Origin of the sequence: Micromonospora sp. B9E7, from assembly GCF_039871815.1 — a bacterium.
Classification (GTDB): domain Bacteria; phylum Actinomycetota; class Actinomycetes; order Mycobacteriales; family Micromonosporaceae; genus Micromonospora.
The window spans coordinates 114,559-229,901 of the sequence record NZ_JBDPLX010000002.1; the positions used below are offsets into that span (position 1 = coordinate 114,559).

The following is a 115,343-nucleotide window of genomic DNA, read 5'->3' on the forward strand; positions in this document are numbered from 1 at the left end:
GGACACCGGTGCCGGCGGCACCGCCCGGACCGGGCTCGACGCGTACCCCCTGGTGGCCGGCGCGCTGGCCGCGGCGGCCGGCGCGGTGGCGCTGCTGCTCTGGCGTCAGCGGCGGCGCACCACCTGGTGAGCGCCGGGCCGGACCCGTCGATCCGGCGGCACCGCGACCGCCGGGTGCCGCTGGCCGCGCTGGTCGCGGCCGGCGCCGCGGTCTGCCTCGCCGCCAGCACCGGGGTCGGGCTGGCCACCACCGCCCCGCCGCCGCCGGTCGCGAGCTGGCACCCCGGCTGCACCGACGCCTGCCCGTCGACGGCCGCCACGCCCGCGCCACAGGGCCCACCCACGCGGGTACGCGTACCGCGCATCGGCGTCGACTCCACGCTCACGGTGCTGGGCCTGGACCAGGCCGGCGCGCTGGTCCCGCCCGCCGACTTCGACGTCGCCGGCTGGTACGGCGGAGGTCCGGCACCAGGCGACACCGGCCCGGCCGTGCTCGCCGGGCATCTGGACTCACGGCGTGGCCCGGCGGTCTTCGCCCGACTCGGTGAGTTGCGGTCCGGCGACCGGGTGGAGGTGTGGCGCGGCGGGCAGCGGTTGGTGTTCCGGGTGACCGGGTCGCTGCGGACCCGCAAGGACCAGTTCCCGAGCGCCGTGGTGTACGGGCCGACGCCCAACGCGGAGCTGCGCCTGGTCACCTGCGGGGGCGACTTCGACCGGCGGAGCGGGCACTACCGGGACAACGTCGTGGTGTTCGCGGTGGCCGAGACACCCGACCCGGTCCTGCCGGAGCCGCCGGCGGGCTGAACCCGGCCTGCCCCACTCGGAGTTGACGAGGGCTGGGCCCGGATCGTCCTTTGATCCACTCGGGTTCACGGATTTCGGGGTGTCCGCCGCACTCGGATACCGCGGTTTCCGTGAACCCGAGTGGATCAAGTGTCGACGGCGGGGCAGGCCAGCCGCAGAGCAGGCACGGCCAGCCGCGGCGGGCAGGCCGACGGCCGCACAGGCCGACGGCCGGGCCGGGTGCGGGGGCGTGACCGGCCGGGGTGCGTCAGAGTGGGCGGCGGCCGGCGAAGCCGCACTCGGCCCGGTGGTACCAGCGCACGTCCGAGTCGCCCTCCAGCCAGCACCAGAGCACCGCGCGGCCGTCGCGCTCGCCGGGGAAGTCGAGCAGCACCGGAGCGATGCCCTTGACCTGGATGTCGTGCTGGTGCAGCTCGTCGACGACGGCGTGCAGCCGGGCCTCCAGCCCCTTCACCTCGGCCAGCCCGCCGAGGGCGCTGACGCCGTGGTCGGCGAGGTCGGCACGCAGCTCGGCCAGGTCGGCCCGGACCCGGATCAGCTCGTTGACGCGCGGTTGCAGCGTCGCCACCAGGTGCCGGGCCTGGGCAAGTGTGAACACCGCGCCAGTATGCGGCACGCCCGGCTCCGCCACGAGCCCCGAACGCTCAAGCGGCCTGCGCAGCCACGAACCTGGAACGCCCAATCGACCTGCGCCACCACCCGCACGGAACGCCCAGTCGGCCTGAGCTACCACCCGCACGGAACGCTCAGTCGGCCTGAGCCGCCAGCTCGCGGGCCCGGTCGCGGGCGGCCTCCAGCGCGGCGAGCAACGCGGCGCGTACCCCGTGCTTCTCCAGCTCGCGGATCGCGGAAATGGTGGTGCCGGCCGGTGAGGTGACCGCCTCGCGCAGCTTCACCGGGTGCTCGCCGGAGTCGCGCAGCATCACCGCGGAACCGATCGCGGTCTGCACGATCAGCTCGTGTGCCACCTGCCGGGGCAGCCCGAGCAGGATCCCCGCGTCGATCATGGCCTCGACCAGCAGGTAGAAGTAGGCAGGGCCGGAGCCGGAGAGCGCGGTGACCGCGTCCTGCTGGGACTCGGGCACCCGGATCGTCTGGCCGAGCGGCTTGAACATCTCCTCGGCCAACGCCAGGTGGGCGCCGGTGGCGTACGCGCCCGCCGAGATCGCGGTCATCGCCTCGTCGACCAGGGCCGGGGTGTTGGTCATCACCCGGACCACCGGGGTGCCCTCGGGCAGCCGGCGGCTGAAGAAGCTGGTGGGCAGGCCGGCGCAGAGCGAGATGACGAGCTTGTCGGCCGGCACCTTGGGGCCGATCTCGTCGAGCAGCGCGGCGGCGTCCTGCGGTTTCACCGAGATCGCGAGCACCGCCGCCTCGTCCACCGCCGTCAGGTTGTCTACCACCCGTACGCCGTAGCGGGCGGTCAACTCCTCGGCGCGGGCCGGCCTACGGGCGGTTGCCAGCAGCTTGTCCACGGGCCATCCCGAGCGCAGCAACCCGGAGAGCATCAGCTCACCGATCTTGCCCGCGCCGATCACCGCGACCGTGTGCACCCCGGCTGACATCTCGGTCGTACCCCCTCGCATCGGGTCGCGGCGCGGCGGACCCGCAGGCCCGCCGAGCCGCCGACTGTCGATCAGCTGCCGAAGAACACCTCGGCCTCGGCGTACCGCTCCAGCGGCACGGTCTTCAGCTCGCGGGTGGCCTCGGCGAGGGGCACCCGGACGATGTCGGTGCTCTGCATCGCGACCATCTTGCCCCAGTCGCCGTCGTTGACCGCGTCGATGGCCTGCAGGCCCAGGCGGGTGGCGAGCACCCGGTCGAAGGCGGTCGGGGTGCCACCGCGCTGGATGTGGCCGAGCACCACGGTGCGGGCCTCCTTGCCGGTCTTGGCCTCCAGCTGCTCGGCGAGCCACTGGCCGATGCCGCCGAGGCGGACGTGGCCGAACGAGTCCAGCTCCTGGTTGGCGAGGACCATCTGGCCGTCCAGCGGCTGGGCGCCCTCGGCGACGACCACGATCGGGGCGTACTGGTGCTGGAAGCGCTTCTCGACGTAGCCGGCCACCTGGTCGACGTCGAACTGCCGCTCGGGCAGCAGGATCACGTTGGCGCCGCCGGCCAGGCCGGCGTGCAGGGCGATCCAGCCGGCGTGCCGGCCCATCACCTCGACGACCAGGGTGCGGTGGTGGCTCTCCGCCGTGGTGTGCAGGCGGTCGATGGCCTCCATCGCGATGTTGACCGCGGTGTCGAAGCCGAAGGTGTAGTCGGTGGCGCCGAGGTCGTTGTCGATCGTCTTCGGGACGCCGACCACCTGCACGCCGAGCTCGTAGAGCTTGGTGGCCACGCCGAGGGTGTCCTCGCCGCCGATCGCGATGAGCGCGTCCACGCCCTGCTCGGCGAGGTTGTCCTTGATCCGCTCGACGCCGTTCTCGATCTTGAACGGGTTGGTCCGGGACGAGCCGAGGATGGTGCCGCCGCGGGGCAGGATGCCGCGGACGTCGGCGATGCCCAGCGGACGGGACAGACCCTCCAGCGGGCCCTTCCAGCCGTCCCGGAAGCCGACGAATTCGTGACCGTAGGTGGCGACGCCCTTGCGGACCACCGCCCGGATGACCGCATTGAGACCTGGGCAGTCGCCGCCGCCGGTGAGCACGCCGATACGCATGATCCGTCATCCTCCTGGAGCATCAGGTAAAGCCCGATATGCCCCAGGATATGTGTCAGGTCAGACCATCGGCGCCGTTGCCGGCCCGGGGCGGGCCGTCACAGCGCACTGTAGTCGGCCCGCAGGTACGGCGACAGCGCGCCCCGGGGCGACCCCGGTCAGAAGGTCACCTCGTGGTTCTCGCCGGCCTTCGGTGGCCGGCCGGTGACCGCGGCCTTCGCGTAGCCGAGGAGATCGACGACCGCGCCGCCCGGCGAGTCCCAGTACTCGGCGGAGGTGGCGTGCACCTTGATCAAGGTGAGACCGGGGGTGTCCAGCCCACCGGGGAACCAGGCCTTGAGCAGCGGGCTCCACAGCCGCTCGGCCCGGGCCCGATCGAACCCCTCGGTGGCGGTCCCGGAGATCGACACCCAGGTGTGGTGCTTCTGGTCGGAGAAGGCGACGTTGACCTCCGGGTTCACCCGGAGCTGACGGACCTTGGCCGAGTCGGTGTAGGCGAAGAACCACAGGTCGCCGTCGAACTCGACCTCCTGGAGGCCCATCGGCCGGCTCACCTGCCGACCGTCCAGAGAGATCGTGGTGAGCATGCAGATCCGTGCGGCCCGGGCCAGCTCGGTGATCCGGGCGCGGGCCTCCGCTGCGCTGGTCGGCTCGTTGCTCATGGCACTCTCCTCCGCTTCGGTACGCCGAACCGATGCCCGGGACAGAACCGGTCAAACCTACGGCGGTACGACCGGCGGTCAGCGGGTCGTCATCGCCCGCCAGCGGGCCAGATTGTGCCGGGCGTCGACCAGAGCGTCGTGCCGGGCCGCGTCCGCCTCCGGAAGGGTCGGCCGACCGCGGTCGTCCCAGAGCTGCCGCAGCTCCTTGGTGTAGCGGGGGATCTCCCGGGGCAGCGCCGGCATCGCACCCCAGAGCTGGGCGAGCACCACGTGGTCGTACGCGGCGTACCAGGCCCACAGCTCCAACTGCTCCCCCGGCCGGTCCCGGATCGGCTCGACCAGGAAGTCGTACAGGTCGTCGCGGATGCGCTCACGCGACCGCCAGGCCCGGTCCGCCGGGGAGGGCAGCTTGTCCAGCACGTTGCGTCGAACCCAGGGCACGGCGCGGGAGTCGTCGAACTCGGTGGAGACCGCGTAGAACTCGCGGCCGTTCTCGTCGACGACACCGATCGAGACGAGGTCGACGGTGGTGCCGTCCTCGATGAACTCGCAGTCGTAGAAGTAGCGGTAGACCATTCCGGCCATCCTCGCCCACCGCCGCGCGACCGTACCCGGCGGGGTCCAGCTCGCGACGGTCACGGAAGTGCTTCCAGGGGTGTACAGCAAGCGACCGGACCGTCATGATCTGATGTGTACCGCTACCGGACGCCGAATCGGTGTCAGTTCACCTTGTCAGGGCCATCAGGTTCACCCGGTGAGCGAGTTTGTGGTCCATGACCGGGGAGGGGTTGGGCCGTGGAGATGCGCCTGCCGGAGCCGGGTGACGCGCTCACGGGCGTCGAGATGTTCGCCGGGTTGGAGCCCGAGGTACGCCAGCGTGTCATCGCCGCCGCCGTTCCGCGCACCTACCGCAAGGGCCAGTTGCTCTTCGTGGAGAACGACCCGGGTGAGTCGCTGATCGTGCTGCGCCGCGGCGCGGTGGCCGTCTTTCGCACCGCACCGACCGGCGAACGGGCCGTGTTGTCGGTGATCCGACCACCGGACGTGCTCGGCGAGGTCTCCCTGCTCGACGCGTCCACCCGGTCCGCATCGGCCGAGGCCATCGAGGACTGCGCGGCGCTCGCACTCTCCCGGGGCGCGTTCATGGAGCTGGTGCACTCCAACCCCCGCATCCTGGACGCGGTGATGCGCTCGTTGGGCGGGCTGATCCGCCGGCTCACCGAACAGAACGCCGACCATGTCTTCCTCGACCTGCCCGGCCGGGTGGCCAAGACGCTGGTCCGGTTGGCCGGCGAGAGCCAGGCGCCGATGATCACGATCGAGCTCAACCAGAGTCAGTTGGCCGAGATGGCCGGTGGTTCCCGGCAGAGCGTCAACCAGGCGATCGGCTCGTTCGCCAGCCGCGGCTGGCTGCGTACCGAGGGGCGTCGGATCGTGGTGACCGACGTGGCCGCGCTGCGCCGCCGCGCCGGCATGAGCGACCGCTGACGCAGCGGACACACACGAAACGGCCGGGTCGCCCGTGGGCGACCCGGCCGCTTGTTTCCGTCATCGGCGCGGGGTCACACCCCGGAGCTGCCCGGCCCGGCCCACTTGTCCGGGCCCTTGTCGCCGCCCGGGCCGTGGGACTGCTCGCTGACGATGCCCTCGGCCTGCAGCGTGGCGAGCGTGGCGGCGTCGACGTCCACCGAGTCGCCCGCGGAGTGGCTGACCCCGTTGCCGTCGGTCCAGTCGCTCTCCAGCTTGACGTACACCATTGACCTGTCCCCCTCTGGTCCCTGATCGATATCTGGCCGCCTGAATCTAGTCGTTCCGGTCCCTCGGTGGACTGTCCACAAACCAACAGGCCGGTACCTGACAGCGGCGGGCGGGGGCGATAATTCCCGGCAGGGGACGCCACCGGCGTCGACCTGTTCGCCTCTGGGGGGGTGTCATCGCCGCGCAGTGTGGACGCTGTGGACGCACGGCCGCCGACGGAGACCGTTTCTGCGGCGGCTGCGGCGCCGAGCTGGGGGCTGTGTGCCCGCACTGTCTGCGACCACTCGCCTCGGATGTCACGTTCTGCACGTCGTGCGGGTCTCCGCGACCCGGCGCCGAACGACCGGCCGCGCTCACCCCGCAGGAGGACCGCCGCCGGGTGAGCGTGCTCTTCGTGGACCTGATCGACTTCACGCCGTACGTCGAGCGCGCCGACCCGGAGCAGGTCCGCGGCATGCAGACCGGGTTCTTCTCCGCTGCCCGCCGCGTGGTCGGCCAGTACGGCGGGGTGGTCGAGAAGTACATCGGAGACGCGGTGATGGCGCTCTTCGGTGCCCCGATCGCCACCGAGACCGACGCGTTGCGCTGCGTACGGGCGGGTCTCGAACTGCAACGGGTGCTCACCCGGTTCGCGCCGACCGGCAGCACCGAGCTGCGGTTCCGGGTCGGGGTGGCCACCGGCGAGGCGCTTGTGGACGTGGCCGCCGCGCGTGACGGTGGGCAGGCCATCGTTGCCGGCGACGTGGTGAACACCGCCTCCCGGATGCAGTCCGTCGCGCCACCCGGTGGGGTGCTGGTCTGTGGCACCACCCACGCGCTCACCAAGGACGCGATCCGCTACGAGGAGCAGCCCCCGGTCACCCTGCGTGGACGGTCGTCGCCGACCGAGGTGTGGCTGGCCCTGTCCCCGCTGCGTCGCCAGCCCACCGACCGGGAGCCGGACACCACACCGTTGGTCGACCGGGAACACGAGCTGGGCATGCTCGTCAACGCGTTGCACCGGTCGCTGCGCGACCGTCGACCGCAGGTGGTGACGATCTTCGGGCGGGCCGGCATCGGCAAGAGCCGGCTGCTGCGGGAGCTCTACCGGCACACCGGCCGGCTGGTCGACGAGCCGCTGACCTGGCGCACCGGGCGGTGCCCGCCGTTCGGTGAGAACGTCACCTTCGCCGCGCTCGCCGACATCGTCAAGTCCGAGGCCGGCATCCTCGACACCGATCCGGCGGGCAGCGCCGCGCAGCGGCTCGCCGCCGCCGTGGGCGAGCTGATCGGCCCGAGCGAACGGGACCGGGTGGTGGACGCGCTGCGCCCTCTGGTCGGGCTGCCCGGCACGCCACTGCCGGCCGAGGAGGCGGAGTCGGCGTGGCGTCGCTTCCTGCTGGCGCTGGCCACCCGACGTCCCACCGTGCTGGTCTTCGAGGACCTGCACTGGGCCGACGACGCGATGCTGCGCTTCGTGGAGCTGCTCGGGGCGGCGGCCCGCGACGTGCCGCTGCTGCTGCTCTGCACCGCCCGCCCGGAGCTGGTCGACCGGGACCCGAGCTGGGCCGGGACGATCACCGGCTCGGTGACCATCACCCTGCCGCCCCTGCGCGACACCGGCATCGCCGCCCTGTACGCGCACCTGTTCGGCCAGGCGGCGTTCTCCGCCGACATGCTGAGCCCGCTGATCGAGGTGGCCGGCGGCAACCCGCTCTACGCGCACGAGTACGTACGGATGCTGATCGAGCAGGGGGCGTTGCGCCAGTCCGGGCGGGGGTGGTCGCTGGACAAGCATCTCGAGCTGACCATGCCGGAGAGCGTGCACGCGGTGATCGCCAACCGGGTGGACCTGCTGGACGCCAAGGACCGAGCCGTGCTGCTGGCCGCGTCGGTGGTCGGGGTGCAGTTCTGGCCCGGCGCGGTCGCCGCCGCGCTCGGGCAGCCGGTCGAGTCGGTCGAGCGCTCGCTGCGGCGACTGGAACAGCGCGACTTCGTGCACGAGCAGTCCGCGTCGACGATGGCCGGGCAGGCGGAGTTCCGGTTCCGCCACGTCCTGGTGCGCGACGTCTGCTACCAGCGGTTGCCGCGCACCGAGCGGGTGGCCCGGCACGAGCGGGCCGCGGACTGGCTCGACGCGCTGTCGCACTCCCGCGACACCGACCTGGCCGAGGTGCTCGCCCACCACCGCTGGGCGGCCCACGAGATCGCCCGCTCGCTCGGCATGGAGGTGCGGCGCTATGCCGGGCCGGCGCGGCAGGCGCTGCACCGGGCGGCCCGCCGGGCGTACGCGCTGCACGGGCTGGACGCGGCGGCCAGCCACGCGGGTCGGGCTCTCGGCCTGGCCGACGACGACGACCCGGTGGGTCGGCTCCAGTTGGAGTTGTTGAGCACCGAGATCTCGTTCTACCGCGACGGTAACGCGTTCCTGTCCGGGGGTGGGGCGGAGCAGGTGCACACGCTCGCCGACCGGTTGCTGTCGCACGGCGACAAGGCCTGCGCCGCCCGGGCGTGGACGCTGCTCGGCCAGGCCGCCTGGCTACGGGCCGACCGTGGTGACGCGTTGGCCTGCCTGGACCGCGCGGTGCAGCTGTTCGAGCCGCTGCCGGACACCCCGCAGAAGGCGGACGCGTACGCGGAGATGGGCCGGCTGCACATGCTCAACTACGAGCGGGACCCGGCCGTGGCGGCGGCGGACACGGCGGCGGAGATCGCCGAGCGGTTGGGCCTGACCGAGACCCGCACGAATGCCCGGATCACCGCGGCCACGGCCCGTTACCAGTCCGGCGACCGGGTCGGCCTGGACGAGCTGCACGCGATCGTCGAGTTCGCCCGGGCCGGGCAGCTGCTGGCGTTGCCCCGGGCCACCCAGAACCTCGCCTGGGCGATTCGGGAGGAGGGCGACTGGCTGCGGTCCAACGCCCTGCTCTCGGCCGCGCCGGCGCGGACCGCCAGCGGTCAGACCCTGACCACCAGCTATTCGGCGGAGGCGATGCGCGCCTGGTTCGACGGCGACTTCGGTCGGCTTCTCACGGCGGCCGAGGCGTTCGTGGACACGCCCACCGGCAGTTGGGACATGCAGGTGCGGGGGTTGCGCTGCTGTCTGCTGGTGTTGCGCGACGACGACGATCCGGACGACCTGGCCGACGCGCTGGACACCGCGCGGCGCAGCGGGTTCCACCGGTTGCACTGGACGATGCTGAGCATGGCCGCGTTGTGCCGGGCGTTGCAGGGGCGCAAGGCCGAGGCGGCGGAGCTGATCGAGGAACTGGACCGGTGCTGGTCGGCCGTGCCGGCGCTGGCCAGCGGGGAGTGGATCGCCGCGGCCGCGTACGCAGCGGCGCTGAGCGGTCGGAGCACGGCGGTGCGGGTGCGCACGATGCTCGGTCGGGTCGGGCATCGCACGCCCTGGTCGGAGGCGGCGTTGCGGACCGTGACGGCGGCACTCGCGGCGGCGGACGGCGACCACCGGCGCTCGGCCGAGCTGCACCTGGCCGCCGCCGAAACCTACGGGCGGATCCCGGACGTCAGTGACCGGGTGCTGGCGCTGGCGTTCGCGGCGGCAGAGCTGACCCGGGCCGGCGATCCGGCGGGCGCACGGGAGACCCGCGCCGAGGTACGCACCTTCGCGTTGCGCAACGACGCCCCCGGCCTGCTCGCGCTGGCCGGTCGGCCGATCAGCCCGACCGGGCCGGCGGTGGCGTGCTGACCCGGCGCAGGCGGCTTGGCGGCCGAGCCGCCTCAGGCGGCGACCGGCGGCTTGAGCTTCTGTGCGTAGATGTCGACGTACTCCCGGCCGGAGAGCTCCATCAACTCGTACATGATCTCGTCGGTGACCGCGCGCTCGACGAACCGGTCGCCGGCCAGGCCGGCGTAGCGGGAGAAGTCCAGCGGCGCCCCGAACCGGATCCGCACCCGGTCGATCTTGGGGATGAGCTTGCCCGGCGGCTGGATCTCGTCGGCGTTGAGCATCGCCACCGGCACCACCACCGCGCCGCTCTCCAGGGCCAGCCGGGCCACCCCGGTCTTGCCCCGGTAGAGCCGCCCGTCCGGCGACCGGGTGCCCTCCGGGTAGATGCCGGCCACTCCCCCGGCGCGCAGCACCTGCAACTGGGTGTCCAGCGCCGCGCGGGCGGCCCGGCCACCGGAACGGTCCACCGGGATGGTGCCGGTGCCGACGAAGAACATCCTGGTGAGCCAGCCCTTGATCCCCTTGCCGGTGAAGTACTCGGCCTTGGCCACGAAGGTGACCTTCCGGGCGGTGATCAACGGCGTGAAGATCGAGTCGGAGAAGGAGAGGTGGTTGCTGGCCAGGATCACCGGACCGGTCGCCGGCACGTGCTGCAGACCCTCCACCTGCGGGCGGAAGATCAGCTTGAGCAGCGGACCGAGGAGAACGTACTTCAGCAGCCAGTAGAGCACCGGCGTCCTTTCCCGTGGTGTGCCCGCGACAGCGTCGGGCCCGGGGACGCCGCCGTCGCCGACGAGCCTACGAAGCGAGCGCTCTCACCACAACGGACGAGACTCAGGCGTCAACGATCACCGAGATCGCACGTGTCGCGCAAGAACGGACAAAGGACCCCTGCCGCGACCTGCGGCAGTAGCCGTGACTTTGGAAGACGCGACACAACGCACTCCCGGAACCATGCCCTGACGTGTCACGATTCAGAGCACGGCGTACGGACGGGCGTCGAGGGGCAGGGGTGGCCGCGCCGGAAGGCGCGTTAAGGGGGATGTCCGGGTGTCAGCGGGTGGGGCCCGCCGGGGACGGCGGGACAACGGGCTCGACGCGAACGAGTACGCCGTCGTCGGCGATGTCGATCCGCGCGTCGGTGAGCACCTGCTCGACGTGCTGGCCGCCGGCGGGATCGCCGCCTACCTGCAGCCCTCCGCCGACCTCAACCCGGTCACCCGCACCACCACGGTTCCGGCCCGGCCGGTCGACCGGCTCTACGTCGACCGTTCGCACCTGACCACCGCACGGGACTATCTGACTCAGCTCGCCGACGAGACCACTCCGGAGCAGCCGCCGGCCCGCGACGAACCGGACATCGACGCCGAGTGGGCGCGGATCGTCGCCGGCTTCCACACCACCTCGTCGACCGACGAGCACCCGTGGCCGGCTTCGGAGAACGTCGACGAGCGGGACGAACCGACGGCTGGCCCGCTGGCCCGCTCCGGGGCCGACGAGCCTGGTCCGACCGCCACCGACGTCCGCCGGCTGCCGTCCGCGACCGACATCTCGGGGATCTCGGTCGGTCGTGGCGCTCGGCCGGACGAGCCGTCGCTGCTGGATGGGCTGGACACCTTCGGCGCCGACCTGCCCGACGACGAGGACGACGACGAGGGTTACCACCCGCCCCCGCCGCCACCGCTGCCCCGGGTCAGCAAGTACGCGGTGATCGGCGTGCTCGGCGTGGTCATCGGGTTCGTGCTCTTCCTCTTTCCGTGGCTGCTCCCGGTGGACAGGTCGGCGGTCACCCTGTTCGGGTTCACCGGCATCCTGGCCGGTTTCGTCACGCTGATCTGGCGGCTGCGCCCTGGCGACGAGGACGAGGACGACCCGGACAACGGCGCCGTCGTCTGAGTTCGGCCCGCATCCCGGGACGGCAGCGCCCCGCCGGGGGCGTAACAGTGGTGTAACTTACTGTCAGTAGGAATACCGCTGTACGTCACTTCCCCCGCTGACTGACCGGTTTTCCCTTGCTCGTGGCGGTCAGTCCTCTGCTGATCGGAATGCCCGAGATGCGACAGAGTTCCCTCGTGGTGGTGGCCAACCGCCTTCCCATCGACGACAGTCAGGCCCCCGACGGGGCCTGCGAGTGGCGGCGCAGCCCGGGCGGGCTGGTCAGCGCGCTGCATCCGCTCCTGCGGCACACCCCGGCGACCTGGGTCGGCTGGGCCGGCGGCACCGGGCCCGCCCCCGCGCTGCCGGACGTGGACGGCGTCCGGATGCACACCGTCGCGCTCAGCGCGGAAGACCTGCGCGACCACTACGAAGGGTTCGCCAACGCCACCCTCTGGCCGCTCTACCACGACTCCGTGGAGCAACCGGAGCACCACCGCCGGTGGTGGGAGGCGTACCAGCGGGTCAACCAGCGTTTCGCCGAGGCGACCGCCCAGGTGGCCGAGCCGGGCGCGGTGGTCTGGGTGCAGGATTACCACCTGCAACTGGTCCCCGGCCAGCTCCGCGCGCTCCGCCCCGACCTGCGCATCGGGTTCTTCCTACACGTGCCGTTCCCACCGCCGGAGCTGTTCATGCAGCTCCCCCGCCGGGCCGAACTGCTGCGCGGCATGCTCGGCGCCGACCTGGTCGGCTTCCAGCGCGCCCAGGCGGCGCACAACTTCGCCCAACTGGTGACCCGGGTGCTGGAGCTGCCGGCCACCGACCGGCGCATCGGCATCGACGACCGGGTCGTCCGCATCGGCGCGTTCCCGGTCTCGATCGACACCGCCGAGATGGGCGCGCTCGCCGCCCGACCGGACGTGGCCGCCCGCGCCCGCCGGCTCCGGCAGGACCTCGGCGACCCACGGCAGGTCATCCTCAGCGTGGACCGGATGGACTACACCAAGGGCATCGAGCAGCGTCTCAAGGCGTACAGCGAACTGCTCGCCACCGGCGACGTCAAGGTCCGCGACACCGTGCTGGTCCAGGTCGCCATGCCGAGCCGGGAACGCGTCGGTCAGTACCAGATCCTGCGGGAGCGCATCGAACGCGAGGTGGGCCGGATCAACGGCGAGTTCGGCCGGGTCGGCGAGCCGGCGATCCACTACCTCACCCAGCCCTTCGACCGGGCCGAGTTGGCCGCGCTCTACCGGGTCGCCGACGTGATGGCGGTGACTCCGCTGCGGGACGGCATGAACCTGGTCGCCAAGGAGTACGTGGCCGCCCGCGTGGACGACAACGGCGCGCTGCTGCTCAGCGAGTTCGCCGGCACCGCCGCCGAGCTGTCCCAGGCGTACCTGGTCAACCCGCACGACCTGGAAGGGCTCAAGCAGGGCCTCCGCGCGGCGCTGCGGGCCAGCCCGGAGGACGTCACCCAGCGGATGCGGGCCATGCGTGCCCACCTGCAGCAGCACGACATCCGGGCCTGGGCCCGCTCGTACCTGCGCGCCCTGGACGAGGGCGGCGCCCTGGTCAGCCGCCTGTCCAGCACCGACGGCACCCCCGAGGACGGCGCGCGGGTGCCCCTACCCGCCAGCCCCACCGGCAGCCCGGTCGGCCACCAGGCCAGCGGCTGACCGCCGGCCCGGTGGCCTCAGTGCGCCGCGGGCTCCTTCTCCAACCAGTCCAGGATCGCGTCGATCGGCTCCGCCCACCGCGCGTCCAGCATCAGATCGTGGCCCATTCCGGGGAAGAGCAGCGGGGCCGAACCGTACCGGCGGGCCACCCGGGTCAACGTCGACGCCGGCACCACCCGGTCGTCCGGGCTGCCCAGCACCAGCACCGGCGGCGTGCCCACGGCCGGCTCGGCCTCCGGCTGCCCCAGCAGCGCCCACTGCGCTCGCCGGCTGGCCCGACCGAGCCGCCCGACGTGCCGGCGGGCCTCCTCGTCGGGCAACTCGCGGCTGAACAACTGCCCACGGTTGAGCCGCAACGGCCCGCCGAACACCGCCGGCACCGTGCCCGCAGGGTTACGACGCAGCGCCGCACCCAGCACTCCCCATCCGCCGAAGACGGGCGCTACCAGCACCGCGCCCCGCGCCGGGTAGCGGGCCAACGCGTGCGCCACCACCAACGCCCCGGCGCCGTGCCCCACCAGCACCGTCTGCCGTGGCAGGCTCGCGGCCACCTGGACCACATCATGGCTGTACGCCCGCAGCGTCGCCTCCGGCGCCGGCTCGCTGGCCCCGTGCCCCCGCAGGCTCACCGCGTACGCAGGGAAGCCCCGCGACGCCGCGTGACCCAGCCAGTGCTCGGCGAACGCCCACGCGCCGTGCCCGAACCCGGGTACGAAGAGCAGCGGCGGACGCCCCTCCTCGTGCTCGGGGAGGGCGCTGAGCACCTCCCGCCGAACCGGCCGGACCGGACGTGACCACTCCCGGCCCCGCATGATCCGCAGCTCGGTCACTGGTCCGCCTCTCGCTCGCAACTGTGCGGCCGGCCGCTCACTTGCCCTCCAGGTCGATCAGGGCGCGCTGGACGGCGCGCAGGTAGTCGGCGTGACCGACCTCGAACCAGTGCCGGCTGCTCTCCTTGACCTGCCCGGAGTAGCGCTCCCCGGCCCGCTCCCGCACCCGCTGGGCGAACGCCGCGGCCCGCTCCGGTCGGTCCCGGCGGGCCTGGAGCAGCCGGGCGAAGAGCACCGTCTGCCAGTGCGACAGGGTGAACAACCCGGAATCCGGCTGCACCAGGCCGGCCACCGCCAGCGTCGGGTGCCCCGGCGTGAACGCGTTGAGCCACAGGGTGGGGCGACCCGCCCCCGCGCTGTCCCCGAACACCGAGGCGTCGAGGAACTCGAAGCGCGGCAGGTAGCCGGTGGCGAAGACGACCACCTCCGGGTCGATCTCGCGGCCGTCGGACAACTCCACGGCGTACGGGTGGAAGCGGGCGATGTCCGGCACCGGGCCGATCCCGCCGTGGCCCACGTAGTAGACGAGCTGGCTGTTGGCGATCGGGTGCGTCTCGTACACCCGGTGGTCGGGTTTGGGCAGGCCGAAGCGGGTCAGGTCGCCGACGGTCAGCCGCAGCGTCCAGTGGTAGAGCCACTGCCGCACCCGAAGTGGCACACGCAGTGCCAGCAGGCTGTCGTTCACCTGGTCGGCGGGGCGACCCAGCACGAACTTCGGCGCGTACCAGTAGCCGCGCCGGGTGGAGTGCCAGCAGCGTGACGCCTGCTGGGCGGCCTCGACGGCGATGTCGCAACCGGTGTTGCCGGCACCGACCACCAGCACCCGCTTGCCGCGCAACTGCGCCGGGTCCTTGTAGGACGACGCGTGCATGATCTCGCCGCGGAACTCCTCCAGCCCCTCGTAGCGGGGCAGCTTCGGTGACCAGTTGTGCCCGTTGGCGATCACCACGGCGGCGTACCGGGAGGTGCGCTCCGGGCCGTACCCGCCGGTGGAGCGGGTGGTCACGTCCCACCGCTCCCCCGGGGCGGGCTCGACCCGGACCACCTCGGTGCCGAACCAGATGTGCGAGCGCAGGTCGAAGTGGTCGGCGTACCGCTCGAAGTAGGACAGCAGCTGGCTGTGGTGCGGGTAGTCCGGCCACGAGTCCGGCATCGGGAAGTCCGGGAACTGGGTGAACGGCTTCGACGAGATCAGGTGGGTGCTGGCGTACACCGGGCTGCGGTCGTGCCGCCAGTTCCAGGCGCCGCCGACGCCTGTCTCCCGCTCGTAGCAGTCGACACCGAAGCCGTGCTCGCGCAGGTTCTTGATGGCCGTCAGGCCGCTGGCCCCGGCCCCGATGACACAGACCGTGTCGCCCCGGTCGGAGACCGGGCGACCGTCGCTGTTCAGCGCGGACGGGGTCGCCTCCGGGTCGGGCCGGCCGTGGTCGGTGGAGGTGGACACCGAAACATCTCCTTTTGGTACGGCAGGCGTGCCGGTCGCCGCGAAATCCTCTCCACAACGAAGCCGGATGTCCAGTCCTACCGCGCGGGCATCGGCGGTCGGGCCGACGCCGGGGTCAGTCGGTGCCGGGCAGCAGCAGGTCGACCAGGACCGGGAAGTGGTCGCTGGCGCGCCGGGTCTGCGGGGTGTCCACCACGTCGTAGTCGACCACGGTGATCCGCGGGTCGACGAAGAGCGCGTCGATGCGTCGGCGTGGTTCGTGGCAGGAGTAGGTGAGCCGGTCCGCCCGGTCGGCCGCCACCGCGGCGTCGGTCAACCCGCGTGACACGGTCGCCCAGGCCGGTCCGTCCGGACCCTCGTTGAGGTCCGCCCCGGCCAGCACCGGGCTGGTCGCCGCGTCGAGGCCCCGCTTGAACTCGGCGGCCTGGGCCGGCCGCTCGGCAGGGTCGGTGGACAGGTGCGAGCCGGCGAGGGTGAACCGGGCGCCGGCCACCCGGCAGTCGGCGTACGCGGCGCCACGCAGGTGCCGGCCGGGGGTGAGCGGGAAGCGCTGGCACCGGGTGTCCCGCACCTGGACCCGCAGGCTGGTCAACAGCAGGTTGCCCAGCGCCGGCAGCCCGCCGGCGGCCACCACCAGGCCGAACGACTCGGCCAACGTGGCGGACTTCTGCCGCCACCGGAACCGGCGCGGCCCCTCCTGGACGATCACCACGTCCGGCCTCGCCGCCCGGACCACCGCCGCCAGCGCCGCGGTGTCGTCACGCTGGCTGTGGATGTTGTACGACACCACCCGCAGCGGTACGCCCATCGGTGGACCGCCTCAGATCCGGCGGGCCAGGTCGGCGGCGCCGATCACGCCGGCGCTGTTGCCCAGCTCCGCCGGGAGCACCTCGGCCACCGGCAGGCGACCACGCTGGGCGAGCGCGTCGGCGTACGAGCGGCGCGTCGGGCCGAGCAGCAGGTCACCGGCGTCGATCACACCGCCGCCGACCACCAGGGTCTGCGGGTCGAGGATCTGCGCCATGTCGGCGAGGCTGGTGCCCAGCCACCGGCCGATCTGCGCGAACGCCTCGGCGGAGATCGGGTCGCCGTCCTGCGCGGCGGCGGTCACCATCGGACCGGTGATCGCCTCGGCCTCACCGCCGGCCAGCTCCAGCAGCGCGGTGGCCCGGTTGGGCTCCTGCCGGGCACCGGCACGGGCGAAGCGCACGAGGGCGCTGCCGCTGGCGTACTGCTCGATGCAGCCCAGCCGGCCGCAGCCGCACTGGTGCCCGTCGGGAACGGCCAGCATGTGGCCCAGTTCGGCGGCGATGCCGTGCGCGCCGCGCATCAGCTCGCCGCCGAGGACGATTCCGCCGCCCACGCCGGTGCCGATGGTGAACATGATCATGGAGTCGTCGGCGGCGCGGGCCGCGCCGTACCGGAACTCGGCCCAGGCGGCCACGTTCCCGTCGTTCTCCACGATCACGGGAAGCCCGGTGGCCTTGCCGACGTACTCGCGCAGCGGTTCGTCGCGCCAGGCCAGGTTGGGGGCGAAGAGCACGGTCGACCGACTGGCGTCGATCCAGCCGGCCGCGCCGATGCCGACGGCCTCGATCGTCCGGTCGGCGGCCAGCTCCCCGACCAGCTCGGTGATGACGTCGCGGGTCTTGCCGACGTCATCGGCGGGAGTGTCCCGTCGGGTCTGCACGAGGACCGTGCCGGTCTCGTCCACGACACCGCCGGCCACCTTCGTGCCACCGACGTCGACTCCGATGGTCAGCGTCACCGCTGCCGCCCCCCTCTGCTGCTGTCCGGCCCGCGTCCCCGGCGGCGTGCCGGTCCGGGTCGGGATGTCCCGCGCTCAGGCGCCGTCGCCCGATGCTTCCGCGTCGGAGTGGTCGGGCACCCGCGACGCGGGCACCACGGGACGGTTGGTCGGTGCCGGTACGGTCGCCGACCCGGCCTCGTCGACGGGTGGTGCGGCGGCCGGGGCGAGAGGATCCGCCGTCCGGGTGGCGACCGACCAGACATCCCGTTCCGGCGCCGGCTGAGAATCATGCCCGGTGCGGGTGGCATCGCGCCACACGTGCTCGTCGGCGGCTGCGGTGGACGGCTCGCGTCCGGCCGGCTCCGGCAGGACGTCGTCGGTGCTCACGGCGGGTTCCGGCACCGTCCGGGTACGCGGTTCGGCGGCCGGCTCGGAGGGGCTCGTCGTGGGCGAATCCGCCGGTGAGAACGCGCGGAGCAGGCTGGCGACACCCGCCGCGAGGTCACCGGCGCCGGTCGCGAGACGTTCGGCGAATTCCGGACTCGGGTCTCGCAACGCGGCGATGCCCCGACAGACCGGGCAGACGCAGCATTCGGCCGATCCGGTGGCGAAAGCACCACCGGGGCCGGGACGCCCGTCCGGACCGGCACTGTGACCGAGGACACCGGCCAGCACCCCGCCCAGCGAGCCGAACCCGCCGCCCGCCGAGCCTGCGGAGGCCAGCCGCGCCCCCGCGAGCAGGGTGGCGACCAACCGTTCCGCCTCTTCCCGGGCCGAACCCGGATCCGTTCCGCCCACCCTCGGCTCCTCTACCGTGCCACCGGACACGTCACTGCGCCGCACCGGTTGCTTCTACCCGGCGCTTGAGCTGCTTCAACGCGGTATCCATGATCATCTTCTCGGCTTTGCGCCGAAACATTCCGAGCATTCCCACCGACAGGTCGACCTCCAAGGTGTAGGTCACCGTGGTGCTGCCGTCCGAATTGCCCACCAGGTCGTACGAGCCTCGCTGGCTCTTCTGCATCTTCGAGGGGGCGACCAGGTGCCACTCGATCCGGGACAGGTCCTCGGCGTACTCGTAGGCGAGCACGTACTCGTCGGCCATCACCCCGGCGTCGATGGTGAAGCGCACCTGGCTGGCGTAGCCGTCCTCGTACTCCTCGACGACCTCGGCGCGGCGCACCGCGTCGGTCCACTCGGGGTAGCGCGCGAAGTCGCAGATGACCGCCGTCACCCGTTCCGGTGCGGCGCCGATGATGATCGACTGGGTGGAGGAGTCCGCCATGGGGGGAGGCTACCCGGCGCGTACCGCCAGCACGCCGCGCCGCCCCCGGCGGCCAGCAGGCCCCGTACCGGCCGGGCGTTAACAGGGTGCCCTAGCTCACCGGGTAGGTTTCGACACAACCGACGCCCACCGCGGCGTCCGGCCCGGCCAGTGCGAGCACGAAGGAGTGCAGGTGCGCGAGTTCTCCGTCCCGCCGATCGTCACCGTTGGCGACGCGGCCAACCTCACCGATCCGGTCTGGGACAACGCCGAGGTCGCGCCCGACGCCGTCCAGTTCGCCCGCCCCGTCCCGGGCGCCGACGGCGCCGTCACCACCTGGACCGACGTGACCTGCCTCCAGTTCCGCGACGAGGTGGCCGCCGTGGCCTGCGGGCTGGTCGCCGCCGGCATCGAGCCGGGCGTCCGGGTCGGCCTGATGAGCCGCACCCGCTACGAGTGGACGCTGCTGGACTACGCCATCTGGGTCGTCGGCGCGGTCACCGTGCCGATCTACGAGACGTCCAGCGCCGAACAGGCCGCCTGGATCCTCGAAGACTCCAACGCGGTAGGCGTCGTCGTGGAGACGGAGGCGCACGCCGCCCTGGTGGCCGGTGTCCGGCACCGGCTGCCCGAGCTCAACCACGTCTGGCAGATCGACGGCGGCGCGGTCGACGAGCTGGTCGCGACCGGCGCCGAGGTCGAGCTGGCCGAGGTCGAGCGGCGACGCAAGGCCGTCCGCGCCGACGACCTGGCCACGATCATCTACACCAGCGGCACCACCGGCCGACCCAAGGGCTGCGTGCTCACCCACCGCAACATGTACGCCGACATCGCCAACGCGGTGCCGGTGCTGCCGAACCTCTTCAACGCCGGCGCGTCCACCCTGCTGTTCCTCCCCCTGGCGCACGCATTCGCCCGGCTGATCCAGATCGGCGTCGTGCAGGCGCGGGCCACCATGGCGCACTGCGCCGACACCAAGAACCTGGTCGCCGAGCTGCAGGCGTTCCGGCCGAGCTTCGTGCTCTCCGTACCCCGGGTGTTCGAGAAGGTCTACAACGCGGCCAAGCAGAAGGCCGAGGCGGACGGCAAGGGCGGCATCTTCGCCCGCGCGGAGCAGGTCGCCATCGCGTACAGCGAGGCCCTGGAGACCCCGGGCGGGCCTGGCCTGGCGCTGCGCGCCCAGCACGTGGTCTTCGACCGGCTGGTCTACCGCAAGCTGCGTGCCGCGCTCGGCGGGCGGTGCCGGGACGCGATCTCCGGCGGCGCGCCGCTCGGCGCGCGGCTCGGGCACTTCTTCCGCGGCATCGGCGTGACGGTCCTGGAGGGCTACGGCCTCACCGAGACCTCGCCCGCCGCTGCGGCGAACCTGCCCACCGGCACCCGGATCGGCACCGTCGGTCGCCCGCTGCCCGGCGTGACCGTCCGCATCGAGGACGACGGCGAGATCCTGATCTCCGGCGAGCTGGTCTTCCAGGGTTACTGGCGCAACGAGACGGCGACCGCCGAGACGATCAGCGCCGACGGCTGGTTCCGCACCGGTGACCTGGGCAACCTCGACTCGGACGGCTACCTGAGCATCACCGGCCGCAAGAAGGAGCTGATCGTCACCGCGGGCGGCAAGAACGTCGCCCCGGCGGTGCTGGAGGACCTGGTCCGGGCGCACCCGTTGATCAGCCAGTGTGTCGTGGTCGGTGACGCCAAACCGTTCATCGCGGCACTCGTCACGGTCGACGAGGAGGCGCTGCCGACCTGGCTGGAGGGCACCGGCCTGCCCGCCGACACCTCCATCGAGCAACTGCGCGAGCACGAGGGTCTGCGCAGGGAGATCCAGGCCGCGATCGACACCGCGAACCAGGCCGTCTCCAAGGCTGAGGCGATCAAGGTGTTCCGGGTCCTGCCCCACGACTTCACCGAGGCGACCGGCGAGTTGACCCCGTCGCTCAAGGTCAAGCGTCAGGTTGTCCACAAGACGTACGCGGCGGAGATCGCCGATATCTACCGAGGCTGACTACCATCCGTCACGTGCCCGCATCCACAGCCACCGCACCACACCCGCATCCCCTCGCCGCGGCCGCCCGCCTGGTGATGCTGGCGCTGATCGCCGTCCTGACCCTGTTCGCCACCCGTGACGTCGCCCAGCTGTGGTGGATCGCGCTGCTGGCGGTGGCCGGGCTGCCGTCCCTGCTGGCCCCCCAGCACCGGCTGATCGCGCCGCTGAGCAGGGTGGCGGAGGTGGTGGTGCTGGGCCTGGCCGCGAGCCACGTGGCGGCGGTCGCGTCGATCGGCGGCACGGTCGACGGGCTCGGCGCCTCGGCGATACTGCCCTACCTGGCGGTCCCGGTGACCGTCACCGCGCTGCGCCGCCGCTTTCGTGAGGGCACCGCCCTGCTCGCGGTCACCGCCGTCACCCTGCTGGTCAGCGGCGCCCTGACCAGGGTCGGCGGAGGAATCCAGCTCGGCCAGCCGGGTTACCTCGCGGTCTGCGCGCAGTGGCTGATCCTGGCGGCGCTCGGGCTCTACGCCGCCGGCACCCTGCACCGGGTGATGGCGGTCCGCGGCGAGGGCAAACCCCAGCCGTACGCCGAGGCCACCCGACTGCTGACCCAACTGCGGACGGTGGCCCGGCAACTGCCCGGGGCCACCCTCGACCCGGGAGGCATCTCCGAGCACCTGCTGGAGGAGTTGCGCACGGTGGCCCGGGCCGACCGGGGCGCGGTGCTGTCGGCCAGCGGCGGCGGCCGACTCGTGGTGCTCGCCCAGGCCGGTGTCGACCGGGTGGACTGGGAGACGACGCTGGACGCCGACTCGGCGATCGCCGACGCCTGGGCCAGCCAGCAGGCCACGACGGCCGCCCGGTCACAGTCGCGCTCACACCGTGGCGGTGACGTGTCCGCGCTGATCGTCCCGCTGGTCGCCGGGGTGCGCACGGTGGGGTTGGTGGTGCTGGAGGCGGACGCCGCGCAGGCGTACCCGCCGCCGGTGGTGTCCCGGGTGACCGCGCTGACCCGCCCTGCCGCGCTGCGGCTGGAGGCGGCGCTGCTGTTCGACGAGGTCCGTTCGCTGGCCACCAACGAGGAGCGGCAACGGCTGGCCCGGGAGATCCACGACGGGGTGGCCCAGGAGTTGGTGATGGTCGGTTACGGCATCGACAACGCCATGGCCACCGTCTTCGACGACGCGGACGAGACCGCCGAGGCCCTGCGTACGCTGCGCGCCGAGGTGACCCGGGTGATCCAGGAGCTGCGGCTGAGCCTCTTCGAGCTGCGCAGTGAGGTGGACCGGCAGGGTGGGCTGGCCGCGGCGATCGCCGAGTACGCGCGCACCGTGGGCGCGTCCGGCGGGTTGCGGGTGCACCTCTCGTTGGACGAGTCCACCGCTAGGCTGCCGGCGGCCACCGAGGCCGAGTTGCTGCGCATCGCGCAGGAGGCGGTGACCAACGCGCGCAAGCACGCCGGAGCCTCCAATTTGTGGGTCACGTGTGAGGTCGACCCCCCGTACGCGCAAATAGAAGTGTCGGATGACGGTCAGGGGATGGCTGACCAGCGCCCCGACGGACGGTACGGTCTTGCGATCATGGCCGAGAGGGCGGAACGTATCCGGGGCCGGTTGGAGATCAGGCCGCGGCAACCCAGCGGCACGACCGTGGCGGTGGTTCTCGGTTCCTCGTCCCGGCGCGACAACGTGCGCGACAGCGCAGCACCAGAAGGGGAGTAACCCGAGGATGACCACAAGTCCGACACCGGCCACCCGCACCAAGGTCCTCCTTGTCGACGATCATGACCTGATTCGTAAGGGCCTGCGGCACGCCTTCGAGCGCGACCGTCAGTTCGAGGTCGTCGGTGAGGCGGCCACGGCGGCGGAGGGTGTACGCCAGGCCGGCGCCCTGCAGCCGGACGTGGTGATCATGGATCTGCGGCTGCCCGACGGCAGCGGCCTGGAGGCCACCCGCGCGCTGCGCAAGTCCAGCGCGTCGATGGGCATCGTGGTGCTGACCATGTACGCCGGCGACGACCAGCTCTTCGGCGCCCTGGAGGCCGGTGCGAGCGCGTTCGTGCCGAAGACCGCCCCGGCCGACGAGGTGGTGGCCGCCGCGCGGCACGCCGCCTCGTCCCCCAGCGCGTTCACCGCCGCCGACCTGGCCGAGGCGATGAAGCGTCGGCTCGCCCCGTCCGGCCCGCAGTTGTCGCCCCGGGAGGGGCAGGTGCTTCGGCTGCTCGCCGACGGGATGAGCGTGGCGGGCATCGCCAAGCAGCTGTTCGTCAGCGAGTCCACGGCCAAGACGCACATCTCGAAGCTCTACGAGAAGCTCGGCGCGGCCAACCGGGCTCAGGCCCTGATGACCGCGCTCCGACTCGGCCTGCTCGAGGCACCGGACGCGCCCAAGTTCTGACCTGTCCCCGCTCGTCGAGCGGGATGTCGCGGCCGACGGTCCGCGCCAGCTTCGGCCGGCGTGGACCGTCGCGCATCGACCGACGTCGGCGGGCAACCTCCGGCGCGCTATGGTCTGGCGTGCGTGGCGGGTGCACAATACCCGCGCGGGCGTCGTCGCCCGCGTCGAGGACTCGAGGGGTTGACGCATGCAGCGGCCGGACTGGGCACCCGACACCATCGACATCGAGCGCCCGAGTGTCGCGCGGATGTACGACTACTACCTCGGTGGTTCGCACAACTTCGCCGCCGACCGGGCCGCGGCACAGGCGATGGTCGCGGCGGTGCCCGAGGCGCCGCTGATGGCACAGGCCAACCGGGCGTTCCTGCGCCGGGCCGTGCACCACCTCGCCGAAGCCGGGATCCGGCAGTTCCTGGACATCGGCTCGGGCATCCCGACCGTCGGCAACGTGCACGAGATCGCCCAGCGGCTCGACCCGCAGTCGCGGGTGGTCTACGTGGACGTCGACCCGGTGGCGGTGGCGCACAGCCGCGAGATCCTCGCCGGCAACGAACGGGCGGCGGTGGTGCAGGAGGACCTGCGGCGCCCGGAGGCGATCCTGGCCCACCCGGACGTCCGCAAGCTGCTCGACCTGAGCCAGCCGGTCGCCGTGATGGTCGTGGCTGTCCTGCACTTCGTCTCCGACGACGACCGACCGGCGGAGCTGCTGCGGACGCTGCGCGACGCGCTGGCCCCCGGCAGCCACCTGGTGCTGTCGCAGGCCAGCGACGACGGGCGCAGCGACGACGAACGCGCCGAGGCCGAGCGGGTCTACCGACGCACCGACAACCCGCTGTGGGTGCGCAGCCGCGCCGAGCTGACCGCGCTCTTCGACGGGTTCGAGCTGCTCGATCCCGGCGTGGTCTGGGTGCCCGAGTGGCGACCGGACACCCCGGAGAGCGCGGAGGACGCCGAACGCGCGGTCTTCATGGGCGGCGTCGGGCGACTCGGTGGCTGAGCCGCCCGGGGTGACCTCCCGCCCAGGCACGTTCGCTCGTGCCTGGGCGAAGGCGGTCTCCGGGACCAGCTACCTGCCGATGACGCAGGCCCAGCTGGAAGCCCTCCTGGACCGGCTCACCGGGCAACTGGCCGGCGCGTTGCTGACCGAGCCGTTCGACCTGCGTGCCGGGCACCGGGTCGGTGCCGAGCTGGTCGCCGCGCACATCGCCTCCGCGGAGGGGCTCGGCCGTACCGTCGAGGTCATCCAGCTCCGCCTGGTGCGCGACCTGGGTCTGGTGGCCGAGGACGTCGAGGACCGGATGGCCCGGCTGCTCGCGGCCGTGGCGACCGGCTACGCCCGCGCGCTGCGCGACCGGACGCTCGACGAGCAGGAGTCGATCCGCCGGGCCGCGATGAGGGCCCGTACGCAGGCCGAGAGGGCGCTGCGGGCCAGCGAGTCCCGGTTCCGTCATCAGGCCACCCACGACCCGCTCACCGGCCTGCCCAACCGGACGCTGTTCACCGAGCGACTCGCCGCCGCGCTGAACGAGCCGGGTCGGGGAGCGCAGCGGGTCGGGGTGTGCTTCCTGGACCTGGACCGCTTCAAGGTCGTGAACGACACCCTGGGTCACCAGGTGGGCGACCAACTGCTGGTCACGGTGGCCGAACGGCTGTCCAAGGCCATGGGTGAGCATCTGGTGGCCCGCCTCGGCGGGGACGAGTTCGTCATCCTGGTGGAGCGCAGCGGCGGCACCGACGCGATGGTGACGGTGGCCGAGACCGCGCTGGCCGCGGTCCGGACACCGGCCCTGGTCGACGGGCACGACCTGCAGATCTCGGCGAGCATCGGCATCGTCGAGCGTCAGGTCGCCGGGGCCAACCCCAGTGACCTGATGCGGGCCGCCGACAGCACCCTGCACTGGGCGAAGGCCGCCGGTGGGGCGCGTTGGGCGCTCTACGACGCCGAGCGCAACGAACGTGAACTGGCCCGCTACGCGCTCTCCGCAGCCATCCCGGCCGCCCTGGAGCGGGGCGAGTTCTACCTCGACTACCAGCCGCTGACCTCACTGCGCGACGGCAGCCTGATCGGCGTCGAGGCGCTGGTCCGCTGGCGTCACCCGGAGCTGGGGGTGCTGCGGCCGGACAGCTTCATCGGGTTGGCCGAGGAGACCGGCCTGATCGTGCAGCTCGGTGGGTGGGTGCTGGCCGAGGCGTGCCGCGAGGCGGAGGCCTGGTCGGCCGGTGGCGTGGCGGCACCGTTCGTCAGCGTCAACCTGGCGGTGCGTCAGGTGCACCGGCCCGGCCTGGTGCAGGAGGTCCGCGCCCTGCTGCGGCAGACCGGCCTGCCACCGGAGCGGCTGCAACTGGAGATCACCGAGAGCACGATGATGAGCACCGCCAAGGAGCCGGTGCGCGCCCTGCGGGTCCTGGCCGACCTCGGGGTACGCATCGCCATCGACGACTTCGGCACCGGCTACAGCAATCTGGCGTACCTGCGGGACCTGCCGGTGACCGAACTGAAGGTGGCCGGGGAGTTCGTGGCCGGACTGCGGTCGCCGTCGGTCGGGCGTACCGACGAGCGGATCCTCGCCTCCCTGGTCTCGCTGGCGCACGCGCTGGACCTGACGGTCACCGCCGAGGGGGTGGAGACCGCCGGGCAGGCCGAACGGTTGCGAGCGATCGGCTGCGACGCCGCCCAGGGCTGGCACTTCGGCCGCCCGGCCCCTGCCGACCGCATTCTCGCCCGCATCCGCTGAACCTCCCGTCCGGGGCAGGCGAGCATGATCCACTCGTCTTTCATGAGGTCGGGGTAGCCCCCAGCTCCAGGACACCCCGACTTCAAGAAACCGGGGCGGACCACCCCGCGCCTGAAGTAGACAGTGTCTACGCCTGCCTGGTAGACAGTGTCTATGGACGCGGACGAGACGGGGTTGCGGGCGCGACTGGTGGCCGTCGGAGTGGACCTGGTGCTGCGCGAGGGCCAGTCGGCGGTGTCGCTGCGGGAGATCGCCCGTCGCGCCGGCGTCTCGCACGGCGCGCCGCGCCGCTACTTCCCGACCCACGTCGACCTGCTCTCCGCCATCGCCCGCGAAGGCTTCGCGGACCTCACCGCCCGGGTCGAGAAGACGATGCGCGACGTCGACCCCGACCCGCGTACACGACTGACCGCGCTGGCCCGGACGTACCTGGACTTCGCCGCGGCCCATCGCGGCATGTTCGAGTTGATGTTCCGCCACGACCTGCTGGACAGCGGCCGGCTACGGCTGCGGGAGACGAGCCTCCCGCTGTTCGCCGTGTTGGCTGACCTGGTTGCCCAGCTACGTCGACCGACCGACGCCCCCGCACCGGTGCTCGCCGGCGCGCTCTGGGCCAACCTGCACGGCATCGCCCAACTCTGGGCCTGGGGCAGCCTGCCGCTGGCCACCGGCGCCACCGACGACGACGCCCTGGTACGCGCGGCGCTCGATGCCCACCTCGGCCCAACCCCCGCCTGAACCCACCCCCGGAGGACGCGTGCCCCTGCTGTACGACCTCACCAAGCTGACCGTCGGCACCGCGCTGCGTCTCGGCTGGCGGCCCCACGTGGAAGGGCTGGAGCATCTGCCCCGGCACGGAGGCGCGATCCTCGCCGGCAATCACCTCTCCGTTGCCGACGAACTGTTCCTCGTCACCGCGGCGCCCCGACACGTGACCTTCTGGGCCAAGGCCGAGTACTTCACCGGTCGCGGTCCGGGCGGCTGGCTCAACCGGCAGATCGTCGCCGGCATGGGCGCTATCCGGGTCGACCGCGCCGACGGCCGGGCCGCCCTGCGCGCCCTCGACGCCGCCGTACCGGTGCTGCGCTCCGGCGGCCTGGTCGCCGTCTACCCGGAGGGCACCCGCTCCCCCGATGGGCGGCTCTACCGGGGCCGGGTCGGGATGACCCGACTGGCCCGCGACGCCGAGGTGCCCATCATCCCGGTCGGCGTGCTCGGCACCGCCGACGTGCTGCCGGTCGACGCGCGGCTGCCCCGCCGGCACCCCGTCACCCTGCGGTTCGGCCCGCCGATCCCGGTCGCCGACCGGATCACCGGCCCGCGCGACATCCGAACGATCACCGACGAGGTGATGGCGGCGATCCAGAAGCTGACCGGCCAGGAGTACGTACCGCGCTACGCCCCGCCCCGGGAGAGCTGAACGCGGACGGCGGTCAGCCGGCGAGCAGCGCCGCCATTCGTTCCGCCTGCGCCTCCCAGCGCCACTCGCGCTCCACCCACGCCCGGCCGGCGGCACCCAACTGGCGGGCCAGGTCCCGGTCCGCCAGCAGCCGGGCGACCCGGTCGGCGAGCTGGGCGACGTCCCGGCCGCGGACGACGTAGCCGGTCTCGCCCTCGCGGACCGCGTCCGGTGCGCCACCGGAGTCACCGGCCACCACCGGCAGGCCGGTCGCGGAGGCCTCCAGGTAGACGATGCCCAGCCCCTCGACGTCGAGCCCACGGTTGCGGGTGCGGCACGGCATCGCGTAGACGTCGCCGGCCGCGTAGTGCGCCGGCAACTCGACCGACGGCACCGAGCCGGTGAACACCACGTCCCGTTCCACACCGGCCTGCCGGGCCAGCTTCTCCAGGGTGGCCCGGTACGGCCCGCCACCGACGATCAGCAGCGCCGCGTCCGGCACCCGGCGACGGATCTCCGGCAGTGCCCGGATCAGCATGTCCTGGCCCTTGCGCGGCACCAGCCGGGACACACAGACCACCACCGGCCGGTCGGTCAACCCGAGCCGGGCCCGGACCGGCTCGCCATCCACCGTCGGGTGGTAGGTGTCCACGTCGACGCCGGGCGCCAACTGACGCAGCTCGGTCACCCCGTCCAGCACCCGGGCCAGCCGGCTGCGGGTGTACTCACCGAGGTAGGTCGTGACGTCCACCCCCCGACCGATGCGCCGCAGCGCCGGCCGGGCGGCCGGCAGCGCCGCCCAACCCACCTCGTGTCCGTGGGTCTGCGCCACCACCCGGCGTACGCCCGCCCGCCTGCGCAGACCGGCCGCGAGCAGCCCCAACGGGGCCGCCGCACCGAACCACACCGTGTCGCAGTCGTACGCGCGAGCCAGCCGCGCCGCCCGGCGGGCGATCAACGGGGTCGGCAACAGCACCCGGGTGCGCTCCCGGATCACCTCGAACGGCTGGTCGGCGTCGAACTTCGCAGACCCTCGCCAGTTCGACGCGTACACCACCACCGAGCCGGCCGGTTGGCGCACCGCGAGGTTGTGCACGAAGGACTGGATGCCGCCCGGACGGGGCGGAAAGTCGTTGGTGATCAGCAAGGTGCGGCTCATCGGCCGGCCTCCCGGGCGTACGCGCGAGCGGCGGCGATCCGCTCCACGGTGGACGGATGCGAGGCCGAGTAGAGGTATTCCCAGCGCGGCGGGTCGGGGTCGCCCAGGTTGACCGAGCCGAGCCGCCGCTGCATCGACTCGAAGGCCGCCGGGTCGCCGGTGAGCGCGAGGGCGTGCGCGTCGGCCCGTGCCTCCACCCGCCGCGACATCAACGCCTGCACCGGCGCGGCGACCAACCCGGCCACCGTGACGAGGGCCAACAGCAACGGGAACGCTCTCGGCTGGGCGACCGAGTCGACACCGGCCAGCCGCAGCAGCGGCCCCCACGAGCCGAGCAGGTAGAGCGCCACCACCGCGGCGGCGGCGCCCAGCGCCCCGGTCAGCGTGCCGACCGCCACGTCGGAGTCCTTGGCGTGCCCCAACTCGTGCGCCACCACGGCGGTCACCTCGGCCGGGGTCGCCTCGGTCAGCAACGTGTCGTAGACGACGACCCGCCGGGTCGGGCCGAGACCGGAGACGTACGCGTTGACCGCCTTGGTGCGGCGGGAGGCGTCGGCGATCAGCACGTCACGCACCGGCACCCCGTCACGGGCGGCCATGCTCATCAACTCGCTGCGCAGCGGCCCCTGCTCCATCGGCGTGAACCGGTTGAACACCGGCTCCACGAGCACCGGCAGCACGAACGACAGCAGCACCACCAGCAGGGCCGCGCCGCCCGCGCCGAACGCCCACCACCAGCGTGGCGCGAGCCGGATGACCGCGTAGAAGCCGAACAGCGCCACCGCGCCGATCACCGCGCTGACCGCGTACGACTTGAGCAGGTCCACCGCCCAGCCGTTCCAACCGTTGGTGCTCAAGCCGTAGCGGGTGAGCACGCTCTGCCGCCAGGCGGCGAACGGAAGTGTCACCAGGTCGGCGACGAGCACCACGGCCAGCCCACCGAGCACGGCCTGCGCGGCCCAGTGCCCCCCGAAGGGACGGCCCACCAGCTCGACCAGGCGGCTGCCCAGCGGGGTGAGCCCGAGCGCGAGGGCGACCAGCAGCCCGACGGCGAGCGCGGTGTAGCTGCCGGGGCGCAGCGCGGCCCGGAACTCCCGCCCCTTGGCCACCTGCTCGGCCGGCAGGTCCCGTAGCGCCGCGAGCTGGTCGGCCCGGGGCGCAGGCGGCCGGTGCCAGGGGATGAGCAGCGCGGCGATCACGACCAACGCGACGGTCAACCCGGCCAGGGCCAGCAGCGCCCAGCCGCGCGGGGTCACCGCGTCACCGCCTGTCGTACCCCGCTCATGCCGCCGCTCCTCCCGCCGTGACCGCTCATCCTATGGCCCGCGGAAGGCGCGCCCCGGGCGCGGTGCCGCGCTCAGGCGACCCGGCAGGCAATCCGACGAACGGCCCGGCGACGGTGGCGTGCGGTGTCGCGCTCAGGCGACCCGGCGCGTGGCCCGGCGACCGGTGGCGCCACGGCGCACGGGCGCGGCCAGCACCTCCACGTCGAAGCCGGCCCGGGCGAACACCTCGATGGCCTCGACCTCGGCGGCGACCAGCCCGGCCACCGGGGACGTCTCGTCGAACAGGGCGGTCAGCGGGCAGCCGGAACAGCCGTCGGCCCGCCTCGCGCACCCGTCGCAGTCGATAAGCATCACGCCTCCTGATCGCTCACGGCGGGCAGCCGACGCCTTGTCGTCGCCAGCCGAGCACCGTCGGTAACATCGACGCTAACCACCGGGTACGACAGAAACCGCGTCCGACCGGACGTTTGGGGGCGAGATCCACTCCAGTTCCACGAAATCGGGCCATCCCACGCGGTCGGACACCCCGACATCATGGAACTCGTGTCGATCATGCCCGCCGCGCCGGCCACTCGGCGGATCACCGATCCGGCCGTGTCCTCAGGAGCGGGCGAGCCGCCGCAGCAGCGAGTCCGCGCCCAGCGGGTAGGCGCCGTGTCGGCGTACCCCGTCGGCGACCTCGCGGTCCGAGGAGACCACGACCACCGGGCGCCCCGCCGGCTCGGCACGGACCAGCCGCCGGATCAGCTCGTCGGCGGTCTCGCCCTTGCGGGAGAAGAGCACCCGCACGCCGCGCGGCGCGGGTGGCAGCCCGTGCATCCGCTCGGCGCCGTCGAAGACCACGGTGACCTCGTCGCCGGTCTGCGCGGCGATGCCACCGAGACCGGTGATGAGGCGTTTGCGCTGCTGTTCCAGGGACATCTCGCCGAAGCCGCGCTTGGTGACGTTGTAGCCGTCCACCACCAGGTGCGCCCGGGGCAGGGCGAGCAACTGGTCGAGCCGGGCCGGGTCGTCGGTGTCGCGGGCACGTGCGGCCGGGCCGGCCGGGGCGGTGCCCGGCTGCTCGGCGAACGCGTCGGCCACGAAGTCGGCGGGGAGTTTGTCCACCGGGTCGAGCGCCAGCTCCCGGCGTAGGCCGACGGCGGCCTGGCCGATGGTCTCCAGCAACAGCCAGAGCCGGGCGTCGTCGACCGAACGCGCCTCCTTGGCGCTCGCCCGGGCCACTCCGGCGGCGGCCTCCGCCTCGGCCAACCGGGCCCGGGCCCGGCGTAGTTCGGCGTCCACGTCCGCGCTGGCCCGCGCGGCCCGGCCGCGCTCGGTGGCCAGCAACTCGGTGGCCTTGCGCTCGCGGGCCTGGGTCTCCCGCAGGGTACGGGCCACCTGCCGGGACTCCTCGCGAAGCTGACCCAGCTCCTCACGGACCCGGGCCAACTCGTCGCGCAGCTTCTCCGCCTCGACCCGCGCCACCGCCCGGTCGTGCTCGGCACGGGTGGCGCGTTGTTCGGCCTCCCGGACCAGTTCGGCGACGACCGCGCTGTCCGCCTCGGCGCGAACGGCGGCGCCGCTGGCGTCGATCAGCTCCCGCCAGCCACGCGGGCGGGCCAGGTAGGCCAGGGCGGCGACCTCGACCGGGTCGGCGGCGGCGGGGGCGGTGCCCTCGACGACAGCGGCCCCGAGGTCGCCGGCGTCGGCCAGGACGCGGGCGGTGACCCGCTGGCGGAACAGCGGGTCGGCGGTGAGCTGGGCGGCGATGACCGGCGCGCCGAGCCGGGCCCGCCGGTTGGGGGCGAACTTGGCCACCCGGCGCAACGGCACCGGCACCTCGTCGGCGGGCAGGGTGGGCAGCACCGCGGCGGTCAGCGTCACGATCCGCTGCCGGACCGGCTCGGGCAGTGACGGTTCGGGCTCGATGGCCGGGCCGTCGCCGGTGGCCGTCGGGTCGGATGCGTCGAATGTCTCGCTGACTACGTTGTCGTCCGGGTTGCCCAGGGCCCCGTCGAGCGCGACCAGATCCTCCTCTGGGAGGTGGTCGTCGTGCGGCTCGGCGAGGGGCATGTGGCAAGTCTCCCACCGCGACCGGGCCCACCGCCCGGTGAGTGAGCCGATCTCTCATCCTAGCCCCATGGTGACTCGTGGGACGCACGCGACGGGAGTGTCGGACCCGGGCGTTAGCGTGCCGCCGATGGCACAGGCGGAGTACGTCCAGGAGTCCCTCGCTGGTCTCGACCCGGCGGCGGGTGGGGTGGACCCGGCGCTGCCGCTCTACGCGACCACCTTCGTGGTGGTCGACCTGGAGACCACCGGCGGCGCGCCGGACGGCGGCGGCATCACCGAGATCGGCGCGGTGAAGGTGCGCGGCGGTGAGCGACTGGGTGTGCTCGCCACGCTGGTCAACCCGGGGCAGCCGATTCCGCCCTTCATCACCGTGCTGACCGGGATCACCCAGGCGATGCTGCTGCCGGCGCCGCCGATCGAGCAGGTGCTGCCGAGCTTCCTGGAGTTCATCGCCGACGCGGTGCTGGTGGCCCACAACGCCCCGTACGACGTGGGTTTCCTCAAGGCCGCCTGCGCCAAGCACGGCTACCGTTGGCCCAGTCCGCGCGTGCTGGACACGGCGGCGTTGGCCCGCCGGGTGCTGACCCGCGACGAGGTGCCCAACCGCAAGCTCGGCACCCTGGCGGCCTACTTCCGCACCGCCGTCCAGCCCACCCACCGCGCCCTGGACGACGCGAAGGCTACCGTCGACGTGCTGCACGGCCTGATCGGCCGGCTCGGCGGCCACCGGGTGGACACGGTCGGCGACGCCATCGAGTTCGCCCGGGCGGTCACCCCGACGCAGCGCCGCAAACGGCACCTGGCCGAGGGGCTGCCCAAGGTCCCCGGGGTCTACATCTTCCGGGCAGCCGACGACCGTCCGCTCTACGTGGGCACCTCCGTCGACATCGCCACCCGGGTGCGCAGCTACTTCACCGCCGGGGAGAAGCGGGCGCGGATCTCCGAGATGCTCGCCGCGGCCGAGCGGGTCGAGGCGGTGGAGTGCGCGCACTCGTTGGAGGCGGAGGTCCGCGAGCTGCGGTTGATCGCCGCGCACGCCCCGCCGTACAACCGGCGGTCGAAATACCCGGAGCGGATGGTCTGGCTCAAGCTGACCGACGGTTCGTACCCTCGGCTGTCGATCGTCCGCGACCTCTCCCCCACCGACACCGCGTACCTCGGGCCGTTCACCTCCCGGCGGGCCGCGGAGCTGGCCGCCGCCGGGTTCCACGACGCGGTGCCGCTGCGCCAGTGCACGCACCGGCTCTCGCTGCGCACCGTCACGCCGGCCTGCGCGCTGGCCGAGCTGGGTCGCTGCCCGGCACCCTGCGAACACAAGATCACCCCGCAGGAGTACGACGACAGCGCCGCCGGGCCCTTCCGCACCGCCACGGCCGACGACCCCCAGCCGGTGGTGGACGCGCTGCTCGCCCGCATCGACGTGCTCTCCCGCGACCAACGTTACGAGGACGCGGCCGTGGTGCGGTCCCGGCTGGCCGCGGTGCTGCGGGCCACCGTCCGGATGCAGCGGTTGGCCGCGCTGACCGGGATCGTCGAGCTGGCCGCCGCACGACCGGCCGCTCGGGGTGGCTGGGAGTTGGCGCTGGTGCGGCACGGCCGACTGGCCGGTGCGGGGGTCTCGCCGCCGGGTGTCCACCCGCGGCCCACGTTGACCGCCATCCGGGCCACCGCCGAGACGGTGTCGGGCGGGCACGGCCCGGTGCCGGCCGCCACCGCCGAGGAGTCCGAGCGGATTCTGTCCTGGTTGGAACGACCGGAGACCCGGCTGGTGGAGATGTCCTCCGGTTGGTCCTCCCCGGCCGGTGGCGCGGGGCGGTTCCGTGACCTGCTGGCGAAGGCCGAGAACGGCTCGTCCCAGCAACTCTCGACCGAACGCTCATGACCAACTGACCGATCGGACTACGTCGACTCGCTTAGGCTGTTAGAGAAGTGCAGTCCTGCCCGATTCGTGGGCCTGCTCCCGCCGCCGGGTCTCGGCGGTGCGGAGCCGGGGTGAGGAGGTGTCCCTCGTGGACGTCGACGCCGGACACGGCGCCGCCCTGGGGGGCGCCCTTCCGACACAGCCGGGTGAGCTGCCGCTCGCCCGCCGGCTGCGGTCGTTGCTCAGCTGGCCGACCACCGACTCCGACCCGGTCACCCACCTGGTGCGCACCCACCGGGGGATCCACGCCGGCACCGACCCCGCGGTGCTGCGCCGGGCGTACACGATCGCGGAGAACATGCACCGCGGGCAGTTCCGCAAGAGCGGCGAACCGTACATCACCCACCCCCTCGCGGTGGCACAGATCTGCGCCGAGCTGGGGATGGACTCCACGACCCTGGTCGCCGCGCTGCTGCACGACACCGTGGAGGACACCCGCTACACCCTCCAGGCGCTCTCCGAGGATTTCGGCGGCGAGGTGGCGCACCTGGTCGACGGGGTGACCAAGTTCGACAAGGCGTTCTACGGCAAGGCCGCCGAGGCGGAGACGGTCCGCAAGATGATCGTGGCGGCCGCGAAGGACGTCCGGGTGCTGATCATCAAGCTGGCCGACCGGCTGCACAACATGCGCACCCTCGGGGTGCGCTCGGCGTCCTCCCGGGAACGGATCGCCCGCAAGACCCAGGAGGTGCTGGTCCCGCTCTGTGACCGGCTGGGCATCCAGACCCTCAAGCGCGAGCTGGACGACGTGGTGCTGCTGCACCTGGAGCCCGACGAGCACGCCCGGCTGGCCCGGCACGTGCACGACCGTCCGGGGTGGGACGCGTACCTCGACTCGGTGGTCACTCGGGCCAAGGGGGCGCTCAAGCGCAGCCGGGTCGACGCCGAGGTGAGCCCTCGTCCGCGGCACCTCTACTCGATCTGGAAGGACACCATCGCCGGCAGCCACACCGCCCCGTACGACCTGCCCCGCATCGTGGTGGTGGTCGACGGCCCGGCGACCGACTGTTACGCCGCGTTGGGCGCGATCCACGGCACGTGGCGACCGATCCCCGGCCGGTTCAAGGACTTCATCGCCTCACCGAAGAACAACCTCTACCGGTCGCTGCACACGAGCGTCTGCGGCCCGCAGGACCGCACGGTGGAGGTGCTGATCCGCACCGAGGAGATGCACCGCTCGGCCGAGTACGGCATCGCCGCCGACTTCCGCTTCCCCCGCTCGGGCAGCGGCAGCGCGGCGGCCCGCGCCGAGCAGTTGGACTGGCTACGCCGGGTGCTCGACTGGGAGCCGGACGCCGCCGACCCGGCACAGTTCTACGAGTCGCTGCGCTGCGACCTCGCCGAGGGCCAGATCCAGGTCTTCGCCGACGGGCAGCAGGTCGTGCTGCCGGCCGGCGCAACCCCCGTCGACCTGGCCTACGAGCTGGGCAACGAGCGGGGCGACCACTGCCTCGCCGCCCGGATCAACGGTCGGCTGGCCCCGCTGAGCTCGGAGCTGGACGAGGGCGACGTGGTGGAGATATTCACCGAGAGCGACGGCGACAACGGGTTCGAGGCCGGGGTGGCGCCGCGCGGCCCCCGCCGGGAGTGGCTGAGTTTCGTCAAGTCGCCGCACGCGCAGATGCAGATCAACAGGTGGTTCGCCGAGCACACCGAGCCGGGCATCACGATCAGCGACAAGGTCCGCCTCGGGCGGGCCACCATCGGGCTCGCCCTGCGTCAGCACAACCGTGGCCTCGCCAGTGACCTGCCACTGTTGCGCCTCTCCGAGGAGCTGGGCTACCCCGACCTGGAGACCCTGCTGGTCGCGGTCTTCGACCGGGTGATCGAACCGGACACCGTGGTACGCCAGCTCATCGACCTGGTCGACCATCGACAGTGACCGGGCCAGCCCCGGCGCGTCCGAGGGACATTCGTGACCACTAGCCTGGAGTCATGATCCCCCGCTCCCGCGCCACCGGTCGGGCCATCTTCTACCAGGCCTTCTACCGAATGCCGCTGCCGGTGCGTCGGCGCCTGGTCCGGCTGGCCGTGCCCAAGTACATCGTCGGCGCGGTCACCCTGGTCCGCGACGCCGAGGCGACGGGCGCGGGGCGCCTGCTGATGCTGCGCCAGCCGCCCGGCAAGGGTTGGTCACTCCCCGCCGGCCTGCTGAATCGCGGCGAGGCCCCGGTGGTGGGAGCGGCCCGCGAGCTGTTCGAGGAATCCGGCATCCGGCTCCCCCCGTCACGGCTGCGCCCGGCGACACCGAACGCGATCGTGCACGCCAAGGGCTGGGTGGACACGGTCTTCGAGACCGAGGTGCCGGCGTCCACCACCGAGCTGGCGGTCGACGGCGCGGAGGTCTTCGAGGCCGCCTGGCACCCGCTGGACGACCTGCCAAAGCTGACCTGGCCGACCGCCCGGCTGCTCGCCTACTACGACATCGGGCCGCTGGCCGGGCAGTTCCCGCCACCGGTCCCGGACGATCTGCCATGACCGGCGGGGCCGGCGTTCCTGCGGAGTTGTGCGCGGTGGTGCTCGCCGCCGGCGAGGGCACCCGACTGCGCCCGCTCACCGAACGACTCCCCAAGGCTCTCTGCCCGGTGGGCAACGTGCCACTGCTCGACCGCGTGTTGGCCCGGCTGGCCGGGCTCGGCCTGACCGGTCCCGGCCGGGTCGCGGTGAACGCCTGCTACCTCGGCGACCAGGTGGTCGCACACGTCGGTGACCGCGCGCACCTGTCCGTCGAGCCGGGCGACCCGCTGGGCACCGCCGGCGGGGTGGCCAACCTGCGGGACTGGATCGACGGGCGGCCGGTGCTGGTCGGCAACGCCGACGCGTACCTCGCCGACCCGGCGGCCGCGCCCGGCCCGGACGTGGCCGCCCTGCTCGACGGCTGGAACGGGCACACCGTTCGCCTGCTGGGCCAGCCTGCCGCGAACCCGACGGCGCCGGGCACCTTCGCCGGGCACTGCTTCACCGGTTTCTCACTGTTGCCCTGGCGACTGGTCCGCGACCTACCGGTCGTCGTCTCCGACCTGGTCCACGCCGTCTGGCGTCCGGCGGAGGCGGCGGACGCCCTGGAGGTGGTGCCCTACCCGGGCGCCTTCTTCGACACCGGCACGCCGGCCGACTACCTGGCGGCCAACCTGCACGCCGCAGCCGGCGGCACCCTGGTCGCCCCCTCGGCGACGGTCACCGGCCGCTGCGTGGAGTCGGTGATCGGAGCGGACGCGCGGGTCGACGGCGACGTGCTGCGCACCGTGGTGTGGCCGGGCGCGACGGTGCGTGACGGGGAACGGCTGGTGGACGTCATCCGGTTCGGCAACGGCGGCACCGTCCCCGCCACGCCGCACGGGTGACTGCGCTCCCCGCGCCAGACCGGCCGCCCTCGCTCGGCAGGGCCGGAAAACATCTAGCATGAGCGACGACGCCGACGAACGGAGAGATGTCCCGTGATCACCGCGATCGTGCTGATCGACTGCGCCACCGACGCGATCCCCGAGGTGGCCGAGAGCCTGGCCAACCTCCCCGGCGTGAGCGAGGTCTACTCGGTGGCCGGGCACGTCGACCTCATCGCCATCGTCCGGGTCCGCGAGTTCGACCAGATCGCCCAGGTCATCGCGGGCAGCATCTCCAAGGTGCCGGGCGTGCTCAACACCGAGTCGCACATCGCGTTCCGCGCGTACTCCCAGCACGACCTGGAGGAGGCGTTCGCGATCGGCCTGGCCAGCGCCGACTGACCCGGCCGCCCGTTCCGGGGCTTAACGCACGCACGGCGGCCGGTCCACCACTCGGGTGGACCGGCCGTCTGCTGTCGCTACGTCAGCTCTCGCTGGGAGCCGGCGTCTCGGTGGTACCGCCGCCCGGAACCGGGGACTCGGTGTTGCCACCCGGAGCCGGCGACTCGGTGCCGGTGCCGCCCGGAGCAGGCGACTCAGTGCCGGTGCCACCCGGGCTGGGCGTACCGCTGGCGCTGGTCTGCGGAACCGGGATGCCCAACTGGTTGGCGAGCTGCACCAACTCGTCGTAGTGCGCCTGCAGCGTCGGCAGCGCGGTCTGGGCCAACTGGACCACCGACGGCTCGGAGCCCTGCGAGATCTCCGTCTGGGTGGCCTGGATGGCCTGGACGTGGCCGGCCAGCTCACTGGTCACCCAGAGCCGGTCGAACTCCGCACCGCTGGCGTTGTTCAGCTGGTCGATCACCGCCTGCTGATCGGCGGTGGGCTCGTTCGGCAGTTCCACCCCGAGCTGGGACGCGGTCTGCTGCACCGTCTGGTCCAGCTGGGTGTGGTCGGTCTTCAGCATGGCACCCAGGTCCTTGACCCCCTGGTCCTGACCCTTCTGCTGGGCCAGGTCACCGGCGGTGATCTCGAACAGGTTGACCTGGTGAACCGCCTGCAGGTACTGGGTGTCCTGCGTTGACGGCTGTGCCGCGGCCTGCGCGGCCGCAGCCGGCGCGACACCGACCAGTACCAGCGCGGCCAACAGGCCGAGGCGTTTGATACCCAACATGCTTCCCCCCCTTGAGACGTTGGACCGCACGGATACCCGGCTCACCGGGGTTATTCCTGCGATCACCCGCCGCGCGGGGTGGACCGGTCCCGCCGTGGCCGTCCGACTCCGCCTCGGATGGGCGGTGGGTACGGATACGACGTGGCGCCCGCCGGAATCCGGCGGGCGCCACGTAACGGTGCGATCGGGCGGTCAGCGACGGCTCTCGCCGCTGCCGATCTCCTCGCGCTCGGGCCGGGGCTCGACCGGCGGGTGCCCCGGCGAGACCGGCGCCTCGACCGGCTTCTCGATCGGGTAGAAGAAGCCCCGGATGGCCGGCCCGAGGGCCCCCAGCCGGTTCATCTTCTTCGGGACGACCCAGCCGACGTAGTCCAGCTGGCCGTGACCGTCCGCGTGCCCGTTCGACGCGCTGAGCGGCTGGTGCACCTCGACGAACCGGCCATCCGGCAGGCGCCGGATGATGCCGGTCTCCACGCCGTGCGCGAGCACCTCCCGGTCGTGCTGCTGCAGACCGAGGCAGAGCCGGTACGTGACGTAGTACGCGATCGGTGGGAGCACCAGCAGACCGATCCGGCCAGCCCAGGTCATCGCGTTCAAACTGATCTGGAATTTGTCGGCGATCACGTCGTTGGCGCCGGAGAGCGTCAGCACGATGTAGAACGCGACGGCCATCGCGCCGACGGCGGTCCGGGCCGGAGCGTCACGGGGGCGCTCGAGCAGGTTGTGGCTCTTGCGGTCCTTGAGGTGCCGGGCTTCCAGGAACGGGTACATCGTCGACAGACCGACCAGGATGCCGGGCAGCACGACCGTCGGCCAGAACAGCGGCGGAATCACGTACCCGTCACCGAGCGGGATGTTGATCTCCCAGGCCGGCATGAGTCGGGTCGAGCCGTCGAGGAACATGACGTACCAGTCAGGCTGGCTGGCGGCCGAGACCACCCACGCCTCGTACGGGCCGAACAACCAGATCGGGTTGATCTGGAACAGACCGCCCATCAGCGCGATGACGCCGAAGACGACCATGAAGAAGCCGCCCTGCTTCAGCGCGTACCGCGGGAACATCCGCTCGCCGACCACGTTGTTGTTGGTCCGGCCGGGGCCGGGCCACTGGGTGTGCTTCTGCTTGAAGACCAGCCCCAGGTGGACGCTGATCAGCGCGACCAGCAGACCCGGGATGAGCAGCACGTGGGCGATGAAGAACCGGCTGATGATGATCGTGCCCGGGAACTCGCCGCCGAAGATCGACGAGGTCACCCAGGAGCCGATCACCGGGATGGACAGCATGATCGCCGAGGCGATCCGCAGGCCGGTGCCGGAGAGGCCGTCGTCCGGCAGCGAGTAGCCGGTGAAGCCGGCCAGGAAGCCGACCCAGAACAGCAGCGAACCGATGATCCAGTTGGTCTCACGCGGCTTGCGGAAGGCGCCGGTGAAGAAGATCCGCAGCATGTGCACGACGATCGCGGCCATGAACAGCAGCGCCGCCCAGTGGTGCATCTGCCGCATCACCAGACCACCGCGGACATCGAACGAGATGTCCAGGCTGGAGGCGTACGCGGCGGACATCGGGGTGCCCTGCAACGGCGCGTAGCTGCCGTCGTAGACCACCTCGGTCATCGCCGGCTCGAAGAAGAAGGTGAGGAACACACCGGTCAGCAGCAGCACGACGAACGAGAACAACGCGATCTCGCCGAGCAGGAAGGACCAGTGGTCCGGGAAGACCTTGTTCAGCAGCTTGCGCAGCGGGGTGGCCACCTGGAAGCGGTCGTCCACTCCCACCGCGGCCTTGCCCGGCGTCGCCGCCAGGTCGAACTTTCGACGCTTCATGGCCGCTCCCAGAAGTCAGGCCCGACGGTCTCGGTGTAGTCGGACTTCGCCACGAAGAAGCCCTCGGAGTCCACCTCGATCGGCAACTGCGGCAGCCGCCGGCTGGCAGGGCCGAAGACAGGCTTGGCGTTGTTGGTGATCAGGAACTGGGACTGGTGGCACGGGCAGAGCAGCCGGTTGGTCTGCTGCTCGTACAGGCTGGCCGGGCAGCCGGCGTGCGTGCAGATCTTGGAGAAGGCCGCGTAGTTGCCCCACATGTAGTCGCCGTGGCCGATGGTCTCGTTGGCCCGGCGCGACTCCTGCGCGTCGGAGTCGCGGAGGTGGATCAGCAGCGTCGGCGAGTCGGCGTGCTTGTTGCTCACGCCGTGATCGATGCCGGGGAAGACGGTCAGCTGGCCACCGGCGCTGACGTCCGCCGGACGGACCGGGCGACCGTCCTCGCGGACCAGGCGGATGCGCTCGCCGCCCTCGGCCGGGGCGAACCCGGTGGTGAACATCTGGTTGTTCTTGTGCGGCTGCGAGATCAGACCGCCGACCAGCGGCGCGGCGGCGACCGCGGCGACCGGCGCGAGACCGGCCAGCAGCGAGATGCCGAGCAGGGGGCGACGCTTCACACCCAGCTCGTCCGCCATGTAGAGCATGGTCTGGCCGGTGATGGTGCGGCCTTCGGAGTCCACCTGGCCCTCGTGCCGGTCCTGGATCGAGACCTCCTTGGGCAGCAACTTCTTGCCCCAGGTCAGGATGCCGAAGCCGACGGCGAGCAGCGCCACGCCGAGGGTGAGACCGAGCAGCGGGGTGTAGAACTTGTCGCCGCCACGGCCGGCCTCGTACTGCCACGGCCACCAGATGTAGATGGCCAGGAAGGCGGTCGCGGCCAGACCGGTGATCAGGAAGAACCCGGCGACCACGCGGGTCAGCCGACGCTCCGCCTTGGTGCCCGGCAGCACCTGCGGCTCGTAGTGGACGATCTCGATGTCGTCCCGACGCGCACCCTCACGAACAATGTCGAACCGGGTGAGCTTGGGGTCGTTCACGTCGAGCGGCTCCCGGCCCTGCGGGGCCTGGTGCTCGGTGTGGGTGCTCATGCCGTCACCTCGCTACGGGTGGTGCCGAGCGGCACCACGGCGCTGAAACTGAGTATCCGCTCGGTCACGACTTGCCTGCAATCCACAGGCTGGCGAAGACGAGCGCCACGATGCCAACCAGGAAGATCGCCAGGCCCTCGGTGGAGGGGCCGTACCGCCCGAGGTTGAACCCGCCCGGGTCCTGGTCGTGCTTCAGCGTCTCCTGGATGTAGGCGATGATGTCGGCCTTCTGCTCCGGCCGGAGCTGGTTGTCGCCGAACACCGGCATGTTCTGCGGGCCGCTCAGCATCGCCGCGTAGATCTGACGGTCGGTCGCGGGGTGCAGGCTCGGGGCGAACTTGCCCGAGGAGAGCGCGCCGCCGCCACCACCGAACGCGTGGCACTGCGAGCAGTTGATCCGGAACAGCTCACCGCCGGCCGCGATGTTGCCGTCCTCGCGGAGGTCGTCACCGTCCGGAACGACCGGGCCGCCACCCAGCTCCTGGATGTACTGGGCCAGCTGGCGGGTCTGCTCGTCGGTGAAGACGGGGGGCTTGCGGTGGGCCTGGGCCTCCTGGCGGGCCAGCGGCATCCGCCCGGAGCTGACCTGGAACTCGACCGAGGCCGCGCCGACGCCCACGAGGCTCGGCCCGCGGCCCTCGACACCCTGGGCGTTGCGACCGTGACAGGTCACACAGCTCACGTCGAACAGCGCCTTGCCCTCGGCGGCGGCGCCGGTCAGCTGCGGGTTGTCCTGCGCCTGGGCACCTGGGGCGAAGACGGTGTAGGCGCCGCCGGCGAGCATCAGCGCGGCGATCAGCCGGACCGCGGCACCCAGCCGGCGGCGGCCCCTGCTGCGCGCGGCGGGCCGCTCGCGCAACCGCGCGAGCAGACCGCGTCGGCGGTCGTTGTCAGAAGTCATGAGCGGTGTCCTTAACCGGTTGGACCTGTCTCAGGGGACGGAGCAGCAGTGCGGAACGTGACGCGCAAGATCACTGAAGCCAGTAGATCATGGCGTACAGCCCGATCCACACGACGTCGACGAAGTGCCAGTAGTACGACACGACGATCGCCGAGGTCGCCTGCGCCGGGGTGAACCGGCCCATGGTCGTGCGGACCATGAAGATGACGAAGGCGATCAGACCGCCGGTCACGTGCAGGCCGTGGAAGCCGGTGGTCAGGTAGAACACCGACCCGTAACCGTCTTCGTTGATCTTGATGCCGTCCTCGACCAGGTGCCGGTACTCGTTCAGCTGGCCGAGCACGAAGATCAGGCCCATCACGAAGGTGACGGTGAACCAGCGCCGCAGCGCGTGCACGTCACCCTTCTCCGCCGCGAAGACGCCGAGCTGGCACGTCACCGAGGACAGCACCAGGATCACCGTGAAGGTGGTCGCGTACGGGATGTTCAGCGCCTCGGTGTGCTTCTCCCACTGCTCCGGCGCAGCCGCGCGGATCGAGAAGTACATCGCGAACAGCGCCGCGAAGAACATGAGTTCGCTGGAGAGCCACACGATCGTCCCGACGCTGACCATGTTCGGTCGGGTCAGAGAGTGGATCCGGCTCTTGTCAATGGCTGGGGCCGCAGTCACGCCGTCATTATTGCCCCTGACCGGGGCCGGCGATCAGCGGGGTGGCAAACCTGCGCCTTCCGTGGCCCGCGCGTCAGGGTCCGGTTCGCCTGGCCTAGCCTGAAAAGCGTGCTGCACGTCGATCCGATCTTCGCCGCCACCTCGGCCCCGCCGCCGTTCACCGTCGGCGCGGTGCTGAGCGAGACCCGGCTGGACAGCTGGCTGGCCCTCGGCCTGGTGCTCGCCGCCGGCCTGTACCTCTACGGGGTGTACCGGCTGCGCCTGCGCGGCGACCGCTGGCCGGTCGCCCGTACGGTGTTCTTCCTCGGCCCCGGTCTGGGCGGCATCGCGCTGGTCACGGTCAGCGGGCTGCACGCGTACGACACCTCGCTGCTGTCCGTGCACATGATCCAGCACATGGTGCTGTCCATGGTGGCGCCGATCTTCCTGGCGCTGGGCGCACCGATGACCCTGGCCCTGCGCACCCTGCCGGTCGGGCCGCGCAAGCGCCTGCTGGCGATCGTGCACAGCCGTGTCGCCCGGGTCTACAGCTTCCCGCTGGTGGCGTTCGCCATCTTCGTGGTCAACCCGTTCGTGCTGTACTTCAGCGACCTGTACCGCTACACCCTCGAACACGCCTGGGCGCACGAGCTGGTGCACGCCCACTTCATCATGACCGGCTGCGTGTTCTTCTGGCCGCTGCTCGGGCTCGACCCGCTGCCCGGCCGCTGGCCGTACCCGGCCCGCGCGCTGCTGATGCTGCTCTCGGTGCCGTTCCACACGGTGCTCGGCCTGACCATCATGCAGAGCAGCACGCTCTTCGGCGGTGACTGGTACCCCTCACTGAACCTCGGCTGGGTCGACCCCTGGCAGGACCAGGTGGTCGCCGGCGGCATCCTCTGGGCCGGTGGCGAGTTCGTCAGTGTGACGATGCTCGCGGTGCTGGTCGTGCAGTGGGTCAAGCAGTCCGAACGGGAGGCCCGCCGGGTCGACCGCGAGCTGGACCGCCAGGAGGCCCGCGAGCGCGCCGCCGACGCCGCGGCCGCCTGAGCTGCCCGGACGGTACGCCCCGAGGAGCGGCGGCGGGCGGGATGTCGGCTACGTCACGCCGACCGGTACGATCGGCGGGCAGCCACCAGGTGAAAGCGGAGTGCCGGCATGAGTGATCGTCTTTGCACCGTTCTGCTCTACAGCGACGACCCGCAGGTCCGTGACCGGATGCGGATGGCCGTCGGCACCCGTCCCGCGCCCGGGCTGCAGATCGAGTTCGTCGACGCGTCGACCTACGCGGAGACCATCCGGCTGGTCGACGACTACGAGATCGACCTGCTGCTGCTCGACGGCGAGGCCAGCCCCGGCGGCGGCATCGGCATCGCCCGGCAGATCAAGGACGACCGGGAAGACGCTCCCCCGACCTGCCTCGTGATCGCCCGCGCCGCCGACCGATGGCTCGCCGCGTACGCCGAGGTCGACGCCACGCTGGTGCACCCGCTCGACCCGGTTACCACCGGCGGCACGGTGGCCGAGCTGCTGCGGACGCACGCACCCGCCTGACGTCCCCCCGCTCACCGGCACCGTCACGGCGCCGGACCAGTCGGCGCCGGTTCCAGCCCACCCGCACTTCGTACGCTCGGGAGGCCCGCCATGGGCGATCGGACCTGGCCCAACCTGCTCAACACGCTGCTGCGTGGCGAGGAGCTGTCCACCGCCGACACCGCCTGGGCGATGGACGAGATCATGACCGGCTCGGCGACCGCCGCCCAGATCGCCGGCTTCGCCGTGGCGTTGCGGGCCAAGGGTGAGACCCCGGCCGAGCTGGGCGGCCTGGTGGAGGCGATGCTGGGCCGCTCGGTCCCGGTGGTGCTCTCCGACGACCTGCGCAACACCGCGCTCGACGTGGTCGGCACCGGCGGTGACCTCGCCCACACGGTGAACATCTCCACGATGACCGCGCTGGTGGTCGCCGGCACGGGCGTACGCGTCGTCAAGCACGGCAACCGGGCCGCCTCCTCCCTGTGCGGCACCGCCGACCTGCTGGAGTTCCTCGGCATCCCCCTGGACCTCGGCCCGGAACAGGTTGCCCGCTGTGTCGAGGAGGCCGGCATCGGGTTCTGCTTCGCCGCCCGGTTCCACCCCGGGATGCGACACGCCGGTCCGGTCCGCCGCGAGGTGGGCGTGCCCACCTTCTTTAACTTCCTCGGCCCGCTGACCAACCCGGCCCGCCCCCGGGCCGGCGCGGTCGGCTGTTTCGACCTGCGGATGGCCCCGGTGATGGCCAGTGTCTTCGCCGCCCGGGGCGACTCGGCGATCGTGATGCGCGGTGAGGACGGCTTGGACGAGTTCACCACCGCCGCGCCGACCCGGGTCTGGGCAGCTCAGGGCGGCACCGTACGCGAGGCCGTGCTGGACGCGACGGACCTGGGGGTGCCCCGGGCCACCCTCGGCGACCTGCGCGGCGGTGACGCCGTCTACAACGCCGGCGTGGCCCGTCGCCTGCTTGCCGGCGAGACGGGCCCGGTCCGGGACGCGGTGCTGGTCAACGCGGCGGCGGCGTTGGCGACCCAGGGCCCGCTGGACGGTGACCTGACCGAGGCGCTGCGAGCCGGCCTGGACCGTGCCGCCGAGTCGATCGACTCCGGCGCTGCCGCCGCGACCCTCGACCGCTGGATCAAGGCCGCCACCGCCGCCTGACGAGCTGCGACAACGCGCACCCACCGCCGGACGTGCAGACGGCGTCCCGCAGGCGTCCGACGGGCCAGCGGCGCACGGCGGGCGAACCGCAGCCGCGTCCGTGGGCATACGGATGGCGGGCGAACCGCAGGCGCGCCCGCGGGCATACGGATGGCGGGCGAACGGCGGGCGCGTCCGTGGGCATACGCACGGCGGCCGAACAGCCCGGCGAGTCGTCGGCGCACGTTCCGCAGGTGATCCACTCGGCTTCCTGGAAATCGGGGTGTTCCCCGTGCCCGGATGCCGCGGTTTCAAGGAAACCGAGTGGATCATCCGTCGTGAGCTGCGGTGCCGCCCCCGACGGGCCGGTGGCGGGACCTCCGGACGGAGATTTGTCGGACCCGCGTGGAAAACTACAGGCGAGTAGTTCTCCGCTCCCGTCCGTGCGCCACTGTCGCATCCGGGGGCGGTTCGCCTGGAGTGAGAGGAAACGCCCGTGTCGCACCGCGAGCTCTACTGCGACGTCTGCGAGGGCGTGGCGCCGTTCGAGGCGCCGCCCTGCGTCGACGGCCACGGCATCGACTGTCCCGAGCTGATCTGCACCGGCTGCGGTGCCGCCGTGGTGATCGCCACCTACGCCTTTCCGGTCACCCGGCTGGCCGACCACCGACGCCGCCAGCCCGCCCGCCGCGCCGCCTGACCCCACCGGGCCCGACCCCGCCAGCCCGCCCACCGGGCCGCCCGACCCCGCGAGCCCGCCACCGGGGCCGCCCGACCCCGCCAGCCCGCCCGCCGCGCCGCCTGACCCCACCGGGCCCGACCCCCGCCGCGCCACTCCCGTACCCACGCTTTGATCAACACCACATCGCCGACCTTGCGGTGTCGCGCCGCGCCTTCACCCCCACCTCGCCGATGTGGCGTTGATCATCGCGCGACGCGGAGCGCGAGCACGACGAAGGCCCGTTCCCCAGCTGGGGAACGGGCCTTCGCGATGGAACGGGGTACTACCGGGTCGGTCAGTGCTCGGCGGTGCGCCGGGTGCCGCTGTAGTACTCGAACAGCAACCCGCAGGCGGCGAAGACGACCGCCACCAGGCCGGCGCCGATCAGCCAGTACTGCCAGAACACCATGCCGAGCGCGGCGATCGCGGCGGCCAGCGCCAGACCGAACGGCCAGTAGCTGCCCGGGCTGAAGAAGCCGACCTCGCCGGCACCGTCGGCGATCTCGGCGTCCGGGCGGTCCTCCGGGCGCAGGTCGATCCGGCGGGAGACGAACCAGAAGAAGCCACCGCACATCGAGCAGAGCAGGAACGACAGCAGCAGGGCGATGGTCCCGACCCACTCGATGCCGCCCGCCGCACCGTGCGTCCAGGCGCCGTAGAGGATGGTGGCACCGAAGAGGAACACGGCGATGATCAGGAAGATACGCCACTCGGTCTTCATGCGGCTGCCTCAGCTTCCCGTACGGGCCGGAACGTCGTCCGGGTTGAAGTTGTCCTGCGTCCGCCGGGTGTCGAACGGCCGCGTGGTCTCCGCGTACGGCTGCTCACCGATCTCGGTCAGCGCCTCCTGGGTGGACTTGCCGGCCTGCTTGGCCGCCAGGAACTGGTCGTACTTCTCGGGCGAGACCACCCGCAGCTCGAAGTTCATGAACGCGTGGTAGCTGCCGCACAGTTCGGCGCAGCGCCCGACGTAGGCGCCCTCGGCGTCCAGGCTGGAGACCTCGAACACGTTGCGGATCTTGCCCGGCATGACGTCCCGCTTGAACAGCAACTCCGGCACCCAGAACGAGTGGATGACGTCGCGGCTGGTCTCCTCGAACCGGATGGACCGGTTGGTCGGGAGCACCAGCACCGGGATGACCTCGCTGGTGCCGAGCGTCGACGCGGTGGTGCGGGCGTCCGGGCCCTGGCCGTCGCGGTAGTTGAACTGCCAGTTCCACTTGAAGGCGACGACCTCGACCGTGACGTCCGGGTTCTTCGACAGCTTGTCGACGTCGGTCTGCACGATCGCCGTGTAGTAGAAGAGCACGGAGACGATCAGGATCGGCGCGATGGTGTAGAGGAACTCCATCGGCAGGTTGTAGCGGGTCTGCACCGGCAACGCGTTGCCACGCTTGCGGTAGCGCACGACACACCAGAAGATCAGGCCCCACACGAAGACGCCGACCGCGAGCGCGGCGATGCAGGAGGCGATCCACAGGTCGTACATCCGCTTGGACTCCGGCGAGATGCCGCCCTGCGGCCAGCCGAAGCCGTCAAAGGTCTGACCCACGTCACAGCCCGTGAGCAGAACCAGCAGCGCCACGCCACCGAGACCGAGCCCGGCCAACCGACCAGCACCACGCCCCCGGCGTCCACCAACTCCCGGGGAAGCGCTGTGCCGTACGGCCGACGGCCGTACCTCCGAACTCCTTGCGACCACCTGGTCCTGCCTCCCTAGCGCGCCGCGGTGCGTCTTTCCTCAGCACCGGCGGCAAAGGCGTCACCGACGGTCGCAGATTACTCGACCATGACGGGCTCGACCGTGGTGGGGTGGCTGTCCGGCCCCCATTGGGGGGATCCTAGGCATACCGCCGCGATAGCGTTGCAACCTGTGAGCGCGAGGAGTGAGCCGGGGCTGCGAGCCCCGCAGTCGCGAACGAAGGCGGGCCTGTGAGCGCATCCCCGGTCTACCTGGACGCGGCGACCGCCGCGCCGATGCATCCGGTGGCGCGGCAGGCGTTGCTGGCCGCGCTCGACGACGGCTGGGCCGACCCGGGCAAGCTCTACACGCAGGCCCGCCGGGCCCGGCAACTGCTCGACGCCGCCCGCGAGGCCACCGCGTCGACGCTCGGCGTCCGCGCCGACGAGGTGTCGTTCACCCCCAGTGGTACGACCGCAGCCCACGGCGCGGTGCTCGGGGGCCTGGCGGGGCGGCGTCGGGCCGGGTCGACGCTGGTGCACTCGGCGATCGAGCACTCGGCGGTGCTGCACGCGGCGGAGCGGCACGTCGCGGCGGGTGGTACGGCGGTGGGCGTGCCGGTCGACCGGTCGGGCCGGTTGGATCTGACCGCGTGGTCGGCAGAGGTGCGCGCACCCGGAGTCGCGTTGGCCTCCCTGATCACAGCGAGTCACGAGGTGGGGACCGTGCAACCGGTCGCCGAGGCGGCGGCCACCTGTGCGGAGGCGGGGGTGCCGCTGTACGTGGACGCCGCGCAGTCGGTGGCCCGGGTGCCCCTTCCGGCCGGCTGGTCGGTGCTCAGCGCGAGCGCGCACAAGTGGGGCGGTCCGCCCGGGGTGGGGGTGCTGGCGGTCCGTAAGGGCACCCGTTGGGAGTCACCCTGGCCGGCCGACGAGCGGGAGGGTGGGCGTACCCCCGGGGTGGTGAACCTGCCCGCGGTGGTGGCGGCGGCGGCGAGCCTGCGGGCGGCGGCGGCCGACGCGGCGGCCGAGGCGGCCCGGCTGGCTCCGCTGGTGGACCGGATCCGGGCGCGGGTCGCGGCGGACGTGCCCGACGTGGAGGTGGTCGGCGATCCGGTGCTCCGGCTCCCGCACCTGGTCACGTTCTCGTGCCTGTACGTCGACGGTGAGGCGTTGCTGCACGCGCTGGACCGGCGGGGCTTCGCCGTGTCGTCCGGTTCGTCCTGCACCTCGTCCACGCTGCGCCCGTCGCACGTGCTGGAGGCGATGGGGGTGCTCTCGCACGGGAACGTGCGGGTCAGCCTGCACCGGGAGACGTCCGAGGCGGACGTCGAGCGGTTCCTCGGCGAGCTACCGACGATCGTCGCCGAGTTGCGTGCCGAGGCCGGGGTGGTGGGGTTGTGACGATGCCGGACCAGGTCATCGACTGCCGGGGGCAGCGCTGCCCGCTGCCCGTGATCGCGGCGGCGCGACGGTTGCCGCAGGTGCCGGTGGGCACGGTGGTCCGGGTGCTGGCCGACGACCCGGCGGCGGCGGTCGACATCCCCGCCTGGTGCCGGATGCGCGGCCAGGAGTTCCTCGGCTCGGTCAACGGCCCCGACGGCCCTGCCTACGACGTCCGCCGCTCCCACTGAGGCCGCCACCCGGCAAGGCGCGTCGATCATGGAGTTGTGGTGGGGACAGAAGGCGCACAAAAGCACCAATCCGCCACCACTACTCCATGATCGACGCCGATGACGCGGCTTGTCGGGAGCTAGGGCAGTAGGTGGGGGCGGATCTCTTCGGCTGCGACGTCGCCGTAGGACTCGGCGAGCCGCTTGACGAACAGGTCGGGGCGGACGTCGTACTCCTGGGTTCCGACGGTTTCCAGGACCAGCGTGGCCAGCAGCGAGCCGACCTGGGCGGCGCGCTCCAGGCCGACGCCCCAGGAGAGCGCGGTGAAGAAGCCGGCACGGAAGGCGTCGCCGACACCCGTCGGGTCGACCGCCCGGATCTCCCGTGCGATGGGTACGTGGATCGGGTCGATGCCCCGGCCGACGATCTCCACACCGTGCTTGCCCAGCGTGGTGACCCGTACCTTGACCAGGTCCAGCAGTTGGTCGTCGGTCAGCTGCGCCTTGCTCTGCAGCAGTGACTTCTCGTAGTCGTTGGTCATCAGGTACTCGGCGCCCTCGATCAGCGCCACCACGTCCTCGCCGCCCATCCGGGCGAGCTGCTGCGACGGGTCGGCGGCGAACGCGTACCCGCGGGTGCGGCACTCGGCCGAGTGCCGCAGCATCGCCTCGGGGTCGTTGGCGCTGACCAGCACCAGGTCCAGTCCGCCGAGCCGGTCGGCGACCGGGGCCAACTCGATGTTGCGCGCCTCGCTCATCGCACCGGCGTAGAACGACGCGATCTGGCACATGTCCGTGTCGGTGGTGCAGACGAACCGGGCCGTGTGCGCGACCTCGCTGATGTGCACCGAGTCGCAGTCCACGCCGTGGCGCTCCAGCCAGGAGCGGTAGTCGGCGAAGTCGGCGCCCACCGCGCCGAGCAGCACCGGGTGCAACCCGAGCTGGCCCATGCCGAAGCAGATGTTCGCCGCCACGCCACCGCGGCGGAGCACCAGGTCGTCCACCAGGAAGGAGAGGGACACCTTGTGCAGCTGATCGGCGATGAGCTGGTCGGCGAAGCGACCGGGGAAGCTCATCAGGTGATCGGTGGCGATCGAGCCGGTGACGGCGATCTTCATGTCAACCCTCAGGGTCGGGAGCAGGGCGCGGTCAGCCTACCGGCCCGGCAACCCGACGGTGACCGGTCGGTCGGACAACGGCAACCAGCTCGTCACGAGCGCGTCGGGGGCCGGAACGACGAAGGGGCCGCCCCGAAGGACGGCCCCGTCATCGCTGGTGCGTGGTGCGTGACTCAGTTGAACGAGTCACCGCAGGCGCAGGAGCTGCCCGCGTTGGGGTTGTCGATGGTGAAGCCCTGGGCGTCGATCCGGTCGGCGAAGTCGATCGTCGCGCCGGAAAGGTACGGGGCGCTCATCCGGTCGACGACGACCTCGACACCACCGAAATCGGTGACGACATCACCGTCGAGCGAACGCTCGTCGAAGAACAGCTGGTACCGCAGGCCGGAGCAGCCGCCCGGCTGCACGGCTACGCGGAGCCGCAGGTCGTCGCGGCCCTCCTGCTCGATCAGGGCCTTGACCTTCTGCGCCGCGACGTCGGTGAGGACGACGGAAGTAGGGGCCTGGGCCTCGGTCGACTCGGTCTGCGCTGGCGTGGTCACGTGGAAGTCTCCCTGCGCGGTTTGGGTCCGGACGCACTGGCCAACGCCGCGCGCCGTCCAGTGATTCCCGATTGTGGTCCTCAGCCGATCGTACGCCGCCTTGGCCGGGCGCACCCGGGTGGCGTGACCCCCACCGCAGGTCGGCCCGGTCGTCGGCGGGCGGCCGGAACGCTTAGCGGCTCCACTGCCGGGCCAGCCGGGCGCCCAGTTCGCGTAAACCCTCGGCGGGTCGACTGAGCGCGGCGTCGAGCCCGCCGCCCTCCTCGCCGCCGAAGTGCTCGACCAGGCTGTACGCGTCGGTGACCCCGGCCGAGGCGGCCTCCCGCCGGCCGGTGCTCACCTGCCCGGCCACCACGACGCAGGGGACCCCTCGGTCGCGGGCCGCCCCGGCCACCCCGGCGACCACCTTGCCGCGCAGCGACTGGTGGTCGAACGACCCCTCACCGGTGATCACCAGGTCCGCGGCGTCCAGCGCGGCGTCCAGCCGGGTGGCCCTGGTGACCAGGCCGATGCCCGACTCGCAGCCGCCGCCCAGGGCGAGCAGCGCCGCACCGATGCCGCCGGCGGCACCGCCCCCGGGCAGGCTGCCGAGCCCGGCCGGGCAGCCGGCCAGATCCCGCTCCAGCACCGCCGCGAACCGCTCCAACGCGGCGTCGAGCAGCAGCACGTCAGCTCGGTCGGCACCCTTCTGCGGGCCGAACACGTTGCTCGCACCGTGCAGGCCAAGCAGGGGGTTGTCCACGTCGGTGGCCGCGACGAGCCGGACACCCCGCAGCCGGGGTACGCCGTCGAGGGCGTCGACCAGGGCCAACGCCGCCCCGCCGTACGGCAGCGCCGCACCGGTGGGGTCGAGCGGTGTGACGCCCAGCGCGGCGAGCATTCCGGCCCCGGCGTCGTTGGTGCCCGAGCCACCCAGCCCGATCACCACCGTCCGGGCACCGCTCTCCACCGCCGCGGTCACCAACAGCCCCAGCCCGTACGAGGTGGTGGTCTTGGGGTCCCGCTCGGTCGCGGCGAGCAGGTGCAGGCCGCACGCCTGGGCGCTCTCCAGGTAGGCGGTCGCGCCGTCGGCGGTGAGCAGGATCTCACCGGCCACCGGCCGCCCCAGCGGATCGACCGTCGGGACCGGCACCCGCCGGCCACCGAGGGCTTCGGCGAGCACCTCCACGAAGCCCGGCCCACCGTCGGCGAGCGGCCGGATCAGCAGATCGTCGCCCTGAGCGACGGACCGCCAACCGTCGGCCACCGCGGCGGCCACCTCCGGTGCGGGAAGGGTGCCGGCGAACTTGTCCGGGCAGAGCAGCACGCGCATGCCGAGCAGTGTGGCAGCCCACACCGAGGGAGGCTGCGTCGCGCTCGCGCTGTGGGACCATGGGCTACGTGACTTCGACCTGGGTGGAACCCTCCAACACGGCGACGGCTCTGCTGCTGCTCGGCCGGGGCAGCGACCCCGACACCGAGCGTGGCGTCGAGTGTCCGGGCGACCTGCCGGCGCCCAGCGACCCCGACCTGGTGGCCCGCGCCACGGCCGCGAAGGCGAAGCTGGGCAGCAAGGTCTTCGTGCTGGGGCACCACTACCAGCGCGACGAGGTGATCCAGTTCGCCGACGTGACCGGCGACTCGTTCAAGCTGGCCCGGGAGGCCGCCGCCCGCCCGGACGCGGAGTACATCGTCTTCTGCGGCGTGCACTTCATGGCCGAGAGCGCCGACATCCTCACCACCGACGCGCAGCGGGTGATCCTGCCCGACCTCGCGGCGGGTTGCTCGATGGCGGACATGGCGGTCCTCGGCCAGGTCGAGGCCGCCTGGGACACGCTGACCGAGCTGGGCATCGCCACCGAGACCGTGCCGGTGACGTACATGAACTCGTCGGCCGACATCAAGGGCTTCGTCGGCCGCAACGGTGGCGTGGTCTGCACCTCCTCCAACGCCAAGCGCGCCCTGGACTGGGCGTTCGAGCAGGGGTCGAAGGTGCTCTTCCTGCCCGACCAGCACCTGGGCCGTAACACGGCGGTGCTGGAGATGGGCCTGTCGCTGGACGACTGCGTGCTCTACGACCCGCACAAGCCGGGTGGCGGGCTCACCCCGGAGCAGCTGCGCGACGCCAAGATGATCCTCTGGCGGGGGCACTGCTCGGTGCACGGCCGGTTCACGCTGGACAGCGTCAACGACGTACGGGAGCGGGTGCCCGGGGTCAACGTCCTGGTCCACCCGGAGTGCCGGCACGAGGTCGTCACCGCCTCCGACTACGTGGGCTCGACCGAATACATCATCAAGACCATCGAGGCGGCTCCGGCCGGCTCGGCGTGGGCGCTCGGCACCGAGCTGAACCTGGTCCGCCGGCTCGCGCTGGCGCACCCGGACAAGCAGATCATGTTCCTGGACAAGGCCGTCTGCTACTGCTCGACGATGAACCGGATCGACCTGCCGCACCTGGTCTGGGCCCTGGAGGAGCTGGTCGCGGGCCGGGTCGTCAACCAGATCACGGTGGACGCCGACACCGCGCACCACGCCCGGGTCGCGCTGGACCAGATGCTCGCCCTGCCCGGTTCGGACACCCCGCCACCGGCGGCGTCCTGATTACGATCCGTAGCGTCCTTGGTACGCAAAAGTGCCGGATCACCGATTAATGCCGCACACGCCGATGTGACCGAGTCCTTTTTCGTCACCGAGGGCTATGCTGCCGGAGCGACGACACAAGCGGGCCGTTTCGACATGGCCGCATCCGGGGTAGCGACAACGTTCAGGCGCCCCACCATCAACACGGCAGCACCGACGCGCTGGAGGTTGCGTTGACCGACGACGTCCTGGTTGTGCACGGAGGCACTCCGCTCGAAGGGCGGATCCGCGTGCGCGGCGCGAAGAACCTGGTTTCGAAGGCGATGGTCGCCGCGCTGCTCGGCGACAGTCCGAGCCGGCTGTTCGACGTGCCGAAGATCCGTGACGTCGAGGTGGTCCGGGGTCTGCTCGGTCTGCACGGCGTCAAGGTCACCGACGGCACCGAGGACGGCGAGCTCGTCTTCGACCCGGCGAACGTGGAGAGCGCCAGCACCGACCAGATCAACGTGCACGCCGGTTCCAGCCGGATCCCGATCCTGTTCTGCGGCCCCCTGCTGCACCGGCTCGGGCACGCGTTCATCCCGGACCTGGGCGGCTGCCACATCGGCCCGCGCCCGATCGACTTCCACCTCCAGGCGCTGCGCGAGTTCGGCGCCACGGTCGACAAGCGGCCGGAGGGTCTGCACCTGTCCGCGCCGAACGGGCTGCACGGCACCAAGTTCGCCCTGCCGTACCCGAGTGTCGGCGCCACCGAGCAGGTGCTGCTGACCGCGGTGATGGCCGAGGGTGTCACCGAGCTGCGTAACGCCGCGGTGGAGCCGGAGATCATCGACCTGATCTGCATCCTGCAGAAGATGGGCGCGATCATCAAGGTCCACACCGACCGGGTGATCGAGATCCAGGGCGTGCCGAAGTTGCACGGCTACACCCACCGGCCCATCCCGGACCGGATCGAGGCGGCGAGCTGGGCGGCTGCCGCCCTGGCCACCCGTGGTCACGTCGAGGTGCTCGGCGCGCAGCAGGCCGACATGATGACCTTCCTGAACATCTTCCGGTCGGTCGGCGGTGAGTACGAGGTCACCGACGCGCGTGCGCCGAAGCTGGGCGACCCGGGCCAGGAGGGCGGCATCCGCTTCTGGCACCCCGGCGGCGAGCTGAACGCGGTGGCGCTGGAGACCGACGTGCACCCCGGCTTCATGACCGACTGGCAGCAGCCGCTGGTCGTGGCGCTCACCCAGGCCCGCGGCCTGTCGATCGTCCACGAGACGGTCTACGAGCAGCGGCTGGGCTACACCGACGCGCTCAACTCGATGGGCGCCAACATCCAGGTCTACCGGGACTGCCTCGGCGGCACCCCGTGCCGCTTCGGCCGGCGCAACTTCAAGCACTCCGCGGTGATCGCCGGGCCGAGCAAGCTGCACGCCGCCGACCTGGTCATCCCGGACCTGCGCGCCGGGTTCAGCCACCTGATCGCGGCGCTCGCGGCCGAGGGGACCTCCCGGGTGTACGGCGTCGACCTGATCAACCGGGGCTACGAGGACTTCGAGGCGAAGCTCGCCGACCTGGGCGCGCACGCCGAACGTCCGTAACGTCGAACACTCTCCTTCCGCTACGACGGCTCCAGCTCGGCTGGCGGCCATAATTCGGTCTCCGCGCCGCCAGGCGGTCGCTCCGGACCGAATGAAGACCGGTCTGACACCGCTCGTCGACCTGGAGCCGTCGCCGGTGCACCGCGATGTGCACCGGGCGTGGGACGTTGGCTACCCTTGCCGCGTGCCGTCGCTCTTTCGCCGCAAGTCCACTGACCTCGTCGACGAGGCCGTCTCCTCGGTGACCACCCCCGAGGAGACCGCCGAGCGTTCCCGGGGTTACACCCCGGCCAAGGGGCGGGAGACTCCCAAGCGCCCGACCGTCGGCCGCCGCCCGGCCGGCCCGAGCCGCCCCCTGACCAAGGAGGAGGAGCGGGAGCGTCGCCGCCAACTGCGTGCCGAGGCCGCATCGGAGTTCCGCCGCGAGGGCGGCCCCCGCGACCGTGGCCCGGAGCGGCTGCTGGCCCGCAACGTGGTCGACTCCCGGCGTACCGTCGGCACCTGGTTCTTCGGCGGCGCGCTGATCGTGCTGATCGGGTCGAACGCCGCCATGCCGCCGCTGGTTCGGTTGATCTCCAACGTGCTCTGGGGCGCGCTGGCGTTGGGTGTGGTCGTCGACTCGGTGCTGATCTGTCGCAAGATCGGCAAGCTGGTCCGGGAGCGCTTCCCGAAGACCGACCAGCGGATGGGGTCGCTCTACCTCTACGCGGTCATGCGGTCGATCACGTTCCGACGGATGCGTGCCCCGGCTCCCCGGGTCAAGCTCGGCGACAAGGTCTGACCCCGACTCCCCCACGCGCTGCCAAGATCTACGCAAGATCGGCGAAACTGCTGCCTCGGTCGTCTCGGAGGCAGCAGTTTCCGCGTTGGTGGGTGGGTCTCGCCGCTCCTTCGTGGTCCTGCCGAGGCGCGGCGGTTGTTCGCTGTAGCGTGCGGAGAGGTCACCACGTTGAACGTGTTCGTCGGCCGAACGCTCGATGCAATGGAGTGACCGAATGGCTCCGGAACCCGCGGCCCCGCTGTCCACCATCGCCGCCGCCCTGCGTCGGGAGCGGGAACGGGTCGGCATTTCGTCGACCGAGCTGGCCCGCCGAGCGGGGGTGCCGAAGTCCACCGTCTCCCAACTGGAGGAGGGCACCGGCAACCCGAGCGTGGAGACGCTCTGGGCTCTGGGCGTGGCACTCGGCGTCCCGTTCAGCCGGCTGGTGGAGCCCACCGACGTCGACGTCCGGGTGATCCGGGCAGGAGACGGGCCGCACGTCCGCTCCGAGCAGGCCGACTTCACCGGCACGCTACTCAGCGCGGGCGCGGCACACCTGCGCCGGGACGTCTACCTGATCGAGCTGGAACCGGGCGCGATCCGAACCGCGGACGCACACACCCCTCGCAGCATCGAGCACGTGGTGGTCGCCGCCGGCCGACTGCGGGTGGGCCCGGAAACGGCCCCGGTCGAACTCGACCCCGGCGACTACGCCACGTTTCCCGGTGACGCCCCGCACCGCTACGAGGCACTCGCGCCCGGCACCTTCGCCGTCCTCATCATGGAACACCCCTGAGCGGAGTCGGCGATCCCGCCGGAGCCGGAGGGTCTTCGGGTGCGGTATGGTCGAAGGCCAGATTCGGTTATAGGACCAAATGTCCGAAACCAATGGGATAACGTTTGCGCCGATGGGCAGCACCACAGTGGCGGTGAGCGAGCCCACGCCGTTACCCTCCATCCGCAGCCACGGGCTGCCGGAGCGGGCGACCTGACCGGCACGCGAGGCCCCAGCGCGACAATTTGCAACGAGGTGACAACGCCGTGAGCGAGCGGACGCGAGCCGGCCACCGGGGCGTGGCAGGCGGCGACCGGACGCCCGGTGGTCACCCGGTCGCGGCTGCGCACAGCTCACCTCCGTCGAGGATCGGCCGAGTGGCCGGGTGTGGCGACGGGCTCGACGGATGAACGGCCGTTACGACGACCGGTGGCCGGACCCCAACGAACCGTCCTGGGTGGTCGAACCGACAACCGAGTGGCACCCCCAGTTCCCCGGCCAGCGTTACCCCGGCGACATCGGCGTGCTGCACCAGCCGCCGTCGCGCGGCCGCGCGACGGTGACCGGCCGAGCCGAGGTCCCGTCGCTGGCACCGACCCGCCCCGACGGCACCTACCTCGGCCGGTCCTGGGCCGACGAACCGCCGGAAGAGCCGACACCCCACAGCCGGTCCTGGGCGGACGAGAGCCCGGGCGAGACACCGACCTACGGTCGGCCCCGGGGCGACGTCGCCGGAACCGCCTACGGCCGCTCCGACAGCACCGACTCCCGTACCTACGACCACGAGCCGTACCGCCGGCCACTACCGGAACCGCCTCGACGCGACGAACGCCGCTCGCCCGAGACGGACCGGCGTACCGCCTGGTCCGACCGACGCCCCGGCGACGAGCGGGGACCAGCGCGGGAGGCCGCCTGGCACCGGGACCAACCCACCACCGAGCGGCACGACGCCCGACGCCCGCGACAGGAACCCACCGAGCGGGATCGGGGATACCCCGGCACACCGCCGGTGTCACCGGCGCCCCGGTCCGACGTCGGCTGGATGCCCGAGCCGGACGACTCGCCCCGCCGTCGCGGGCAGCAGGACCGCCCGGCCGCCGGTTACGAACGGCACCCCGGCGACGGGTACGGCGAACGACCCACCCGTGACCGCGACGGCCGGACCGCCGACGACCGACCCGCCGCCGGTGCCGACCCGTGGGCGACGGTGGACGGCCGTCCGCGGTACCGCGCCGACGGGTACCCGGACCGGGAGGCGGACGACATCCGTCGCCCGGAGCGCCGCTACCGCGCGGACGAAGGGCACGAGGCAGCACCGGCACCCAACGGTGGACGACGGCGCCGGCCCGAGCCGGACATGCCCGAACAGCCCCGCCGCGACGACGACCGGCGTCGGCCCGACGCCGACCCACACCGGCAACAGCCCCGTGAGGCGGTCGCGCGCGCCGAGGCGTACCCGGAGCGGCGTTCCCGCGAGGAGGCCCGACCGGACGCCTACCGTGAGGACGGGCACCGCGAGAACGGACGCCGTGAGGACGGGCACCGCGAGAACGGGTACCGCGAGCCTCGGCCCGGCCAGCGGCCCGACGGCAGCCTGCCCTGGCCGCCATCGGGCCCGCTTCATCCGGACCGCACCCGCGAGCAGAGCCACCGCACCGAGCCGTACCGCACCACGGACCCACACCGCACCACGGACCCGGTCCGCGGTGCGGACCCGTACCGCCCCACGGACCCGTACCGCACCACGGAGCCGGGCAGGCCGTCTCGGCCCGAGCAGCCGCCGGCCCGCCCCGACGAGCGGCCGGCGACCACCCCCTCCCGGTACGACGAGCGGCCGGTGCGCCCTGCGGCGACGGCTCCACCGGCACCGGCCTCGTCGGGCCGGGCCGCACCGGTTCCGCCGGTCACCCCGGAGCGGCGGGTTTCGCCGGCGCCCGTCTCCCCCGCCGCGCCCGTCTCCCCCGCTGTAGCCGTCTCCTCGGCGGTGCCCGTCTCCCCCGCTGCGCCGGGCCGGGACCGCCCGGTGTCGGCCGCCCCGGTCTCCCCGGCCACCGATGTTCCCGTCTCGGGTCCACCCGCCGCACGCCTGCGGCTGGAGTACCTGCCTGCACCGGTGGATCCGCCGCACGTCGGCGAACGGTCGGACGGCCCGCCCACACCTGAGCGCCGGACGCCGGCCGAACCGGCACCGGCCGCCCGCGCGCACCCCACCCCGCCGCCGCGTTACCCAGGTCCGGACGTCGGCGACCGCCCGATGGAGCAGCGGCGAGGCGAGGAGCCGGGTCCGGACCGTCGACGGGTCGGCGACCCGGTGGGCGGAAGCGCGCCGACCGACCGCCGCCCGGCCCCGCCGGACCACACCCACTCCTCGGAACGCCCGCAGTCGCCCGAGCGCCCGCACTCGCCGGAGCGGCACGACTCGCCCGAGCAGCCCGTCTCGGCGCAGCGCCCGCACTCGCCGGAACGGCACGACTCGCGGCAGTGGCCGGGCTCGCCAGAGCGACAGGTCTCGCCGCAGTGGCCAACCGCGCCGGAGCGGTCTGTCTCGTCGGAGCGGCCAGCTCCGACGGCGGAAAACCGCCACCCGGTCGCACCGCCGCCCGCCTGGCAGGCCCAGGACGTACCGGCCGGCCGACCCGCGTCGAGCCCGGCCACCCCCACTTCGAGCACCGAGGCTTCGGCCACCCAGCCCTCGGCGGCCCCGACCCCGGCGGCCCAGAATCCCCCGATGGAGGACGTCGACCTGGCGCTTCCGCCGGCACCGGGCACGCCGCGCCGCTACGTACCCCCGCCGCCCTCGGAAGGGCCGGTGGCACCTGTTCGGGAGCCGGAGGAGGTTCCGGGGACCAGGGGGCCGGACGCCTGGTTCAGCCCCGGTCAGCAGACCGAGCCCGAGCGGACCGAGCCGGCGTCGGACCGGCCGTCGTCCGACGACAACTCGACGACCGACGAACGCGACGTTGCCACCGCGTCGGGCACGACGGACCAGGATCCGTCGACAGCGCCGTCCCACGTCCTCGGCCGGCCGGCCGACGAGCCCGTCGGCCGTTCGGCCTCGACCGACGACCCCGAGCCGGTCTCCGCGCCGCCCGCCCACCCGACCGCCCACAGCGCACCCTCCCGGGTGGACGAGCTGGCCGACGACGGGCCGCCGCCCGACGGGCCGGCTACGGCGGACGGTGACCGGCCGGTCTCCGGCGTACCGGCCACGGCGACGCCGTACCACCGGCCCGAAGCCGACGCCGACCACGATCCGGTCACCGCTCAGCCCGTCGAGGACGTCGGCCCAGTCGAGCAGGAGCCTGCGGGCGAAACCGCACCGCACGAATACTCGTGGGACGGTGTGGACGGTCCGAGCACCACCGGTCCGACGGCCGACGACTGGTCGACCGCCGGCGCGCTGTCAGCCCGACCCGAGATGCCGGACGACGACGCGGACGCACCCGTCTCGGCCCCTCCCACGCCGCCGCAGACAGCCACCGCGACACTCGCTTCGGCGGCACCCGTCTCCGCACCGCCGGCACCACCCGCGCCCACGCAACCAGCCGCCGCGGCACCGGTCTCCGCGCCGCCCGCGCAGCCGGTCTCCGCAGCACCCGTGTCCGCGCCGCCCGCTTCGCCGATGCCGGTGTCCGCGCCACCCATGCCGACTCCCGAACCGCCGGTCTCCGCACCACCGGCGTCGGTGCTGCCGACCTCCGCACCACCCATGCCGACTCCCGAACCACCGGTCTCCGCGCCACCCGCATCGGCACCACCTGCCTCGGTGATGCCGACCTCCGCACCACCCCTGCCGACCTCCGCGCCTCCTGCCTCGGCCGTTCCCAGCCCCAGGAACGGCGGGGAAAACGTGCCGGTGTCCGCGCCACCTGCCGACGCTGCTCCGGTAACGATCCGCCCGTCGCTGGCCGACCCGGGTGACCCGGAGCAGGTCCTCGCCGCGTACCGCTGGCGGTTGGACCCGGTCACGCTGCGCGAGGAGCTGACGGAACCGGACGACCTGCGGGCCATTCGGCGGCGGCTGACCGAGAAGTTGGGTTCGGCTGTCGACAACCGCGCCCGCGCCCGGCTGCTCAGCCTGCGGGCGGTCACCTCGCGGATCCTCGGTGACCTGGACGACGCGCTGGCCGACGGTCGACTCGCCCTCACCTACGCCGAGGCGACCGGCGAGCTGCGCCGGACCGCGCTGGCCCAGGCCAGGCTGGCCCACGTCCTGCGCTGGCGCGGCGACTTCGCCGAGGCCGACCAGCTCTTCGCCCAGGCCAACTCGGTCGAGCTGCCCGACCGGCTGCGTGCCGCGCTACACGAGCACGCCGGGCGGTCGTGTTACGACCAGGGACGGCTCATGGAGGCCTGCGAGCATTTCGAGGACGCGCTCGACCTACGCGGCGCCGGCGACGCCGAACTGCTGGGGCGGATCCGGGTGGCCCTCGACGCGGTCACCGTCCGGGCCTCGGCGGACGGCTTCGGGCCGTACCCCCGGGGTCGTGACGAGGTGCTCGACCGCGACCGGCCCCCGCTGCCGGAGCGCGACGGGCCGCTGTGGGGTTACACCGGCCCGGACGGCGACCTGGTCATCCCCGCCCGGTACGCCGAGGCGCAGCCGTTCCACGACGGGCTGGCCTGGGTCCGCCGGCCGGACACGGACCGGTGGTCCCTGATCAACCTGCTCGGTACGACGGTGATCCCGCCGTCCTTCCGGGCGGCGCATCCGTTCAGCGACGGACTGGCCTGGGTGGTCGGTGAGGGCGGCTGGACGGCGATCGACGCGACCGGCACGGTGCAGGTCGCGCCCAACTTCGCCGAGGTACGACCGTTCCGGCGGGGGCTGGCGGCGGTCCGGCGCGAGGGGTGGGGGGCGGTCGACCGGACCGGGCGGATCGTCGTGCCCACCCGCTACCACGGGTTCGTCACCGAGTTGGCCGACGGTCAGCAGGTCGACGGCTTCACCGAGGAGGGGCTCGCGGTGGTCGACGTGGCCGGACGGCGTGGCGTGGTGGACCGTACCGGCACGGTGCTGGTCCCGCCGACGCACCCGATGCTGGTCATCCACCCGGTGGCGTTCCTGGTCGGTGGCGGCACCGGGCGGTGGGGTGCGCTGGACCGGCGCGGCGCGGAACTGATCGACCCGGTGCACCGCGACCGCGCCGAGGTGCTGGCGGAGATCGACCGACTACTCACCGACGCCAATCCCGTGCTCTGAGTGGCCGGTCGACGGTAGTGATCTAGCGGAGTTAGGGTCGGTACATGGAATTCCGACACCTGGGCCGTTCCGGCCTGCTGGTCAGTGAAATCTCGTACGGCAACTGGATCACCCACGGTTCCCAGGTCGAGGAGGACGCCGCCTTCGCCTGCGTCCGCGCCGCCCTCGACGCGGGAATCACCACATTCGACACCGCCGACGTGTACGCGGGCACCCGGGCCGAGGACGTGCTCGGCCGGGCGTTGCAGAACGAGCGCCGCGAAGGGCTGGAGATCTTCACCAAGGTCTACTGGCCGACCGGGCCGGGCCGCAACGACCGTGGCCTCTCCCGCAAGCACATCATGGAGTCGATCAACGGCTCGCTGCGTCGGCTGCGCACCGACTACGTCGACCTCTACCAGGCCCACCGCTACGACTACAGCACCCCGCTGGAAGAGACGATGGAGGCGTTCGCCGACGTCGTGCACTCCGGCAAGGCGCACTACATCGGCGTCTCCGAGTGGAACGCCGAGCAGCTGCGTGCCGCCCACCCGCTCGCCCGGGAGCTGCACATCCCGCTGGTCTCCAACCAACCTCAGTACTCGATGCTGTGGCGGGTCATCGAAGCCGAGGTCGTGCCGGCCAGCGAGGAGCTGGGCATCGGCCAGATCGTCTGGTCGCCGATGGCGCAGGGCGTGCTCTCCGGCAAGTACCTGCCGGGGCAGCCGCCGCCGGCCGGTTCCCGCGCCACCGACGAGAAGTCCGGTGCGGGCTTCATCTCCCGGTTCATGAACGACGACGTGCTCACCCGGGTGCAGCGGCTCAAGCCCCTCGCGGAGCAGGCCGGGCTCAGCATGGCCCAGCTCGCGGTGGCGTGGGTCCTGCAGAACCCGAACGTCTCGTCGGCGATCATCGGCGCGTCCCGCCCCGAGCAGGTGCACGACAACGTGAAGGCGGCCGGGGTGAAGCTCGACGCCGAGCTGCTCAAGGCGATCGACGAGATCGTCGAGCCGGTCACCGAGCGGGACCCGGCGAAGACCGAGTCCCCCGCGCAGCGTCCCTGACACGCCCTCAGCCGGTCCGGTCGGCGCGTCACCTGTCGCGCCGACCGGGCCGGGTCGGCTCAGCTCTGCCAGAAGCGGACCAGGTCGAGGCCGGTGACGTAGAGCCACGAGGGCAGACCGAGCAGGTCACCGACCGCGAACACCGCGTCGAAGAACCAGCCGCCGATGCGCGGGTTCCACAGCAACGCGAAGAGCAGCAGGAAGCCGTACGGGGCGAACAGGTCGTACATCTTGCGCCACTGCGGGTTGAGCCACGGCTGGATCATGTTGCCGCCGTCCAGGCCGGGCACCGGCAACAGGTTGAGCACGCTGGCGGTGAGCTGGAGGAAGGCGAGCAGCGCCACCCCGGCCCAGAACTCCACCGGGCCACCCGACTGGGTGCCGAGTCGTACCGCCGCCACCAGCACCAGCATGAACAGCACGTTGGTCGCCGGGCCGGCGAGACTGACCAGGGTGTGCCGCAGTCGACCCGGGATGGAGTGCCGGTCCACCCAGACCGCGCCGCCGGGCAGGCCGATGCCGCCGAGCAGCAGCACCACCACCGGCAGCACGATCGACAGCAGCGGGTGGGTGTACTTCAACGGGTTGAGCGTCAGGTAGCCCCGGTGGGCGATGTCCCGGTCACCGGCCCGGTAGGCCACCACCGCGTGGGCGTACTCGTGCAGGCACAGCGAGACCAGCCAGCCGGACACCACGAAGAGGAACACGTTGAACCGGGCGTTGCCGTAACCGTTCCAGGCCAGCACCCCGCTGACCGCGAAGAGCGCGACCAGGCCGAGGAAGATCGGGCTGGGCCGGAACGCCGCCCTGGGTACGCCGAGGACCAGCCCGTCGGCGCCCGGCCGGTCGTAGGCCATCACTCGGCCGTGGGCAGCAGGCTCATCCGGTACTCCACCCGGTCGTCCTCGACGAGCGCGACCGAGGTGACGCCGGACGTCGCGAGCTCCCGCCAGGTCTGACCGATCCAGGATTCGGCGTCGGCCTGGCTGCCGAACGACTCCGCCGGTCCCTCGACCGTCTGACCGTCCGTGCCCTCGTACCGCCAGCTCCACGCCATGCCGCGTCTCCCCTCGCCGCTGAAGTCCCCGTGGGACGAACCCTCGCCAGCGTAGTCGGCCCGGCGCGCAACGGCCGCTCGCTGCCCCCGGCAGGACCCCCAGGTGGATCAATTCGATCGAGGCCGACCGGTACGGTGGCTCGGTGTTGACTCGGGGAGTGTTGCTCGACGACAGGTACCGGCTGGGCGAGCGGGTGGCGACAGGTGGGATGGGCGCGGTCTGGCGCGGCACGGACGTGCTGCTGGAACGCGAGGTGGCGGTGAAGGTGCTGCTGCCGTCGCTGGTCGCCGATCCCGAGTTCACCGCACGGTTCCGGGCCGAGGCGCGGATGCTGGCCGCGCTGCGGCACCCCGGCGTGGTGCCGGTGCACGACGTGGGGCAGGCCACGCTCGCCGACGGCAGCCGGGTCGACTACCTGGTGATGGAGTACGTCGAGGGCGAGCCGTTGTCCGCCCGGGTACGCGCGGCCGGGCGGCTGGACCCGGCCACCACCATGTCGGTGCTGGCCCAGGCCGCGGACGCGCTGCACACCGCGCACCTCGCCGGCATCGTGCACCGGGACGTGAAGCCGGGCAACCTGCTGGTCAAGGCCGACGGCAGGGTGGTGCTCGTCGACTTCGGCATCGCCCGGTCCCGCGACATGGCCGGGCTCACCGCCGCGAACATGGTGCTCGGCACCGCCTCGTACATGTCCCCCGAACAGGCCACCGGGCAGCCGGTCTCGCCCGCCACCGACATCTACGCGCTCGGCGCGGTGGCGTACTTCTGCCTGGCCGGGCAGCCGCCCTTCCACGGTGACAACCCGCTCGCGGTGGCGCTGCGGCACGCCCAGGAGGAGCCTCCGCCACTGTCGGCGGACACCCCGCCGGCGGTTGCCGCAGTGGTGGCTCGCGCGCTCGGCAAGCGTCCCGAGGAACGGTTCGGCAGCGCCGCCGAGTTGGCCGCTGCCGCCGCCGACGCCCGCGACTCGACCCTGGCGAGCATCCCGGTCTCCGCCCGCCCACCGTGGGCCGTGGCCGCTCCCGCACCCGGGACGCCCTCGGCCCTTCCGGTCACCCCGGCCGCTACGCCGCCCGTCCCGACCCCCGCGCCGCCGCCCGCCCCGACGCCCTCGCCCGGGCCGACGCCGACCGGGCAGCCCACGCCGACCGGGTCCGCTGCCGCCGTGCGCACGCCGGCAGGCCTCGCGGCCCCGCCGGTGACCGGGCCGGGATCGACCCGGGAGGAGGCGTTCCGGAAGGGGGCGTCCGGCCGACGCCGACAACTGCTGATCGGGATCGGCGCCGTCGCCGTCGTGGCGCTGATCGCCGTGGCCGTGGCGACCCTGCGACCCGACGGGGGTGGGACGGGCCGTCCGCCCGCGCTAGCCGGTGAATCGGCGGCAGCCCCCGACGGCGGCGCGCTCGACGACGGAGGTGCGAGCACCCCCGGAAGCCCACCCATCGGCGCCTCGGGCGCCAGCCGCACCGCGTCCGCCGCGCCGACCGGCTCCGGTGGACGGACCGACGCGCCGACCACCCCGCCGGACCCGCGCACCACGACGCCGGGCGGCACGGCGGCCGGTACGGCCAGCAGCCGACCGACGCCCGGCCGTACCCCGTCGAGCCGACCCAACCCGTACACCGCGGCACAGGCGTGCGGCAGCGGCTACCAGGTGATCGACTCAGCGACACTGACCGGCACCGACGGGCAGCGCAAGGGCCGGGTCTTCCTGATGTACCACTCGGGCACCGGTGCCAACTGCGTGGTCACCCTCAAGGACACGGCGGTCGGCACGAAGTCGGCGGCCTCCGCGTACCTGGAGGTGCAGGGGCGAGCCCGTAGCACCGACAGCGGATCCTTCGACTACTACGCCGGGCCGGTACGGGCCAGCGCCGCCGGGACGTGCGTCAAGTGGGGCGGCTCCACCGGCGGGGTCAGCTACGGCAGCGGCTTCGAACACTGCGACTGACCACCGCCGAGCGCCGGGCCGGCAGGCACGGCAACCGTGGGCGGCCTTAAGGTACGGGCATGTCCGTAGACGGGTGGAACACGGTCCTGGTGCTCGGCGGTATCCGGTCCGGCAAGTCCGAGTTCGCCGAGTCCCTGGTCACCGACGCGCCGGTGGTCCGCTATGTCGCCACCGCGCCCGAGGGCGACCCGGAGGACACCGAGTGGGCGACCCGGCTGGCGGCGCACCGCGCCCGGCGGCCCGGCAGTTGGACCACCGAGGAGACCACCGAGGACCCACGCCGGTTGGCCGACGTGCTCGCGTCCGCCGAGCCCAACGAGACGCTTCTCGTCGACGACCTGGGCGGCTGGGTGACGGTGCTGCTCGACCCGGACCACCAGCCCGCCGACGACGTGGCGACGATCGCCGAGCTGGCCGAGGCGCTGCGCACCTGCTCGGCGCGGGTGGTGCTGGTGAGCCCCGAGGTGGGGCTGTCGCTGGTGCCGACCACCCCGCTGGGCCGGGCGTTCACCGACGCGTTGGGCGCGGCCAACCGCGCGGTAGCCGACGCCTGCGACGCGGTGGTGCTGGTCGTCGCCGGCCAGCCGGTCTGGCTGAAGCCCGTCGCCGCCCCGGCCGAACCGGCGGCCCTCACCACCATGTCGGCACCAGCGACGCCCGCCGGCAAGACCACTGCGGCGACCTCCGCCGGCAGCGCCGCGCCTGTCGTCGCGAGCCTGGCCGACGCCGAGGACATCCCCGAGGTGCAACTGCCCGACGTGTTGACCCACACGCCGCCGGCCGCACCGAACCAGGAGCCCGGCAACCCCTGGGCCGCGCCCACCATGGCGCTGCCGATGGTGGCCACCGGGCTGGTCATCCAGCCGGGCATGGAACTGCCGATGCCCGACGAGTACGCGGGCCCGCAGGCGGTGGACCGGCTGGCCACGCTGGACGTACCCGGCGCTGGGCTGGGCGTGCTGGACCGGGTGGTCGGGTTCGCCGCCGCCACCCAGGGCACCTCGACCCCCCGCGCATGGGGCTCGGTGCGGGTGTTGCTGCTGCACGGCGACCACGCCGGCGGGGCGTCGGCCGGTGCCGTCGGCGGTGAGTCGGCGCGCCGGGCCGCGCAGGCCCGCGCCGGCAAGGGCGCGTTGGCCCGGTTGGCCGCCGAGAACGGCGCCAGCCTGCAGGTGGTGGACGTGCCAGCCTCCGCCCCGATCGAGGACGAGCCGGCGCTGACGCTCGACCAGGTCGAGTCCGCGCTGCGCTACGGCTGGCGGCTGGCCGAACAGGCGGCCGACGCCGGCGTACGGCTGCTGGTCCTGGGGGCGTGCGGAGCCGGCACCGAGGCGGCGGCCGCGGCGGTGCTCGCGGCGACCGCCGGCGCGGAGCCGCCCACCGTGCTGGGTCGGGTGATCACCGACTCCGGCGAGATCGACGACGCGGCGTGGATGGTCCGCTGCGCGGCGGTACGCGACGCCCTGCACCGCACCCGCCGCTCGTCGCGCGGCGCCAAGGACATCCTGGCCGAACTGGGCGGCGGCGACGTGGCGGTGGCCACCGGCGTGCTGCTCGGCGCCACCGCCCGCCGGGTGCCGGTGCTGCTCGACGGACCGGTCGGCGTGGCCGCCGGCATGGTCAGCCGCGACCTGGCCGGGCAGGCGCGGCACTGGTGCCTGCTCGCCGACCACGGAGGGCACCCGGCGGTGCGGCTCGCCGCCGACGTGTTGGGTCTCACCCCGCTGCTCGACCTGCGGCTGGATCTCGGCGAGGGCGCGAACGCGCTGGTCGCGCTCCCGCTGCTGCGCTCGGTGCTGGCGTTGTCCGCCGCGCTGCCGGTCCACCCGTCGCTCGGCGGCGACGACGAAGCGGCCCCGACCGTCGACGAGCCGGAGTCCACCGACCCGAGCTACCCCGACGCGGGCTACACCGACGCGGGCTACACCGCCCCGGACGACACCGACCCGGACGGCACCGAGCCCGACTTCGCCGAGCCGGAACCGGCCGGGCCGGGCCCGGCCAGCACCGGGGCGGACGACCAGCCGGCGTCGGGCTGGCGTGCCGGCTGAGTCGCGGCTCCTCGCCGGGACCCGGCTGGCGATCACGACGTTCACCACGCTGCCGGTGCGGGCCGGACGGATCGACCGCCCGGTCGCCGGCACCGCGATGGCACTCGCACCGGCGGTCGGCGCGCTGCTCGGCGCGCTGCTGGCCGGAGTACTGCTGCTGACCGGCGCGTTCGCTCCACCACTGGTGGCCGCCGGTGTGACGGTCGGCGCCGCCGCGCTGCTCACCCGAGGGCTGCACCTGGACGGGCTCGCCGACACCGTGGACGCGCTCGGCTCGTACCGGCGGGGCGCAGCCGCGCTGGAAATCATGAAGAAGCCGGACGTCGGCCCGTTCGGGGTGGTCGCCCTGGTGGTCGTACTCCTGGTGCAGGCCGCGGCGCTCGCCGACCTGGCCGGACGGTCCTGGCCGGCGTGTGTCGCGGCGGTGGTCACGGCGACCGCCGCCGGGCGGTTCGGCGTCACGGTCGCCTGCCGGCGGAGCGTGCCGGCGGCCCGACCGGACGGGCTCGGCGCGCTCGTGGCCGGCACCGTCGGCCCGCTGGCACTGGCCGTCGGCGCGGTCGCCGTCGCGCTGCTGGCGGTGCCCGCGGTGCCGGACCGCCCGTGGCAGGGGCCGCTGGCCGTCGTCGCCGCGCTCGCCGTCGCGCTACCGCTGCTCACGCACGTGGTACGCCGGCTCGGCGGGATAACCGGGGACGTCCTCGGCGCGACCGTCGAGGTGGTCACCACGCTGGTCTACCTGGGTCTGGTGCTGTCCGGCTGAACCGGGCGCGACCGGCCGGGTAGCGTTCGCCTCGACAGCACCGGCACGGCCACCGGGGGAACCCCATGCTCATCACGGACGACTTCCTGCCCGTACCGGTGCCGGAGTCGCTCAGCGCGACGTACCTGGTGCCGATGACGGGGCTGCCGAAGGTCAGCGCGAAGACGGCGGTGGCGGCGCTGACCGGCCGACTGGCCGAGCCGGTGCACGGGTTGGCCCGGCAGATGCTGGACAGCCCGCTGATGAGCGTCGACACCCGGCCGATCAGCGAGTTTCCCGAGCTGCCACCGGACCTGCTCACCGCGTTCGGCGCGACCGAGGAGCAACTGGCCCGCCTGGCCGCGGCGACCCACCTGGTGGTCGTCCAGGCCGAGTACCGGCCGGGCTGGCCGCCTGCGCACGAGTGGGCGGCCCGCGCGGTCGCGGCCGCGGTGGCGGAATCCCACGACGGCGACGTGGTGGACGTCTTCGGCCTGCAGTTCCTCGACCCGGCGACCGCGTTGCGCTCGCTCCCTGACGAGCAGGGCCGCATCCGGCTGGTCGACTGGGTGCTGGTGCCGTACTCGTCCGACACCGAGGGGCTGTGGTTCACCACCAAGGGGCTGCGCCGCTTCGGCCTGTTGGAGTTGCAGACCCAGGGGGTGCCCGACCACCTCACCCGCGCGTGGGGTGCGGTGATGACCGGGGCGGCCCGCCGGCTGCTGCGGGACTGGACCGACGGGCTCACCGGCGAGGAGGTCCCGGCGTTCGTGCAGTTGCCGGTGCTCGCCACCGTCACCGGGCACGACATCGCGGTGGCGTACGGCAACCCGGAACAGCACGGCGCGACCGCTCCGGTGCTGCTGCGCCTGGAGCTGGACCCGGCGACCGACCCGGAGGCCGACTCGTTCCTCAGCCTGCGCCCGCCGGCCGGGCACCCGGGTCCGGACGGGCGCTACTACGCCGCCGCCTGCGCGACCCTGTTCTCCGGGATCCAGCCGGACGTGCGCTACGCCCGGTCGGGTGACGCGATGAGCCAAGCGGTCGCCACCGCCCGCGCCGCGCTGGGTGACGCGCGCGCCCGCTTCGTCGCGGGACAACTGCCCGCCGAGTCGCAGCTGGTGGTCAAGTACGGCCTGCCCGGCGACGACGGCCCGGAGTACGTCTGGGCGGGCGTGACCTCCTGGGAGGCACCGGAACGGATCGTCGGCGTGAGCGCCAGCGACGCCGCCACCGACCCGGCGGTCCGCATCGGCGCCCCCGTGGTGGTGGAGGCGACCGACGTCGTCGACTGGGCGGTCCTGGACGCCACCGGCGTCATCCAGGGCGGCTGGACCCAGGCAGTCCTGGACTCCGGCGAACCCCCCACCCCCACGCGCTGACCCCACTTTCCCCAGTTGATCAATAGGTTTGCGTCAGGATCTCGTCCGAACATGACGCAAACCTCTTGATCACCGTCGCTGGGCGGCGGGCGGGCGGACCCGGTGGGGTGGGGTGGGGTGGGTTAGCGCACCGAGGGGGTCACGAAGGGGGGCTTGGTCAACTTCAGGGGGGCTCGACGGCCCCGGATGTCGATCTCGACCTCGTCGCCGTCGGTGAGGTTGGCGTCGGTGTTCAGCAGGGCCAGTGCGATGCCCTGCTTGCGGGTCGGCGAGAAGGTGCCACTGGTCACCTCGCCGACCTGGGTGTCGCCGACGTGCAGGGTCATCCCGGGCCGCGGAATGGCCCGGTCGACGGCCACCAGGCCGCGCAGCGTACGCCGGGGGCCGGCGGCCTTCTCGGCGAGCAGCACGTCGCGACCCCAGAAGGCCGGCTTGCCCCAACCGACCGCCCAACCGGAGCGGGCCTGCACCGGGCTGATGTCCAGCGAGAGATCCTGCCCGTGCAGCGGGTAGCCCATCTCGGTACGCAGCGTGTCCCGGGCGGCCAGGCCGCAGGCGCGTAGCTCGAACGCCTCGCCGGCGGCGAAGAGCGCATCCCACACGACGACCGCGTGCTCCGCCGGCACCACCAGCTCGTAGCCCAGCTCACCCGTGTAGCCGGTACGGCAGACGGTCAGCTCCACCCCGGCCAGGCTCGCGGCGGAGAAGCTCATGTAGTCGTGCTCGGTGGGCAGGTCGAGGGCGGCCAGCAGCTCCGCCGAGCGGGGGCCCTGCACGGCCAGCACGGCGTACGCCTCGTGCTCGTCGGTGACGGTGACCTGCGCGGGCGCGGCGGCGCGCAACCGGCGCACCACCTCGGCGGTGTTCGCGGCGTTCGGGATGAGGAAGACGTGGTCGTCGGCGTACAGGTAGGCGATGATGTCGTCCACCACGCCGCCGGTGGCGTCGTCGCAGCAGAGCGTGTACTGCGCCCGGCCGGGGCCGATCCGGCCCAGGTCGTTGCTGAGGCAGGCGTTGACGAAGTCGGCCGCGCCCGGCCCGGTCACCCGGGCCTTGCCCAGGTGCGACACGTCGAAGACCCCGACCGCGTTCCGGACCGCGGTGTGCTCCTTGAGCACGCCGCCACCGGCGTACTCCAGCGGCATCTCCCAACCGCCGAAGGGAGCGAACTTGGCGCCGGCGGCGGTGTGCCGCTCGTGCAGCGGGGAACGTCGCAGCCGGGTCGCGGCGGCGGCGGAGGTCACGTCGGTCATGGGTGGCAACTTACCGGGGGCAACGTGGCTGGTTAGCATCGGCGGGAGCCCGCTGACGCTGTCGGCGGGACAACATGACGTCCGGCGGGTAGGTTCCGCCGGAGACCTTCACCGCCGGTACGCGACGCCGCGACCGGCCCGGCCCGCCCGGAGTAGCTTCAGTGACATCACCCCGCACCACCAACCTGAGCCTGGTCGACACCGACCCGGCCGAGCTCGCCGTCGACGCGATCGTCATCGGCCTGCACAGCCAGACCGGAGAGCAGGGCGCCACCAGCGGCCTCGCCGGCACCCTGCTGCTCGCCAGTGGCGCGGAGAGCATCGCCGCCGCCTTCGACGGCAAGCTGACCGAGACCCTCGCGCTGCTCGGCGCGACGGGTGGCCCGGGTGAGGTCGTCAAGCTGGCCACGTTGGGCACCGTGACCGCCCCACTGGTCGTCGCGGTCGGGCTCGGCCCGGAGCCGTCGGGCGCCGCCCCGGCCCCGGAGACGCTGCGCCGGGCCGCCGGTGCGGCGGTCCGGGCTCTGGCCGGCGCGCCGAAGGTCGCGGTGGCCCTGCCGCTGCCGGACGACGCGGACGCGTCGGCGGAGCTGCGCGCGGTCGCCGAGGGTGCGCTGCTCGGCGGGTACCGGTTCGCCGGCTACAAGACCCGCCCCCAGCCGACCCGGCGGGAGCCGGTGGCCGAGGTGCTCATCGCGGTGCCGGACGCCGGCGACGCGGGCGCCCAGGCGGAGGTCACCCGGGCGCAGGCGGTGGCGGGCGCGGTCCGCACCAGCCGGGACTGGGTGAACACCGCGCCGAACGAGCTGCGTCCGCCGTCGTTCGCCGACGCGGTCGCGGACGCCGCCCGTGCGGCGGGTCTCGACGTCGAGGTGCTGGACGAGGCGGCGCTCGTCGCCGGCGGGTACGGCGGCATCGTCGCGGTCGGGCAGGGCTCGGAGGCTCCGCCGCGGTTGGTGAAGCTCACCTACACGCCGCAGAGCGGTGGCAACGGCAAGCGGGTCGCGCTGGTCGGCAAGGGCATCACCTTCGACACCGGCGGCATCTCGATCAAGCCGGCGCAGGGTATGTGGGAGATGAAGTCCGACATGGCGGGCGCCGCCGCGGTCGGCGCGGCCATGCTGGCGATCGCCGCGCTGAAGCCGTCGGTGGCGGTCAGCGCCTACCTGCCGATGGCCGAGAACATGCCGTCGGGCACCAGCTACCGCCCGGGTGACGTGATCACCATGTTCAACGGCAAGCGGGTCGAGGTGCTCAACACCGACGCCGAGGGCCGCATGGTGCTGGGCGACGCCATGGCCCGCGCCTGCGCGGACGGCACCGACTACCTGTTCGAGACCTCCACCCTGACCGGCGGTCAGGTCATCGCGCTGGGTAAGCGGATGGCCGGTGTGATGGGCACCCCGGAGCTGTGCGACCGGGTCCAGGCGGTCGGGGACGCGGTCGGCGAGCCGGCCTGGCCGATGCCGCTGCCCGACGACGTGCGTAAGGGCATGGAGTCCGACGTGGCGGACATCTCGCAGGTCAACGCCGGGATGGACCGGGCCGGCCACATGCTGCAGGGCGGTGTGTTCCTGCGCGAGTTCGTCACCGACGACGTGGCCTGGGCGCACATCGACATCGCCGGGCCGGGCTACCACTCCGGCGAGCCGACCGGCTACTGGACCAAGGGCGGCACCGGCGTCCCGGTCCGCACCCTGGTGCAGCTCGTCGAGGACGTCGCCACCAACGGCTGACGCGTAAGGAAGGGCCCCTTATTAACGCCAGGCGTTAATAAGGGGCCCTTCCTTACATCTGCTCAGGGCGACGTTTGCGGCGCTCGTTGAAGTCGCGCATCCGCTGCGGGTAGCCCATCAGCCGCACGTCGTACACCGGGATGCCCATCCGGTACGCGAAGCGCCGTGCGCCGTCCGGGCCGTCGATGCGCCGGCGGGTCCACTCTCCGTCGTCGGCGATCAGGATGACCGTGGTCTCCGTCACCGTCGTCCGGGGCTCGATGTACGCCTCGACGCCGCGCCGGCTCCGGATGAAGTTCTCCAGATGCTCCAGATCGCCACGGTCGGCCGCACGGTCATGGCTCGGCACAGCCGTCTGCTTGCGGCGCCGGAACAACCCCACCGGTTCTCTCCCCCAGCTTGCGTCATCGACAACGGTGCCAAGGGTACGTGTCGATGACGTGTCGTTGGGCACCTCGGTACGCGCCCTGTGCCCAGTGGTGACAAGATGACCGAGGTGGGGTGTGTCCGTGTTACAACCCCGTGACCCCCGATGCAGCGACGCGACCTGGGAGTTGGACGTGAGCGAGCCGAACGAAGCGACCTTCGACATCGTCATTCTCGGAGGTGGCAGCGGCGGCTACGCGACCGCGCTGCGCGCCGCCCAGCTGGGCCTGAACGTCGCGTTGGTCGAGAAGGGCAAGCTCGGCGGGACCTGCCTGCACAACGGGTGCATCCCGACGAAGGCCCTGCTGCACGCGGCCGAGATCGCCGACCAGGCCCGCGAGTCGGAGCAGTTCGGTGTGAAGGCCGAGCTGATCGGGATCGACATGGCCGGGGTCAACTCGTACAAGGACGGCGTGATCTCCCGCCTGTTCAAGGGCCTGCAGGGCCTCATCGGCGGCTCGAAGAACATCACCGTCGTCGCCGGCGCCGGCAAGCTGGTCGGCAAGAACGTGGTCGAGGTGGACGGCAAGCGCTACACCGGCCGCAACATCGTGCTGGCCTCCGGCTCGTACGCGAAGAGCCTGCCCGGCCTGGAGGTCGACGGCGAGCGGATCATCACCAGCGACCACGCCCTCACGATGGACCGGGTGCCGTCGTCGGTGATCGTTCTCGGTGGCGGCGTGATCGGCGTCGAGTTCGCCAGCGTGTGGAAGTCCTTCGGCGTGGACGTGACGATCGTCGAGGCGCTGCCCCGACTGGTCGCCGCCGAGGACGAGGAGTCGTCGAAGGCGCTGGAGCGGGCGTTCCGCAAGCGGAAGATCAACTTCAAGGTCGGCAAGCCCTTCGAGAAGGTCGAGAAGACCGAGAAGGGCGTCAAGCTGACCATCCAGGGCGGCGAGACCGTCGAGGCCGAGCTGCTGCTGGTCGCCGTCGGTCGCGGCCCGACCACCGCCAACCTCGGGTACGAGGAGCAGGGCGTCAAGATGGACCGCGGCTACGTGCTGACCGACGAGCGGCTGCGCACCAGCGTGCCGAACGTCTACGCGGTCGGCGACATCGTGCCCGGCCTCCAGCTCGCGCACCGGGGCTTCCAGCAGGGCATCTTCGTGGCCGAGGAGATCGCCGGGCAGACCCCCGCCGTGATCGACGAGGTCGGCATCCCGCGCGTCACCTACTGCGACCCGGAGCTGGCGTCGGTGGGCCTGACCGAGGCGAAGGCCAAGGAGCAGTACGGCGCCGACAAGGTCAAGACGTACAACTACAACCTGGGTGGCAACGGCAAGAGCCAGATCCTCAAGACCACCGGCTTCGTGAAGCTGGTCCGGGTCGAGGACGGGCCGGTCGTCGGCGTACACATGATCGGCGCCCGGGTCGGTGAGCTGATCGGTGAGGCTCAGCTCATCTACAACTGGGAGGCCTACCCGGCCGAGGTCGCCCAGCTCGTGCACGCCCACCCGACCCAGAACGAGGCCCTGGGCGAGGCGCACCTGGCCCTCGCCGGCAAGCCGCTGCACGCGCACGCCTGACAATCAACCGCGGCGTCCGGCGACGGGCGAAGATCCCACCAGGGGAATGAAGGAGTCTCAGAAAATGCCGGTATCGGTCACCATGCCCCGGCTCGGCGAGAGCGTCACCGAGGGCACCGTCACTCGCTGGCTCAAGCAGGAGGGCGACACGGTCGAGGTCGACGAGCCCCTGCTCGAGGTCTCCACCGACAAGGTCGACACCGAGATCCCGTCGCCCGCGGCGGGCGTGCTGAGCCGGATCGTGGTCGGTGAGGACGAGACCGCCGAGGTCGGCAGCGAACTCGCTGTCATCGCCGGTGAGGGCGAGTCTGCCGGTGGCGGCGAGGCCGCCCCGCAGGAGCAGGCCCCGGCCGCGGCGGTCGAGCCGGCCACCGAGCCGACGGCCGCCGCCGAGGGCACCGCCGACCAAGTCGCCCAGGACGAGGCCCCGGCCGCGGCGCCGGCTCCGGCCGCCGCCTCGTCGGGCGAGGGCACCCCGGTGAAGATGCCGGCCCTGGGTGAGAGCGTCACCGAGGGCACGGTCACCCGCTGGCTCAAGCAGGTCGGCGAGACCATCGAGGTCGACGAGCCGCTGCTGGAGGTCTCCACCGACAAGGTGGACACCGAGATCCCGTCGCCGGTCGCCGGCACGGTGCTGGAGATCAAGGTCGCCGAGGACGAGACCGCTGCGGTCGGCGCCGACCTGGCGATCATCGGCGTTGCCGGCGGGGCCCCCGCCCAGGCGAAGCCGGAGCCGAAGCCCGAGCCGAAGGCGGAGGCCAAGCCCGAGCCGAAGGTCCAGGAGCCGACGCCGGGCATGTCGTACAACGAGCCGGCCGCGGAGACCGAGAGCTCGGCGCAGCCGGTCAAGACGGAGCAGGCCTCGCAGCCGGCCGCGCCGGCCTCGACGCCGCCGCGCCCGTCCGCCCCGGCGCAGGGTGGCGGCGAGGAGGCCGCCGGGTACGTGACCCCGCTGGTGCGCAAGCTTGCCAGTGAGCACGGCGTCGACCTGTCCGCGCTCAACGGCACCGGCGTGGGTGGCCGGATCCGCAAGCAGGACGTGCTGGAGGCCGCCGAGAAGGCGAAGGCCGCTCCCGCTCCCGCCGCCGCACCGGCCGCCGCGCCGTCGGCGGCTGCGGCCAAGCCGGCCGCGAAGCCGCAGCCCAGCGGCAAGCGGGGCACCACCGAGAAGCTCCCCCGCATCCGCAAGGCCATCGCCAAGCGGTTGCACGAGTCGCTGCACGAGATGGCGCAGCTGACCACGGTGGTCGAGGTGGACGTCACCCGGATCGCCAAGCTGCGGGCGCAGGCGAAGGACTCGTTCGTGCAGCGGCACGGCGTGAAGCTGTCCTTCCTGCCGTTCTTCGCGCTCGCCGCCATCGAGGCGCTCCAGATCCACCCGATCGTCCAGGCCAGCATGGACCTGGACGGCGGCACGATCACCTACCCGGCGGCCGAGCACCTCGGCATCGCGGTGGACACCGAGCGGGGTCTGCTGACGCCGGTCATCCACAACGCCGGCGACCTCAACCTGGGCGGCATCGCCAAGCGGGTCGCCGACCTGGCCGAGCGGACCCGGACCAACAAGATCAGCCCGGACGAGCTGGCCGGAGCGACCTTCACGCTGACCAACACGGGCAGCCGGGGCGCGCTCTTCGACACCCCGATCGTGCCGTCGCCGCAGTCGGCGATGCTCGGCACGGGTGCCGTGGTCAAGCGGCCGGTCGTGGTCAACGACCCGGAGCTGGGCGAGGTCGTCGCGATCCGTTCGATGGTCTACCTGGCCATGTCCTACGACCACCGGCTGATCGACGGCGCCGACGCCGCTCGCTTCCTGACCACGGTCAAGGAGCGGCTGGAGGCCGGCAACTTCGAGTCGGAGCTGGGCCTGGCCTGAACCATCCGCAACGCCGAAAGGGGCGTCCCGGTCGTCGACCGGGACGCCGCTTTCGTTTGCGGTCCTCAGCCCTTGAGCAGGGCGGTCGAGACCTGCCAGAGCCGCTCGGCGGCCTCCGGGTCCAGCGCGTAGTCCGCGACTCCGGTCCGCTGGCCCGGCTGGGCGGGAGCGGCCTGCTGGCAGTCCTCGAAGTAGCGCCCGCCCACCTCGTCGAGCAGCGGTGACGCGGCGACCAGCACGGAGGTGGCGGCGCCCTGCTCGACGGTCTTCCAGGACGCCGCGTTGCCCGAACGCAACCGGTTCAACTCCTCCTCGCTGACGTAGCGCTGCAGGTTGGTCCGGATCGCACCGGGCATAAGCGAGTTGGTGAAGATGCCGTCGTCGGACCAGCGCCGGGTCGCCTCCACGGCGAACAGCACGTTCGCCGTCTTGGACTGCCCGTACGCCTGCCAAGGCTCGTACTCCCGGTTGTCGTACTGGATGTCCTCGAAGACCACCGGTGAGCGCAGGTGGGCGGCGGAGCTGACCGAGACGATCCGGGCCCCGTCACCGGCCGCGAGTGCGGGGCGGAGCCCGGTGGCGAGCGCGAAGTGCCCCAGGTGGTTGGTGGCGAACTGCATCTCCCAGCCCTGTGGCGTGCGGGACAGGGGCGCGGCCATGATGCCGGCGTTGTTGACCAGGATGTGCAGCGGGCCGTCCCAGTTCGCGACGAAGTCGGCTATCGAATCCTGGTCGGCGAGGTCGAGCGGGGCGACCAGGACCCGGTCGTTGCCGGTGGTGCCGGTGATGTCGTCGGCGGCCTGCTGGCCGGCGTCGGGGTTGCGGACCGCCAGGGTGACCTCCGCACCGGCGCTGGCCAGGGCGCGGGCGGTCTCCACGCCGATGCCGGACGACCCACCGGTCACGATCGCCCGTCGCCGGACGAGGTCGACGCCCTGGACCACCTCCATGGCGGTGGAGTGGTGGGTGAACGAGGTGGTGATCGGGTTGTTCGTGGTCATGATCCATCCTTGTCCGGGGTGGGTGGGACCGACCGACGGCTGCCGTAGGCCGCAGTCCGGCTGGTTTCCCGGCCCGGACCGGAGGTAACGCGGGAGGCCGCCTCCATCGCTGTTCGCCCCTCCGACCAGCCCGGACGCTGCCAGAGTGGGGGCGTGGGCGGCTACCGGCGGCGTGGGCAACTGGGACCGGCTGTCCCGATTGCTCCCGGTGCCCGGGTGGACAAGTTCGAGGTCTTCTTCGACCTGGTCTTCGTCTTCTCGTTCTTCATCATCACCCGAGCCACCGCCGCGAACATCTCCGGTCGGCAACTGCTGCACGCCGGCCTGGTACTCGCCGTGCTCTGGTGGATCTGGGTGGTGCACAGCCTGGTCGCCACCCGGGTCCGGCTCGGCGAGGGTTACGTCCCGGTGCTCATGGTGATCGCGATGGTCGCCCTGTTCGCGTTCGCGTTGGCGCTGCCGCAGGCGTTCAGCGACCCGAAGGGCAGCGCCGCCGGCCCGATGCTGGTCGCCATCAGCTACGTCGTGGTCCGGGCCGTCCACATGATCCTTTACCAGCATGTGGTGCGGGACAGCCCGCAGGAACGCCGGCAACTGCGGCGCTTCGCCCCGGAGCTGGCGGTGAGCATCGTGCTGCTGCTGGCCGCCGCGCTGATCCCGCCGCAGATCGCCGACCCGGACAAGGCCGCCATGGTCCGCGACGGGCTGTGGATCACCGTGGTGGTGGTGCAGTACGCCACCGGCTTCATCGTCGGCACCTGGGGCTGGGGGGTGACCAGCGCCGAGCACTGGACGGAGCGCTACGACCTCATCCTGATCATCGCGCTGGGCGAGTCCATCATCTCCACAGGGGTGGGCGGCAACCTGCTCGGCAAGCCGGTCACCTGGCCGGCGGTGGCCGCCGCCGCGCTCGGCATCGTGATCACCGCCGCCCTCTGGTGGGCGCACTTCGACTTCATCGGGCCGGCCGCCCGGATCGCCCTGCACGCGGCGGAGGGCGCCCCCCGGGTGGCGATGGCCCGCGACGCGTACGCGTACGCGTACCTGCCGATGATCGCCGGGGTGATCCTCTTCTCGATCGGCAACGAGGAGATCCTGCACAAGATCACCGACCCGGACGGCGGGATCGCCAAGAAGATCGAGGGACCGGCGGTACCGATGCTCTTCGGCGGGCTGATCTGCTACTTCGCCGTCAACATGCTCTTCCAGTTACGCACCCTGCACACCGTGACGTGGACCCGCGTCGGCGTCATCGTGGTGCTCACGGCAGCCCTCCCGATCGGCCAGCACCTGCCGGCGCTGGGCGCGCTCACCCTCGCGACCGTCATCTGCGTCGGCCTGGTGGCCGTGGAGGTGATGGTGATGTCGCAATCGCGGCACGCGTTGCGGGCCGCCGTCTTCCAGGAGCGGACCACCCACGAGGCGCACGAGGCGGCCTGGCGTGCGCGCTGGCACGACGTCCGGGAGACCGACGAGCCGACCACGCCGTGAGCGCGTCGGGATAGACTTCGGCGCAGCGTCGCGGTGCACCCGGCACGAAGGCCGCCGTGGGCATGGAGGCGCGGGGACAGCATGGGACTAACGTGCACCCAACCGGTTCACCGGCCGACCGGCTCGCCGCCGTCGGCAATCAGATGATCGAGATCCACCTCTGGCTCAGTGCGGAGCTGGCCCGTCTCAGGGCAAACCTCGACACCCCGTCCCGGGACCTGCGGGCGCACTGTCTGACGTTCTGCGCCACGCTCGGTCGGCACCACACAGGTGAGGACGAGGGCGCGTTCCGGTTACTGGCCGAGCAGGTCCCCGAACTGCGTCCGGTCATCGCGAACCTGATCACCGATCACGAGGTGGTGGCGGGAATCCTGGAGCGGGTCGAGGCATTACTGGCCGGCGACGTCGCACTGCCAGTCGACCAGGTGCGCGGTGAGCTGGACGGGTTGGCCGCCCTGCTGGAGTCGCACTTCCGCTACGAGGAGAAGCGGCTGGTCACCGCCCTGAACGCGCTCAGCGGTCGACCCGGGACAGCCGAGGAACTCCTCGGTCTGACCGCGCCGCCGCACGTCACCGGCTGACGGCTGGGTCGGGCCGGGTGGCGGTGGGTTGCCCGGTCTCGGGCACCGGCCCCGGCAGTCGCTCGTAGAAGCGGATCTTCTCCCGCAGGTGCTCGTACTGGCGGCTCAGCAGGAGCATCTGCTCCTCGACCCGAGCCGCGTGCTGTTCCAGCAGCTCCCGCCGCTCGTCGACGGTGTGCTCACCCTCGCGCGCCAGCTGCGCGTATCGGCGCATCTGCGCGATCGGCATCCCGGTGTCGCGCAGGCAACGGAACAGCTCCAGCCAGCCGAGATCGTCGTCGGTGAAGACCCGCTGCCCACCCGCCGTCCGTTCCACGTCGGCGAGCAGGCCGATCTTCTCGTAGTACCGCAGGGTGTCCAGGCTGAAGCCGCTGCGGCGGGCGGCCTCCGAGGGGGCGTAACCGCTCATGTCGCGAGATGGTAGTGCTTGACCTGGAGCGCGCTCCAGGTTGGAGGCTGGTGACCATGACGAAGACACGAACGCTGGGCCGCAGCGGCATCGAGGTGAGCGCGATCGGGATGGGGTGCTGGGCGATCGGTGGCCCGCTCTGGGGTGACGGTGGGCAGCCGTTCGGCTGGGGCGAGGTGGACGACGACGAGTCGATCCGCACCATCCATCGTGCGCTCGACCTCGGGGTGACCCTGTTCGACACGGCCAGCAACTACGGCGCGGGGCACAGCGAGCGGATCCTCGGACGGGCCCTGGCCGGCCGACGGGACGACGTGGTGATCGCCACGAAGTTCGGCAACGTCAGCGAGGAGGCCACCCGGCGGGCACTCGGCACCGACGCCAGCCCGGCCTTCGCGGTGCGCAGCCTGGAAGACTCGCTGCGCCGGCTCGGCACCGACCACGTCGACCTCTACCAACTGCACATCAACGCGCTGCCGGTGCCCGCCGCGCTCGATCTGGTCGACACCCTTGAGGCCCTCGTCGACCAGGGCAAGATCCGGGCGTACGGCTGGAGCACCGACGACCCCGCCTCGGCGGAGGCGTTCGCGGCCGCTGGCCCGCACTGTGCCGCCATCCAACACGACGAGTCGGTGCTACGGGACAACGCGGCGGTGCTGGCGGTCTGCGACACCCACGACCTGGCCAGCCTCAACCGTGGGCCGCTGGCGATGGGGCTGCTCACCGGGTCGACCCGGGCGGTCGGGGCGGACGACGTGCGCGGGCGGGCGCCGGAGTGGTTGGAGTGGTTCACCGACGGCCGGCCGACGCCACGCTGGGCGACCCGGGTGGAGCAGGTCCGCGCGGCGCTCACCGCCGACGGGCGGACCCTGGCACAGGGCGCGCTGGGCTGGCTGCTGGCGCGCAACCCGCGTACCGTGCCGATCCCCGGCCTGCGGACAGTGGCCCAGGCCGAGGAGAACCTGGCGACCCTGACCCTCGGCCCGCTGAGCGCCGAAGCGTACGCCGAGGTGGAGCGCCTCCTGGCCGACCTCCGCCACGCCTGACCCCGCCCCGCATCCCTCGACGGCGGTCTGGACGAAGATGGGGGTATGCGCATCCTTCTGGCCGGCGCGTCCGGCTTCCTCGGCACCCGGCTGGCCGACCGGCTCACGGCGGACGGGCACCAGATCACCCGGCTGGTCCGTCGGCCGCCGCGCGATCCGCAGGAGCGGCGGTGGGACCCGGCCGCCGGGCAGCTCGACCCGGCCGTGGTCGCCGAGGCGGACGCGGTGGTCAACCTGGCCGGCGCGGGCGTCGGCGACAAGCGCTGGAACGACGACTACCGGCGGTTGATCCGGACCAGCCGGGTGGACAGCACCACGACACTGGCGACCACCATCGCCGGGCTCTCCGCCGCCGACCGTCCCCGAGCGCTGCTCAACTCATCGGCCGTGGGGTGGTACGGCAACACCGGCGACCGGGCGGTCGAGGAGGACGCGCCGGCCGGCGAGGGCTTCCTGGCCGACGTCTGCCGGGTGTGGGAGGCCGCGACCCGGCCGGCCGAGGACGCCGGGGTACGCGTCGTGCGGCTGCGCACCGGCCTGCCACTGGACCGCGACGGCGGGCTGCTGAAGCCGCAGCTGTTGCCGTTCAAGCTGGGCATCGCCGGCCGGCTGGGCAGCGGCCGACAGTGGCTGCCGTGGATCTCGATGGCGGACTGGCTGGACGCGACCCTCTTCCTCCTGCACCACGACGAGGTCGCCGGCCCGGTCAACGTGGTGGGGCCGAACCCGGTCACCAACGCCGAGTTCACCCGCGAGCTGGCCCGACAGCTGCACCGCCCGGCGATCATCCCGATCCCCGCGCTGGCGCTCAAGGTGGCCCTCGGCGGCTTCGCCCACGAGGCCCTCACCAGCACCCGAGTCCTACCCGGCGTCCTGGCGAGAGCCGCCTACCGCTACCAGCACCCCACCCTCCCCCAAGCCCTCGAAACAGCCCTGACCCCAACCCCCTGACCCCCACCCCCACCCCCGCCGCCGTTCGTGTTGATCAAGAGGTTTGCGTCAGATTCGGGCTTCCGGATGACGCAAACCTCTTGATCAACAAGCCAGGGGCGTGGGTCAGCAGCCGATCACCCAGTAGTTGGCGGCGGTCTGCTTGAGGGCGCTGGTGTAGAAGGTGTTGTAGAGGCCCATCCGCTGGTTGGAGCCGTTCGCGTAGGCGTAGCCACCGGACTGGTACGCCCGGCCGGCCGCCACGTGCGCGTAGTTGCTGGCCGTCACGCAGGTCGCCGGCACGGTCGGGGTGGGCGTCGGGGTCGGGGTGGCCGTGGGGGTCGGCGTGACCGTCGGGGTGGGGGTCGGGGTGGTGCCGCCGCCGTTCAGGCCGAAGAAGAGCGCGTCCCGGTAGGTCGAGCAGATGGTGTCCAGGAAGTACGCGCCGGCGGTGCCGCACTGGTCCGCGCCGGAGCCCGGGTCGACCGGGGTGCCGTGGCCCATTCCGGAGACCCGGTAGAGGCGTACGTCGTCGTTGCCGTACACCTCCATGCTGGTGTTGCCGGGCAGCGACGAGGTGCTGGTCGGGGTCTGCGAGACGCCCCGCACGTTGGTCCACTGGTCGCGGGACTCGGTGCCGTTGAGCGGTGCGACCGTGTAGTCCGAGGTGCCGTGCCAGATGGCCACCCGGGGGCGGGGGCCGGTGTAGCCGGAGTACGCGCCCCGCACCAGGTCGCCCCAGGCGGCCGGGGTCTTGTCCGCGCCCGGGCTCATGCAGCTGAACGCGTTGACCATGCTGGTGGCACAGCGGTACGGAATCCCCGCGATGATCGATCCGGCGGCGAAGACGTCCGGGTAGGTGGCGAGCATGACCGCGCTCATCGCCCCGCCGGCGGAGAGACCGCTGACGTAGACCCGGGAGCCGTTCACGCCGAAGTTCGCCTTGGCGTGGTCGACCATCTGCTTGATCGACAGCGCCTCACCCTGGCCTCGGGCGGTGTCACCGGACTCGAAGAAGTTGAAGCAGGAGTTGGCGTTGTTGCCGGCGGGCTGCTGGGCGACGATCAGGGTGAACTTCCACTGGTCGGCGTACTTCTGCCAGCCGGAGTTGGCGAAGTAGCCGGAGGCGTTCTGGGTGCACCCGTGCAGGAGGACGACGGCCGGGGAGTTCGCCGGAAGGTTGTCCGGTCGGTAGGCGTACATGGCGAGGTTGCCCGGGTTGGAGCCGAACCCGCTGACCTGGGTGAGGGTGGCGGCCTGGGCGGGTGCGGCGATGGCGAACGCGCCGGCCAGGGCGAGGGCGAGCCCAGCGACCGCGCCGATCAGCCGGGTGAGGGTGGACGAGGAGCGGCGCACGGCGGCCTCCTGGAGGGGCGGACTGTGAACTGGGTCACGGTCGAATTGCCGAGACGTTACGACGATGTGTCGCCGCTATGACATGGGGCACACTCACACATTTACAGCAACCGCTGTGTACGCCGAACCAGCGACCACCCGAACGGAAGGGGAGCCCACCACAACCGCCGGTCTGACCGGCCTGTCCAGGTCCGGTTGGTAACGTCCGCTGCGTGCCGTCCTCCCCGTCGCTGGCCACCGGGCCCGCCCCAGCGTCACCGCCGCCCGTCGTCCGGGACCGCCGGGCCGACCTGATCGTCGTGCTGGTGGCGCTCGCGCTCGCCGTCTGGGTGACAAGTGGGCTGTGGCGGGATCCGAACACCCGCACCATCACCGTCAACTCCAGCGACCAGGCGCTCTTCGAGTGGCTGCTGGCCTTCGGCGGGCACGCGGTCACCCATGGCGACAACCCGCTCTTCACCTACCTGATCAACGTTCCGGACGGCGTGAACCTCGCGGTCAACACCTCGATCACGGTGTACGCGGTGGTCTTCGCCCCCCTCACGTACCTGATCGGGCCGCCGGCGACGTTCCTGGTGATCCTCACCCTGAACCTGCTCGCCACCGCGCTGGCCTGGTACTGGTTCCTCTCCCGGCACCTGGTCCACAGCCGGCTGGCCGCCGGGGTCGGCGCCCTGTTCATCGCCTACTCCCCCGGCATGGTGTCGCACGCCAACGCCCACCTGAACTGGACCGCCGGCTGGCTGGTGCCGCTGCTGATCTGGCGGCTGTTCGCGCTGCGCCGAGCGGGGCACTGGCTCCGCGACGGGGTGATCCTCGGCGTGCTGGTCGCGGTGTCCTTCTCGATCGCCGCCGAAGGGCTCTTCTTCACCGCGCTGGCGCTCGGGGTGTTCGTCGCCGTCTGGGCGCTGCACCCGGCCAACCGGGCCGAGGCACGCGCCGCGCTGCCCACCTTCCTGCGCGGGCTCGGGGTGACCGCCGTGGTCGCCGGCGTGCTGCTGTCGTACCCGCTGTGGCTGCACTTCGCCGGGCCGCAACGGTTCCACGGCACCGGCTTCGACCCGGTGATCCACTCCGAGGACATCGCGGCGTTCGCCGCCTTCCCGCGCCGCTCGCTGGCCGGCGAGGCGGGGCTCGGCACCTCGCTCGCACCGAATCCGACGGAGGAGAACTCCTTCTTCGGCATCCCGCTGCTGATCCTCACCGTGGTCTGCTTCGTCGCGCTCTGGCGGCGGGCCGACGCGAACCGCCGGGCCACCCTCTGGGCACTGGGCGCCCTGGCGCTGATCTTCTCGGTGCTCTCCTTCGGCCCGGTCGCCAAGGTCGACGGGCACCGCACCGATCTGCCCATGCCGTTCGACCTGCTCGGTCAACTTCCGGTGGTGAACGCCGCGCTGCCCGCCCGGTTGGCGCTGATCGTCGCGCCGGTGATCGGGCTGTTGCTGGCGTACGCCGTCGACCAGTTGCGCGCCGCACCACCCCGGCACCGTTCCACGGAACTGGCCTGGCTGCTCGGGTTCGCGGTGGCCCTGGTGCCGTTGCTGCCCACCCCGCTGCTGACCGACGAGCGGGAACCGATCCCACGGTTCATCACCTCCGGCACGTGGCGGGAGTACGTCTCACCGAACGGGGTGCTCACCCCGGTGCCGCTGACCGTGGACATCTACCCGGACGGCCAGCGCTGGCAGGCGTACGCGTTGTCGCACCGGCAGGGCGAGTTCGCCATTCCGGGGGGCTTCTTCCTCGGCCCCGGCGGGCCGGACGGGCGTGGCCGGATCGGCCCGATCCCGCGCACCCTGAGCGCCCTCATGGACCAGGCCGGTCGCACCGGCTTGGTGCCGATCGTCACCGACGGGACCATCCAGGCGGTCCGGTCGGACCTGCGGCACTGGCGGATCGAGACGGTGGTGCTCCCCGACGAGGTGCACGGCGCGAAGTTCGAGGTCGACGAGGAGGCGCTGCGGCGTACCGGCACCGCCCTGTTCGGCGAACCGCAACGGGTCGACGACGTGTGGCTCTGGCGCATCCCGCCTTCCGACCGGTAGGCCATGGCACGTCGACAGCCACAGCACGTCGACAGCACAGCGCGACCGACCGGGGCGCCGTGATGGGCCTTCGTGGCTTCTAATGGGGCGATGAGAACGACGGGGAGGCGACTGCGGCGCGGGGCTGCGGTCGGTGTCGCGCTCGCGCTCGCGGCACTCAACGCGCCAGCCGCCACGGCCGAGACCGCCACAAGCACGGCCGGCACGAGCACGGCCGCCGACGGCACCGTGCCGATCCGGGTGCACCAACCGTGGCTGTGGCAGGCCACCGTCGAGCAGCGCCCGACCGGGCCGGCCGCCCTGGTCTTCTTCACCAGCCGCACCCGCTTTCTGGAGTCGACCGGCGTGCTGATCGGCCAGGACGGCGGTTACCGGCTGATCCCGCTGCACGTCGCCGAGGACCACGGGCTGCTCTCCCCGGACGGGCGGCACTATCTGCGGCCGTCCGGGGAGTTGCTGGACCTCACCAGTGGGCAGCAGCACCGCCCGATCCACACCGGGATGCGACCGCTGGCCTGGTCGCCGGACGGGCAGCGGGTCCTGAGCACCCGCAGCAACGACGACGAGGTGATCAGCTTCGGGCCGGACAACCAACAGCTCAACAACCCGGAGAAGCCCGACGACCTACTCGTCCTCGACCCGTACCGGGGCACCGAGCAAGCGGTCGCGGTCGGCACCTTCGCCGCGCACGCCGCTGCGGCCTGGTCACCCGGCGGCGACCTGGCGGCGGTGGCCGGTTGGGCCGACGAGGCCGCGTTGATCGCCGAACGACAACGGTTGGTGGTCGTCGACCCGACCAACGGCAGCCGTCGCTGGCAGGTCGAGTTGGGCGATCGGCGGATGTTGGCCGGCCCTGCGGCCTGGCAGCCGGACGGCCGGAGGATCGCACTGCTCGCCTTCGACGGCTGCGCCGGCCTCGGCTGCACGGCCGACCAGACGGCGGCACGCACCCTGCGGATCGAGTTCCTGGACGCCGCCACCGGCCAAGCCGTGGGCCAACCACTGCCGGTCTCCGCGTCGACCACGGAGATCGTCGGCTGGCGCGGGGGCGACCCGGTGGTGAAGCAGTCGATCGGGGCGGACCGCGACGAAGACCGCCGGGCCGTCCTCGCCGCGTTGTCGCCCGGCGGCGGCCGGGAGGTTCTGGTGACTGGACCGCCCGGGTCGACCGACCTGGCGGTGCCGGGCGAGCTGCTGGCTCGGGCCGCGTTCGGTGGGCCGGAGCGCCGGCCGTCACCGTTCGCCGCCCCGCTCTGGGTCTACCTGACGCTGGCCGTGCCGACGCTGCTCGCCGTCGCCGTCGTCGTACGCCGCCTGCGACGCCGCCGCGTGGCGACCGGCACGACCCCGGCATGACGTCGAGCGGCCGGGCCGGGCGCAATCACCCAGCGGGCCCGCAGCCCAGCGGCGGCAGCGGTGAGGCGGCTCACCAGGGAAGATCGCCCACGGCGGGACTAGGCTGGACGCCGTGACAACGACGACCCCCGGCCTGACGGCCGTCCGTGCCGGCCTGCTCGACTACCAGGCCGCCTGGGACGAGCAGCGGCGCCTGCACGAGTCGGTGGTGGCTGGCGAGCGCGGCGACACCGTGCTGCTGCTGGAGCACCCGAGCGTCTACACGGCGGGCAAGCGCACCGAACCGTGGGACCGGCCGGTGGACGGCACCCCGGTCGTCGACGTGGACCGGGGCGGCAAGATCACCTGGCACGGGCCGGGGCAGCTCGTCGGCTACCCGATCCTGCGCCTGCCGGACCCGGTGGACGTGGTCGCCTACGTGCGCCGGACGGAAGAGCTGCTCATCGACGTGTGCGCCGAGTTCGGCCTGACCGCCGGCCGGGTCGAGGGACGCAGCGGAGTCTGGGTGCCCGAGGACGACCGGGGGCCGGCCCGCAAGGTGGCCGCCATCGGCATCCGGGTGGCCCGGGGCGTCACCCTGCACGGCTTCTCGATCAACTGCGACTGCGACCTGACGTACTTCGACCGGATCGTGCCGTGCGGCATCCGGGACGCGGGCGTCACGTCGCTCACCGCCGAGCTGGGCCGGCCGATCACCGTCGCCGACGTGCTGCCGGTGGTCGAGCGCCGACTGTCCACCCTGATCGAGGTCTGAGCGGACAGCCGGCGCACCGGCCCTACGGGGTCAGGCGGTGCAGGTCACGCGGGAACGCGGTGACCTCCCGGATGTTGGCCGCGCCGACCAGGCGGGCCACGAACCGTTCCAGGCCGATGGCGAAGCCACCGTGCGGTGGCATGCCGTGCCGGAACGCGTCCAGATATCCGGCGTACGGCTCGGTCGGCTCACCCCGGGCCGCCAACGCCGCCAGGTAGTCGGCGTGCCGGTGCAGCCGCTGCCCGCCGGTGACCAGCTCCAGACCACGAAAGAGCAGGTCGAACCCGTTCGAGTACGCGGGCCGCGCCGGGTCGGGGTGGGTGTAGAACGGTCGCTTCGCCATCGGGTAGCCGGTGACGAAGAGGAAGTCGGAGTCGTGTTCGCGGCGGGCCCACTCGCCCAGCGCCCGTTCGTGGGCGGGCGCGAGGTCCGGCTCGTCGGCGGGCGCGTTGGCGATCGTCAGCGCCTCGGTGAAGTGCACCGCCGGGATCTCCGCCGGCACGACCGGCACCTCGACGCCGAGCGTCGCCAGCGCGCCACCGGCCCGCTCGCCCACCGTGCCCAGCATCCCGGCCAGGGTGTCGCGCAGCACCCGCATCACGTCGTGGTGGTCGGCGACGAAGCCCAGCTCCGCGTCGAGCGACGTGTACTGCGCGAGGTGCCGGACGGTGTCGTGCGGCTCGGCCCGGAAGACCGGCCCCACCTCGTAGACCCGTTCGAAGACGCCGACCATCAACTGCTTGTAGAACTGCGGTGACTGGGCCAGGTACGCGGGCCCGCCGAACCAGTCCAGTGCGAAGACGTTCGCCCCGCTCTCGGTGGAGGAGCTGACCACCTTCGGGGTGTGGATCTCCACGAACTCCTGGGCGTCGAGGGCGGCCCGGAACCCGGCCACCGCCGCCGCCGAGATCCGCAGCGCGGACGACCGGGTGGGGTGTCGCAGCGCGGTGGGCGCGTTGTCCAACTGGGTGGGCAGGCTCGCAGTGAGCGCAGGCCGGTACAGGTCGAACGGTGGCGGCACGGCGGGCGGCCCGAGTGGACGTACCGTCGGGTCGGTCAGCTCGACCCCGGCGGGCGCTGTGTCGTTCGCGGTGACCGTCGCGGTGACCTCGACGACCGTCTCCTCGGTGAGTTTCTCCAGGTCGGCACGGACGGCCGGGTCGGTGACGACCACCTGGGCCAGGCCCGCGGCGTCCCGCACGATCAGGAAGGCCACCGACTTGAGCAGTCGGCGGCGGTGCACCCAGCCGGTGATACGCACGGTCTCGCCGATTTTGGCCGGTAGGTGGTGGGACAGGGTTCTCTGCACGGCGTGCTGCTCCTCGGTCGATCGCCACGCCGTCGCCGCCCTGGGGAAGCGAAGCGTCGCATCAGCCCCAGGGAGGTGTGGGCGAGCGGGATCCTCGCGGTGCCACCACACCTTCACCCCCGCCGGAGCGGGGGCCTCGTTCGTCGCCTGATGACCGGGGCCAGCCGGGCGGGCTCTACTAGGCGTCACGGCCGTTCTGCCCGCAGCTCGGGAGGGTCTTCACGCACCGGCGCCAGACCGCCTCTCAGCACCGGCGGCTCTCTGCACTGGCGGGTCGGGGCGCTACTCGGCTCCGTCGTCGCTGTTGGCGCTGACCGTAACACCCGAAACCCGCTCGTGTGACGCCCATTTTCGACATCGCGGTGTCCGGCGTCACAACGTTCGGGGCGTGACGCCGGTCGCCTGGCGCACATAGACGCCCGCCGTCCGGCGTAGGCTCATTTTCGTGACGATCGAGCACTCCGCGCCGACGACCGGCCAGGCAGCGCGTACCGCAACGGCGGCCCCCGAGGGGCGGCGTCTGCTGCGGATCGAGGCGCGCAACGCCGAGACGCCGATCGAGCGGAAACCGCCATGGATCAAGGTCAAGGCCAAGATGGGCCCGGAGTACACCCAGCTACGCGGGCTCGTCTCGCGTGAAGGGCTGCACACCGTCTGCCAGGAGGCCGGCTGCCCCAACATCTACGAGTGTTGGGAAGACCGGGAGGCCACCTTCCTCATCGGTGGCGACCAGTGCACCCGGCGCTGCGACTTCTGCCAGATCGACACCGGCAAGCCGGCCGAGTTCGACGCCGACGAGCCGCGTCGCGTCGCCGAGTCGGTGGTCTCGATGGGGCTGCGGTACGCCACCATCACCGGCGTCGCCCGGGACGACCTGCCCGACGGCGGCGCGTGGCTGTACGCCGAGACCGTCCGGCAGATCCACGCCCTGCAGCCCGGCTGCGGCGTCGAGCTGCTGATCCCGGACTTCAACGCCGTCCCCGAGCAGCTGGCCGAGGTCTTCGGTTCCCGCCCGGAGGTGCTGGCCCACAACGTGGAGACCGTGCCGCGCATCTTCAAGCGCATCCGGCCGGCGTTCCGCTACGACCGCTCGCTGGACGTGATCCGGCAGGCCCGCGCCGACGGCCTGGTCACCAAGAGCAACCTCATCCTGGGCATGGGCGAGGAGCGGGCCGAGGTCTCGCAGGCGCTGCGCGACCTGCACGAGGCCGGCTGTGAGCTGATCACCATCACGCAGTACCTGCGCCCCTCGCCCCGGCACCACCCGGTGACCCGCTGGGTCAAGCCGGAGGAGTTCGTGGAGCTGCGCGAGGAGGCCGAGGAGATCGGCTTCGCCGGGGTGATGAGCGGGCCGCTGGTGCGTTCGTCGTACCGGGCAGGTCGGCTCTACAAGCAGGCGCTCGACGCCCGCGCCGCCACCCCGGTCGCCACCGCGGGCTGACCCCGCCGGCAGCGCCGCACGGACCGTGCGGCGCCCGGGTGTCATGATCGTGTGATGACCGCCGGGGTACGCGAGCAGCCGCGCGACGCGGGTCGTCCGCGGCCCACTCCCCTCGGACTGGCCGGGTGGCTCACCGCGTTGGCGGTGCTCGCCGGGGTCGGCTACCGGATCTGGCTGCTGGGCCACGCCACCCCGTCGACGAACAGCGACGAGGCCACGATGGGGTTGGCCGCGCTGCACATCGCCCGGGGCGAGGGCTTCCCCGTCTGGTTCTACGGCCAGCAGTACATGGGCACGCTGGAGGCGTACCTGGCCGCGCCGGTGTTCGCCCTGGCCGGTGGGCCGTCGCTGTTCGGTCTGCGGCTGCCCACGCTGGCGTTGTACGCGCTGTTCCTGCTGCTGGCCTGGCGGCTGACGCTGCGGCTGACCGGGGACCGGTGGTTCGGGCTGCTGGTGGTGGCGTTGCTGGCGCTCGGCTCCGACCGGATCGTCAAGAACCAGCTCATCGCCGGTGGTGGCTACCCCGAGATGAACGCGGCCGGGGTCGCGCTGGCGGTGCTCGCCGTGGATCTGGCGGCCGGCCGGTCGAGGTGGCGGCTCGCGCGCTGGGCGGCATGGGGCTTCCTGGCCGGCCTGATGCTCTGGGTCGACCCGCTCGTGCTGCCGTACGTGGTGGCGACCGGCGCGGTGCTCGTCGGGTTCTGCCGGCGGGAGCTGTGGGGTGCGGCCGGGGCGCTGCTCGGGGCGGCGGCCGTGCTGGGGGCGACCCCGCTGCTGCTGCACAGCCTGCTGAACGGACGGAACCCGCTACACGCGGTGCTCGCCGCCAGCGGCGCCAACGCCACCGCCGGCTGGGCGGACCGGCTGCACGGCGGCCTGCTGCTCGGCCCGCCGCTGGGAATGGGCTTCTGCGACCCCGGGCGATGTGCCACCTGGCAACTCTGGTGGGCGCTAGCCCTGCCGCCGCTGCTGGCCGTCGGCGGCGTCACCGCCTGGCGGGCACTACGCCGACCGCCCACCGATGCCGCCTCGCCAGCCGATGCCGCCTCGCCGGCGGACCTTGCTTCGCCAGCCGGCCCCGCCTCGCTGGGCGATCCCGCTGATCCTGGTGACCCGGTGCCCGTTGCACCCCGGGTGGCGGCGGCGGTCCGGCTGGCGCTCGTGCTGGCCGCCGTGGTCACCCTCGGGGCGTACACCGTGAGCAGTTCCGCCGGCCTCACCCCGGTGGAGAGTTCCCGCTACCTGTCCTGCCTGCTCATCTCCCTGCCGGCGCTGCTCTGGCCGGTGTGGACGGTGGCCCGGCGCGGGCTTCGTCCGGTGGCGACCGGCCGGGGCGGCGTCCCCACGGCCCGTCCCGTCGCGGTGATGTTGCTCGCCGCCACGCTGGGCACCGTCGCCCAGGCCACCTGGCGGTCAGCGCAGACCGCACCGGCGACCAGGGCCGCCGAGGCCCGGCACGCCGAGTTGGTCGGCACCCTGCGTCAGCTCGGCGTACGACACGTGCGCGCCGGCTACTGGACCTGCAACCGGCTCACCTTCGCCAGCGCGGAGCAGGTGGTCTGCGCGGTCGTCGACGACAACCTTCGCCCCGGCTTCGACCGCTACCCCGCGTACCGACGGGAGGTGGACAGCGCGGCAGCACCAGCCTGGGTCGCGCCGGCCGGCTCGCCACTGGCGGACGCTCTGGACGAGCGGCAGCGGGCGGGCGACCTGGACCTCGTCACGATCGACGGCTGGCGGATCTACCTGCCCCGCTGACCCCCTGAACGGCCCTCGACGTACGTCAGCTCGGCAGCCCCGGTGTGCGTCAGCGCGGCGGAGTGGCCTCGGTGAGCAGGCCGAGGCGGTGGGCCAGCGCGGCAGCCTCCACCCGGTTGGTCACGCCCAGCTTCGCGATGATCCGGGAGACGTGCACGCTTGCCGTCTTCGGGGAGATGAACAACTGCTCGCCGATCCGGCTGTTGCTGTGCCCCTCGGCGACCAGTCGCAGCACCTCCTGCTCGCGGGCGGTCAGCAGATCAGCGCCGGCCCCGCCCTGCCCCGGGCTGCCCAGGCCGACCCGCCGCGCCAGAGTGGCGCTCGCCTCGACCAGCGGCACCGTCCCCAGTCGCCGAGCGATCTCGGCGGCCTCGGTGACCGCCGCCGCCGTCTCGTCGCGTTCCCCGGCGGCGGCAGCCGCCTCGGCCAGCGCCAACAACGCGCGACCCAGCGGATAGGGCTGCCCGTCGGCCCGCCACGCGTCGACCGCCGTACGCCAGGCCGGCAACGCCTGGTCGCCGACCGCGAGCAGCGCGGCCACCTGGGCGGCGTGCGCACGGGCCGCCGGGTGCCGGGCGGGCAGGTCGCTGGCGAGCCCTGCCACGGCCACCGCCAGGTCGCGATCACCGACCCGGGCTGCGGTACGTGCGACGGCGCTGAGCACCGGCCAACCCTCCCGGGGCAGCTCAGGAAGCCTCTCGTCGGCGACCGCGACACGGGCGGCGCGTACCGCCTCGACCTTGTCGTCGGTGGCCAACGCGGCCTCGATCGCCAGCTCGTGCAGGGGCAGGCGGTGGTTCGGCCACAGGTACGGTCGATTGAGGAAGGTGAGCGCCCGGTCGACCAGCTCGTCGGCGCCGGGATGGGCGCGGGCCAGCCGCAGCCCGGCGCCCAACTGGAGCCAGTGCAGTCCGGTGACACCGGACAGGTCGATCCGGGCGGCCTCCGCGCAGACCGCCTCGGCCTCGTCCCACCGACCCAGCGCGATCAGCGCCTCGGCCAGATTGGAGAGCAGGTACGCCCCGGTGGAGCGGCTGATCCCCACCCGCCGCGCTTCGGTCACGCCGGCCTCGGCGGCCTGCGCGGACTCGGCGTAGTGGCCCAACTCGCAGAGCATGTCCGACTCGAACACCATGGCGAGCACCAGGGTCGGCGCGTCCCCCGCCGCACGGGCAGCGGCAGCCGCCTGGCCCAGCTCGGCCAGCCCGCCGGTCAGGTCCCGCTCGCCGTGACAGAGCAGCGCGATCCGCGTCGACAGCAGGGCCACATGTTCTCCGAGCGCCTCGGCGTCGGTGGCGGCCTCGGCTGCCACCCGGGCCGCCTTCTGCGGGTCGATCTTGACCAGGTGGGTGGCGATGTCGGCGAGCAGCCGGACCCGCTCCGCGCCGGGCGGCCCACCGGCCGCCAGCCGGTACGCCTCATCCAGCTCGCGGCTGCCGTCGCTCTTGCCCAGCAGGGCCATCAGTCGACCCCGCTGGTCCAGCAGGCGGGCGGCGCGCAGCGGCGCGACGTCGGCGTCCACCTCGGCCAGCCCGGCCCGGGTCAGGGTGATGGCCCGACTGAAGTCGCCGGCGGTGACCGCGGCGTCCAGGGTCTGCTCCAGCAACGCGAGGTGGTCCATGCCGAGCAGATCGGCGGCGTCCGGCACCAGCTCCCACAACTCCAGCGCGCGCTCCAGCAGTCGGCGCTGCTCGGCGTACGCGTACCGGTCGGCGGCGGCGCACGCGGCGGCTCGTGCGGCGACGAGGGCGCGCGGGTGGTCGTGCGCGGCGTGCCAGTGGTGGGCGATCTCGGCCGGGGCCCGGCCGGCGGCGACCAGATGCGGCTGGGCCTCGATGGCGGCGGCGAAGCGGGCGTGCAGCCGGGCGTGCTCACCGGGCAACAACTCGTCGTGTACGGCCTCGCGGACCAGCGCGTGCCGGAACTCGTAGTCACCGTCCCGGTCGGCCACCACCAACTGGGCGGCGACGGCGGCGCGTAACGCGTCCTCCAGCTCGGTTTCGGGCAGCCCGGCGACCTCGGCGAGCAGGTCGTGGGCGAAACGGGTGCCCCCGGCTGCGGCGATCCGCAACACCCGCTGGGCCGGCTCGGGGAGCCGGTCCACCCGGGCCAGCAGCAGGTCGCGCAGCGTCTCGGGGAGCGCCGCGCAGCCGATCGGGTCACCGGCGACGGCCAGCTCCTCGATGAAGAAGGGATTGCCCTGGGTCCGGTCGTGGACATCGTCGACGGCACGGGCGAGCGGCTCGGCGCCGAGCAGGTCGGCGAGGATCGCGGCGGTGCCGTCGCGGTCCAGGCGAGCCAGCTCGACCCGCTCCACACCCCGGGCCCGGTCCAGCTCGGCGAGGAACGGGCGCAGCGGGTGCCCGCGCTGCAACTCGTCCGTGCGGTAGGTGCAGACCAGCAGGAGCCGGCCCGGCCTCGCCGCCCGGACGAGGAAACCGATGAGGTCGCGGGTGGAGCGGTCGGCCCAGTGCAGGTCCTCGATGACCAGGACCAGCGGGCGCGCGTCGGCCAGCCGTTGGAACAACTCGGCGACCAGGTCGAACAGGTAGCCGCGAGGGGCGTCACCGAGCGGGACGGCGCGCGGGCCGGCCAGCGCTGCGGACGCCCGGCCCAGCTCCGGCAGCAGCGGCGCGAACTCCGCCTCGTAGCCGGCGAACACCTCGGGGCCGTCGGCGCGGAGCACCGCGCGCAGCGCGGCGGCGAACGGAGCGAACGGCAGGCCCGCCTCGCCCAGCTCCAGGCACTGGCCGACGAGCACCCGCGCCGCGCCGTCGGTGGCCCAGCCCGCGAACTCCTCCAGCAGCCGGGTCTTACCCACGCCCGCCTCGCCACCGACCAGCACGGTGGTCGGCTCCCCGGCCCGCGCCCGGCCCAGCGCGTCGCGCAGCGCCGCGGTCTCGCGGTGGCGCCCGACGAGGACGGAGCTGGCGGCGCGTACGGTCACGGGTTCGAGCATGCCATGACGGCCCCCGCCGCCCGGTCCCCCGCCGCCCGGCCGAAGCTCGGGCGGCGGGGTCGGTTCGAGTCGACCGGCGGGTACGGCGATCGGGCTCGACCAACGGCCGGGCTCGACCCCGGCGGCCGACCCGGCAGGCGGGCTCGACCGCGGGCCGGGCTCGACCCCGGCGGGCGGGCTCGACCGGTGACCCGGCTCGACCTCGGCGGCCGACCCGGCAGGCGGGCTGGACCGAGGGCCGGGCTCGACCGCGGCAGCCGGTGCGGCGGGGGCGGTCATCGGCGGGCGTCGCCGGTGCGGCCCGCCTGCCTGCGCCGACCCAACCAACCTCTACTGACCGGACGCGACAGCGACCTGGCGAGCCGGTCCGCCGCCGCGTCGGCACGCAACTCGGCGGCGTGGGAGCGGTGCAGGGTGAGCAGGAAGTCTGCGTCGTTGCCGAACATGTGGGACTCCTTCGTCGTGTCGTCGTCTTCTGCTGACGACTCTTCGCGCGAAGGCCCCACCAAGGCATGGGCACGACGCCTCATCTTCCCGGCCGGCACCCTCCTTACCCGTCCGGTCCGGGCACCTGAGGCGACGTAAGGTACTCAGTCGCCCCGGCACCCGGACGCGGATCAACGGGGCAGGCGGCGACCACTAGACTCTGCGACATGGCAAAGCCCCAGGAGAAGGTCTCGTTCGGCCAGCGGCTGAAGCAGATCGGGATGGTGTTCCAGTTCACCGCCAAGCAGGACCGGTGGTTCGCGCCGCTGGTCGCCGCGGCGGTGCTGCTCCCGCTCGCCCTCACCGTGGTCGCGGTCATCCTCTGGGGCTGGATCTGGCTGCCGCTGGGCATCCTGTTCATCCTGCTCGCGGTGCTGATCGTGCTCAACCTGCGGTCCAACAAGGCGATGATGAACGCCGCCGAGGGGCAGCCCGGCGCGGCAGCGCAGATCATGGAGAACATGCGCGGCGACTGGCGGGTGACCCCGGCGGTCAGCTCGACCACCCAGATGGACATGATCCACCTGGTGATCGGCCGCCCGGGCGTGATCCTACTGGCCGAAGGCAACCCGCAGCGGGTGCGCGGCCTGCTCGGGCAGGAGAAGCGGCGGCTGTCCAAGGTGATCGGCTCCGCTCCCCTGCACGACTACGTGATCGGGCAGGAGGAGGGCGAACTGCCGATCCGCAAGCTCCGGACCACGCTGCTGCGCCTGCCCCGAGCCCTCTCCGGCAAGGACGTCAACTCGCTGGACAAGCGGCTCAAGGCGCTCACCGCGCGACCGCAGATGCCCAAGGGCGCGATCCCGAAGAACATGCGGCCGCCGGGCGCCTTCCGCCAGTCGCGGGGTCGCTGACCCCTTCGGCGTACGCCGAGAAGAGCCGGACCCGTCGGGGCCCGGCTCTTTCGCGTCGTGGCCTCGAACGCGAACCGTCCCGGCGGCTTCGCGGCCCGGCGCCTTCGCGTCCTCGCGTCCTCGCGTCCCGCGTCCCGCGTCCCGCGCCCCGCGCCCCGCGCCCCGCGCCCCGCGTCAAGATCCGCGCAACATCCCCGATGTTGCGCGGATCTTGACGAGCGCGGACAGCGCGGACAGCGCGGACAGCGCCAAGATCGTGCTCAAACCTGGATGTAGTGGCCTCAGCGACGCGGGGATGCCACTACAACAATGATCGAGCACGATCTTGGAATCGCCGGGGCGGGCTCTGCCGCCTCCGGGGGCGCGGAGGGTCGGCTCAGCCGCGCGGTGCGTCGACGATGACCGAGTCGGCGAGCCGGTCGTGCAGGCCCCGGCGGTGCTGGTCCATGATCAGCGCGGGGACGACGAGGGCCAGCAGCAGGCCCCGGATCAGCCCTCGGAGCACTCCGATGCGGCCGCCGTCGTGCCAGTTCACGCAGCGGATCTTGGTGATGTACATGCCCGGCGTCTGGGCGAACAGGCCGAGGAAGATGCCGTACACCAGGACCAGCACCAGCACCGGAGCCCAACCGTCGCGTACCGGGTCGGCGAAGAAGTTGGACACCAGCAGGCAGAGCACCCAGTCGATGATCAGCGCACCGAACCGCCGACCGAGGGTCGGGGCGGTGAAGGTGGGGTCGGTGGCCGGCGCTGCCGGGGGGTGCGGATTGGTCACAGCGGTCAAGGGTATCCGCGCCGGGATGAGGGATCGCCAGGTGCCGCCACCACTGCGTGCCGATTCAGGCCAAACGCATCAGATGTCATTAGACTGGCACAGTCGGTACGGCGTTCCTGGCGGGCCGCAGGCGTGGACAGGGGCGTCGCTGACGGTGCACGCGGGACGTAACACGGCAGAAACAACGGAGACACGGCCGGGCAACCCCCCGGCCCTAGCGTCGCCAGAAGCCTAGCCACCCAGTGGACGTGCCAGGAGGATGTGTGTTCGCCAATCCCGAGGAACTGCTGCGATACCTCAAGAACGAGGACGTGAAGTTCGTCGACGTTCGTTTCTGTGACCTGCCCGGCGTGATGCAGCACTTCAACCTGCCGGTCGAGTCCGTCAACGACGACCTCTTCACCGACGGCCTCGCGTTCGACGGTTCGTCGATCCGCGGTTTCCAGGCGATCCACGAGTCGGACATGCTCCTGCTCCCGGACGTCGCCACCGCGTTCATCGACCCGTTCCGGGCGCAGAAGACGCTCGCGCTCAACTTCTTCATCCACGACCCGTTCACCCGCGAGGCGTACACCCGCGACCCGCGTAACGTGGCGAAGAAGGCCGAGGCGTACCTGGCGGCGAGCGGCATCGCCGACACCGCGTACTTCGGCGCCGAGGCGGAGTTCTACATCTTCGACTCGATCCGCCACGAGACCTCGGCACACCAGTCGTTCTACTACATCGACTCGATCGAGGGCGCGTGGAACACCGGCCGCGAGGAGGCCGGTGGCAACCGCGGTTACAAGACCGCGTACAAGGGCGGTTACTTCCCGGTGCCGCCGGTCGACCACTACGCCGACCTGCGCGACTCGATCGTGCGCCGGCTGGTCGACACCGGCTTCACCGTGGAGCGCTCGCACCACGAGGTCGGCACCGCCGGCCAGTCCGAGATCAACTACAAGTTCTCGACGCTGCTGCACGCCGGTGACCAGCTTCAGCTCTTCAAGTACATCGTGAAGAACGAGGCGTGGGCCAACGGCAAGACCGCGACGTTCATGCCCAAGCCGCTGTTCGGTGACAACGGTTCCGGCATGCACACCCACCAGAGCCTCTGGCTCAACGGTGAGCCGCTGTTCTACGACGAGACCGGTTACGCCGGCCTGTCCGACATGGCCCGCTGGTACATCGGCGGTCTGCTGCACCACGCGCCGTCGCTGCTGGCCTTCACCAACCCGACGGTCAACTCGTACCGCCGCCTGGTGCCGGGCTTCGAGGCACCGGTCAACCTGGTCTACTCGCAGCGCAACCGGTCCGCCTGCACCCGCATCCCGGTGACCGGCAGCAACCCGAAGGCCAAGCGCGTCGAGTTCCGCGTCCCGGACCCGTCGGCCAACGTCTACCTGGCGTTCTCGGCCATGATGATGGCCGGCCTGGACGGCATCAAGAGCAAGATCGAGCCGCCGACGCCGATCGACAAGGACCTCTACGACCTCCCGCCAGAGGAGTGGGGCGACGTCAAGCAGGTGCCGGGCTCGCTGCCGGCCGTGCTCGACTCCCTCGAGGCCGACCACGACTACCTGCTCGACGGCGGCGTCTTCACCCCCGACCTGATCTCCACCTGGGTCGACTGGAAGCGCGCCAACGAGGTCGACCCGGTGCGCCTGCGCCCGACCCCGCACGAGTTCGCGATGTACTACGACTGCTGAGCCTGATCAAGGCTCTGACCTGCACCAACAGGATCGATGCTGATCTTGGGTACAGGTTGGGTACAACCTCACGGACGGCGGTCATGCCCGGCTCACAGCCGGCGTGGCCGCCGTTTCGTGTCGACCGAGCGCGCCGTCAATGAGCAGGCGAGTGCTCGTCTTGTGCTTTGCCGGGTCTCAAGACGTCCGTGACAGATCGGTCTCGGGACGTGGGTGACACTTCCGGCTAGCCGGGTCGTGACGGCAACTCGCGTGGGTGTCGTCGTGCGCGCATCGCGTCAGCCACGGCGACTCCTGCCAGGACGACGACGGCGGCGGTGGCGACGCCTAGCGGCGGCACCAGGATCATCACGGGGGAGATGACGACGAGGACGAGGACCCCGATCGGCCGATCCCAGGACACACGGCGGAACACCGCAAACTCGAAGAGGGCACGTCCGGCGAGGAACAGTGCGGGCCCGCCGAGGATCACGGCGATCCAGGCCGGCTGTGTGTGTCCGAACGGGTGCACGATGACAAGCTCGTCGCCGACGGCGATCGCCACGATGCCGGCGATCATGGCGAGGTGGGAATACGTCGCCGGGATGCCCACGCGGAGCGGGTCAGGGGCGACTGCCAGGGCCATGTCATACAGTTCACCCGCGCGGTAGATGTAGATCCGCCATAGCAGCACGATCGTGGCGAACGCCACTACTAGCGCAGCGCTCCGGTCGGTCTCGAAGCCGCCGTTGCCGAAGGACAACCCCGTCGCCAGGATCAACTCGCCGAGCGCGATGATGAAGAACTGCCGGTAGCGCTCTCCCAGGTGCTCGCCGGAGATCGCGAACTCCGCTGCACGGGCGCGGCCGAACCACGGTGTGGGGTAGCGCAGTGCGACCGCCGCGTACTCCACGGCCAGCGCGAGCGTCCACAGCACGGCACGCGCCGTACCGTGCGCGGCGGCTCCCGCGATCCACGGCACGGCAGATACGCCGAACCAGAAGAGCAGCCGCAGGTAGAAGCGGCGTACCTCGTGGTCACGCACGACGGCCACGATGAACACACTGCGGCCGACCTGAACGGCGACGTATGCGCCTGCGAAGAACAGGCCTCGCTCGTGGAACGCCTCCGGGGCAGCGGCGGCCAGCAACAGAGTGCCGAACATCGTCGCGATGACCAGCAGCTGTATCGGCGCTCGTCGCGGGTCGAGTATGTCCGCTGCCCCCGCAGTATTGACCCAGACCCACCACAGGGCGAGCAGCAACACCAGCGTCTGAAAGGCGCCGCTCCAGGTCAGATGCTCCAGCAGCCCCTGCGAGACCCGGAAGAGCGCGAGGACGAACACCAGGTCGAAGAACAGTTCCAGGAACGTCGCTCGCTGTGGATCCTCGGGTCTCCGCCGCAGCCCCGCTGCACCACCCGCCATCGGCTCGCCCGCTTCTGCCGTTTCTGCCGGTCTTTGACGCAGTCGTACCACGACGCGGACTTCGCCGACGTGGATGTGCCGCGATGGCATCGGCTGAGGTTCGGCAGGCGCACAATCGGCCGGGCCGGCTCCACTGTTCGCGGAGCCGGCCCGGCTCGCTGTGGCTGCCACCGGTGGCCGCGGCGCTCGACGCACTCCGACCGCCGCTGATGGTGCTGCTGCCGCAGGTGGCCCTGGGCCTGCTGGGGCTGGCCCTGCCCGACCGATCCTCCCGGGCGATCCGCCTCGCGCCGGCGCTGTCCGCACTGTCGGCGGTGGTGGCGACGGAGTTCCTGGTGGACTTGGACCCGGTCTTCATCTACTACGGCGCCGCCATGGAAGTCTTCCTGCCCACCGTCGGCGGACTGTTGCTGGTCGTCGGGGCTCTACTGGCCATGGGTCTGGCACTGGGCGGGGATGCCCGCGGCGGCTGGGCGCTCGTCACACTGCTCACCCCCGCCGGCTTCCTGGCGGTGCCCGGCCTGGCTGACAACTTCGGCCCGGCAGGGGGCGGCATCACCGTCGCGGAACTGGCCGTGACCGCTGTCGCCGTCGCGCTCGCCGGCCCGGCCGTCCTGCTCCTGGCCGTTGTGTTGCGCTCCCGCCGGACCTCCACCCCCCAGCCCTCAGGCCAACCCTGCCCCACCTGCGGCGCGCGAGCCCTGACCACACGACGATGATGATGATCATGAGGTTGGCGAGGCGTTCCGTCCGGATTGCCCCCGCCAACCTCATGATCAACGACGGCGGGCGGCGCGGGCGGCGCGGGCGGCGCGTAGGAGGACGGCCAGGAGCAGGGCGGTCGTCGCCAGGGCACCGGGGGCCTTGGTGAAGCGGGCCAGGTTGGTGCCGTCGGGCAGGGCCAGGAAGGCTGCCGCCGCGGTAGGCAGCACGAACCACGTCGTCCGCGTGGCGGTCAGCGCGAGCAGCGCGAGGGGCCAGGTCGCGTACCAGGGGTGGAAGACCGGGGACAGGACGACGGTGGCGACCAGCGCCAACGCCGCGCCGCGCAACGCCACCCGGGAACCCGCGACCTCGACCCGCGCCGGCTTGACCAGCGCCCTGCCACCGAGCGGTGCCCTGTCGTCGTCCGGCGCGCCGGCCACCCGCCGTCGGGCGTCGTCCAGCTGGCGCAGCGCCCGCCAGGACCGCCACCAGAGCACCACCAGCACCCCGGCAAGCAGCAGCAGGGCGACCGCGCGGATCACCGGTACCGCCTGCGGGTCCCGGCCGACCAGCGCACCGGCGTAGTCCACCACGAACCCGACGGCGGTGGGTGGCGACGTCCACTGCTCGGAGTCGCCGCTGTGCGTCAGCCCGCCCACCCAACCGAAGCCGAGACCGGACACCGCCGAGGTGACCAGCACCGCGCCGAGCAGTCCTCCGGCCAGCCAGCCGCCGTCGCGCAGCAACGCCCGTACGGTGTGACGACCACGGACTGCGGCCAGCGCGGCGAACGGCACCACCACGACCGCGCTGGCCTTCACCGTCACCGCCAACCCGAGCAGCGCCCCGGCCAGGAGCAACGCCGGAGGCCAACCCGGTCGCCGGATCACCACCAGCAGCCCGCAGAGCAGCAGACCCAGCATCACCGCGTCGTTGTGCGCGCCGGCGACGAGATGCACGCCGACCAGCGGCCCGGCCAGCGCCAGCCAGGCGGCCCGCCGGGTCGGTGTCCCGGTGGCCCGCGCCAACCCGGGCAGGCAGAGTGCGGCCAGCAGCAACCCGGCCACGGCGATCACCCGCAGCAGCACCAGGGTGCCGGTCAACCCGCCACCGAGGCTCACCGCGAGCGCCGCGAGCAGGACGAACACCGGCCCGTACGGTGCCGGGGTGTCCCGCCAGATCGGCGCGACCGTGTCCAGCCACGGGCAGCCCGCCGCCGCCACCCCCACCGCGTACGGGTCGACACCGTGCGCGTACGTCCAGCCCTGGCAGGCGTACGAGTAGACGTCCCGGCTGCCCAGCGGCGGCGCGAACAGCAGTGGCAGCGCCCACAGGCCGGCGGTGACGTACGCCCACCGGGTCGACGGGGCACCGTCGCGTAACGACCACCACGCGCCGACCAGCAGCGCGGTGCCGACGAGCCAGCAGGTCAGCGTCGCCGGGCCGTCCGGGGCTCGCCAGATCGACGCGGGTGTCACGCCGAGCGGAACGTCGGGCAGCACCCCGCCGAGGTATCCGGCCACGGCGAGCAGGACCGCACCGGCCAGGCCGACGTAACGTCCACCCGAGGCCGCCAACGGAACAGGCGGCGGCGGAACAGCCGGCGGCGAGACGGGCGGGCCGGGAGCGGTCACCGGCGCACCTTCCCTCAGTCGGCGGCGACCGGCTGACGGGTCGCCCGAGCCGACCGTACCAACCGGACGACCACCACGATCACCAACAACGTCATCAGCGGCGCCCCGACCGTCTTGGTGTACCGGGGCAGGCCGGTGCCGTCCGGCAGGATCAGGAACGACGCGACGAGGGCGACCACGACGAACCATCCGGTACGCCGGGCGGTGGCGGCCAGCACGAACAACGGCCACGTCCAGTACCAGGGGTGCACCACTGGTGAGAGCGCGATGGTGACGGCGAGCGCGAGGCCGGCGTAGAACAACGGGTCACGGGTGCGGGCCCGCCACCAGAGCCAGACGAGCAGGACGGCCAGCAGCACCACGGCGATCCCGCGCGTCACCGGCAACGCGTCGATGTGACCGCCGAACGGCACCGCGAGGTAGCCGACGGTCTGCCCGACGGCGGTGGGTGGGGAGGTCCAGGCGATGGCGGCACCGCCCTGGGACAGCCCGCCGATCCAGCCGAAGTCCAGCCCGCCGGCGAACGTCACTCCCACGACGGCGGCGACGGCCCCGCCGACCACCCAGCCGCCGTCGCGGATCAGGGTCCGGATCCGGTACGGCCCGGCGGTGGCCGCGAGCGCGGCGAACGGGACCACCACCACGGCGGTGACCTTGATCGCCACGGCGACACCGAGGAGCAGCCCGCCGACCAGCAGCATTCCGCGCCGGCCCGGGTGGGAGGCCACCACGGCCAGCCCTCCGACCAGCGCGGCGAGCATCAGTATGTCGTTGTGTGGACCACCGATCAGGTGCGCGGCGACCAGCGGGCAGCCCAGCGCCAGCCACACCGCACGTCGGGCCGGAACCCCGGCCCGACGGGCCAGCACCGGCAACGCCCACGCGGTCAGCGCCACGCCGACCAACGACATGGCCCGGAACAGCACGATGCTGGCGTTCAGCGATCCGGTGACCTCGACAACCGCACCCGCGATGAGCACGAACAGCGGCCCGTACGGTGCCGGGGTGTCCCGCCAGATGACGGAGACCGTGTCCAGCCAGGGGCAGGGCAGCGCGGAGACACCGTGCTCGTAGGGGCTGATGCCTCCGGCGAAGCTGGCGCCCTGGCAGGCGTACGCGTACACGTCCCGGCTGCCGAACGGTGGCGCGACGAGCAGCGGGAGCAACCACAGTCCCACGGTGACCAGCGCCCACCGGGTCGACGGCACTCCGTCGCGCAGCGCCCACCAGGCGTACGCCAGCAGGCCGGTGCCGACCACCCAGGCCGCCAGGACCAGTGGCCCGTCGGGGCCCTGCCAGATGCTGACCGGGGTGCTGCGCAGCGGGCCGCTGGGGAACGCTCCGCCGAGGTACGCGGACAGCGCGAGCAACGTCGAGCCGGCCAGGCCGGTCCAGCGCGCGAGGTGGGAAGGCACGCCCGACATGCTGCCAGCACCCCGGTCGGGGGGCGACGGCAGGCACCGTCAGCAGTGGCGGGACGGCGCGAGGTCGCTGGAGATCGTATAGTCGCCGGCCGTTCGGACCCGCACCTCGGTCCACCCGTCCGCGCCGGGGCGGACACAGCCGTCCGGGCCGCTCAGCGACAGCCAGCGTGACCACCGCACCCGAACCGGCACGTCGCCGGGCGCGGCGGTCAGGCGGACCGAGCCCCGGTCGGTGGCGACGAGCTGGCCTGGTGCGCCGACCAGCGGCGTCGGGTCGGCCACGGCGTACAGGCGCCAGGTCGGGTCGCGCCAGACCTCCCGCAGGTACGGCAGGCCGGCGCGGATCAACGCGGCCTCGTCCCGGCCCCACCGGTCGGCGGGAGCGTCCGGGGCGATCGCCACGTAGGTCACCGCCTCGTCGCGGAGCCACTGCTCGTAGGTCTGCGCGCTCAGGGTCCCGTCGTAGAACAGCGCGTTGCGATCGCTGTCGACCTGGCGCTCCCAGCCACGGGCCAACGGCACGGTCGGTGGCAGGTACGCGGACTCCCAGTGGTCGCGCAGCGGCACCACCTCGACCCGTCCGACGGGCTGCATCCGTTGCAGTTCCGCGACGAGCGGGCGGTGGAACGCCGGGGCGCTCTCCGGGGCGCCGGCCCGGGTGACGTCGCTCGTCATCACCGGGGACTGCCACCACACCGTCGCGGCGAGCAGCCCGGCCAGCCACGGGCCGGGCAGCGGCGCGTACCCGGCCAGCACGGGCAGCGCGAAGAGCAGCGGCAGGCGCAGCGCGTTGGATCCGATCGGGCTGGGCACGTAGTAGGCCCCGACCAGGAGCAGCACGGTGAGCACCGCGCCGACCCGCAGCACCCGGCGGCGGCGCGGCAGCAGGACCGCCACCAGCACGGCGAGCGCGACGTTGATCCGCATCGACTCGGCCGAGTACGGCTGGGTGCCGCCGTTGCCGAAGAGGAGGGCGATCGGCGCGAGGGTGACAGCGGGCGCCAGGGCCAGGACGAAGCCCTCCGCCAGTGGACCCTCCGCCCGCCAGCCACCGGCCAGCGCACGACCCGGTCCGTCGCCTCGCCCCAGGGGGGCCAGCAGCAACGCCGCACCGGCCAGCCCGGTGAACAGGCCGGCGACCGGGCTCGCCGCCGTCGCCAGGGCAGCGCACCCGGCTGCGAGCGCCAACCGGACCGGACGCGGCGGACGTTCCGTGCTGACGGCGCAGAGCGCCAGCAGCCCGAACGTCAGCCCGACGGCGAAGGTGATCCGTCCGCTCGCCAGGTTGCCGACCAGGACCACGGCACCGAGGACGCCGGCCAACAGCGGACGTCGGGCCCGGTTCCGGGCGAACAGCCATGCCAGCGCGAACGCGCCGAGCACCGCGGCAACGGCTCCCAGTGGGCGTACCCCGACCAGCGCGCCCAGCCGGGCCGTGAACAGGCTGTAGCCGTACTGGTTGACGCCGCCGTACCAGCCGAGGTCGATCGGCGCCGCACCGTACCGGTCGGCGAACTCGGCGCGGGCCACCTGCGCCGCGAGGTCGGTGCCCATCCGCGGCGCCAACAGGAACGCGACGGCGAGCACCATCGCGACACCGGTCGCCGCCGCCCAGCCGGTGCGCCGCCCGAGAGTGCGGGACGACGTGTCAGGCATTCAGGACCCGTTCGGTCGCGGCGCGGGAGCGTCGCCCGACGCGCAGGTACTCGTCGAGGAACTCCCCCGGGTCGTCGCGGCCGAGCAGCCGGACCACGCCTGCCAACTCCACCCCGTGTCGGGGCAACTGGTCGCCGGCCCGACCCCGGACCAGCATCAGCGCGTTGCGGACCTGCGCGGCCAGGGACCACCCGGCGGCCATCTCGGCGGCGTCCGCCGGGTCGACCAGGCCGGCCCGCTCGGCCGCCGCGAGAGCATCGAGGGTACGCGTGCCGCGCAGCGCCGGGTTCGCCCCGGCGTGCCGGAGCTGGACGAGCTGCACCGCCCACTCCACGTCGGCGAGCCCTCCCCGGCCCAGTTTGGTGTGGGTGGCCGGGTCGGCGCCCCGGGGCAGCCGTTCGGTCTCCACCCTCGCCTTGATCCGCCGGATCTCGACGACCTGCTCACGGGTCAGCCCGTCGGCCGGGTACCGCACCGGGTCGATCATCGCCTCGAACTCCGCGCCCAGACCCGCGTCGCCGCAGACGAACCGGGCGCGCAGCAGCGCCTGCGCCTCCCACACCCGCGACCAGCGGGCATAGTACGCCGCGTACGCGGCGAGGCTGCGCACCAGCGGACCCTGACGACCCTCAGGGCGCAGGTCGGCGTCGACGCCGAGCGGCGGGTCGGGGGCGGGCACGCCGAGCAGTCGGCGCAGCTCCTCGGCGATCGCGTGCGCGGCGGCGCTGGCGGCGCTCTCACTGGCCCCGGCGGGCGGGTCGTAGACGAAGAGCACGTCGGCGTCGGAGAGGTAGTTCGACTCGTACCCGCCGAGCCGTCCCATGCCGATCACCGCGAACCGCAGCCCTTCCGGCGCGGGCTGGCTGGCCTGGGCGGCACGCAGCGCGGCGGCCAGGGTGGCGTCGGTGACGTCGGCGAGTGCCGTGCCGACCTGGGTGATGTCGGACAGGCCGGGAGCGGGCCGGTTCGCGCCGTCCGGCCGGGTGGGGGTGGGTGCGAGCGAGCCCGCGCGGCAGAGCACGTCGGCGCAGGCCACCCGGACCAGTTCCCGCCGCCGCAGCGCGCGCACCGCGCTGGTCGCCTCGACCGGGTCGGTGTGCCGGGCCGCCGCCGCGAGGAAACCCTCCCGGAGCACGTCGCGGGAGCGCGGCGCCAGCTCGTTCTCCTCGGCCAGCAGCCGCAGCGCCTCCGGGTCGCGGGCGAGCAGGTCGGCGACGTACCGGGACAGCGAGAGGACCCGGGCCAGCCGCCGGGCGACCGGGCCGCCGTCGCGCAGCAGGCGCAGATACCAGGGGGTGCTGCCGAGTTTGTCGGAGACCTTGCGGTAGTTGAGCAACCCCCGGTCCGGTTCCGGCGCGTCGGCGAACTCGCTGAGCAGCACCGGCAGCAGGGTCCGCTGGATGGCCGCGGTGCGACTCACCCCGCCGGTGAGCGCCTGGAGGTGCCGCAGCGCCCCGGCCGGGTCGGCGAAACCGAGGATCTCCAGCCGGTGCCGGGCCGCCTCGGGGGTGAGCCGCAGCCCGTCCGCCGGCACCCGGGCCACCGACTCCAGCAGCGGTCGGTAGAGCAGTTTGGCGTGCAGCCGGCGTACCTCGGTGGCGTGGGTGACCCACTCGGCCCGGAAGCTCTCCACGGCGCTGCGCCCCGGCGTGGCCGTGAATCCCAGCGCGGCGGCGAGCCACCGCAGCGCGCCCGGCTCGGTGGGCACGGTGTGCGTACGGCGTAGGCCCTGTAGTTGCAGCCGGTGCTCGACGCTGCGCAGGAAGCGGTAGCCGCGCAGCAGCGCCTCGCCGTCGGCGCGACCGACGTAGCCGCCGGCGACGAGCGCGCGCAGCGCCGGGATGGTGCCCGGTTCCCGCAGCGTCTCGTCGCCGCGACCGTGCACGAGTTGCAGCAACTGGACGGCGAACTCGATGTCGCGCAGCCCGCCGGGCCCGCGCTTGATCTCGCGCTCCAGCTCCTTCGGCGGGATGTGGTCGATGATGCGGCGGCGCATGGCACGCACGTCCTCGACCGCCTCGGGCCGTTCGGCCGCCCGCCACACCAGCGGCGCGAGCTGGTCGATCCACTCCTGGGCCAGCGGCAGGTCACCGGCGGCCGGCCGGGCCTTGAGCAGCGCCTGGAACTCCCAGGTACGTGCCCACCGCCGGTAGTAGGCCAGGTGGCTGGCGATGGTCCGCACCAGCGGGCCGCGGCTGCCCTCGGGGCGCAGCGCGGCGTCCACCGGCCAGGCGACCAGCCCACAGATGGAGATCAGCCGGGTCGCCACCAGGGTCGCGGCGGACAGGTCGGCGTCCTCGGCGGCGACGAAGATGACGTCCACGTCGGAGACGTAGTTCAGCTCGCCACCACCGCACTTGCCCATCGCCACCACCGCGAGCCGGGGCCGCTCGGTGCCGTCCGCCAGCTCCGTGACCGCGATCTCGTACGCGGCGGCCAACGTCGCGTCGGCCAGCGCGGAGAGCGCAGCCATGGTCTGCTCCAGGCCGCGCCCGCCGGTCAGGTCCGCCGCCGCGATCCGCAGCAGCGCCAACCGGTACGCGGAGCGCAGCGTCGCCACCGGGTTGCCACCGTCGGTCGGCTCCAGCCGCCCCTCGGCGATCGGGGCGAGCCCGTCCGGGGCGGTACGCAACGCCGCGCAGTGCTCGGGGTGGGCGACCAGGTGATCGCCGAGCGCCGACGAGGCACCGAGTACGGCGATCAGCCGCCGCCGCAGCCCCGGATCGGCGTACAGCTCCGCGAGCAGTGGCGACTCGGCGCTGCCGTCGGTCGTGCGGCGTTCGGCCTCGACGATCCGGTGCAGTTGGCGCAGAGCCAGGTCCGGGTCGGCGGCCCGGGACAGCGCGGCGAGCAGCTCCCCGGCCCGCTCGTCGGCCGGCTCCTGCTCCTCCGGCCGCCACAGCCTCAGCCCGTCCGGGCCGAGCAGGTCCGCGGCGCGCGCGCCGCCGTCGCCCTCGGCGGTGCCGAAGCCGTACCGGGCGAGGCGGCCCGGTGCCCTGGTCGGCCGGCTCATCAGTGCCCGAGCAGCGGCAGGCCGCGCCGCATCGTGCTGTCGTCCAACTCGCCGAGGGCGAGGGCGGCGAACCGGGCGGCGAACGGCTGCCAGACCTCCTCGATGTCGGGCAGCACCGACGCGCAGGCCGCCACCACCAGCTCCGGGTCGTAGCCCAGCTCGGCGAGTTGGGCCGAGTCGGTGGACCAGTCGGCGATCATGGCGGCGTCGCACTCGATGTGGAACTGCAGGCCCCAGGCCCGGTCACCGAGCCGGAACGCCTGGTGCGGGTAGCGGGTCGACGCGGCCAGCAGGGTCGCGCCCCGGGGCAGTTCGGTGATCTCGTCGGCGTGCCACTGGAGCACGTCCGGGATCAACGGCACGTACCGGAACAGCGGGTCGCCCTCGGCGGCGTCGCGCCGGCCGACCACGCCGGGGCCGATCTCCGGCCCGGACGGGCTGCGCTCGACCAGCCCGGCGTGCGCGGTGGCGAGCAACTGCGCGCCCAGGCACACCGCCAGGGTCGGCACCCGGTGCCGGACCGCCTTGCGCAGCAGCCCCTCCACGGCGGGGAACCAGGGTGCGCCGGGCGAGCCGTCCGGCAGCGGGTACGCCTGTTGGTCGCCACCGAGCACCACCAGCGCCGCGTACCCCTCCAGGTCGGCGGGGAGCTCGTCGCCGGCGTGCGGGCGCACCACCCACAGCTCCAGCCCAGCCTCGGTCAGCCATTCGCCCAGCCGGCGGGCGTCGTCCGTCGGGTCGTTCTCGATCACCAGCGCGGTTGCCACCCGTCGAGGCTAGCGGGTACGCCGCGTCGTGCCACGCCCCGCCACGGACCCGCGGGCTCGTGCTGCTGGGGGTGGTTAGGCTCTGCTGTTGTGATCAGCGAGGACGCCACCACCGTCCGCCCACCCGTGCTGGTGCCGGGTGACGCGGTCCTGCTGGTGTCGCCGTCCGGGCCGACCTCGCCGGAGCGGGTGGCCCGGGGCATGGAACTGCTCGTCGGTTGGGGCCTGCGCCCGGTGCCGGCACCGAACGCGTACGCCCGCAACGGCTACCTCGCCGGCACCGACGACCTGCGCGCCGCCGACCTGAACGCCGCCTTCGCCGACCCGGAGATCCGAGGGGTGATCTGCACCCGGGGCGGGTACGGCGTGCAGCGGATCGTGGACGCCATCGACATGGCCGCCGTCCGCCGCGATCCGAAGGTGGTGGCCGGCTTCTCGGACATCACCGCGTTGCAGTTCGCGCTGTGGCGGGGCGCCCGGCTGGCCGGGGTGCACGGCCCGGGGGCGGCCTGGCGCGACGAGCGGACCCCGCTGCGCTCCGCCGAGTCCCTGCACGCGGCGCTGATGACGACCGAGCCGGTGTCGATCAGCGCGGTGCCCACCGAGGAGACCTTCGGCGTCCGCGTCCCGGGTCACGCCACCGGCACCCTGCTCGGCGGCAACCTGTGCATGATCGCCGCGTCGATCGGCACACCGGACCTGCCCGACCTGACCGGTGCGGTGCTGTTGATCGAGGACGTGCAGGAACCCCCGTACAAGGTCGACCGGATGCTCACCCACCTGCGTCGGGCTGGCGCTCTGGACGGGCTGGCCGGGGTGGCGGTCGGGCAGTTCACCGACTGCGGCGACGGCTGGGACACCACGATCGTGGACGTGCTCACCGAACGCCTCGGCGACCTGGGCGTGCCGGTCCTCGGCGGCCTCCCCATCGGCCACGGCCAGGACCAACTGACGGTCCCGGTAGGAACCAGGGCCACCCTGAACACCAACACCGCAACCCTGACGGTCTCCCCCGCCGTCTCCCCTCGGTGATCAAGAGGTTTGCGTCATCGTCGGCCCGGATCCTGACGCAAACCTCTTGATCAACTAGGTCAGCCGGGGCAGGTGGGCCACCGCGCCGGTTTCCAGGGCGGCCCAGATGCCGTCGGCGGTTCGGGTGATGCCGTGCGGTTCGGCGTTGGGGGTGGGCAGGTCGTAGCCCCTGATCCGTCCGGTCGGATCGAGGTGACCGATCCGGTTGGCGCCCCACTCCGTGAACCACGCCCCGCCCGCCGGGTCGGCCACGATGGCGTGCGGACGGGCCGCACGGTCCGGTAGCGGAAACTCGACGATCCCGCCGTCCGGAGTGATCCGGCCGACCTGACCGGCGCCGATCTCCACGAACCAGACGGCACCGTCGGCTCCGAGGGTGATGCCGACCGGTCCGGCGTTCGCGGTGGGCAGCGGGTGCAGCGTGACCCGACCGTCGAGGTCGATGCGGCCGATCGCGTTCGCCTGGTTGAGGGTGAACCAGAGAGCCTGGTCCGCGCCTGCGGTGATCATCGACGCGAACCCGCCGGTCACCGGCAGCGCAAACGTGGTGACCGTGCCGTCGGTGTCCACCCGGCCGATCGTGTCGGAGCTCATCCCGGCGTACCAGAGCGCGCCGTCGGCTCCGGCGGCGATGCCGCCCGGCCCGGTGCCTTCCGGTAGTGCGATCGTGCGCTGCTCACCGTCGACGCTGATGCGACCGATCCGGTCGTCGCCCGAGCGGGTGAACCAGAGCGCGTCGTCCGGCCCGGTCGTGATGATCAACGGGCGACCGCCGGCCGGGTCCAGCGGGTAGGTCCGGACCGCGCCGTCGGCCCCCAGGCGGGCGATCGCACCGGCGTGGACCAGCGTCAGCCACAGCGCGCCGTCGGGGCCGGCCGTGATGCCGTACGGGCCGGCGCCCGACTCGGCGAGCGGTATCTCCCGAATCTGGACGATCGTCACGTGCTGTCCTTCCGTTGGCGGATCGCCCACCTTGACCGGTCAGCCAGCGACGGCACAACCGATTTCGTCCGCCGCCCGCCGCCCGCCGCCCGCCGCCCGCCGCCCGCCGCCCGCCGCCCGCCGCGATTGTCAGCCCGCCGCCCGCCGCGATTGTCAGCCCGCTGACAGGATCGCCACGGCTTCCACCCAGACTGCCCGGTCACTGTCGGTGATGACAGCGCAGGATGACCCAACCTCTGGAGGACAGCATGTCCCGCACCATCCGTAGGAAGCACCTGCTGGCCGGCCTGGCCACCGCCGGCGTCCTCGGCGTGGGGATCGCGGCCCCGACGATCGCGTTCGCTGCGGACACCCCCACCCCGGCGCCGAGCGCCAGCACCGCCCCGGCTCCCGGCGCGAAGGCCGACCGGCAGGGCGAGTTCGCCGAGGCGCTCGCCAAGGAGCTGGGCGTGCCCACCGACAAGGTGACCGCCGCCCTGGAGAAGGTCCGCGAGCAGCACCGGCCGGCCGATCGGCCGCAGCGCCCCTCCGGCGAGGACCGGAAGGCCGCGCTCAAGGAGCGGCTGGACCAGGCCGTCAAGGACGGCAAGCTCACCCAGGAGCAGGCCGACGCCATCACCAAGGCCGTCGAGGCCGGCGTCTTCCCCGGTGGCGGCGGCCACCGTGGGTGGGGCCAGCACGGCGGCCCGGCGGGTACGCCCGGCAAGTGAGCCGTCGGGGCAGGCCTGGCCGGCCCGGGCCTGCCCCGAACCGGGCCGGCGCTCGATCAACTCGGTTTCACGGAATCGGCGGTGTCGACGGCACTCGGATACCGCGGTTTCCGTGAAACCGAGTCGAGCACGGCTCCGCACCCCCGAGCGGCCAGGCCCGACGGGGACCGAGCGGCCCCTGCGGGCGTGGGCGTCAGTTCTGCCCGGGCGGGGGCGCGAACACGCCCAGGTGGTTGCCGGCGGGGTCGAGCAGGTGGGCGAGGGTGAGCCCGCTCGGTGCGGTACGCGCCGCCACCAGCACCTTGCCACCGGCCGCCTCGGCCCGCCGGCAGGTCTGCGCCACGTCGGTGACCTCGGCGTAGAACACCGCGTAGTTCGGTGACGTCCCGTCGGTCGCCCGGATCGCTCCGCCGATCCCGGTGTCGCCGCCGGCACCTGTCACCCGGTAGGACCCGCCGTTGGCCGTTCCCTGCTCCTCGAAGGTCCAACCGAACAGCTCACCGTAGAAGCGCTCCGCCTCCTCCGGCCGGTCGGTGCCGATCTCGAACCAGGTGATGGGCGTCGTGGACATCTGCTGCCTCCAAGGTTTCCCGTGCCGGCTCTTCGGCCGTCGTCTCGGAGCAGTCTCTGGGTCGTCCGCGACACCGTCCTGTCGGTGTTTCCGGATCACCCGACGGGGTTTCCCACCGGCCGGACCCGACACGCTCGGCCCGACATTTCTCAGACCAGGCTCAGCGCGCGGACCCGTTCGCGGGGAATGTCCAGGTCGTCCGGGCGCAGCTCGCGCGACACCACGTCGGGCAGCGCCCGGACGCTCCGGATCCGGTCGGTGCGGAAGCAGCGCAGCTCGTCGCGCAGCCGACACCAGGCGAGCAGGTACCAGTGTCGCGGGTTGCCCAGGTAGCCGAGCGGCTCGACGTCACGGACCGAGTCGGCACCGCCCCGGTCGGCGTACCCGATGCGCAGCACCCGCCGTGCGGCGACCGCGCCGGCGACGACGGCCGGGACGGGCGTGGCCGGCCCGTCGCCGATCAGGTGCACGCGACCGGCGAGACGGTGCGCCTCGACGGCGTCGGCGGGCGGCAGCACTGCCATCAGTTTGCGCAGCGCGGTGGCACCCGGCCCGGCGAACGGCGTGCCGGCGAGTCGGTGCAGCGCGACGGCCATCGCGACCGCCTCGGCGGCGGTCAGGTTGACCGGCGGCAGGGTACGGGCGCGGTCCACCACGTAGCCGCCGGTGCGCCCGGGCTCGGCCCAGATCGGCACCCCGGCCTCCTGCAGCGCGCCGATGTCCCGCTCGATGGTCCGACTGCTCACCTCGAAACGCGCGGCCAGCCAGCGGGCGCTCCGCGGCCTCGGCGACACCGCCCGCAGTTCCTCGACCAGCGCGTAGAGACGGTCCGTACGGTTCATCCCCGGCACGCTACGGCCGGGGTACGACCAGCACGGACCGTGCTCAGGCGATGCAGGCGCAGACGATCAGCGCGGCCCCGAAGTGGGTGGCGGCGCTGACCCGGGCCGCCGGGTGCGGCTCGGGCGAACAGATGACCTCTCCGAGCTTGCCCGGGGTGAGCAGGTCCAGCACGAAGAACGCCAGCGCCATGATGGCCAGCCCGACCAGCCCGAACACCACGGTGGAGGCGAGCCCCTTGCCGAAGTCGCTGTAGCTGGTCAGGATCGCGGTGAAGACGATCCCGGCGATGCCGAGCTGGTTGGCGGCGAGCAGCAGCCCGGCGTTGGCGTTGCGGTCGACCCAGATCAGGTCCCGCAGCCGGCCCGGGGTCAGCAGGTCGACCAGCACGAAGCCGGCCGCCATGAGCCCGACGCCCACGATCCCGAACACGACGCTCTGCCAGGCACCGCTGAGCAGATCCTCCAGCACCGACTTGCCTCCCGACTCTCCGCCCGGAGGGGTACCGGCGCGGTGATCGAGACGATAGCGGCAGCGCGCAACCGCGGCAGCCCCGCCGCTACAGCGCCAGGTAGCGCTGCCGCTCGTACGGGGTGACCTCGCGGCGGTACTGCTCCCACTCGGCCCGCTTGTTGCGCAGGAAGAAGTCGAAGACGTGCTCGCCGAGCACCTCGGCGACCAGCTCGGACTCCGCCATCACGTCGATCGCCTCGGCGAGGTTCTCCGGCAGCGCCTCGTAGCCCATGGCGCGCCGCTCGGCGCTGGTCAGCGACCAGACGTCGTCCTCGGCGCCCGGCGGCAGCTCGTAGCCCTCCTCGATGCCCTTCAGGCCGGCGCCGAGCAGCACCGCGAAGGCGAGGTACGGGTTGGTCGCCGAGTCCAGTGAGCGGACCTCGACCCGGGCCGAGTTGGGCTTGCCGTACGCGGGAACCCGCACCAGCGCGGACCGGTTGAGGTGACCCCAGCAGACGTACGCGGGGCTCTCGGTGATCCGGTCCGGCAGGGCCTGCGGGAAGAGCCGCTTGTACGAGTTGACCCACTGGTTGGTGACCGCCGTGTATTCCCGGGCGTGCACCAGCAGACCGGCGATGAACGACTTCGCCACCTTGGAGAGCTTCATCGGGTCGCCGCCGTCGTGGAAGGCGTTGCGCTCCCCCTCGAACAGCGACAGGTGGGTGTGCATCCCGCTGCCCGGCTGGTCGGTGAAGGGCTTCGGCATGAAGCTGGCCTGCACTCCGGTGGAGAGCGCGACCTCCTTGATCACGTGCCGGAAGGTCATGATGTTGTCGGCGGTGGTCAGCGCGTCGGCGTAGCGCAGGTCGATCTCCTGCTGGCCGGGCGCGACCTCGTGGTGGCTGAACTCCACCGAGATGCCGATGCGCTCCAGCGCCAGCACGCCCTGGCGGCGGAAGTCGCGGGCCACGGCGTGGGTGGTGTGCTCGAAGTAGCCGCCGGTGTCGACCGGGGTGGGCAGCGAGCCGTCCTGCGGGCCGTTCTCCAGCAGGAAGAACTCGATCTCGGGGTGGGTGTAGAAGGTGAAGCCCTTCTCGGCGGCCTTGGACAGCGCCCGGCGCAGCACGTGCCGGGGGTCGGCCCAGGAGGGCCCGCCGTCGGGCAGCAGGATGTCGCAGAACATCCGGGCACTCTCGCCGCTGACCCCGCCCTCGAACGGGAAGACCTGGAAGGTGGTCGGGTCGGGCATGGCGACCATGTCCGATTCGAAGACCCGGGCGAAGCCCTCGATCGCCGAGCCGTCGAAGCCGATGCCCTCCTCGAAGGCCGCCTCCAACTCTGCCGGCGCCACCGAGACGCTCTTGAGCGTGCCCAGCACG

General features: G+C 72.6%; 99 protein-coding genes and 1 pseudogene (2 of these 100 only partly in view). 51 read left to right on the forward strand and 49 right to left on the reverse strand.

Annotated elements, in window-relative coordinates; all coding sequences use genetic code 11:
- Positions 1 to 130, forward strand: the 3' end of a protein-coding gene (locus ABGB10_RS03215) for a DUF4397 domain-containing protein (RefSeq protein ID WP_347659318.1). Its footprint begins 740 nt before the window's first position; the window shows 130 of its 870 coding nt (coding positions 741–870); its start codon lies beyond the left edge, outside the window; its stop codon occupies positions 128 to 130.
- Positions 127 to 804 (forward strand): class F sortase, encoded by a 678-nt coding sequence (locus tag ABGB10_RS03220; RefSeq protein ID WP_347659319.1) that lies wholly within the window; start codon positions 127 to 129, stop codon positions 802 to 804. Before ABGB10_RS03215 ends, ABGB10_RS03220 begins: the two co-directional genes overlap by 4 nt.
- 247 nt (positions 805 to 1,051) lie before the next feature.
- Here ABGB10_RS03220 and ABGB10_RS03225 read toward each other — a convergent pair whose 3' ends face one another.
- The 5 genes from ABGB10_RS03225 to ABGB10_RS03245 form a co-directional block, all read right to left on the reverse strand.
- Positions 1,052 to 1,402: a DUF2203 domain-containing protein gene (locus ABGB10_RS03225; protein ID WP_347659320.1), complete on the reverse strand. Its 351-nt coding sequence runs from the start codon at positions 1,400 to 1,402 to the stop codon at positions 1,052 to 1,054.
- A 148-nt stretch (positions 1,403 to 1,550) separates the two neighbouring features.
- Complete coding sequence (gene proC / locus ABGB10_RS03230; protein ID WP_347659321.1) at positions 1,551 to 2,369, reverse strand: pyrroline-5-carboxylate reductase; 819 nt, start codon at positions 2,367 to 2,369, stop codon at positions 1,551 to 1,553.
- Between the two features lie 71 nt (positions 2,370 to 2,440).
- The gene (locus ABGB10_RS03235; protein ID WP_203151341.1) at positions 2,441 to 3,469 is read right to left on the reverse strand and encodes a 6-phosphofructokinase; all 1,029 of its coding nucleotides are present in this window, start codon (positions 3,467 to 3,469) and stop codon (positions 2,441 to 2,443) included.
- Between the two features lie 158 nt (positions 3,470 to 3,627).
- On the reverse strand, positions 3,628 to 4,131 hold the full coding sequence (locus tag ABGB10_RS03240; RefSeq protein ID WP_347659322.1) for a pyridoxamine 5'-phosphate oxidase family protein: 504 nt from the start codon (positions 4,129 to 4,131) through the stop codon (positions 3,628 to 3,630).
- Between the two features lie 78 nt (positions 4,132 to 4,209).
- On the reverse strand, positions 4,210 to 4,707 hold the full coding sequence (locus ABGB10_RS03245) for a polyadenylate-specific 3'-exoribonuclease AS (RefSeq protein ID WP_347659686.1): 498 nt from the start codon (positions 4,705 to 4,707) through the stop codon (positions 4,210 to 4,212).
- Positions 4,708 to 4,926: 219 nt separating this feature from the next.
- Between ABGB10_RS03245 and ABGB10_RS03250 the strand changes: the two genes are divergently transcribed.
- Positions 4,927 to 5,619: a Crp/Fnr family transcriptional regulator gene (locus ABGB10_RS03250; RefSeq protein WP_088988366.1), complete on the forward strand. Its 693-nt coding sequence runs from the start codon at positions 4,927 to 4,929 to the stop codon at positions 5,617 to 5,619.
- A 74-nt stretch (positions 5,620 to 5,693) separates the two neighbouring features.
- On the opposite strand, the gene ABGB10_RS03255 is transcribed toward ABGB10_RS03250, so the two are convergent.
- Positions 5,694 to 5,888, reverse strand: coding sequence for a hypothetical protein (locus tag ABGB10_RS03255; RefSeq protein WP_347659323.1), 195 nt, complete (start codon positions 5,886 to 5,888; stop codon positions 5,694 to 5,696).
- A 176-nt stretch (positions 5,889 to 6,064) separates the two neighbouring features.
- Here ABGB10_RS03255 and ABGB10_RS03260 point away from each other — a divergent pair, with 176 nt between their 5' ends.
- The gene (locus ABGB10_RS03260) at positions 6,065 to 9,577 is read left to right on the forward strand and encodes an adenylate/guanylate cyclase domain-containing protein (RefSeq protein ID WP_347659687.1); all 3,513 of its coding nucleotides are present in this window, start codon (positions 6,065 to 6,067) and stop codon (positions 9,575 to 9,577) included.
- 32 nt (positions 9,578 to 9,609) lie between these two features.
- Here the strand turns inward: ABGB10_RS03260 and ABGB10_RS03265 are convergent, their stop codons facing one another.
- Positions 9,610 to 10,290: a lysophospholipid acyltransferase family protein gene (locus ABGB10_RS03265; RefSeq protein ID WP_347659324.1), complete on the reverse strand. Its 681-nt coding sequence runs from the start codon at positions 10,288 to 10,290 to the stop codon at positions 9,610 to 9,612.
- A gap of 319 nt (positions 10,291 to 10,609) precedes the next feature.
- Here ABGB10_RS03265 and ABGB10_RS03270 point away from each other — a divergent pair, with 319 nt between their 5' ends.
- Entirely contained in the window at positions 10,610 to 11,455 is an 846-nt protein-coding gene (locus ABGB10_RS03270; protein WP_347659325.1) for a DUF308 domain-containing protein, read from the forward strand.
- A 158-nt stretch (positions 11,456 to 11,613) separates the two neighbouring features.
- Complete coding sequence (locus ABGB10_RS03275) at positions 11,614 to 13,110, forward strand: trehalose-6-phosphate synthase (protein ID WP_347659326.1); 1,497 nt, start codon at positions 11,614 to 11,616, stop codon at positions 13,108 to 13,110.
- A gap of 17 nt (positions 13,111 to 13,127) precedes the next feature.
- Here the strand turns inward: ABGB10_RS03275 and ABGB10_RS03280 are convergent, their stop codons facing one another.
- The 6 genes from ABGB10_RS03280 to ABGB10_RS03305 form a co-directional block, all read right to left on the reverse strand.
- Positions 13,128 to 13,922: an alpha/beta fold hydrolase gene (locus tag ABGB10_RS03280; protein WP_347659688.1), complete on the reverse strand. Its 795-nt coding sequence runs from the start codon at positions 13,920 to 13,922 to the stop codon at positions 13,128 to 13,130.
- 55 nt (positions 13,923 to 13,977) lie between these two features.
- Positions 13,978 to 15,384 (reverse strand): NAD(P)-binding domain-containing protein, encoded by a 1,407-nt coding sequence (locus ABGB10_RS03285; protein WP_347659327.1) that lies wholly within the window; start codon positions 15,382 to 15,384, stop codon positions 13,978 to 13,980.
- A gap of 115 nt (positions 15,385 to 15,499) precedes the next feature.
- On the reverse strand, positions 15,500 to 16,192 hold the full coding sequence (locus tag ABGB10_RS03290; protein ID WP_347659328.1) for an endonuclease/exonuclease/phosphatase family protein: 693 nt from the start codon (positions 16,190 to 16,192) through the stop codon (positions 15,500 to 15,502).
- Positions 16,193 to 16,204: 12 nt separating this feature from the next.
- The gene (locus ABGB10_RS03295) at positions 16,205 to 17,152 is read right to left on the reverse strand and encodes an ROK family glucokinase (protein ID WP_347659330.1); all 948 of its coding nucleotides are present in this window, start codon (positions 17,150 to 17,152) and stop codon (positions 16,205 to 16,207) included.
- A gap of 75 nt (positions 17,153 to 17,227) precedes the next feature.
- Positions 17,228 to 17,932: a hypothetical protein gene (locus ABGB10_RS03300; RefSeq protein WP_347659331.1), complete on the reverse strand. Its 705-nt coding sequence runs from the start codon at positions 17,930 to 17,932 to the stop codon at positions 17,228 to 17,230.
- A 31-nt stretch (positions 17,933 to 17,963) separates the two neighbouring features.
- Entirely contained in the window at positions 17,964 to 18,419 is a 456-nt protein-coding gene (locus ABGB10_RS03305; RefSeq protein WP_347659332.1) for an SRPBCC family protein, read from the reverse strand.
- A 172-nt stretch (positions 18,420 to 18,591) separates the two neighbouring features.
- Between ABGB10_RS03305 and ABGB10_RS03310 the strand changes: the two genes are divergently transcribed.
- From ABGB10_RS03310 to ABGB10_RS03340, 7 genes are all read left to right on the forward strand, one after another.
- Positions 18,592 to 20,406 carry a long-chain fatty acid--CoA ligase gene (locus ABGB10_RS03310; protein WP_347659333.1) on the forward strand — a complete coding sequence of 605 codons (1,815 nt, stop codon included), beginning with the start codon at positions 18,592 to 18,594 and terminating at the stop codon, positions 20,404 to 20,406.
- Positions 20,407 to 20,420: 14 nt separating this feature from the next.
- A complete protein-coding gene (locus tag ABGB10_RS03315; RefSeq protein ID WP_347659335.1) occupies positions 20,421 to 22,112 on the forward strand; it encodes a GAF domain-containing sensor histidine kinase in 1,692 nt (563 codons plus the stop codon).
- Positions 22,113 to 22,119: 7 nt separating this feature from the next.
- Positions 22,120 to 22,788, forward strand: a complete 669-nt coding sequence (locus ABGB10_RS03320; RefSeq protein WP_007072219.1) for a response regulator transcription factor — start codon at positions 22,120 to 22,122, stop codon at positions 22,786 to 22,788.
- A gap of 187 nt (positions 22,789 to 22,975) precedes the next feature.
- On the forward strand, positions 22,976 to 23,785 hold the full coding sequence (locus ABGB10_RS03325; RefSeq protein ID WP_347659337.1) for an SAM-dependent methyltransferase: 810 nt from the start codon (positions 22,976 to 22,978) through the stop codon (positions 23,783 to 23,785).
- A 79-nt stretch (positions 23,786 to 23,864) separates the two neighbouring features.
- Complete coding sequence (locus ABGB10_RS03330) at positions 23,865 to 25,523, forward strand: bifunctional diguanylate cyclase/phosphodiesterase (protein WP_347659689.1); 1,659 nt, start codon at positions 23,865 to 23,867, stop codon at positions 25,521 to 25,523.
- Positions 25,524 to 25,676: 153 nt separating this feature from the next.
- A complete protein-coding gene (locus tag ABGB10_RS03335) occupies positions 25,677 to 26,261 on the forward strand; it encodes a TetR/AcrR family transcriptional regulator (protein ID WP_347659338.1) in 585 nt (194 codons plus the stop codon).
- 19 nt (positions 26,262 to 26,280) lie between these two features.
- Positions 26,281 to 26,943, forward strand: a complete 663-nt coding sequence (locus ABGB10_RS03340; RefSeq protein ID WP_347659339.1) for a lysophospholipid acyltransferase family protein — start codon at positions 26,281 to 26,283, stop codon at positions 26,941 to 26,943.
- Between the two features lie 13 nt (positions 26,944 to 26,956).
- Here the strand turns inward: ABGB10_RS03340 and ABGB10_RS03345 are convergent, their stop codons facing one another.
- From ABGB10_RS03345 to ABGB10_RS03360, 4 genes are all read right to left on the reverse strand, one after another.
- Positions 26,957 to 28,081 carry a glycosyltransferase family 4 protein gene (locus ABGB10_RS03345; RefSeq protein ID WP_347659340.1) on the reverse strand — a complete coding sequence of 375 codons (1,125 nt, stop codon included), beginning with the start codon at positions 28,079 to 28,081 and terminating at the stop codon, positions 26,957 to 26,959.
- Positions 28,078 to 29,337, reverse strand: a complete 1,260-nt coding sequence (locus tag ABGB10_RS03350; protein WP_347659341.1) for a M48 family metallopeptidase — start codon at positions 29,335 to 29,337, stop codon at positions 28,078 to 28,080. Before ABGB10_RS03350 ends, ABGB10_RS03345 begins: the two co-directional genes overlap by 4 nt.
- Positions 29,338 to 29,499: 162 nt before the next feature.
- The gene (locus tag ABGB10_RS03355) at positions 29,500 to 29,718 is read right to left on the reverse strand and encodes a hypothetical protein (protein ID WP_347659342.1); all 219 of its coding nucleotides are present in this window, start codon (positions 29,716 to 29,718) and stop codon (positions 29,500 to 29,502) included.
- Between the two features lie 249 nt (positions 29,719 to 29,967).
- The gene (locus ABGB10_RS03360; RefSeq protein WP_347659343.1) at positions 29,968 to 31,422 is read right to left on the reverse strand and encodes an NYN domain-containing protein; all 1,455 of its coding nucleotides are present in this window, start codon (positions 31,420 to 31,422) and stop codon (positions 29,968 to 29,970) included.
- A gap of 127 nt (positions 31,423 to 31,549) precedes the next feature.
- On the opposite strand from ABGB10_RS03360, the gene ABGB10_RS03365 reads away from it, so the two are divergent.
- The 5 genes from ABGB10_RS03365 (at position 31,550) to ABGB10_RS03385 (ending at position 37,068) form a co-directional block, all read left to right on the forward strand.
- Positions 31,550 to 33,304, forward strand: a complete 1,755-nt coding sequence (locus tag ABGB10_RS03365; RefSeq protein ID WP_347659344.1) for a DEDD exonuclease domain-containing protein — start codon at positions 31,550 to 31,552, stop codon at positions 33,302 to 33,304.
- Between the two features lie 127 nt (positions 33,305 to 33,431).
- Positions 33,432 to 35,225, forward strand: coding sequence for an HD domain-containing protein (locus ABGB10_RS03370; protein ID WP_347659690.1), 1,794 nt, complete (start codon positions 33,432 to 33,434; stop codon positions 35,223 to 35,225).
- Between the two features lie 53 nt (positions 35,226 to 35,278).
- Positions 35,279 to 35,821 carry an NUDIX domain-containing protein gene (locus tag ABGB10_RS03375; RefSeq protein ID WP_347659345.1) on the forward strand — a complete coding sequence of 181 codons (543 nt, stop codon included), beginning with the start codon at positions 35,279 to 35,281 and terminating at the stop codon, positions 35,819 to 35,821.
- The gene (locus ABGB10_RS03380; protein WP_347659346.1) at positions 35,818 to 36,687 is read left to right on the forward strand and encodes a sugar phosphate nucleotidyltransferase; all 870 of its coding nucleotides are present in this window, start codon (positions 35,818 to 35,820) and stop codon (positions 36,685 to 36,687) included. Before ABGB10_RS03375 ends, ABGB10_RS03380 begins: the two co-directional genes overlap by 4 nt.
- A 93-nt stretch (positions 36,688 to 36,780) precedes the next feature.
- Entirely contained in the window at positions 36,781 to 37,068 is a 288-nt protein-coding gene (locus ABGB10_RS03385) for an Lrp/AsnC ligand binding domain-containing protein (RefSeq protein ID WP_347659347.1), read from the forward strand.
- A gap of 82 nt (positions 37,069 to 37,150) precedes the next feature.
- On the opposite strand, the gene ABGB10_RS03390 is transcribed toward ABGB10_RS03385, so the two are convergent.
- The 5 genes from ABGB10_RS03390 to ABGB10_RS03410 form a co-directional block, all read right to left on the reverse strand.
- The gene (locus ABGB10_RS03390; RefSeq protein WP_347659348.1) at positions 37,151 to 37,840 is read right to left on the reverse strand and encodes a DUF4142 domain-containing protein; all 690 of its coding nucleotides are present in this window, start codon (positions 37,838 to 37,840) and stop codon (positions 37,151 to 37,153) included.
- Positions 37,841 to 38,032: 192 nt separating this feature from the next.
- A complete protein-coding gene (locus ABGB10_RS03395) occupies positions 38,033 to 39,664 on the reverse strand; it encodes a cytochrome b N-terminal domain-containing protein (RefSeq protein WP_347659349.1) in 1,632 nt (543 codons plus the stop codon).
- On the reverse strand, positions 39,661 to 40,749 hold the full coding sequence (locus ABGB10_RS03400; protein WP_347659350.1) for a Rieske 2Fe-2S domain-containing protein: 1,089 nt from the start codon (positions 40,747 to 40,749) through the stop codon (positions 39,661 to 39,663). Before ABGB10_RS03400 ends, ABGB10_RS03395 begins: the two co-directional genes overlap by 4 nt.
- A 64-nt stretch (positions 40,750 to 40,813) precedes the next feature.
- Positions 40,814 to 41,650, reverse strand: coding sequence for a cytochrome c (locus ABGB10_RS03405; RefSeq protein ID WP_347659351.1), 837 nt, complete (start codon positions 41,648 to 41,650; stop codon positions 40,814 to 40,816).
- A 70-nt stretch (positions 41,651 to 41,720) separates the two neighbouring features.
- Positions 41,721 to 42,320, reverse strand: a complete 600-nt coding sequence (locus ABGB10_RS03410) for a heme-copper oxidase subunit III (protein ID WP_347659352.1) — start codon at positions 42,318 to 42,320, stop codon at positions 41,721 to 41,723.
- 99 nt (positions 42,321 to 42,419) lie between these two features.
- On the opposite strand from ABGB10_RS03410, the gene ABGB10_RS03415 reads away from it, so the two are divergent.
- The 4 genes from ABGB10_RS03415 to ABGB10_RS03430 all read left to right on the forward strand — a co-directional run bounded on the left by ABGB10_RS03415 (position 42,420) and on the right by ABGB10_RS03430 (position 45,669).
- Positions 42,420 to 43,349: a cytochrome c oxidase assembly protein gene (locus ABGB10_RS03415; protein WP_347659691.1), complete on the forward strand. Its 930-nt coding sequence runs from the start codon at positions 42,420 to 42,422 to the stop codon at positions 43,347 to 43,349.
- Positions 43,350 to 43,457: 108 nt separating this feature from the next.
- Positions 43,458 to 43,853 (forward strand): hypothetical protein, encoded by a 396-nt coding sequence (locus ABGB10_RS03420; RefSeq protein ID WP_278140857.1) that lies wholly within the window; start codon positions 43,458 to 43,460, stop codon positions 43,851 to 43,853.
- Positions 43,854 to 43,943: 90 nt separating this feature from the next.
- Positions 43,944 to 44,990 (forward strand): anthranilate phosphoribosyltransferase, encoded by a 1,047-nt coding sequence (gene trpD / locus ABGB10_RS03425; RefSeq protein WP_347659354.1) that lies wholly within the window; start codon positions 43,944 to 43,946, stop codon positions 44,988 to 44,990.
- A gap of 475 nt (positions 44,991 to 45,465) precedes the next feature.
- The gene (locus ABGB10_RS03430; RefSeq protein ID WP_347659355.1) at positions 45,466 to 45,669 is read left to right on the forward strand and encodes a hypothetical protein; all 204 of its coding nucleotides are present in this window, start codon (positions 45,466 to 45,468) and stop codon (positions 45,667 to 45,669) included.
- Between the two features lie 316 nt (positions 45,670 to 45,985).
- Here the strand turns inward: ABGB10_RS03430 and ABGB10_RS03435 are convergent, their stop codons facing one another.
- Positions 45,986 to 46,411 (reverse strand): cytochrome c oxidase subunit 4, encoded by a 426-nt coding sequence (locus tag ABGB10_RS03435; RefSeq protein ID WP_347659356.1) that lies wholly within the window; start codon positions 46,409 to 46,411, stop codon positions 45,986 to 45,988.
- Between the two features lie 9 nt (positions 46,412 to 46,420).
- Entirely contained in the window at positions 46,421 to 47,392 is a 972-nt protein-coding gene (gene coxB, locus ABGB10_RS03440; protein WP_347659357.1) for a cytochrome c oxidase subunit II, read from the reverse strand.
- Between the two features lie 230 nt (positions 47,393 to 47,622).
- On the opposite strand from coxB, the gene ABGB10_RS03445 reads away from it, so the two are divergent.
- A complete protein-coding gene (locus ABGB10_RS03445; RefSeq protein ID WP_347659358.1) occupies positions 47,623 to 48,774 on the forward strand; it encodes an aminotransferase class V-fold PLP-dependent enzyme in 1,152 nt (383 codons plus the stop codon).
- Entirely contained in the window at positions 48,771 to 49,004 is a 234-nt protein-coding gene (locus ABGB10_RS03450) for a sulfurtransferase TusA family protein (RefSeq protein ID WP_278140863.1), read from the forward strand. The genes ABGB10_RS03445 and ABGB10_RS03450 overlap by 4 nt, the downstream gene beginning before the upstream one ends.
- 119 nt (positions 49,005 to 49,123) lie before the next feature.
- Here ABGB10_RS03450 and ABGB10_RS03455 read toward each other — a convergent pair whose 3' ends face one another.
- The 3 genes from ABGB10_RS03455 to ABGB10_RS03465 all read right to left on the reverse strand — a co-directional run bounded on the left by ABGB10_RS03455 (position 49,124) and on the right by ABGB10_RS03465 (position 51,955).
- Positions 49,124 to 50,101: a carbohydrate kinase family protein gene (locus ABGB10_RS03455; protein ID WP_347659359.1), complete on the reverse strand. Its 978-nt coding sequence runs from the start codon at positions 50,099 to 50,101 to the stop codon at positions 49,124 to 49,126.
- A 173-nt stretch (positions 50,102 to 50,274) separates the two neighbouring features.
- Positions 50,275 to 50,643 (reverse strand): iron-sulfur cluster insertion protein ErpA, encoded by a 369-nt coding sequence (erpA, locus tag ABGB10_RS03460; protein WP_030337969.1) that lies wholly within the window; start codon positions 50,641 to 50,643, stop codon positions 50,275 to 50,277.
- A 172-nt stretch (positions 50,644 to 50,815) separates the two neighbouring features.
- A complete protein-coding gene (locus ABGB10_RS03465) occupies positions 50,816 to 51,955 on the reverse strand; it encodes a glycerate kinase (protein WP_347659692.1) in 1,140 nt (379 codons plus the stop codon).
- 68 nt (positions 51,956 to 52,023) lie between these two features.
- Between ABGB10_RS03465 and nadA the strand changes: the two genes are divergently transcribed.
- The 6 genes from nadA (at position 52,024) to ABGB10_RS03495 (ending at position 62,572) form a co-directional block, all read left to right on the forward strand.
- The gene (gene nadA, locus ABGB10_RS03470) at positions 52,024 to 53,223 is read left to right on the forward strand and encodes a quinolinate synthase NadA (protein WP_347659360.1); all 1,200 of its coding nucleotides are present in this window, start codon (positions 52,024 to 52,026) and stop codon (positions 53,221 to 53,223) included.
- Positions 53,224 to 53,435: 212 nt separating this feature from the next.
- Positions 53,436 to 54,791, forward strand: a complete 1,356-nt coding sequence (gene murA, locus ABGB10_RS03475) for a UDP-N-acetylglucosamine 1-carboxyvinyltransferase (protein ID WP_145779648.1) — start codon at positions 53,436 to 53,438, stop codon at positions 54,789 to 54,791.
- A gap of 184 nt (positions 54,792 to 54,975) precedes the next feature.
- On the forward strand, positions 54,976 to 55,572 hold the full coding sequence (locus ABGB10_RS03480; RefSeq protein WP_347659361.1) for a DUF3043 domain-containing protein: 597 nt from the start codon (positions 54,976 to 54,978) through the stop codon (positions 55,570 to 55,572).
- 214 nt (positions 55,573 to 55,786) lie between these two features.
- Complete coding sequence (locus ABGB10_RS03485; protein ID WP_347659362.1) at positions 55,787 to 56,347, forward strand: XRE family transcriptional regulator; 561 nt, start codon at positions 55,787 to 55,789, stop codon at positions 56,345 to 56,347.
- A gap of 385 nt (positions 56,348 to 56,732) precedes the next feature.
- Positions 56,733 to 61,529 (forward strand): WG repeat-containing protein, encoded by a 4,797-nt coding sequence (locus tag ABGB10_RS03490; protein ID WP_347659363.1) that lies wholly within the window; start codon positions 56,733 to 56,735, stop codon positions 61,527 to 61,529.
- A 44-nt stretch (positions 61,530 to 61,573) separates the two neighbouring features.
- Entirely contained in the window at positions 61,574 to 62,572 is a 999-nt protein-coding gene (locus ABGB10_RS03495) for an aldo/keto reductase family protein (RefSeq protein WP_347659364.1), read from the forward strand.
- A gap of 59 nt (positions 62,573 to 62,631) precedes the next feature.
- Here the strand turns inward: ABGB10_RS03495 and ABGB10_RS03500 are convergent, their stop codons facing one another.
- Both ABGB10_RS03500 and ABGB10_RS03505 read right to left on the reverse strand, forming a co-directional pair.
- Entirely contained in the window at positions 62,632 to 63,429 is a 798-nt protein-coding gene (locus ABGB10_RS03500) for a site-2 protease family protein (RefSeq protein WP_347659365.1), read from the reverse strand.
- Positions 63,429 to 63,629 carry a hypothetical protein gene (locus tag ABGB10_RS03505; protein WP_088988327.1) on the reverse strand — a complete coding sequence of 67 codons (201 nt, stop codon included), beginning with the start codon at positions 63,627 to 63,629 and terminating at the stop codon, positions 63,429 to 63,431. The genes ABGB10_RS03500 and ABGB10_RS03505 overlap by 1 nt, the downstream gene beginning before the upstream one ends.
- Before the next feature lie 143 nt (positions 63,630 to 63,772).
- On the opposite strand from ABGB10_RS03505, the pseudogene ABGB10_RS03510 reads away from it, so the two are divergent.
- The 4 genes and pseudogenes from ABGB10_RS03510 to ABGB10_RS03525 all read left to right on the forward strand — a co-directional run.
- A pseudogene (locus tag ABGB10_RS03510) lies at positions 63,773 to 65,218 on the forward strand (serine/threonine-protein kinase); the annotation flags it as partial.
- A gap of 422 nt (positions 65,219 to 65,640) precedes the next feature.
- The gene (locus tag ABGB10_RS03515; RefSeq protein WP_347659366.1) at positions 65,641 to 67,632 is read left to right on the forward strand and encodes a bifunctional adenosylcobinamide kinase/adenosylcobinamide-phosphate guanylyltransferase; all 1,992 of its coding nucleotides are present in this window, start codon (positions 65,641 to 65,643) and stop codon (positions 67,630 to 67,632) included.
- Positions 67,622 to 68,395, forward strand: coding sequence for an adenosylcobinamide-GDP ribazoletransferase (locus ABGB10_RS03520; RefSeq protein WP_347659367.1), 774 nt, complete (start codon positions 67,622 to 67,624; stop codon positions 68,393 to 68,395). Before ABGB10_RS03515 ends, ABGB10_RS03520 begins: the two co-directional genes overlap by 11 nt.
- A 65-nt stretch (positions 68,396 to 68,460) precedes the next feature.
- The gene (locus ABGB10_RS03525; RefSeq protein WP_347659368.1) at positions 68,461 to 69,756 is read left to right on the forward strand and encodes a DUF2314 domain-containing protein; all 1,296 of its coding nucleotides are present in this window, start codon (positions 68,461 to 68,463) and stop codon (positions 69,754 to 69,756) included.
- Between the two features lie 122 nt (positions 69,757 to 69,878).
- Here ABGB10_RS03525 and gcvT read toward each other — a convergent pair whose 3' ends face one another.
- Entirely contained in the window at positions 69,879 to 71,009 is a 1,131-nt protein-coding gene (gcvT, locus tag ABGB10_RS03530; protein ID WP_347659369.1) for a glycine cleavage system aminomethyltransferase GcvT, read from the reverse strand.
- Between the two features lie 161 nt (positions 71,010 to 71,170).
- Between gcvT and ABGB10_RS03535 the strand changes: the two genes are divergently transcribed.
- Positions 71,171 to 72,745, forward strand: coding sequence for a leucyl aminopeptidase (locus tag ABGB10_RS03535; RefSeq protein WP_347659370.1), 1,575 nt, complete (start codon positions 71,171 to 71,173; stop codon positions 72,743 to 72,745).
- Between the two features lie 52 nt (positions 72,746 to 72,797).
- Here ABGB10_RS03535 and ABGB10_RS03540 read toward each other — a convergent pair whose 3' ends face one another.
- Entirely contained in the window at positions 72,798 to 73,127 is a 330-nt protein-coding gene (locus tag ABGB10_RS03540; RefSeq protein ID WP_347659371.1) for a hypothetical protein, read from the reverse strand.
- Positions 73,128 to 73,305: 178 nt separating this feature from the next.
- Here ABGB10_RS03540 and lpdA point away from each other — a divergent pair, with 178 nt between their 5' ends.
- Positions 73,306 to 74,697, forward strand: coding sequence for a dihydrolipoyl dehydrogenase (gene lpdA, locus ABGB10_RS03545; protein ID WP_347659372.1), 1,392 nt, complete (start codon positions 73,306 to 73,308; stop codon positions 74,695 to 74,697).
- Positions 74,698 to 74,761: 64 nt separating this feature from the next.
- Positions 74,762 to 76,573 (forward strand): 2-oxoglutarate dehydrogenase, E2 component, dihydrolipoamide succinyltransferase, encoded by a 1,812-nt coding sequence (gene sucB, locus ABGB10_RS03550; RefSeq protein ID WP_347659373.1) that lies wholly within the window; start codon positions 74,762 to 74,764, stop codon positions 76,571 to 76,573.
- 65 nt (positions 76,574 to 76,638) lie between these two features.
- Here sucB and ABGB10_RS03555 read toward each other — a convergent pair whose 3' ends face one another.
- Positions 76,639 to 77,574, reverse strand: coding sequence for an SDR family NAD(P)-dependent oxidoreductase (locus ABGB10_RS03555; RefSeq protein ID WP_347659374.1), 936 nt, complete (start codon positions 77,572 to 77,574; stop codon positions 76,639 to 76,641).
- A gap of 153 nt (positions 77,575 to 77,727) precedes the next feature.
- On the opposite strand from ABGB10_RS03555, the gene ABGB10_RS03560 reads away from it, so the two are divergent.
- On the forward strand, positions 77,728 to 79,065 hold the full coding sequence (locus ABGB10_RS03560; RefSeq protein WP_347659375.1) for a low temperature requirement protein A: 1,338 nt from the start codon (positions 77,728 to 77,730) through the stop codon (positions 79,063 to 79,065).
- A 92-nt stretch (positions 79,066 to 79,157) separates the two neighbouring features.
- A complete protein-coding gene (locus ABGB10_RS03565; RefSeq protein ID WP_347659376.1) occupies positions 79,158 to 79,646 on the forward strand; it encodes a hemerythrin domain-containing protein in 489 nt (162 codons plus the stop codon).
- On the opposite strand, the gene ABGB10_RS03570 is transcribed toward ABGB10_RS03565, so the two are convergent.
- Entirely contained in the window at positions 79,636 to 80,055 is a 420-nt protein-coding gene (locus ABGB10_RS03570; RefSeq protein ID WP_347659377.1) for a MerR family transcriptional regulator, read from the reverse strand. The two genes, ABGB10_RS03565 and ABGB10_RS03570, sit on opposite strands and share 11 nt — an antisense overlap.
- Positions 80,056 to 80,111: 56 nt before the next feature.
- Here ABGB10_RS03570 and ABGB10_RS03575 point away from each other — a divergent pair, with 56 nt between their 5' ends.
- Both ABGB10_RS03575 and ABGB10_RS03580 read left to right on the forward strand, forming a co-directional pair.
- Positions 80,112 to 81,101, forward strand: a complete 990-nt coding sequence (locus tag ABGB10_RS03575) for an aldo/keto reductase (RefSeq protein WP_347659378.1) — start codon at positions 80,112 to 80,114, stop codon at positions 81,099 to 81,101.
- 45 nt (positions 81,102 to 81,146) lie between these two features.
- Positions 81,147 to 82,052, forward strand: a complete 906-nt coding sequence (locus ABGB10_RS03580) for a TIGR01777 family oxidoreductase (RefSeq protein ID WP_347659379.1) — start codon at positions 81,147 to 81,149, stop codon at positions 82,050 to 82,052.
- A 105-nt stretch (positions 82,053 to 82,157) separates the two neighbouring features.
- Here the strand turns inward: ABGB10_RS03580 and ABGB10_RS03585 are convergent, their stop codons facing one another.
- Positions 82,158 to 83,387, reverse strand: a complete 1,230-nt coding sequence (locus ABGB10_RS03585; protein WP_347659381.1) for a PHB depolymerase family esterase — start codon at positions 83,385 to 83,387, stop codon at positions 82,158 to 82,160.
- A gap of 212 nt (positions 83,388 to 83,599) precedes the next feature.
- On the opposite strand from ABGB10_RS03585, the gene ABGB10_RS03590 reads away from it, so the two are divergent.
- The 3 genes from ABGB10_RS03590 (at position 83,600) to lipB (ending at position 87,542) form a co-directional block, all read left to right on the forward strand.
- The gene (locus ABGB10_RS03590) at positions 83,600 to 85,432 is read left to right on the forward strand and encodes a DUF2079 domain-containing protein (RefSeq protein ID WP_347659382.1); all 1,833 of its coding nucleotides are present in this window, start codon (positions 83,600 to 83,602) and stop codon (positions 85,430 to 85,432) included.
- A 90-nt stretch (positions 85,433 to 85,522) separates the two neighbouring features.
- Entirely contained in the window at positions 85,523 to 86,788 is a 1,266-nt protein-coding gene (locus ABGB10_RS03595) for a hypothetical protein (protein WP_347659383.1), read from the forward strand.
- A 112-nt stretch (positions 86,789 to 86,900) separates the two neighbouring features.
- Positions 86,901 to 87,542 carry a lipoyl(octanoyl) transferase LipB gene (gene lipB, locus ABGB10_RS03600; protein WP_347659384.1) on the forward strand — a complete coding sequence of 214 codons (642 nt, stop codon included), beginning with the start codon at positions 86,901 to 86,903 and terminating at the stop codon, positions 87,540 to 87,542.
- Between the two features lie 22 nt (positions 87,543 to 87,564).
- Here lipB and aspS read toward each other — a convergent pair whose 3' ends face one another.
- Positions 87,565 to 88,851, reverse strand: a complete 1,287-nt coding sequence (aspS, locus tag ABGB10_RS03605; RefSeq protein WP_347659386.1) for an aspartate--tRNA(Asn) ligase — start codon at positions 88,849 to 88,851, stop codon at positions 87,565 to 87,567.
- A 445-nt stretch (positions 88,852 to 89,296) separates the two neighbouring features.
- Here aspS and lipA point away from each other — a divergent pair, with 445 nt between their 5' ends.
- Together lipA and ABGB10_RS03615 are read left to right on the forward strand one after the other, a co-directional pair.
- The gene (lipA, locus tag ABGB10_RS03610; protein ID WP_347659387.1) at positions 89,297 to 90,292 is read left to right on the forward strand and encodes a lipoyl synthase; all 996 of its coding nucleotides are present in this window, start codon (positions 89,297 to 89,299) and stop codon (positions 90,290 to 90,292) included.
- A gap of 54 nt (positions 90,293 to 90,346) precedes the next feature.
- Positions 90,347 to 92,050 carry a hypothetical protein gene (locus ABGB10_RS03615; RefSeq protein WP_347659388.1) on the forward strand — a complete coding sequence of 568 codons (1,704 nt, stop codon included), beginning with the start codon at positions 90,347 to 90,349 and terminating at the stop codon, positions 92,048 to 92,050.
- Positions 92,051 to 92,099: 49 nt separating this feature from the next.
- On the opposite strand, the gene ABGB10_RS03620 is transcribed toward ABGB10_RS03615, so the two are convergent.
- Complete coding sequence (locus tag ABGB10_RS03620; RefSeq protein WP_347659389.1) at positions 92,100 to 94,997, reverse strand: AAA family ATPase; 2,898 nt, start codon at positions 94,995 to 94,997, stop codon at positions 92,100 to 92,102.
- A 287-nt stretch (positions 94,998 to 95,284) separates the two neighbouring features.
- Entirely contained in the window at positions 95,285 to 95,455 is a 171-nt protein-coding gene (locus ABGB10_RS03625) for a hypothetical protein (RefSeq protein WP_269682985.1), read from the reverse strand.
- A 207-nt stretch (positions 95,456 to 95,662) separates the two neighbouring features.
- Between ABGB10_RS03625 and ABGB10_RS03630 the strand changes: the two genes are divergently transcribed.
- Positions 95,663 to 96,349: a DUF4191 domain-containing protein gene (locus ABGB10_RS03630; protein WP_347659390.1), complete on the forward strand. Its 687-nt coding sequence runs from the start codon at positions 95,663 to 95,665 to the stop codon at positions 96,347 to 96,349.
- A 376-nt stretch (positions 96,350 to 96,725) separates the two neighbouring features.
- Here the strand turns inward: ABGB10_RS03630 and ABGB10_RS03635 are convergent, their stop codons facing one another.
- Positions 96,726 to 97,124, reverse strand: a complete 399-nt coding sequence (locus ABGB10_RS03635; RefSeq protein ID WP_347659391.1) for an RDD family protein — start codon at positions 97,122 to 97,124, stop codon at positions 96,726 to 96,728.
- Positions 97,125 to 97,387: 263 nt separating this feature from the next.
- Here ABGB10_RS03635 and glnA (ABGB10_RS03640) point away from each other — a divergent pair, with 263 nt between their 5' ends.
- Positions 97,388 to 98,812 carry a type I glutamate--ammonia ligase gene (gene glnA, locus ABGB10_RS03640; protein WP_347659392.1) on the forward strand — a complete coding sequence of 475 codons (1,425 nt, stop codon included), beginning with the start codon at positions 97,388 to 97,390 and terminating at the stop codon, positions 98,810 to 98,812.
- Positions 98,813 to 99,038: 226 nt separating this feature from the next.
- On the opposite strand, the gene ABGB10_RS03645 is transcribed toward glnA (ABGB10_RS03640), so the two are convergent.
- A complete protein-coding gene (locus ABGB10_RS03645; RefSeq protein WP_347659393.1) occupies positions 99,039 to 100,307 on the reverse strand; it encodes a low temperature requirement protein A in 1,269 nt (422 codons plus the stop codon).
- A gap of 83 nt (positions 100,308 to 100,390) precedes the next feature.
- Between ABGB10_RS03645 and ABGB10_RS03650 the strand changes: the two genes are divergently transcribed.
- Positions 100,391 to 100,936, forward strand: coding sequence for a hypothetical protein (locus tag ABGB10_RS03650; protein ID WP_347659394.1), 546 nt, complete (start codon positions 100,391 to 100,393; stop codon positions 100,934 to 100,936).
- A gap of 57 nt (positions 100,937 to 100,993) precedes the next feature.
- Here ABGB10_RS03650 and mptB (ABGB10_RS03655) read toward each other — a convergent pair whose 3' ends face one another.
- From mptB (ABGB10_RS03655) to ABGB10_RS03675, 5 genes are read right to left on the reverse strand one after another with little or no spacing between them, the layout of a single operon-like run.
- Complete coding sequence (mptB, locus tag ABGB10_RS03655) at positions 100,994 to 102,556, reverse strand: polyprenol phosphomannose-dependent alpha 1,6 mannosyltransferase MptB (protein WP_347659395.1); 1,563 nt, start codon at positions 102,554 to 102,556, stop codon at positions 100,994 to 100,996.
- A gap of 14 nt (positions 102,557 to 102,570) precedes the next feature.
- Positions 102,571 to 103,971 (reverse strand): polyprenol phosphomannose-dependent alpha 1,6 mannosyltransferase MptB, encoded by a 1,401-nt coding sequence (mptB, locus tag ABGB10_RS03660; protein ID WP_347659396.1) that lies wholly within the window; start codon positions 103,969 to 103,971, stop codon positions 102,571 to 102,573.
- Between the two features lie 48 nt (positions 103,972 to 104,019).
- Positions 104,020 to 105,636 (reverse strand): hypothetical protein, encoded by a 1,617-nt coding sequence (locus ABGB10_RS03665; protein ID WP_347659397.1) that lies wholly within the window; start codon positions 105,634 to 105,636, stop codon positions 104,020 to 104,022.
- Entirely contained in the window at positions 105,629 to 108,649 is a 3,021-nt protein-coding gene (locus tag ABGB10_RS03670; protein WP_347659398.1) for a bifunctional [glutamine synthetase] adenylyltransferase/[glutamine synthetase]-adenylyl-L-tyrosine phosphorylase, read from the reverse strand. The genes ABGB10_RS03665 and ABGB10_RS03670 overlap by 8 nt, the downstream gene beginning before the upstream one ends.
- On the reverse strand, positions 108,649 to 109,416 hold the full coding sequence (locus tag ABGB10_RS03675) for a type 1 glutamine amidotransferase (RefSeq protein WP_347659399.1): 768 nt from the start codon (positions 109,414 to 109,416) through the stop codon (positions 108,649 to 108,651). The genes ABGB10_RS03670 and ABGB10_RS03675 overlap by 1 nt, the downstream gene beginning before the upstream one ends.
- Before the next feature lie 90 nt (positions 109,417 to 109,506).
- On the opposite strand from ABGB10_RS03675, the gene ABGB10_RS03680 reads away from it, so the two are divergent.
- Positions 109,507 to 110,448: an LD-carboxypeptidase gene (locus ABGB10_RS03680; RefSeq protein ID WP_347659401.1), complete on the forward strand. Its 942-nt coding sequence runs from the start codon at positions 109,507 to 109,509 to the stop codon at positions 110,446 to 110,448.
- A gap of 54 nt (positions 110,449 to 110,502) precedes the next feature.
- Here the strand turns inward: ABGB10_RS03680 and ABGB10_RS03685 are convergent, their stop codons facing one another.
- Positions 110,503 to 111,390, reverse strand: coding sequence for a virginiamycin B lyase (locus tag ABGB10_RS03685; RefSeq protein WP_347659402.1), 888 nt, complete (start codon positions 111,388 to 111,390; stop codon positions 110,503 to 110,505).
- A 248-nt stretch (positions 111,391 to 111,638) separates the two neighbouring features.
- Here ABGB10_RS03685 and ABGB10_RS03690 point away from each other — a divergent pair, with 248 nt between their 5' ends.
- A complete protein-coding gene (locus ABGB10_RS03690; RefSeq protein ID WP_347659693.1) occupies positions 111,639 to 112,100 on the forward strand; it encodes a hypothetical protein in 462 nt (153 codons plus the stop codon).
- Positions 112,101 to 112,293: 193 nt separating this feature from the next.
- On the opposite strand, the gene ABGB10_RS03695 is transcribed toward ABGB10_RS03690, so the two are convergent.
- The 4 genes from ABGB10_RS03695 to glnA (ABGB10_RS03710) all read right to left on the reverse strand — a co-directional run.
- Positions 112,294 to 112,671, reverse strand: a complete 378-nt coding sequence (locus ABGB10_RS03695) for a VOC family protein (RefSeq protein ID WP_347659403.1) — start codon at positions 112,669 to 112,671, stop codon at positions 112,294 to 112,296.
- A gap of 149 nt (positions 112,672 to 112,820) precedes the next feature.
- Positions 112,821 to 113,513, reverse strand: a complete 693-nt coding sequence (locus ABGB10_RS03700; protein ID WP_347659405.1) for a WYL domain-containing protein — start codon at positions 113,511 to 113,513, stop codon at positions 112,821 to 112,823.
- Between the two features lie 43 nt (positions 113,514 to 113,556).
- Positions 113,557 to 113,982: a DUF350 domain-containing protein gene (locus ABGB10_RS03705; protein ID WP_347659406.1), complete on the reverse strand. Its 426-nt coding sequence runs from the start codon at positions 113,980 to 113,982 to the stop codon at positions 113,557 to 113,559.
- Positions 113,983 to 114,070: 88 nt separating this feature from the next.
- Positions 114,071 to 115,343: the 3' portion of a type I glutamate--ammonia ligase gene (gene glnA / locus ABGB10_RS03710; RefSeq protein WP_347659407.1), read on the reverse strand. Its footprint extends 77 nt past the window's final position; 1,273 of the gene's 1,350 nt are visible here — the last part of the coding sequence; the start codon falls outside the window, past its right edge; it ends in the stop codon at positions 114,071 to 114,073.

Excerpts from the sequence above, each read along its gene's own strand:
- ABGB10_RS03380 (WP_347659346.1), top strand. The coding sequence starts at position 35,818 with ATGACCGGCGGGGCCGGCGTTCCTGCGGAGTTGTGCGCGGTGGTGCTC.
- ABGB10_RS03570 (WP_347659377.1), bottom strand. The coding sequence starts at position 80,055 with ATGAGCGGTTACGCCCCCTCGGAGGCCGCCCGCCGCAGCGGCTTCAGC.
- ABGB10_RS03275 (WP_347659326.1), top strand. The coding sequence starts at position 11,614 with ATGCGACAGAGTTCCCTCGTGGTGGTGGCCAACCGCCTTCCCATCGAC.
- ABGB10_RS03645 (WP_347659393.1), bottom strand. The coding sequence starts at position 100,307 with ATGCCATCGCGGCACATCCACGTCGGCGAAGTCCGCGTCGTGGTACGA.
- ABGB10_RS03255 (WP_347659323.1), bottom strand. The coding sequence starts at position 5,888 with ATGGTGTACGTCAAGCTGGAGAGCGACTGGACCGACGGCAACGGGGTC.
- ABGB10_RS03495 (WP_347659364.1), top strand. The coding sequence starts at position 61,574 with ATGGAATTCCGACACCTGGGCCGTTCCGGCCTGCTGGTCAGTGAAATC.
- ABGB10_RS03515 (WP_347659366.1), top strand. The coding sequence starts at position 65,641 with ATGTCCGTAGACGGGTGGAACACGGTCCTGGTGCTCGGCGGTATCCGG.
- ABGB10_RS03525 (WP_347659368.1), top strand. The coding sequence starts at position 68,461 with ATGCTCATCACGGACGACTTCCTGCCCGTACCGGTGCCGGAGTCGCTC.
- ABGB10_RS03435 (WP_347659356.1), bottom strand. The coding sequence starts at position 46,411 with ATGAAGACCGAGTGGCGTATCTTCCTGATCATCGCCGTGTTCCTCTTC.
- ABGB10_RS03240 (WP_347659322.1), bottom strand. The coding sequence starts at position 4,131 with ATGAGCAACGAGCCGACCAGCGCAGCGGAGGCCCGCGCCCGGATCACC.
- ABGB10_RS03485 (WP_347659362.1), top strand. The coding sequence starts at position 55,787 with ATGGCTCCGGAACCCGCGGCCCCGCTGTCCACCATCGCCGCCGCCCTG.
- ABGB10_RS03365 (WP_347659344.1), top strand. The coding sequence starts at position 31,550 with ATGGCACAGGCGGAGTACGTCCAGGAGTCCCTCGCTGGTCTCGACCCG.
- ABGB10_RS03665 (WP_347659397.1), bottom strand. The coding sequence starts at position 105,636 with ATGCCTGACACGTCGTCCCGCACTCTCGGGCGGCGCACCGGCTGGGCG.
- ABGB10_RS03455 (WP_347659359.1), bottom strand. The coding sequence starts at position 50,101 with ATGAAGATCGCCGTCACCGGCTCGATCGCCACCGATCACCTGATGAGC.
- ABGB10_RS03630 (WP_347659390.1), top strand. The coding sequence starts at position 95,663 with ATGGCAAAGCCCCAGGAGAAGGTCTCGTTCGGCCAGCGGCTGAAGCAG.
- ABGB10_RS03360 (WP_347659343.1), bottom strand. The coding sequence starts at position 31,422 with ATGCCCCTCGCCGAGCCGCACGACGACCACCTCCCAGAGGAGGATCTG.
- ABGB10_RS03505 (WP_088988327.1), bottom strand. The coding sequence starts at position 63,629 with ATGGCGTGGAGCTGGCGGTACGAGGGCACGGACGGTCAGACGGTCGAG.
- ABGB10_RS03575 (WP_347659378.1), top strand. The coding sequence starts at position 80,112 with ATGACGAAGACACGAACGCTGGGCCGCAGCGGCATCGAGGTGAGCGCG.
- ABGB10_RS03390 (WP_347659348.1), bottom strand. The coding sequence starts at position 37,840 with ATGTTGGGTATCAAACGCCTCGGCCTGTTGGCCGCGCTGGTACTGGTC.
- ABGB10_RS03595 (WP_347659383.1), top strand. The coding sequence starts at position 85,523 with ATGAGAACGACGGGGAGGCGACTGCGGCGCGGGGCTGCGGTCGGTGTC.
- ABGB10_RS03625 (WP_269682985.1), bottom strand. The coding sequence starts at position 95,455 with ATGTTCGGCAACGACGCAGACTTCCTGCTCACCCTGCACCGCTCCCAC.
- ABGB10_RS03235 (WP_203151341.1), bottom strand. The coding sequence starts at position 3,469 with ATGCGTATCGGCGTGCTCACCGGCGGCGGCGACTGCCCAGGTCTCAAT.
- ABGB10_RS03555 (WP_347659374.1), bottom strand. The coding sequence starts at position 77,574 with ATGACCACGAACAACCCGATCACCACCTCGTTCACCCACCACTCCACC.
- ABGB10_RS03400 (WP_347659350.1), bottom strand. The coding sequence starts at position 40,749 with ATGAGCACCCACACCGAGCACCAGGCCCCGCAGGGCCGGGAGCCGCTC.
- ABGB10_RS03695 (WP_347659403.1), bottom strand. The coding sequence starts at position 112,671 with ATGTCCACGACGCCCATCACCTGGTTCGAGATCGGCACCGACCGGCCG.
- sucB (WP_347659373.1), top strand. The coding sequence starts at position 74,762 with ATGCCGGTATCGGTCACCATGCCCCGGCTCGGCGAGAGCGTCACCGAG.
- ABGB10_RS03670 (WP_347659398.1), bottom strand. The coding sequence starts at position 108,649 with ATGAGCCGGCCGACCAGGGCACCGGGCCGCCTCGCCCGGTACGGCTTC.
- ABGB10_RS03325 (WP_347659337.1), top strand. The coding sequence starts at position 22,976 with ATGCAGCGGCCGGACTGGGCACCCGACACCATCGACATCGAGCGCCCG.
- ABGB10_RS03345 (WP_347659340.1), bottom strand. The coding sequence starts at position 28,081 with ATGAGCCGCACCTTGCTGATCACCAACGACTTTCCGCCCCGTCCGGGC.
- ABGB10_RS03320 (WP_007072219.1), top strand. The coding sequence starts at position 22,120 with ATGACCACAAGTCCGACACCGGCCACCCGCACCAAGGTCCTCCTTGTC.
- ABGB10_RS03580 (WP_347659379.1), top strand. The coding sequence starts at position 81,147 with ATGCGCATCCTTCTGGCCGGCGCGTCCGGCTTCCTCGGCACCCGGCTG.
- trpD (WP_347659354.1), top strand. The coding sequence starts at position 43,944 with ATGGGCGATCGGACCTGGCCCAACCTGCTCAACACGCTGCTGCGTGGC.
- ABGB10_RS03355 (WP_347659342.1), bottom strand. The coding sequence starts at position 29,718 with ATGCTTATCGACTGCGACGGGTGCGCGAGGCGGGCCGACGGCTGTTCC.
- ABGB10_RS03700 (WP_347659405.1), bottom strand. The coding sequence starts at position 113,513 with ATGAACCGTACGGACCGTCTCTACGCGCTGGTCGAGGAACTGCGGGCG.
- ABGB10_RS03500 (WP_347659365.1), bottom strand. The coding sequence starts at position 63,429 with ATGGCCTACGACCGGCCGGGCGCCGACGGGCTGGTCCTCGGCGTACCC.
- ABGB10_RS03615 (WP_347659388.1), top strand. The coding sequence starts at position 90,347 with ATGACCGCCGGGGTACGCGAGCAGCCGCGCGACGCGGGTCGTCCGCGG.
- ABGB10_RS03330 (WP_347659689.1), top strand. The coding sequence starts at position 23,865 with ATGACGCAGGCCCAGCTGGAAGCCCTCCTGGACCGGCTCACCGGGCAA.
- proC (WP_347659321.1), bottom strand. The coding sequence starts at position 2,369 with ATGTCAGCCGGGGTGCACACGGTCGCGGTGATCGGCGCGGGCAAGATC.
- ABGB10_RS03490 (WP_347659363.1), top strand. The coding sequence starts at position 56,733 with ATGAACGGCCGTTACGACGACCGGTGGCCGGACCCCAACGAACCGTCC.
- ABGB10_RS03305 (WP_347659332.1), bottom strand. The coding sequence starts at position 18,419 with ATGGCGGACTCCTCCACCCAGTCGATCATCATCGGCGCCGCACCGGAA.
- ABGB10_RS03245 (WP_347659686.1), bottom strand. The coding sequence starts at position 4,707 with ATGGTCTACCGCTACTTCTACGACTGCGAGTTCATCGAGGACGGCACC.
- gcvT (WP_347659369.1), bottom strand. The coding sequence starts at position 71,009 with ATGACCGACGTGACCTCCGCCGCCGCCGCGACCCGGCTGCGACGTTCC.
- ABGB10_RS03465 (WP_347659692.1), bottom strand. The coding sequence starts at position 51,955 with ATGCGCGTGCTGCTCTGCCCGGACAAGTTCGCCGGCACCCTTCCCGCA.
- ABGB10_RS03335 (WP_347659338.1), top strand. The coding sequence starts at position 25,677 with ATGGACGCGGACGAGACGGGGTTGCGGGCGCGACTGGTGGCCGTCGGA.
- ABGB10_RS03375 (WP_347659345.1), top strand. The coding sequence starts at position 35,279 with ATGATCCCCCGCTCCCGCGCCACCGGTCGGGCCATCTTCTACCAGGCC.
- ABGB10_RS03690 (WP_347659693.1), top strand. The coding sequence starts at position 111,639 with ATGTCCCGCACCATCCGTAGGAAGCACCTGCTGGCCGGCCTGGCCACC.
- ABGB10_RS03280 (WP_347659688.1), bottom strand. The coding sequence starts at position 13,922 with ATGCGGGGCCGGGAGTGGTCACGTCCGGTCCGGCCGGTTCGGCGGGAG.
- ABGB10_RS03290 (WP_347659328.1), bottom strand. The coding sequence starts at position 16,192 with ATGGGCGTACCGCTGCGGGTGGTGTCGTACAACATCCACAGCCAGCGT.
- ABGB10_RS03420 (WP_278140857.1), top strand. The coding sequence starts at position 43,458 with ATGAGTGATCGTCTTTGCACCGTTCTGCTCTACAGCGACGACCCGCAG.
- ABGB10_RS03395 (WP_347659349.1), bottom strand. The coding sequence starts at position 39,664 with ATGAAGCGTCGAAAGTTCGACCTGGCGGCGACGCCGGGCAAGGCCGCG.
- ABGB10_RS03405 (WP_347659351.1), bottom strand. The coding sequence starts at position 41,650 with ATGACTTCTGACAACGACCGCCGACGCGGTCTGCTCGCGCGGTTGCGC.